The sequence below is a fragment of the Sphingobacterium gobiense genome, from assembly GCF_002980575.1.
GTDB classification, from domain to species: domain Bacteria; phylum Bacteroidota; class Bacteroidia; order Sphingobacteriales; family Sphingobacteriaceae; genus Sphingobacterium; species Sphingobacterium gobiense.
The window spans coordinates 749,728-865,070 of sequence record NZ_PVBS01000002.1 but is presented as its reverse complement, the minus strand read 5'-3'; the positions used below and the strand labels follow the sequence as shown (position 1 = coordinate 865,070).

Below are 115,343 nucleotides of genomic sequence, written 5' to 3'. Positions count from 1 at the left end.
AGACGCAGCATCCAGTTCCCAGGAGAGGTTAGTTAATGTTACTTTATTTTCCAATACAGGTCCCGCCACGCCGATCGATAGGACATCAGGTCTTGCATATTTATCAGATGTAAGAAACTTTTGTAAAATTTCTTCGAATGTACCAAGTGACCGGGATCCGAACGTTTCTTCCCGTATAAGGGAAAGCGCATCTCCATTGACTTCAAAAACACCAAAACTCGTTTTGGTCCCTCCTATGTCGACAGCTAAAATTTTCTTTCCGGTTTGGGAACTGCCTTCTTTCCTTGGCAAATAAAATCTATATGACATAGCTAATACGATTGATAGGCTATAATACGAATCTTTCACGAAGTATGCAAATGCCACATCGGCGCACGGAAGTGTAGCTTCAGCGTATGGAAGTATCACGTAGTCGTGCGCCGACGTCGTTTCGGCGTATGGAAGTACGCAACTTCCGTCCTTCTTTGGCGCTCCGGCGTACGGAGAAGTCATCTCGGCATACAGCAAACTCGTCTTGGCGCATGGGGAAACGTTGTCCCCGTATGCCGAAAAAGTATCAGTATACGGGGAGATGATGTCGGCATAGGGGGAAACCGCCCCGAAGGACGGAAGTATCACCTCGGCGCGCGAAAGAATGGTTTCCCCGTATAGGAAGATTAAGCGGAAGACCATCGGTATCACTTCCCCGTAAGAGTTAGCTACATCCTCGTATCACGAAATCATTTCGTTGCCCGACGCACTGTTCAAGTCGTACGACGACATCACTTCGGCGAACGGGAAAATAGCAAACAATCGTTGCTTTGTGGCTATGTACATGTACATGTGGCTGCCCGCACGGGACAATTAGATTTTGTTCCGTGACAAAGCGGCTATGTTCGGTGCGTTGTTCATTTTGTCAGGATAGATTACGCGTATGTTCCCTGAGTATTCGGCTAAGTACTGTGCCTTTGCAATACATGCACGCAACAAGTCTATTTTGTACAGTAACATGTTGGTTATGTCACGCAACAAATACGTTATGTAACGTGACATAGCCGACAACTACATTGACTTGTTGATTATGTCACTGTACATAGACGTTAACTACATTGCAGTAGACGCTATGTACATGTACAAAACAGGAGATTCTCTAAGAAATACGCTTAATAACATTTTACATTATGATTGACTGTGGTATCCGTAATGCCATAATTGGAAATTTCAAATCCCTTAACGCGAGAACAGACGTAGGTACTTTGTGGGAGAATGCTGCATCAACACCTTAATCCCGACTCCCTGATGCCTGCTTCGGGATCGTTCCTCGCGATGACGCGTTTCCCGTTTATAGACCTTTTTGGACACTCTATTCATTATGGAAAGTCCTATTATATTATCCCCAAAATTGGTAGCCTTTAACCTATTCGATAAGATACGGCAATATAAACAGTAAAAAAATATTAAACACCACGGATAATAATACTGGAGCATATAATGAAAAATCTTTTTTTAATAGTTTCACAAATAGCATAACGACGCTGATCAACATAAAACCTATAATAGGTATGATACCAAGTTCCCACAGTACTCCCAATATTGTTACAATTAAGCTGTCCGGTGAAACCAAATACAATATTTGATTTAGAATTAAAAAAATAGCGGCTGCAATATTTAGTCCAAGCAATATTTTCATCGTAAGCGATGTTTTTATTTGTTCATTAAACATAGGAGAGTCTTGTTAACTCCCCTATGTTTTTATAACAAACACAAATTAATTATTAAATGGATCTGTGATTGCATCCAGCGTCAATTCAAACGTATTCGTTGCAATCTGTGTATCCGTTAACAAAATTGACTTAGGTCGATCTAGTGCATCCAAAGTAGTAATCACAAAAGTACGATTATTGAATGGCGTAGTAAACTGATTTAACCCTGCGTTCCAGTATGCTACTCCAAAAGTCATCCCCGTATAGGTATAGATAGATCCAGCAAGCGAGATTCTCACCTGATCTGTTGTTCCTGGAACCGGCACAAGGTTATGTGTTATCAGTCCTCCTATCGTATAATTGTTTAATAGATAAGACGTAACGCCAGAAAGGCCTGCGATTGAACCAATACTAAACTCATTCAGCTGCAAACCATTGGATTCGAGGGTCATTCTCGCATTATCCCAATAAGCTCGTCCAGTCGGACCAACTTTACTATATGCCATATACCACTCTTTACTAACAAACCACAAATTCAACGGCGTCACGTCTGGCACAATCTTAAAAGTCGTATTATCATTAGTATAATAGCCATAAGGATAAGCAGACGTAGGTTCCACGAATTTTAAGATCTTAAATGTTACGCCTTCCATTTCCTGCTCCTCATAAAAATCCAGTCCGTCCGGAACAACGCGAAAAGACATTTGCTTACCGCTAGCATCCTTCGGATTACGGAAAATGCGTATAGGAGAAGAGTAAGGTAAATCTAACATTTCCCCAGAAGCATCTTCCAATTTAAAAACACCAAACTGACTAAACCGAATAGCGGCTTCACGATATAAAGAGGCCTGTTGTTCAAATTCATTAGCACCTAAAGGAAACATGACAACTTCCGTACCGCTTTTCTTACCCTTCAGTACAACTGAATCTGGTGTCGCCGCCAATACGATAAACTCAAAATCTCCTTTCATTCCCGTATCATCGGCGCCTATACCTTCATTTGGATCCGTAAAAACGCCACCATTATCCATTCCGGGTTCTGAAAACCAGTGAATCGCTTTATTATAGCCATTAAAGGTTAATACAGGTCCCGAGTCGTGTACAACAGCGTAAGTGCTGATTTCTGGTGCTTCCACAGCATCCGACGCGACCACCACTTCAGCGTTGGATGTGAATTTGGTAAAAATGGTGTATCCCCCAAATTCTTGATTGTCGCTTGGATAAAATTTCATTACCCAACCTTCACTATTCCCCTGCAAAACCTCGTATGCGTGGGCTATCGCTTCAGTCATCTTAGAGGAGGCATTTTGATCAAAAATGGGATCCTCTTCGCGCTTACATCCTGAGAACAGTAACACAGGAAGCAAAAATGCAAATATGCTATATTTCAATTTCATAACAACCTAGTTTAAAGATAATTGATCAAAATCAGGCAAAGCCTCTTGCCTAAGCAAAATCTCATCGCGCAACACATTTAAATCGATGTTCCAAACCGTTTCGAAATAGGCTCGCACTATATCCAGTTTCTCTTCGATTATCGCCCTGCCTTCTTCACTTCCACTACTGATACGCTCCTCCCATTGTGCTGGAGTTAATGTGATGTAATAAGAATACGTTTCAACAAAGTCCTCATTAGCCTCTTTAGACGCATAGGCAGATATAAAGCCTTCTGCGGCAGCTCCTTCATCGTCATAAATATCATTCCATGAATCTCCCACATATCCCGAACCCGTGATTTCGCGGAATGAGGCTGGATAATCCTTATTCTGATGCAAAATATGTGCAAACTCGTGGTGCATCGTATGGAAATAATACCGATTCAGAAAAGCAACATTCGTACTTCTTTCTTCGGTAAGTTGGTTCAGCGCATACATGGTTATTTTAACTCCACCCTCGGCCGTGCCTAGCACCATGGTACCGTTGTTCCTGTATGCCGGGGAACCAATATAGTTAAGCAATTTCGGAAAATAGGCCCGAATAAAATCCTTGTTCCCAACGATTCTATCGTAGGGTTCAATTCCCAAATAATGCAATAATTTCGTAATGCGAACAGCACTTTCGTAATTCGCCGGACTTAAATTGTAATCATAATCCGATTCCGGCTCGACAAATTTATATACAATCGAAATATTATAATCGTCAGTAAATTGCTTTTGGATATAGCTATCCAGTTCGTTTTGTTCAATATCTAAGTCCACTAAGATACTTTCCGGGTCAAGCTTTTCCTCTGAACAAGAGAAAAGTACACCGGCGGCTAAAAAGAGGACACTTATTTTCTTAAAGAAATTCATAATTATCTTGGATTAGGGGTTAAACCTGCAGAAATAACATCAGGAGGCAACTGTAAGGCGGCTCTATTATCTCTTGCCAATAATTTTGATTCGCTCTCGACTGCGGCAACATTGTTTCCTGAAGTAATCAACCTACGCTCCACTTCAATACCGTAGCGCTTCACATCAAACCAACGAAGCCCCATGTGCATGGTTTCGATCCGACGGATAAACAACAAGGCATGAAGCATGTTTTCTTGCGTTCCTGTTTCAAAAGGAATCATCTCCGGATCCAAACGTTTTTTCGGAGTTGGGTTCCGAGCGGTAAAGTATTCCAACTTATTTGCCCATTCATTAATGCTTGCTACAGTAAAGGTGGCCGGTGGACTCGCAAGTGTATTATCGACCCAGCGTTTCATATCCACAATAGCTTCATCGTAACGGTTCAGATGAATTAGCGCTTCTGCACGCACCAACATCGTCTCTTCAGTGGTAAAAGGAGCATATACCCCCCGGCGATAGCCGGTACCTGCAGCAGGGTCCAGCATCTCGAACTGATAGGAAACACGCGGCAGCAAATGCTTATCCAAATTAGTTCCTGCATAAACAAAAACCCGGGGAACATATGCATTGGCAACGCGTTTACCATACGGTGATTCTGCCAACATTGTCTCCGTATTGCTGATTAACGCCCCGTGAGAAAAACGTGCCCCAGTGTAAAAAGCACCAAAGTATAAACCATGGTTGGTCGCTGCAGTGCCTAGCATCAAATTTGCCTTTATCGAGCTTCGGTTATAATAAATAGCCAGATCCGTCACCTCACCTACGGCATTGGCCGCAATTCCTCGATTGTCCCGTAATAAAGCCACGGGATTGTTACCAATAGCTACTGTAGCATAAGTAACCGCTTTTTCCCAATCCCGCATATACAAACAGATTCTCGCTGCCAACGCATTAGCTGCCCGAGTGTTCATATGATACTTAGGTGTGGACCCGTATGAAGAATCATCAATTAATGGTAATGCTTCTTCCAGATCTCGCAACATAAAATCATAGACTTCCTGCACAGTATTACGTTCGTATTTAGGGTCAAGTCCGTCCTCCGGCTCCAACATATAGGTCACTCCTAAATCGTTTGCTGCGTAGTCCGGATGGTAATGTTGTGCGAACAAGTTCACCAAAATAAAGTGAGCGTAAGCACGTGCCGCCAGAGCTTCGCCCCGCTGCGCATCCAAACTTGACGAATTTCCAAATTCCTCAATAGCCGCCAGGGCAGCATTAGCGCTACTAATCGCCGAATAACATGCCTCCCAAACTTGCTTTGGACTGTCGTTTGTATCCTCCGTCACATCCAGCCAGCGGAACAATTGTTCTAAATCTCGTTCGCTATACGGATTGGTAGCTCCATAATCATCAATATTGTCGGAGGAGAATTCCGCCGACACTAAATAAGCAGTCGCGGGGTATGCAGAAACTAAAATCTTATCGATCTTTTCTTCTGTATCCAATTGCGCCCGGTTGTCCGGCATCTCCTCCAAAAATTTTCCACAGGAAGAAAAGCCAAGACCACCTAAAAGGGCTACTGCTATATATATTTTATTCTTTCTTTTCATTTCACTAAAACTTAAAGTTTATACTACAATCCCAAGCGGAGGGTTAGGGTATATTGTCTCGCCATTGGCGCGGCCACACCACCGGCATTTACGAACTCTGGATCTTGTCCGTTGAGCTTCTTATCCGCATACAACAAAAGGAGATTCGTTGCGTTAAACCGCAAGCCCAATGAGTTCACCTTCCATGCACTTAACCATTCTTTCGGTAATTCGTAGGATAAAGAAACATCTTTTAAGCGGATAAAATCCCCTTTTGCCACACGTACCGATGAATAGTTGTAGGTATTGTAGGCAAATTCCAAGTTATCGCTGTATGCACGGTTCTGGCCTTTTGAAGCGATAATCGGTACATTCGTAAATACCTCATCGCCCGGAACCATCCAACGGTCTGCGAACTCCTTCGTCGACGATGTAAGATCATCGTACTCATGATCGAATACCGGATTCAAACGCACCACATTACCAAAGGAATAGGTAAAAAATACGTTCAAACCAAAATTCTTATAGTTGAACTGGTTACCCCAACCACCGGTATGAATAGGATCTGTCGGCCCCTCGTATTTTAAATAATCGATTCTATCTCGTTCCTGAAAATAAATATCGGTAATCGTTTCCTCATTATCTGGTCCTAGAAAAACAGGCAAACCTTCATTGTTCAAGCGAACAAAGGGAACTGAATGTAGGCCTCTCACCGGTCCACCTTCTAGAGCGAATCCCGTACCAGTTATGAGATCAAACACTCTGCTACGTGTATCCAATCGAGTTACTTTGGTCTTTACGTTCGAGTAAATCAAATTAGACGTCCATTTAAACGTCCCATCGCGAAAAATATTTCCGGTTAAACTTAATTCCGCGCCGTGCGATTTCATATCGGCAACATTCCCCATTTTTGAAATAATTCCTCCAAGACCTTGCGTGTTTACTACACCGATCAAGTCGAAGTTATTCCGCCTAAACCAATCGAATTCCATATTAATTCTGTTGTCTAAAAGGCCAATCGAGGCTCCGAGATTCAGCTCATGTTTCTTCTCGTAGGTCAGCTCACTGTTTGCTAAATCTAAGATCTGTAGCCCCGATTCTGTATCTCCAGCAGACGGCCGCCATGGATTATAGGACGCATACACAGCATGTGAATTAGTCACATTTGCCGGTCCCCGATCCCCCGTCAAACTGTACGAAGCTTTCAGCATAAGGTGTGATAATGTCGGCATGAGCTGTTCAAAGAATTTTTCTTCATGCATATTCCATGCTCCAGATACGTTGAAACTTGGCATCCACCGCGCTGAGGTTGCCTCTCCCAATTTATTGGCCCCTTCATAACGGAAAGTCCCGTTCAAAATATACTTGCCCGCGTACGCATAGGTTAAGTTTGTAAAAAATGCGGCTTGCTTGTAGCGCGTACTGGTTGGGTCATTGTCTTTATTCCTGTTGACATGGAAATATGGCGAGTTTTCTTCCTGTCCTCTTTTGAATACACGATAGTCTGTGAATGGACTCTCTCCCAATTCATATTGCAATCCCCACCCTCTGAACCACGTATTATTTCTGTCCGAAGCCGTAATCTCTGATCCGGCAAATGCGCTGACGGTATGGTCCTGATTAAAGGTTTTATTGAACTGTGCCGTAAAACGGAAGAGCTGCTCAAACATCGTATAATCTGTGCGGTTATAAATGCCCCCTTCTGGTAATACAGAAATAGGCAACGCATATGGATTATCCGGATCCGTATATAAGAAGGGATTTTTATCCCGTATAGTCGTATTCAAAGGGTCCAATCCCGCCCGATAAGCCATCGCCTGATTGGAAAGATCTTTCACATAATGATGCTGTGTGGTCGACTGATAACGGACCGATCCAAAAGCGCCTACTTCCAATTCGGGTATAACTTTCCATTTCAAGTCTCCTTGAAAACGCAGATCAGCTACATGAATATCCATATAGTTGTTATCCAATTCATGCAGAATATTAAACGGTGCATAATTTCGCGTGTAAAAAACCTCCGGATCAAGCGTGCGTGAGGTATTCATCGCATAAGCGTAGGGATTGATATCGAAATCACGCTTCACTTCACCGAAAACCACATCCATACTTTGTCCCAAGGTTCCCGGAGCCTGTTGCTGACGATACGATCCATTCGTAATAATATTCAGGCGCAAGTTATCTGAAATGTTGTAATTTGCGTTCAAGTTACCTGTATACCGATTAACTTTACTGCGCTTTGTCCATCCGGGGTCTACCAAGGCACTCACGGAAGAATAGTATTGCGATTTCTCGGTGCCGGACGACATACTCACAGCATGATTATGCTGTAAACTTGGTTGGAACAATTCGCTGAACCAATCAGTGTTCCGGTATTCTGCTTCGCGCAGAAACTCATTAACGTAATGTCTACTCGTAAATAGATCATTTGGGATTTCGCTGTTCTGGATTTTCCGATAAAGATCACCATACACTCCACTATTGTCGTTAGTCAATACATCCGCAAAACGGATATAACCTTTATTATACATATCTTGGTAAACAGACATCTGCTGCTGCGAATTCATAATATTAAACTCGCTATAGCGTGGTACCGCACGTGTAGTATATTCGCCGGTGTAATTTAAGGAACTACGACCAGCGGTTCCCCTTTTTGTCGTAATCACAATAACCCCCGCCATCGCACGGGCACCATATATAGAGGTAGCCGAACCATCTTTCAGAATCTGGAAAGATTCTATATCGTGCGCATTCAAGCCAGCGACGGCAGAACTAATCAACGTCAAAGCGTCACCGGAAGAAAGGGCATCTGCATTGACATCGGCTACATCTTCAATGATCACGCCATCGATTACCCATAACGGTTTTGAGGCACCGTAAATAGATGTAGCACCACGTACGCGAATTTTTGGAGCCGTACCGAATGTCCCCGTTACGTTTTGTACCGAAACCCCGGCTACGCGACCTTCCAGCCCTCGGCTCGGGTCAATCTGTCCGCCAATTTGTGCGGCTTCGCCCGAAATTTGCGATGTGGCACCGGTAAACAAACGACGATCAACCCGTTGCCCCATCCCGGTGACAACAACTTCTTCTATCGCTTGATCTTCTGCCATCAGCTGCACATTCAACGTACGCTGATTACCTACCGGAATATCTCTTGAAAGGTAACCGACATAACGGAACGTCAATACACTGCCACTGGAAACGTTGATCGAAAAGTTACCGTCTTCATCCGCGGTCGTACCTTGCGATGTACCTTTTACACCGATTGATACACCGGCTAAAGGTTCCCCATTCATAGTCGTCACACGGCCACTAATCGTATTTTGCTTACTTACGGTGCCGGTTTTCAAAACAGGAACCGTTTCGTGATAATGTATGCTAACCGTACCCGCAATAACCTTAAAAGAATAATTCGCTTCCGGCAACATCCTATGAAGCACATCTTTTACATCCGTTTCCCGTACATTAAGGTTAACACGCGATGATTTGGCTATCACATCATCATTATACAAAAATTTCAGGCTTGTCTGTCTGCTAATCTGCTGAAAAGCATCTTCCAGCTTCGCATTCTTTAGAGAAAGGGATACTTTCTGTGCAGTTCCTTCGGCATAGGCACAGGTCATGAAAACCAGCAGGAGAAAAGTTGTAATCTTCATTGTCCGGAGAATTAAGACAATAGGCGGCGTCCACGCTTCTTTTCGCCTTTTGTCAAATAAGAAGTAATTCATACATTTGAGTAATTGAGTTAATGTGTAGGTTCATTGCTTTATTTAACTTGATTTTAACAGGGGTGCTGCAACATCCCTGTTTCTCGTTAAATTCCGTTGTTTCGTTTGTTGTTGTAGTTTTATCTCATCATTGGTTTTGTTTTGTGATTAATAATTTATTCGTGTTTAGTGTAAATTTTAGATCGCTTACAAATTCGAGCATGGTCAATACTTCTGATAGGTTCACATTCCTGCCAATTTCACCGGAATAGGTATGATGTAATGGTACATCCTGTGATACAGACACGTTTACATTATACCAGCGTTTCAGTTGGTTTGCAATATTAACAATATGGTCATTTTTGAAATAGAACACATTATTTTTCCAGGCAAGATCCCTTTTTAGGTTGGTTGTCCTCACCCTTAAATCTCCATTGCTCCACTCGGCACTTTGTCCGGGCGCAATGATGACAGATTGTTTATCATTAATCACTTCCACGCTACCTTCTGCCAAAGAAGTTTTGACATTTTTCCCATAGGCCGACACATTAAAATGCGTTCCCAGCACACGAATATTCACTTCTTCTGCCTCTACAAAGAAGGGTTTTTCGGTATCTTTTGCGACTTCAAAATAAGCTTCTCCTTTTAGGTATACACGTCGCTCATCCGCTCCAAAATCTTCCGGAAATCGGAGTTCACTCGCGGCATTGACCCACACTGCTGTGCCATCCGATAAGGTTATCTTAAAGAAATTTGCCGCTGGTACGATTAACCTATGAAAAATGAGTTCGCGCCCGGCAGTTTCGTTGGAAAAACCTAGTGCATCCTCCATAATAGAGGATCCCGAAACTATATTGAGCGTATCGTCTACTTTCACCTCCTTACCATTGGCAAGAATGATTTTAGCACCTAAATTTGCTGGCTGTACGTCGTCCACATCTACATCAAGCGCAGGCGTATTGACCTGCCTCTCATTGCTAGTGTCCGTTTTAAAAAACCATAGGCATAGGCTTAAAGAGCAAACGAGCGCAATAGTCGCTGCCACACGCCAAACAAACCGATTATTTTGCTTTTTCCGTTGCTTCTGCTCCACACGGTGCCAAGCAGCGTCTTCGTTTAACGCCTCCAACCACGCTAATTGCATGTCTCCACCTTTTGCCATCAGTTCATCAAGCAACACTTTATTCTTAGGGTGGACTTTTACCCACGTATCTAATAGGTGCTGTTCATGGCTGTCGAGCGGCTCGTTTTTGAAACGCTTGGCAATGATATCGGCGATATGGTATGGGTTAGTATCCATAATTTAAGTATAAGAAACCTAAATTTGGATTTGGGGTGACAAGAAAATGAAAATTTATCTTCATTTTTTGTCTTGACACAAAAAACGAAGCAAAAAAAGTCAAGGCTGAGCACGTTTCTGTTATTTTTATTTGTTTATTCCTAAACAAAATGAAACTCTCCGCCAACCGGCGGATCAAACACATTTTGTTTTTAACGGAATAATCTTCATAAAAATGGACACAGAACCGACTAAAAGGAGCTCATGGACACTAAAACAACACGAGTCCATAAAAGTACAAGGCCATTTTATTCACGTTTTCAGTACCAATTGATTTTCGCAGAGGCACGACGTTACTAGGAAGAACGACACTTAATGGTTAAGGAAAGATAATACAATTCTTTAGAAATACTAAACCCCTATACTGTACACAACCAAAAACAGCCAGAAGTAATTGAAATTCAGTTTTTCACGCAAGACGGTGAGCCCTCGACGCTTTTGTGTTTTTATGGTATTGATACTAATCTGTAACTCTTGAGCGATCTCTTCATTGGAGTAACCGTCCACATAACTCATGGTCATGATCTTTCTGCAACCTTCTGGTAGACTTTCTAACGCAACATGTATCGCGGAAGTAAATTCTGCCCGAATAATCTGGTGTTCGTAATCTATTTCATCCCACTCGGTGAATCCCGTACGTTCCCAAAATTTTTGAACAACTTTATGGTGCCGGCTCAAGTTGTATACAGCATGTTTTATTGAAGTGTACAAAAAAGATTTTATCGTATTTTCGTCATCGGGTAATCTTGTTTTGCTATTTAGGTAGGCAACGAAAGCATCTTGCGCCAAATCTTCCGCAGTCTCTTCGTCCTGCACCATTTGCCACGCAAAATAGCATAAAGCACGATAATGCTTCTTAAAAAGGAGTCTATCTTGATCTGTAGCTTTCATCGACAAGTCGCTTACAAATGAAAAAGTTAGTAAGTTAGTTGTAATTCTAAGCTAAATATACAAAATAATTTGTTGTACGTTAATTTTTCATGAAATTTTAGTGATTTTAGTTCTTAGCGTAAAAAGGGTTGCCTTATCTAAGGCAATACAAACACTAATTCGCCTTTTTGCTTTTCTTTATAAAACACGATCGTGCACAGATTTTTACTTCTATCAATCGTGAGAATTTCCAATTTCGTCAACCCTACATCCTGCTTGCCCTCCTCATCGATTATTCGAAGGTTTGCTCTTGGCTTTACGCCGACAGCAAATTCGCCGTTCCATGACAGTACCAATTGCTTTTTTTCAATGATATTGGTTATAGCCACCTTGTTTTCCAGAATAGTTGTACTCCATCCGTTAGCCTGCTCTAGCTCAATCATACTATCCCAATAAAAACGGGGATCGTCTGCGCTGAGTACTGCTGGAATTACTTTGATATCCACCGCTGCTTTTCTTCCTGTCTCATCCATGATAAAAAGCCGTTCTTCACCATAATTTTCCGTTGCTGTAAAGGTAATCGTATTGCCGGTAATCTCTACCTCAACCAAGGAGGTTTCAGAAACTGCATAATTCCCATTCCCACTCGTAATCTCTACCGTTGATGTGTAACCTTCCAAGATTTCTATACTATTCTTGTCCAGCTCCAGCGCCTGTAAGGGTATCGCTTTTTCTTTCTTACAGGAGAATAATATGGTACCACAAAGTAACAGAAGCATAATGGAGCGTATATTTATCGTTTGTTTCATGATTATCATTTTTTAGTATATTTCTTCCCGCTACTTCACCGTTTTCAATCTGATCACATCGCCACTTGCGCTTGCCGCACGGAGATCGATTTCTCCCTCATATAATGTCAAATCGACTCGTCCTGTACTAAAAGGGATCCGTGTTCCGTTAACAAAAAAACTGTTAAAGCGACCTGCACCAGTACCGACTACGCGTGCCACATTATGTTCGATGACAATCGTCGGCTCGTCAATCCATTCGTAAGATGTGATACTCCCAAGAGGTGTGTAAAAGTAACCCATTCCTGCCGCGAAAAACGGACTCGTGGTTTTCAATTTTAGAAAATCTATATCCGGTAAACTTCCGTCTGCCTTTCTGGCCCACATCAATTGGCTTTCATCGAGACTTATAAAGTCATCTGCCGTTACTTCCATATTCACCGGTAAGAAGGAATTATTACTGATTTGAGACAGCGCTTCGTCCACATTGATGATATGCCGACCGGCTGTACGCGGGCTGTAAGATAAGTTGTGCCGGATAATGTGTCCATATCCATCCACGTCCACGGCCTCTTCTCTGGACTTCCGTGTCAGCATATTAAAATTAGAAGGATTCTTATACCCCGTGTTGTTCTCCCATAGGATGCCACCTAAATGGTGATTGGCGTACAAACCCTGGTTACGATTTTGAAAAGCAATATTATTCCGGATGATATGCATCGGGATTGCCGAAGGCGCATCGGCATTTTCGCCCATACCATAACCACCAGCCTTTATACCCGTTCCATCTCCTGCAGTTTCAAAGGTTTCGGGCTTATAGCCGTTGTAAAACGCCCAACAGTTCTCAATGGTATAGGCGGCATAAGCACTAATTAGATCGAACCCATCGTCACTGTTCCACCATGCTCGGCAACCACGGAATACATTGCCTGTGCTGGTCGTGTTGGTTGGGTGGCCTCCGAAACCGTCCACGTTCCCGCCGCGGCCACCATCGGAGATATAATCCCAGTTATTGTAGGCATCACAGTTCAAAACTAAATTATTGGAACCTCGGACCAAATAGAACCCAATCGCCATACCATCGTGCATCGCGAGGTTTTCATAAATATTGTTATTTCCGCCATCGTTCCGAAAACATTCTGATTGGGTATGCCCCACAATGGTCACCTGCGTACCGATAACTTCGAAGTTCTTGAAGTGCAGGTTGGATCCACTGACGTAAAAGACAATCACCCGACGGTCGGCAGGTTTCACGTCCGATAAATCGAATATAGGGCGCTCGCCTTCGTAACCATAATAATGTATGCGTTGGTTTTCGCTCGCACCACTTTTACTCATATCGAAGACATGTGCCCATACACCATTGGTGGGGGTCATAATCTGCTCGGGATTAATTTTATAGGTTCCGCCACGGAAGTATACCGTATCGCCAGGCTGCACCAGTTCTTGCGCCTTGTTCAGCGTCGCAAAAGGATCGGTTATTGAACCCGCGTTGTTATCATCCCCATCTACAGCGATGTAATACGTATTTGCCGACAAGGAAAAACTTATCACGCACAACAAGATTAAAATAGAAAGAATGTGTTTCTTCATGGTCTATGATTTAAAATTAGTCTGCTACATCCCACGTAAACGGCAAATACCAATTCTCGCGGCTCATCAGTTTGCTGCGGACAGCGTCTGCCTGTGGATTGCCTTCCTTGCTTAATTTTTCGTAAATTTTATCGGCTAAGAAGGATGGATCGTTACGCCGCATCGCTATTCGAACCAAATCCTCCCAACGGCTTCCTTCAAACGCCATTTCCAAAGCTGCTTCTTCAATCAAGTAATTTTCGACCTGGGTCAGGCTGTCCGTCGGGTTGATTTCCCGAAAGGTCACACGAGCCCTGCCGCGAAGACCATCGTTTCGGTGCCAAGTATCACGAAAAAAGGGATTATTTCCCATTCTAGCTTCAAAATCGTAGGGAAACGGTAAATGTGTTTGTTGTATATCTGTTTTATCTGTCTGATCGGGAACATCATATATCCGGCCAACACCGTTATTCAACAATCCAACCGCCAATCTATGATGCCCGTCTCGGTTAGCCGCCTCGGCAAAGCGCAGATGCAGTTTCGCTGCCCGATAGAGGTGCCATTTGCCATTACGTTGAAATTTATCAATCGGCAACATTGTCTCGATGTCCGAAAATTCATCGGTATACTTCGTAACGACTCCCTCCTGTCCGATCATCGACACGGATAAATCCCGCCGTGCGTCATAAGGCACCCCATTCCGCTGCGTCTGACTATTCCATAAATCAAATGATTCTAAGCTTGGTTTTAATAGGTGATCTCCTCCATTGGCAGCAAATAGACTAATGAATGGGTTCTGCGGGCTAAAGTTGCTGTTGAACGGCAATGCCCAAACCCATTCCGTGTTCCATAAGCCATCCTGCGTTCGCGAAAACATGGAGCGCCAACCCTGTGTTTTGCTATTGATCAAGGTGCGTACATCCTGCTCCCGATCACGTAGATAACCTACCGCGATATCATTATTGGAGGTAATTTCGGCCCATTTAATCTTGTATATGTCATAACGAAAGTTATCGTTCCCCAAGTTGTCATAGCTGGTCATGACCAGCTTGTAGTATTCCGCTGCTTTTTGATAATCGTTGTTCCACAAATGCAGGTCACCCAATAGCGCCTGTTTATTGATATAAAAACGTTCCATCACGTAGCCATCTACCGCATACATCAGCGATTCCGTACTGGCATAAAGCAGCTTATAGGGAATGGCCTCCATATCGGTGATGAGTTGTGAAAGCAACTGTTCAAATTCCAACAACGGATATTTGCTCCTGTCCAGCACCGCATCGGTATCATCCAACGGATCAGTTACATAAGGCACCCTCCCAAAATGTATCCCTAATTGCAGGTATACCCAAGTCCGCACAGCCATGATATCCGAATAGCGTTGGTTATACTCCTCCGGAGTAAACTTATTCTCCTCCCGCATGATCTGAAAATTGGCCAGCACGTCATTGCAGTTGAGGATAACCTCATAAAACTTGCGCGGATTAACATACGGATTATCGGCGCTAATGGCTCCCACATCGTTCGTGCTAATTTCCTGCAAATAGGGGTTTGCCCGGTTAGTCACCGTGAGTAGGTCGGCACGCAGTTCGTTCCATAAAACATGCTGCTCAGCTAACGATAGCAACTTCCCGTAGACCCCAATAACGGCAGCATCTGCGTCGTATATATTTCGGTACATCTGTTCTTTTACCAGCACCTCTTCCGGTTCTACGTCCAAGAACTTGCTGCAGGAAGAGCCTACGAAGCAAATCAATGCAACTGAAAGACCATATATAAAGTTCTTCTTCATCATCTTTATTTTTATATTAAAACCCAGCCTTAATTCCTACTTGTATTGTTCTGAACTGTGGCGTCATCCCGATATCGATCCCTTGGCTGTAGATCGAGCTGTTAGCACTAAATTCAGGGTCGTAACCCAAATATTTAGATATCGTAAACACGTTGTTGACCGTCAGAAAAGCATCAAATGATTTCAGGATATCGTGATTGACCGGTACATGGTAACCAAAATTAATCGTACGTAATCGCAAGTAAGAACCGTCTTCTATCCAGCGATCAGAAAATTCAGCATTGTTAAGCGGGTCACCCCAGTTGGCTCTCGGCATATTCGTCTGTTGCCCTTCCTCCTTCCAGCGGTAATTCGCGGCGATACTCTGGTTATGGTAGGAGGATACATTTTCTAAACGGTGCCGTGTAGCATTGTAAACATCGTTACCCAACGAGTAAGTAAACAGCGCATGTAATGAAAAACGCTTGTAGCGGAATGTTGTGTTTAATGAGCCAAACCAATCCGGATTCGGGTTGCCAATAACCACCCTGTCCTTTTCATCGATAATATTGTCACCATTTTGATCCACAAAATGTACATCTCCAGCTTCAAAAGGCAACAAACTACCATCCGTTAAACGTCTGCTCAAACCAGTATTCGCGGCATCCCGTGCGGTCGCAAATACGCCATAGCTCTGTAGACCATAAAACTGGTTCGCTGCGCCCCCTTCCGTTGTGATCATCCGGGCACCGTAGTAAGTTGTTTCAAACGCACCGCCCGGCAGCGTCAAGACTTTATTCCGATAGGTCGCCAGTTGTAGCCCCATATCCCACTTCATGTTCGGTTTGTTGATCAAACGACCTGTGATGTTCAGATCTAAACCGTTGTTTTGCATCGTTGCGCCATTCGTAAATGCCAAACTCATACCTGTCTGTGCCGATAGGGCCTGATAGGTAATCATATCCTTAAACCGGTGATTGTACAAATCGACCGATATATTTACCCGTTCTTTGGCCAACGATAGATCCAGTCCCAAATTGGTTTTGAAAGCGCGTTCCCATTGTAATGCTGGGTTTCCAATATTTCCCCGGATGAGCCCCTGTACGCCTAGAAAATTCTGAGAAATATAATAGGTGCGGGCCGCATAGTCGCCGATATCGTCATTACCCGATACGCCATAGGAAGCACGCAATTTAAAGAGATTGATCGCGTCCGCACGGAAGAAGTCCTCGGCTGAAACCACCCAGGCCGCGTGAAGTGCTGTATTGAGCGCGAAAGCATCTTTTCCTAGCTTCAGGGCTCCTTTACTAGCTCCTGTCCCAAAACGCGAGGAACCATCCAACGCGGCATCCCAGCGCAATAGGTAGCGTTCTTTATAAGCATAATCATGCGACATGTAGGCATTTACCCAGTTGGCGTTTCCAAATCCACCCCGGATCTGTCGTAGCAGGTTACTTCCCCCCGATACATTTACATAATTGTCGTTTGCTGTATTGAAAGCCAGACCATAATCATATTCTGCATTGCGCTGTTGTACACGGAAACCAATCCGGTTGCTTAACCGATGATCAGGTCCGAATGTATTGTTGGCACTCAAATAGGTATCGTTAAATAATGAAAAGAGTTTTCGGTTCTGTATACCCGCTTCATTTCGTATCTCCGCCGTCGGCTGGTCGTCAGAAAACACACCCAATTCCGGCAAGAAAAAGTTCTCCCGACCTTTATCGTATACCAAGCCCGCTACGGTACGCAAGGCGTAACGCTCATTAAACTGATAGTTGAAATGTAGGTTTCCGACGAAACGGTAACTCTGGTTGTGTCCGATAGTGTTCTCGCTGACCAACACCGCTGGATTACTCTGTTTGAAAACATCGATATCAGCAAAGACCGGAGACTGGTTGCCCAGTTCGTCAAAACCATAAGGTGCCAAAAACGGCGATTTAACCAATGCCTGATACAAGGGACTGGAATGTGAATCCACACCCTGATTTCGTATATCATGTCGGTTATAGAAAAAAGAAAGGTTGCTCTGTACCGTAAACTTCTCCGATAAGGTGAGATCTCCGTTCAAGCGCATGTTGTAGCGGGTCAGGTTATCGTATTTCAGTACGCCCCGATCATTCGTATAACCTGCTGACAGTGCATATTGTGCTATATTATCTCCTCCTGCTACTTTCAGATAGTAATTTTGGTTGATGCTGTGATCCATCACTTCCGATTGCCAGTCGGTTTCGTTCAAATAGGCAAATCGCTCGGTATTTTCAGCGTCTAGCCGGTAGTACGGCAATCGCGCTATAGAATCAGCTCCTAAACCCTGCGTACTCAATAATTCCGACAAGTAACTTCTATAGCCTCTACTGTCCATCATCGGCAGGTTTTTCGGTTTGTTGTTGAAACCGGTCGTTGCTAGAAAATCAATCCGCGTGGCCAGCTCTTTCGCACGGGCGGTAGTAATAAAGATGACCCCGTTACTACCCTTGGTGCCATACAACGCCGATCCATCTTTTAACACGGATATGTTATCGATATCTTTTACATCGATGTTCGCCAGTCCCGACTCGCTGTAATTGGCGAGTAGCTCCGCACTATAATCCTCATCATCGTAAAGGACACCATCCACGACCAGCAGTGGTTTGGATGTACCATAGAACGAATTGATACCCCGAAGGGTCAGATTTGCACCAGCATTGGTCGTACCTGAATTACGCACCACATTCAAGCCGGCAATTTTTCCTTGCAGAAATTGTGCGGTGTTATCATTAGAAGTCGTTTTCCACTGGTATTTCCCTAAATCGACCGTTTGCACCGCCGCAGCCTGCGACAGGACACTCTGTTTCTCATTAAACAAGATTGCTTCCTGACGGATCGGATTATAGGCTTCCTCATACAACCAGATCTCCAAATTGGATTCTCCGGTCTTCGCAAACACGATCTTCTCCTGAAAACCGGGCGCATTAATGGTTATTTTAGCCGTCGACGAGGGTAGCTTAAGGGAAAACGTACCGTCATCTTTGGTAATAGCTGCCGAAAATCCGATCACTTGCACATTGGCGCCGACTACCGGGGCGCCGCTATCTGCTGCCCGGACCGTTCCAGAGACCCTTAACTCTTGCTCGGAACCCGTTGTTATCTCCAGTTTTACGGACGGTGCCACCGACCGTGCCTGCAACAACCCGGTCGACATGCAAGTAGCTAACGCAGCACTTCCGATAAATAGTTTATATATCAATTGCATCATCTAATTGGTTTAGTTGGTTTTTAGTTTCGGCACAAAGCGTAAGTAATCCAATACCAATGTATTTTCCCCGTGTGTGGCAGTTCCCATGGCTCGCAATATCGGGACAATCCGATTGTAGTCTGCCAAATGGAATTCCCCCAGATAGACCTCGCTATAATTATTTTGCTCCACATTGGTATACGGAAATACATAAATGGACTCTCTGACTTCCTGATCAGGATTCTCTTCGCTCGGACGCGTGTCAAACTCGAAAATCCCGACCTGCTGCTGGAATACATTGGCCTGCACGTCATTCAATGCCCGCCAGTATACATCATAAGTTGTGCTATACATCCGGGGGGTCTGATATGCCACCTGCAGACTGGAAACCCCATGGTTTTGTACCATGATATCGGTAAAAAGTTCACCAAAAGGATCTTTGCGTACCCGGTGGAATGTTCTGTTCGCGACCGAGGCCGAAAAGCCCCAGGGTTCCTCTCCTTCTATATAAATATCCACGAGTTTATTGGGAATAGGCAATGTTGGTCTATCTAAATAATGAATCCAACCGTTGCTCAACCGTACGGAACGGCTAATGGCTGACCGATCTACCGGAAATGGCACATTGGATCTGCTGATCAGCATCGCAGGCAGATTGTCTCTATCGTACGCTTGGTCAAACAGCATATCCTTTAAGATATGATACTGACTAATGGCATAAGAGGAATCCGCATGATTGCGGTAGTTTACATAAGGAAGGAAATGCTGTGCTTCCGCTGTAAAATCCCCATCATTCAATACGAAATAGGTGAAGCGTTTAGTCTCGTCCCGTACATCGCCTACTTCGCTCAGAAATTCGTTATTCAAATAATAGTCTTCGGGATCTTCAACCACCGCTGTATCATGCAGGTTGTAATCATTCAAATGCAGGATAAAAGCATTTTGCTGTTCATCCTTATGCGCATTCATATACTCCCAAAGGCTCTGTCGAGGTGTCAAAACTTCAGTAATGACATGGTAGATCCCGTCGGCGCCTGCTTGGTCTGTTTTCGTAAAGGCGGCACCATCGATCTCGCCGTTCACGAAGTCAAGTATTTTACCGCTGAGCATGGTCAGACGCACGGTATCCGCCGAGGCATTCAGTCGGTGTGTCGATACAGCTATGTGGTTTTTTACAAAGCGTTCCAACGCTTCCGCATCATTTTGCAGGGAAGACGCTACAGCTTGTACGCGACTATTTTCCGGCGCGAAAACCGTATAGGCATTGTTGCCGTTTAGCAACTCATCTACTCCCGAAGCCCGTAGCAGCTTCAGGAATTCGCTGGATTCGGGTTCTTTTTCTAGCCGCTCCAACAAAGGTTCGTTCGTCAGTCCCTCGTTATCCCGAGCATGTTCATCCCAGGGATCGGAGCAGCTAATCTGCAACAATAGGACACAAAGCAGTCCTATTATCGGGGTTAGTATATGGTATTTTCTCATTATCTTATATTTCTTATTATTAAGTCAATTGGAAAGCATATATGTGTTCCAACTATATCACACCATTTATGAGACCTAATCTGGATAATAGGTAGAATAAATATCAAAATACCTAATCATCCAATTTGGTTCTAAACTTAAATAACCGACGATTGCTGCAAATGGCTTAGGTTCATCATAATTAAGGTAAATACTCCCTGAAAATGTCTTCGCTCCTAAGTTATAAGGTTGATAATAATAATCCCACCATGCCGGTTCGGTGGTTGGTTCATCTAAAGAAGCTGACACAACAACTTCATATATACTTCCAATAACGTGCGGATTTATGTTAACTTCATATTGTAATGTACGGCCATCACTTAACAATTCATACGACCCAGATATAATACCGTCACCAGAATCGAACACTAACTTAGTATCATCAGAGTAGGTTACGTAATTACTGGGGTAACCACCGTACCATTCAATACGTTGCCCGAAACATATATTACTTAATATTAATATGGATGCGATTGTTAAAAGTATTGTTTTCATAATATGTGTTGTATAATGTTAATATTCTATTTCTTTAATCTCCCAAGTCATGATATGTAAACTTGGGAGAGTCTTCATCATTAAGGTTTACGGATAAACGGCATTGCCCTGTTCGTCGAATTGCGGATATATTTGCTCTTGGTCTATCGGGATAAATTGAATGAAATCAAGGTGAAGTTCCCCTCTTTCGTTAGTTTGGCTTTCAAAGCGTAATGTCTGTCTATCTGTTATCTCAATATCCACGATACCGACCATCTTACAATTGTAATTATTACTGGAAGCGGCAATATGCTTTTTATATCCTAACGCCTCCAATTCTCGATCGGGTAAGGTTCTTATCCTATATTCTTGAATGGCTAAGGATCGTGAAAGCTTCTCTCCATTGATATAGGTGTCAATAGTATTTCCTCTTCCGTTATTCGAGATTGTTCGCCACCCCACCCAAACCTTATAGCGTCCACGTACGACCACGGGTGTTTTAAATTCAATCCACGGGATTGTCGAACTATTGTTTCTTAGTGCTATTTCTAAGCGATCTCCAAAAACGGCTCCCCCAAAACTACCTCCGGATGTTCCCCAATATCGAATTACCCTATTATCTGCACCACCCCATGTCACGTCACGAAGGAAACCTTTCGAGATAACCAAATCACTTCTCCCGTAAGCTCCTGCTACACGGATTTCCGGTTGATCCGCCGGATCCCAATCCACGCGGAAAGGTTGCCGTTGTTTAATATAGATGTCGTCTTTGATATAGTGCAAGACACCATTGACCGTCGTATTATCGCTGGCCTGGCGATCTACTTCGGCACCTTCTTCCAGCTCGCCTAACCAGATTTCTTCATTCAATAATATTTTCTCTCGATCCACTTTCACCAGCAAAACTTCCCGCGGTACTTTTGTCGTATGCGAGCTGGAGAATGCCAGGTCGGATATATATTTCAAGTCTGGTAAAACATGATACGCCATGTGCATATACAAGCTATCTTCTGGATTTTTCGGGTTTCCGGTATGATTGTACTTTTCGACTAAATCCTGTACCGTATTGAAACCTCGTTGAGCAAAAGCCGTGTTGCTCACGGCAAGCACAGAGAAATACTGTTCGGCGACCCGTTGATTGAGCACCGCATCCAAACCGGTCAGGTGCAAGGCCTCGGCAAATAGACTTAAATTCTGGTCGGCTTCAATTTCCTCCATCACCGTATTTGTCACCTTTGTAAATACCTTATCGACACCATGCACCATGCCATTTCCCGTTCGGATATTTGGCATAATGATCTTTGATTCCTTATTCAAGACGAAATAGGACTCCCCCTCTATATTTTGTACAGCAGTCGTGATAAACATTCCAAAAACCGAGTTACGTTGAATCTTGCCATCCCGAAACTGCCCGGTAGAAACGGTATCCTGCACAATGTGTAGATTGACTAAATCTTTAACATCCGCCTCGGAGAGATCGCCTATACGGCTTTTACCCTCGCTTTGTAAAAAAGCTTGCATAGCACTGTTATTTGGTGCAAAGACCGTATACGTCCCCCAAGCATCTAAATACGAAGATGCACCTGCCAGCTTAATTGCTTCAGCAAAGAGGCTGTAATCTTCATGTTCCGCTAAAAAGCGGTTGATATTCGGACGGGTATCCGTTGTTTCCGTAAAATTTTCCTTCGTACAGGAAAACGGCAACCAAAGTACTGCTGCCAGCAACAGCAGACCTATTATGTGGTATATCTTTCTCGCTTTCATCACTGTTATGTCTTTAGTTTCCATAAAAAGGGTTTTGTTGCAATACACCGCCACTACGTTGGATCTCGATAAAATAAATTGGAAGATAATGGCTATCTACATCACGGTATTTGCCCAACATGGCCTGTTGCCTATCTGCCGGCGCATAATTCAAGACCATACTGGTAATCAAATCGATCCGTTGGTAGTTGTTTCGGCGCGCATTGCGCAACACATCAAACCAACGCTTGCCTTCGTATGCAAATTCCCGGGCACGTTCCTCGACGATAAACGTGGTGATGCCCTGCTGGTCATCTGGGGCGGGATCTAAATCAGTACCTTGCATCGCATTTCCACGTTCCCGAATCATGTAAATCAAGTCTAGGGCCTCCTGCCCCCGGTTCAGGCCATTTAGTGCTTCTGCTTTCATCAGGAGTACATCCGCATAGCGGTAAACCATCCAATGCGTATAGGATTCTTCCAGCGACTTGGTCTGCGTACGGTTTAGGCCATGGTACTTGTAGATCATATTGGTCGCGGTTGACAATGCACCCCGATCGCCGCGCACGTCAAAGTTTGTCGGATCCGCAGCATCAAATTGGAATAAATCTTCATATACATGCTGTCCGGCTGTGTAAAGGGCATTCAATCGGAATAAAGCATAAAAAGGATTCAGTTGCTGCCGGTCATACTGCAATTCAAAAATGCCTTCGACAGAGTTACCCTGTCCAAAAAGCTGGTTCAACCAAGTTGATGGATCGCCTGGTACCAGCTCATATATGCCGGCATCGATAATTTTATCGCAGGCATCTGCCGCTTTTTGAAATTCATCTTGCCACAGATAGGCATCCGCCAGCAGCGCGTTGACCGCATAACGGGTTATTTTACCTTTATCTGCAGCGTTGTTACCAAACGTTTCACGCACCATCGGTTCCGCACGAACCAAGTCGTCTACTGCCGCTTGCAGTACTGCTGCCTGCGGCGATTTCGCGATAGACACCAAATCTTCGTCTGACGCCGTATACGTTAACTTAATCGGTACATCACCCCAGATACGCGCCAAATTAAGATACATCCAAGCCCGGATTGCCAAGGCCTCACCTACATAAGCATCTAGATCTGCTTGTGTAAACGTTGGATCAACTTCTCTGACGGCTGGCGCGTTGTCGATGACGTTATTGCAGTAGTTAATAATCTTATAGAACATCCCCCAATTGCTGAACAAATTGGTTGGCAGCATATCGGCAAAACGGTATTCGGTATACGTCTGTGGAGCGAATGTACTGATATCGACCATATCGGTACGGATCTCGGCATGCATAAACAGCTCCTGACTAAGGTGTCGATTGCCATAGATCGGTGTTATCAAGGATATATACAGTCCATTGACCGCAGCCCGTACCTGTTCTTTCGTCTTCCAATAGTCTTCGGCCACTACACCCTCTTGTGGCTTGAGCTCTAACCATTTATTACAGGAACTGAAACTCAGCAAGGCAAGTGCTAGGACGGAAATTGATTTTTTGAATATATGTATCATCACTATCTCTTCTAGGTTAAAAACTTGTCGATAAACCAAATGTAAAGCGCATCGTTGGTGGTGTCCGAGAGTTATCCCGTGCCACTCCGAAAATCCCTTTTTCCATATTCACTTCCGGATCCTGTCCGAGGTAACGCGTCCAAGTATAGAAGTTTTCGCCTGTTACGTATAAACGCAGATTACTCATGCCTATACGATCGATCATACTGCCTCGATTAAAGGTATAACTAACGGTAGCCGAGCGAAAACGCAGAAATGACGCATCCTGAACATACCGGTCCGATCCCAACCAGTTATATCCCATACCCATCAGTGCACGCGGCATATCCGTCACGTCACCCTCTTTCCGCCAGCGGCGTAATACAGCGGTAGACTGATTATCATAGTTCGTCATCTTTGTGGTATGCATCAATGCATCGTTAATGGCTTCATACCCTAGACGGAAGTTGAAAAACAGGTTAATCCGCAAACTATTCTTAATCGTAATCGATGGGCCGAATCCGCCGGTAAACTTCGGATTGGAATTGCCCAGGTAAACGATATCCCGCTCGTCTATACTGCCGTCGTTGTTGATGTCGGCATATTTTGCATCCCCCGGCTGGAATACGTAGTCTGTATACGGGTAATTAAACCGCATATACACGGGTTCGCCGTCCGGACCATAAATAGCCTGTCCGTTGGCATCTTTTGCAATGGTTTCCTCTAATGTGGAATACACCCCTTCGTACCGATAGCCGTAAAAAGAACCAATGGGATTATTAATCCGCAGATACCGCTTATAATCACCATTTACGGTTCCTGTACCAGATTCGTTCACAAAAAACTCCGGCACCTCGCGGACTACATTCAGGTTCCGAGCGATATTGAAAGCAAAATCGACCATTAGATTTTTCGAACGGTACGGAGTCGCATGAAGGTTAAGTTCCCACCCTTGATTGTCCATCACGCCATAATTGAGCCAGATACTTTCGAATCCAGAGGTGTTGGGCACGCCCAAGTCATCGAATAGCATATCGGTGGTGCGGTTGCGGTAAAACTCCATATCCAAACGGAAACGACGTTTCCACATTTCCAGATTTAGTCCCACATTGGCTCCCTTCACCCGTTCAAATTTCAGGTTTCTATACGCCATATTCGCCGGGACCGTCCCTGCCTCGCCTAAATAAGTCTGATCATAGCTGTTAATATTGCTGTAAAAGAGGTAATCGTAACGGGGTGCTTTCCCCGAATGCCCGTAACTTGCACGGAAACTCAACTCATCAATAAAGGGTAAGTTTTCCATAAAGCGTTCACCTGAAACACGCCAGCGTGTAGAAATGGACGGAAAATAGCCGTAACGATAGTTTGCTCCGAATTTAGAGTTCCCGTCCCCCCGTATACCCACATTCACGATATAACGGTCCAAGAACTTATATTGCGTACTAAATACACCGCCAATCGAACGCGATTGTCCTTCTCCTCCCCGCAATGCTAATTCATTATTCTGTGTTCGGCCTGGATTCGATGGATCGGTCAATAAGGTAGAAGCTGTATTCGATATCATCGATTCATAACTCAACCCACGAAAATCGTCTGTCTGCCAAGAAAACAACATCTGCAAATCATGTTTCATTTTATCACCGAGATTGGGTGTATAAATCAGATTTGCTTTCGTTTGCATTCGAAAATCATCGCGATCGGATTCCCCCGCACGGTTCACGACCGTCTCCGTATAGGGTCTACCGGTTGCTAGTTGCGGTAAGAAATTGTTTACCCGTGTGTTGTTCATATCAAACATCACACTCAAGTCCGAAAACAATATCCCTCTAATCAGTTCATAGCGTAAATTAAAGGTCGGTGTAATCCGTTCCCCCATGTGCTTGTTGTATGCATATTCAGCCATTGCCGCGGGACTATAAGTGCCGGGATAGACCCCCTGAATATTCCGGTCTGGCGAAAAGTACACCGGCATGATATTGCCGTAGGGATCGTATTCCCATAAACTCATATTGGGCATCTTGACATACGCCGCTCCACGGATATTATCCTGATTATCTCTGGAATTGACGTAATTCCGATCAGTCACCGTATGGGTATACGCGATGTCTGTACGGAATTTAATCCGCTCCGAGATATCGTAGTCCAGGTTCAGCCTAGCTGCTATCCGGCTCAAACCTGTCCCGACGGTCACGCCGCGCTGTCCCAAGTAACTCACCGAAGAATAATATCTGGCTTTCTCGCCCCCGCCCTGTATCGAAAAGGTATGATCATTGGACAAGCCGGTTTGGTTAATTGCGTTTATCCAGTCTGTATTCTGGCTGTAATTATGATAGTAATAAACGTCTCCTGGATCGTACTGAAACTCCTTACTGGCTAATGTGTTTAAAGGAAGCCCTGTACGGTTCATATACATTTCTGGGATCAAGGAAGAATATTGATCGCCACTGAGCAGCGGGATCGCACTTGGCACCGAGGAAAGCGCCCCACGAAACGAGTAGCCCATCCGCGGCTTCGACATGGTACCTCGCTTGGTTGTAATCAATAGCACACCATTGGAACCTCTAGCACCCCACATAGCCGTTGCAGCAGCATCCTTTAACACCGAGATAGTTTCTATATCCGCTGGAGCAACATTCAATAACTGCGCATACGCATCTTCATCCGCTGCCCCAAAGTTAAAATCCCCAGGAATTTCTGTCTCGTAGGGCATGCCATCGACCACAATCAAGGGTTCCGCGCTACCGCTTAAGGAGGAGGTACCCCGTATACGGATCGACATCCCCGAGCCCGGATCGCCGGAATTGGCAGCAATATCGACTCCCGGCAAGCGTCCCTGCAAAGCTTCGTCTATTGAGCTTGATTGCATCTCCTGCAACACACTCGCGTTTATTGTGGCGGTCGCCGTGGTTAAATCCCGGGCGGATATATTTAATAAACCTGTGTTGGGTTGTACTCCTCCAGTCCCCGTTACAACCACCTCTTCAATCTGGCTATCGCTCGTGCTCAACTGCATGTCGATTTGGTTTCTACTATTGATGCGTACCACCTGCGCGTTATAACTGATAAATGAAAAATTCAGGCGATTCAAGGCCGTAGTAACCGCTAAGGCGTAATTACCTTCGATATCTGTTGTTGTTGCCGATACGGTACGATTGTCGGTACTCAGCTCAGAAACCGTAACGCCCGCCAAAGGCTGTTTAGATGTTGCATCGACCACTTTTCCACGCACAATATGTTGCGCGAAAGCGGTATGCCCTATGCAGCAGATCCAAAACAACAGAAACGAAGAACGATATATTAATTGTCTCATAATTTGGATTTAATTGTTGTAATTTAGATATCCATTTAATTCATGTAATACGATACGATCGCTCAAGTATAAATCCGGATTGTAAACGCTAGGTATCGTCCTTCCCTTCCGGTCGATAAATCGTAAGTTCCCGACAGCATTCGACACATTGACCGTTTGCGATTCATCGTTTTCGTCTTTCATCAACGTAATAGCGGATAGAATATCTTGGTTACCATCAGCGGCAACATTGACATTGGTCAGGATATGGTATTTAATAAAGTTCTCTATCTGGAATTTACCGACGATATCGCCCGTTGCTGGATCAGCCGGCAAGACGCCGTCATCTATAGCCTGCTGTACCGCATCGTTATTTGGCATTAATAAGGTATATAGGCTTCCTCCCGCCACCCCGGTAATTACCCGATCGTTTGCTACGTAAAGCGGTGATCTTAAGACATACTCCCAGAACCGGCTAACATTAGGGTTCTCCGTCGCCACACGAGCCATGGCTTCACCCGCTGTTTCATTCGAGAATTCCAACAGATTGTTTACGTAATATACCCGTCCATTATTCCCAAATTTTGCTGTTCCAACAATCTGTACCGGCTCTTGTAAGCGTTCGTTGCCGGCAGCGTAAATATTCCCGTTATTCCATTTAATAAATTCACCTGGCAGTGCCCGATCCCCTGTTTGGATAAAACCTTGTGTATTATTAATATTTGCCAGTTCATCATTGGGTGTTTCTATAATATGGCTATAGAGCAAGCGCGCTAGACGGGTCTGTGTCTGACCATGTCCCATCGTATTCCCATTACGGTCTATCCATGACCACTCGTTCAAGCGTTCGTTATAGGAATAACCTAATCTATTCAACAGACTGTTGGAAAACAAAAACAGTGTAAACTTCGTTCCTGGATTGATAACAAGCCGTTTGTGTTCGCGCTCCAACAGCATTAACATCAGCGAATATTCGGGATCTAAAATCACATGTTTATATACCGTATTGAACAAATCAGATTCCTGTATCTTACTCGTCCCATAAAAGAATCCGTTGCTTACCATTTGTTTGTCGGTAATATCGGCTTTGGTAAAGCGGGCCGGTTCTTCATGTAGGTTGGTTTTTGTGGAGAACTGACTGGGCCATACGGCACTTTGCCACAACATGGTGTTGATGAAATCTGCCATCACCCCTTTGGGAACTCGATTCAGTGTTCTGTAATGTTCTAGAAACACGTTGCGTATCCAGGGCTCTATGACATCATTGGTGGGAATAAACATACTATAACCATCTTGCTGTCCGTCATTGTCCTCCTCCTTGAGAAAGTTCTCATTGTTAGGCGAAAAGGCTAACAGTGGATCATAGACTTTGATGTATACCTCTTCTACTTGGCCTGTCCGATATTCGTAAGTTTTACTCGCTGTAGGACTGTATTCGTATGTCACGAAAAACTGGTTTAAAATGGAATCGCGGAAAAAGCTGTATTCATCATTTTCGCGCAGATACTGATCTAAACTCGGACGGGGTAATGTCACTACATCCACTTCATGTATCACCCCGTTTTCGGCAATAATATCGGCTTTCGCGACCGAACCGCCCATGAAATGGAAGTTAGAAGTTGGTGTCGATGGGTAAAAGAAATTATAATCATCAGCCGTGAGGCTATTAAACTGCCTATACTTTTCGTGGAAATAGGTTACATATTTATTATTGTTGTCGCCGTCTACATAATAGGGTGTTCCAAAGTTGACCGTTACATTATTTCGGTTCGAAGCCCCTACGACGATCTCCCTTTCCGTGCCATTAATCTTCACTTTCTCTTTCCGAAAACCATCATAATAGGCCGTGCGCCTCCGGAATCCCAAACCTTCTTGCCAGCCCAGATTGGATTGGTAATCCGATATACGATTGGTCTGAAAAGCATTGTAAATTAATGCGTAACGAACAATCTGCTCGGCAATGGCGTCTGGCACCTGTTCTATTGTCGCATAGTTGTGCTCTTGCAAAAACCGATTGACCGCGTCGTCATTTGGTGCAAAAAGTGTCCAATACCCAGCCTGATTGAGCGTCTGCATATAGCCCGCTTTTTCGATTAGACGGCGGAAATGGGAAAATCTTCCTTCTTCCTCCAGGCGGGTATATATCGGCGATTCCAAATCGTCCGGGCGGCTGTAGTAGTCATCGAAAGCTTCTTTCCGACAGCTAAGGCAAAATGCCGTAAACAGCCCCAATAAAAAGATTAATTTGTAAAAACGCATACCATAGTTTTATAGGTTTATCAAAATTTAAGTTCTACTACCGTAGATTAGTTTTTCGTATTTGGCTGACGCCGTTACCGCGTAGGCTTTGCGCACGCTGTCGTTAGCGCAAATGTCTTCCATGTCAGTATGTCTTGTCATCCTGTTTTAGGTCCGTGCCTCGACTCGGTCAACATGTTATTTAATTACTTGTTCGGTTTTTAGTATAGTCTATCTTATATGCTTTTTTTTCCTAATTATTGCTTATTGTTAGTACTTCGGTTTTTAATTGTTTTATATATCAAATATATTACATCGGTTCTGATATGGCAACCTGCGGCATCCTGTGCGCGTAAATGTCCTGCACCGTCATCAGCCCCCCTGCAAAATATCGAATCAATAAAAAAGCTGTCCTATTTACGCGCGTAAATAGGACAGCTCTATGTCTAAAGGTTAATGATTAATATCCGGGATTTTGATAAGCTTTTCGAGCAGCTTCGTCCAACGGCGTACCATTTTCATCCGTAAGCCGAACTAAAAAAGCATTCGGCCACGGTCTAAATGTATGGTGTTTCTGCATCTGTCCTTTTCCGTTTCCATCCTGACCGTTTCCGTTGGCCGGATTGCTTGCAACAGGCCACAACCCCATCCGATCTGAAGCCATCTGGTTATAATGCACCGTACGTTCATATAGGATACCGGCATTATGTAAATCTTCCCAAGCCAGTCCCTCAGATAAAAATTCCCTTGCTTTTTCGTTATAGATGAAATGAACAAACATGTCTGCTTTTGACGTAACAGTCGGTATATAGTTTTCTCTTTGAGCTTCCGGTGTACCCGGCGTGAAATGGTTTTGCGATACCATGATCTTATCAAATGTAGTAGAAACACTTTGATATGGTGCTTGCCGCTCGATTTCTGTTAGCTCTTGCGCTTGAGACTCCCATTCAACAAGGGGTTGCGGGCGGGGCTCCCCAGCCTTAAATGCAGCACGCCGACGTATGACGTTGATATCCGCTACAGCCAATCCGTAATCGCCTTTACGGCCATACGCCTCAGCGCGAATTAAAAATGTTTCCGCCAAACGCATTAAAATCGCATCTCGGGTACCTTGTTCACTATTAAAATTAGATTCATCTGAACTTCCTCCACGCAAAGGATCCACGTGTTTCTTCGAAGAAAGATAAGGAGCCGGTGCTCCGGTGGCGAGTCCCAGATTAGAGCCATCAATAAATAGTCTATAGTAGTATTTTCCTGTCACCGCAGAGCGCACCCATCGAACGATGAACTGATACGGTTGACTATGGACCATGGCCGAATCGAGTGCGGTTTCTTTCGTATTTTCCACATAAATAATAGCTCGTTGATTTTCTTTAATACGTTTTTCTCCCGCCGAGACCGTAGGTGCGTCGGCAGGTTTATTCGTGTTCCACCAATTGGCCGCAGCACCATTCCAAGTATACGAACTACTTGTGGCATTGGGCATGTTGCTGATATACTCATGACGGAATGTTTTACTGTAACGCGAATCATACATTCTATCTTTAAAGTTGTCATATCCCCAATCGGTAGGTTTAAATGTACCAAATGGTCGACCGTAGAGCATGGATCGCTGTACACCTGACTGGTTAGTATAATTCCCGGTATGATAATTTACCGATCTGTTGCCAAAGCGCGTATGGGTAGTAGGATTGACATCAAACTGTGCGGACCATAAAATTTCTGGATGCGGATTCTTTTCTGCTACAGCTGGGTCAAACAACGTCCAATAATCTGGAGCAAGACCACCTTCTCCTCCGGCCAGATTGATCACCTCGCTGGCAAAATAAATACAGGAATCCAAGTCCGTACTGACGTTGCCTTTATATAACATAGTTAGGGAGCTTTCCGAACTCAATTGAAATCCCGCTGCTTGTGCACGATTAAGGTAAACCTTGGCCAAAAAATGTCCCGCTGCTAGCTTAGTAATGCGGCCCTGATCCGATTGCAATGGCGGGAGTTGCTCATAAGCAAAGCGCACATCGGTAATAATCTGCTTATAAATATCCTCTAAGCTTGCTTTTGGATAATAATAAATACCATCGTCCTCTCGTCGTGCATTAAGGAGCAAAGGAACATCGCCCAACTGATTAGAAATCAAATAATAGGCCCATGCACGCAAAAAACGAACTTCTGCTTTTCTGTTGTTTCGGAATGTCTCATCAGAGCCAAATTTGCCGGGAGCGACCTGATCGATCTGCTCAAGTGCCAAGTTACAGTTATTGATATGCGGATAGGCTCCCATAGCAGCAAAGTTACTATTTACCTCTCCTAGAAAGTTATTGATATTGCCTGCAATACGGCTGACATCGGTACCGTATTCAGCACTGGCGTACCGGGCTACAGGCGCGGAAGCCGTTTGATACGTATCCGTTTCCGCCTCAATAAGCCGGGCTCCACTGCCGTCCCATTCGTGTTTATTTCTAGCGTATACGTACAGCCCATTAATGAGCGCTTCCAATCCGCCCTCATCGTTATAAAAATCCTGCGTTAAACTGGAAACCTGCCGTTCATCCAAAAAGTCTTTACAGGAAACAAACATGCTGCCTATTAATAATCCGATTATATATTTTTTCATGATTCCTTTCATTTTACATTACCTTATTAAAAGTTGGCCCGAATACTGAATACATAAGATTGCGGTAGGATGGTATTATTATTGCTTCCACCGAGTGGATTACCATTACCTGAAGCTCTTTCCCAATTCGTATCATCATCGGGATTATAGCCCATTTTGACAGCGTCTTTCCCGAATATAAAGGGGTTCAGCACCTGTGCATTGAGCTGTAAACCCTTGACGAAGCGATTTGTCAGCAACACCTTCGGTAGATCATACGTCAACGAGATATTACGGACGGAAACGAAGGACCCGTCGTGATGCTGCATCGCGACCCCCGCATTTTCTCTACCTGACAAACTGCTTGCCATTGGCCAAGTACCGTTTGGATTATCCCAGGACCAAAGATCATTTTCTACCCTTCCATTCGGCCAAATGCCACCATAAGAATTCGGATAACCTCCAAAAAAGGTTTGCCCCCATCTCGCATAGATAAATGTACTCAATGTTAAGTCTTTATAGCGAAATGTATTGGTGATACCACCAGACCATTTTGGACGGTTGGTTCCTCTAATCACCATATCATCTGCCGTTATACGATAGTCACCGTTTTGGTCAACCACGCGTACAGTTCCAGGATAAAAATCATGTCCATTCTCGTTAAACCTCTCCATTTCGGCGATATCTTCCGGTGTCCCTTGCCATATCCCTGCATTGTCTAATTCGTAAAATACGTGGAGCGGCTGGCCAATAAACCACCGTTGTGCCAACATGTCCTGTTTGCCGTTCTGCAACTCCACAATTTCTTCATGATTGGTATTCCAATTGAAAGAGGTTGTCCATGTAAAATGCTCTTTTTGGATATTGACCGTGTTTAAGGTTATTTCAAAACCTCGATTCAGGGTCTTTCCGATATTTTCCAATTTTTCTACATATCCCGAAACCGGAGGCAGTGAACGCGTGAGGAGCAGATCGGATGTGTTGCCTTGATAAAATTCCAAACTACCACTTACTCGGTTGTTCAATACATTAAAATCTATACCCACATTGTACTGTGCTGTCTGCTCCCAACCCAGAAGAGGATTTCGCACCAATTGCGGCAAATAGCCAATTGCAGCATTTTCTCCAAATACATACGGGTTGCGGCTCAACGGTCCACCCGAAGTATAGGGGTTCACCGCCGAATTGCCCGTCACACCGTATCCACCGCGCAACTTCAGCTCGTTCAACCAAGAAACGTTCTGCATAAAATTTTCATCCATGACGTTCCAGGCCAAGGCAACGGAAGGATAAAAATGCCATTTATGCCCAGGTGCCAATACAGATGCTCCATCATACCGACCCGTCGCCGTGATGAGGTATTTACCTTTGTAACCGTAATTGACACGTCCCATATAAGACATCAGCGTCTTTTCCGAGAAACCAGTTCCATAACCATTAGGACGACCATTGGAATTGGCAGCCAGATCGTACCAGTAACTGATATCGTATACGGTTCCGATAACATTTGTTGCTGTGCTCTCAAATTGTTCCCGCTGTGCAGACTGCAATAAAGTCACATTCAGTCGATGGTCCTCTCCGAAATTTTGATCGACATAGAGCAAATTTTCAGCTACCCAAGAAAACCGTTGCTCGTTTGTATATCCGGCGGTATTAGGTCTATTGTTCAGGTGGTTAGTAGCTCCAGGCCCCGTCCAAGCGCCTGCTCGCCAATTTCGGAACTGCGCCCCGAAATTGAACCGATATTTCAGCCACGGCAAAAACTGTACCTCAGAAAACAAGGTAGGTGAAATCGCATAAGTCTTTCGTTCGTTCTTCACCTGATCAATGTCCATAACGGGATTAAAAAGCTGCAGATTGCCCCCTGGGTTTAGGATCCAATTGCCATCAGGATCTTTTGGGGTGGCATAAGGAAATTGATCCAATGCACGCGAAAGAAGATTCTTCGAACCGGTATTTGAGATATTCGTCGAGATACCGTAATTCTGCAAGGAAGTTGATGCGAAGATACTTGCGCCAAATGTCAGCCAATCATTTGCTGTTATATCGCCGTTCAGATTAATATTAAAACGCTCATAATCCTGATCTTTTAGTACACCTTGTTGGTCAAAATAATCTATGGAAGCGTATATACGTGACTTTTCCGTTCCCGAAGACAGCGACACCTGGTGATTTTGTGTTACTCCCGGACGTGTCACATCGCCTACCCAATCGTAGGTCGGGATATTAGCCGAGTTGTAAACAGGCACTTCTGCCGGCCAGCCCATAGCACGTTCAGCTGCCGTTGTAGGCCGCATCTTTACAATCTTTCCAAACTCCTCCCACTCATAGCCTTTCCATACATTATTTAGCGCATGGATATCTTGTGAAAGACCCATCTGACGTTCGTCTAAAGACGGGTCGGGAAACCACGTCTTCGCCGGAGAAAAACCATCTGTAATAAGCTCCGTATTATACATACCACCATTTATCAAGCTTTCTCGCCAGCGATCGATATATTGCCCCCCAGTCATCCAATCGGTTAAGGATCGATAACGGTCGATCGTCGCTGTACCACGATAAGCAGCCGTCACCTGGCCTACTTTCCCTCTTTTGGTCGTTACTAAGATCACGCCGTTGGCCGCACGTGATCCATAGATGGCTGTCGCTGATGCATCTTTCAGGACATCCAGCGATTCAATGTCATTTGGACTGATATCACCTAAACTGCCACCTACCAAGGGGATACCGTCAACCACAATTAGCGGGTCATTCTGGGCGGTCAAGGAACGATTACCCCGAATCCTAATGCCTGGTGTTTCTCCGGGTCGAATATTGCTGGCCACGTTTACACCGGCGGCTTTCCCCTGTAACGCTTCTGATATATTCTGAACCGGTCGTTCCTGCAATTCTTCGCCCGAAACACGGGAGATTGCACCCGTAACGTCTCTTCTCCGTTGGGTACCGTAACCGACCACAACGACCTCTTCCAAATCGCGTTCGTCTTGTATCAACGTGATATTGAGCTGCGTACCAGTAACGGGAACCTCTTTTGATAGATATCCGATAGTCGTAATAACCAGGGTCTGCCCCTGCGTGGCGTCGATGCGAAACAAACCTTCGACATCTGTACTCGATTGAATGGTACCCCCCTTTACCGACACAGTAGCGTTAGGAATAGCTTCGTTGGTTAACTCGTCCGTTACCCTACCGCTAACAGTAGACGTCTGCGTTTGCGCAGACAAATGGGACGTGTAAAAAATGCTACAAGTGATATAGCATACCACAACAAGCATTCGAGAAATGAGTTTTTTAGGGATAAAATGTTTCATAAATGATGTTACTACGTGTTTATAATTAGACAATACCAAGCTTATTCTTTACGCGTCACCATAGGCACTCAACAGGATGATCTCGCGGTAAAAATACTGTTACAAGTCTATTCTACTACGAAGTTATCTTTTTGTTTCACTGGTAGCAACCTGCGGCATCCTGCTCGACTAACCCCTTGCCTGGCATATCAGCGATACCGTGTTTAGTGCTGCAGCATTTCTGTCAAATCCGGCTTCAATTCATCTGGAGAAGACTTGGTATAGGTATCGAAGGTAAGTGTTGATTCCTTCGTCACCAAGTTCTGTATAAGGCGTATGTCAATCTTCTGTGCGGGTTGAAATGAGGACGAAGCCATATAATTAACGATGCTGTGGTATAGATTTTTTCTAACGATATTTTCTGAATCTCCGGAAAGATCCGCCGAAGAAACGAGTATCTTCCCCTTACCCACTTTTGCTTCAAAGAGTAAAGCTAAACGTCTATTCATAAACCAGGTGTCAATAGGCTGTACCAATGGTCGGAACGACGACGGAAAATCCTCCAAATGCATAACTTGGGTTTTATGTAAAATATCCCACCATTGAAGACTGCTATGGTTTTTTGTTGGAAAAGACGCAAACGCAGCGTGCCGATCATCCAAGGTAATGCCAAGGGTATGTGGCGGACGCATTTTAAACCAAGAGGTGTTCCAAAAAACAGGACGAAAATGCTGTTCGATTTCTTTGCCTTGCGTAATTTTCCCCGACAGATTCAAAAATACAGTGCCGCCGTCGTCCAACACTTGGCCGACCCGATCGTTGATCTCCGTCGCATAAAACACATCGCTGGATAAGACAGGTAGCTCTTTAGGATAGATATAAAAATCCCAGTCATTGCTGATCTCCGTCCCTTCCAAAATGATTTCCAGCTTCATTTCCTTCGCTGTCCGGATTCCATCTAGCGGAATCTCTATCTGCTCTACGTTTTCATGAAGCCCAAGATCCAATTTATCTACGACGAGTTTTCCTGCCGCATATGCGTTGCCCTCATTATTTCGCAAGCGCCAGTTTAGCGTAGGATTTTCCAAGGCACGCTGGCCAAAGTGGGCGACGTCTATCGAAAAACGAAGCGTTTCGGAATGATCAAACACAAATTTTGGTGTACGTATCAGTAAGACAGTGGTGTCACAAGCCTTTCGAAACTCCTTGGCATCTATATAGCCTTTTTCTTCCCAAAAAGCGTCCAGAAGCCCTACCATCGCCGTACCTTGCCCCGGATAATCGTTTAAAGACAGTAGTTGAAATCCAGAGTAACCTGGCGTACGAAAAGCCCTTTCCATTTCGTGTTTATAGGCTAATGCCTGTAAACTGCCGGAGGCTTGTAAAAATATCTTAGCCTGGTCTCGCATGTGATGGTCGTTCAGATCTTCTTCAAAAAGTTCAAAATTTTTTGCACGATACGCACCTGTATATTTTTCTATCTCTTCAAAGTTGGGAAAAACGCAGTGTTGCCCTAACTCATGCGCTACAAAAGGAACTGTAAATTGCGCGATCTGCTGTCTAAAGTCATTCTGACTCTCCGGTCTTCGGTTCCAATCTACACCTCGAGCCCCGGCCCGGACCATAAACTCATTATTTTGTATAACCGGCCAACTACCTCCTACAGATGCTCCGGTATATAGTCGTCGTGCATCCTTCGCTTTCCAATAATTCACAAAAGCGGTTAGGTAAGGGATCTGATTACCACGCGGTTCGTTACCGTATGCCATCATACAGAAAGAAGCATAGTTCCCGTACTGCTGTGCCATGCGGCCGGTCTCCTCGTAAATATATTGGTCTATCGGCTCTCCCCTTCCAAGTGACGAACCATGATTTGCCCAGCTCGGCCCTTCAGGCTGTAGATATAAGCCTACGATATCCGCAGCCTTAAACGCAGCTTCTGGCGGACACCAGGAGTGGTAACGCACATGGTTCAACCCGTAGGATTTGATTTTACGGAAAATCTTCAGCCAGCTATCCACATCTGTATTCGGATAGCCTGTAAGTGGAAACACCGCATTATCGCAGGTGCCCCGTAAAAACGTTTTCCGCCCATTCACATAAAAGTATCGGTCTCTCGCTTTAAACTCCCGCATGCCAAATGTTACCTCTCGCTCGTCCAAAAGGTTTTCACCATCATACAGCTGAAAAGTGGCACGGTATAAATTCGGGTGAAACTCGTCCCAAAGCAACATACCTTCGCCCAGCGTCATTGATAGATCTATGGTATCCTTAACATTTCGAGGCTGGATGGTACGGGTGTATCCTTTCGTTTGATGAACCACCGAACTATTGAAGCTTTCAGCTTTATATAGAATGCGTAGCTTTCTAGTTCGGTCGGTTCTTACGTTCAAACGGATATTCGCCTTTTTTTGATGGATATCCGGATAAACTTGTATATCATCTAAGTGGATTTTCGATCGTTTTTCTATCCCTATCCGTCCTATAATACCATTCCAATTCCCTTGGGTATGATCGGTTAAACTATGCGAATCGGGACCGACGTTAATTGCTTTGATACGGTTATCTACACGTATGGTAAGCGTATTGTTCCCTTCTTTTACAAGATCTGCAATTTCAAATTGATGCGCAACCACCATACTGTTTTGCATCCCTACTTTCTTTCCATTTACCCAGACGGATGCTTCGGTATGCGGCTGCTCCAAAAACAGGTTGAGGCTACCCCGCAAGTCGGTGGCCAAAAGCACGAAATCCCGCTGGTACCATGCTACACCCACATAATGTTTTAAAGGGGTTAACCAGAAAGGTAATTTTAAGTTATCTGATTGCCGAAATTTCTCCAATCGAGGATGATAGTAGAAGGAGCTGTCATAAATACTTCCAGTCCATTGCGTTTCGAGCGTAATTACATCGCCGATGTTTTGCTCCACCAGTGAACCGGGTAATCGGACCTCCTCCTGCAGCACCCGATCAAACCAAAACTGCTCCGTCCCTACATCGTCTCTATCGAGCGCAAATCTCCAGGAACCAGAAAGATCAATAAAATTACGCTGTGCCCAGACCTCCGAAACGAACAGGGCCAAAATACACACAAAAATAAATCTGTTCATCAGTTTATACCTTTAATTTCCATCCGGCTTCCTATCACTATTTTTTACACTCAACGGCCATTCCCAATCTTCGGGCGCATCGGGCTTGGTAGATTTATAGCTTTTGAAATCAATAATATGTTTGCGTATATCTAAGCGGTTGTCGATGATACCTTGAAGTACCATTTTTGCGATTTGGTATGCGCCATAGGTATTGAAGTGTGTGTTATCTTGCAAAGACTCGGGTTGCCCTGGAAACGTATTTGCGGCATAATGAACGAATGCTTGTTTCGAGCCTTCCACGCCTAAAGTTTCGTAAAATGTGCGGGTCATCTTATTCAGATCGATTAGCGGCACCTGTAATTCCTGGGCTACTTTGCGGGCCGCATTGGGATAGTCGGCTAAGGTATATTGTAGCTGTCCGTCGGAATCAAAAGAACGTCGCGCTGTAGAGGTAACAATAACTGGCATACCGCCTATTGCGCGAAAAGCTTCTACAAAATAGCGCAGTCGTTCGGTATAACCGTTGTAAGCGCCCGCTTTCTCACCTTTTTCTTTTTGATCGTTATGCCCGAATTCGATAAAAAGGTAATCACCTGGTTTGGCGATGGTTAATATTTTATCCAGCCGTTTAGACGTTAGAAACGAACTTAACGCTAAGCCTGATTCCGCGTGATTGGCAATCGCCATTTGGGTATCGAAAAAACGCGGAATCATCTGACCCCAAGATGCCCAAGGTTCGTGATCTTGATTAACCACCGTGGAGTTACCCGCCAAAAAAATGGTTGGTACGTCCTGGACCTGCTCTACCCTTATGTAGCGTATATTGTTGGTATGTTGAAATTCTAAGGTAAGTTTATCGTCCCAGTCTAACTTTTCTAATTCGCGCGGCTTTTTCAAGCGCACATATTCTCCCTCACGGATACGTGCATCTTTTCGATTCACGATAAAGCTTCTTTGTACCTCTTTATTCCGCGGTACCTTTACTTGTTCCAACTGCAATCGTCTTGACTCGGAACGGACCGTACTCTTGAATACGCTATCGCTCAGCCCCTGATATCCAATTGATACCTTATAGTTTCCTTCGGGCACATTGACGGAGAAATAGAAGGGCTTGTTACTAAATAAGATATGGCTACCCTCCCGTATCTCGACATTTTTTTCAGAACCAAATTCAAAACCATATTGTCCATTTGCCTCGTACGGTTCAGCAGTTTTTAATATAACAGAGCGATCGCTAAAGGCTTTGCCAAAACTGAACTCGTATTGCATAATTTGAGCTGAAAGCGTCGATACACAAAACGGCCATACCAAACTTATGATGATGTTGTAAAATTTAATCATTTCGTATGTGCAATGATTTATTTATGGCATTGCTATACGCAAGTTATTGTTTTGCTCATTCAGCGGCAACCTGTGGCAACCTGCCTCTCCCCCTTTACTCCACCCATTTGACCCACTTGGCTTCATCATCCCATCCCGCTTTCACGATCGTCTCAATAAACTGCATGCCTCGCACGCCGTCGTATACATTAGGAAAATCCAACATCTCTGGTGTAGGCTGTTCTTCTGCCTTCTGCGCAGCAACCGTCAGAGCAAAATTACGGTAGATGTTAGCGAAAGCCTCGATAAAGCCTTCGGGGTGTCCTCCCGGTGTTCGTACATTCCATTGTGTATTCTTACCTAAATAGGAACGATCTCTTCCAATATGTATAATTTGTTCAGGATCATCGGACGTTTTCAGATACAATATGTTTGGATCTTCTTGAATCCATTGCAGACCACCCTTCTCTCCATACACCCGGATATTGATATTATTGGACTCTCCAGCGGCTATCTGACTGGCCGCCAATAGGGCTTTCACTCCCTGCTCCATTCTCATCATAGCCGTGCCATCGTCATCAATCGGGCGCCCGGGCACGAAGGTATTCAGTTCGGCACACATTTCTTCAACCTTCAATCCCGACACATATTCACATAGATGCCAAGCATGTGTGCCGATATCGCCCATACAACCTGCTTTACCCGATGATTTCGGGTCGGTACGCCAACCCGCATTGTTTCCCTTTTCTATTTCTATGCGTCCTGCCAGCCAACCTTGGGGATACTCTACGTAAATACGACGCAGTTTACCCAATTCGCCAGCAGCAATTCTTGCTTTCATCTCTTTAACGGCGGGATATCCCGAATAAACGTGGGTCAGCGCCAACACCAGCCCTGTTTCTTCGACTTTCCTTTGAAGTACCTTTGCCTCTTCTAGCGAGAATGTCATTGGTTTGTCCAGCACTACGTGGATACCTCTCTCAAGCGCCATCATAGCTGGCTCGAAGTGATGTTTATTGGGTGTAACGATAGTGACGAAGTTCATTCGTTCTTCTTCAGATAATAACATCTCCTTTTCGAACATCTCTTGATACGTACTATATATACGTTCTTCAGGAAGGCAATAAACGCTTCCCGACTGCCGAGAGACTTCCGTATTGGAACTAAAACATCCACATACCAATTCAATCCTATTTTCCATTAAGGCCGCTCGCAGATGAATGGCGCCAATAAAACCGGTGATGCCACCTCCGACCATGCCCATTTTCAGTTTTCTGTTTGTTGTCTCCATAAAACGATATATTAATCTTTTGCAAAAAAAGCATCGAACGCGTGTTTTGACATTTGAAAATCAATGCGTTTGGTAAATTCACAGGATTCGCGTGCACCGTGATCACGGTCCATGGCGCTATCTTCCCATTCTATCGAAAGGGGACCTTGGTACCCGATGGTGTTGAGCGCACGTATAATATTTTCAAAATTGATCTTGCCCCTTCCTACGCTTCTGAAATTCCAAAAGCGCCGAGGATCCCCAAATGGGACGTGCCCACCAAACACCCCCACTTGTTTAGGCGTATCGCTCCAATAAACATCTTTCATATGGACGTGAAAAATTCGATCGGGAAACTGGTAAATAAAGTCTACATAGTCTACCCCCTGATACCCTAAATGGCTGGGGTCGTAATTAAATCCGAAAGCAGGATGATTCCCAACAGCTTCCAATGCGCTGCGTGCCGAAAATGTATCGAATGCAATCTCCGTTGGGTGTACTTCCAGTGCAAAACGGACACCTAATTTTTCAAATTCATCCAGAATGGGAATAAAACGACGGGCAAACGCTTTGTAGCCTTCCTCAATCATCGATTCTGGAACGGGAGGAAACGAATAAAGTAAATGCCATATGGGACTTCCCGTAAATCCGACTACCGTATTTACACCTAATGATTTGGCAGCCTTCGCTGTTAATACCAACTCTTCCGCAGCGCGCTGGCGGACACCTTCAGGTTCACCGTCCCCCCATATATACTCGGGCAAAATGCTCTTGTGCCGTTCGTCAATCCGATCGCATACCGCTTGGCCGATCAAATGCGAAGAAATCGTGCGTAATTGCAGCCCGTACTTTCCCAAAAGGTCTTTGATACCCTGATAATATGCGGGATCGGTTTGTCGTACATCCAGGTGATCGGGCAATCCCAGCTCAAGTCCGTCGTAACCAAATTCTTTTGCTTTGGCACAAACATGCTCTAATGATAAATCTCCCCATTGAAGGGAGTATAGTGTTACTAATCGAGACATATTGATGTGGTTTATATGTTTTAGATACTATTTTTCTGCTCACAATCGACAGAACAGGTTTCTTCGTTTACAGCTGAGGCTGTTTGTAACCATTATGATATTCGGCCATCAGGTAACGATTAGCTTCTTCGTCTGTAAATTTCCTATTTTCCTTATCCCAGTACAGTTTTTTACCCGTTCGGTAGGCAATATTTCCCATCTGCGAAAAGATAGCGATATGCGCTCCGGCTTCAATAGGAGCATGTAGTAATGTAGCATCTTTACGTTGTATCGCCTGCACGAAATTCGCCATATGTTTTTCCAAACCGTTATCTTGACTTTTCTGCAATGAAATCGCTTCCATCCGATCACTTTCAGGAATAACCTCCCATCCTTTCCGATTCAGCACAAGCGTCCCGTTGTTGCCTATAAAAGCAACACCGTGATCTCTACTATAAGGTCCTTGATCTATGCCTATAGCATGCTCCCACTGTATATTAAAATCATCATATTCAAACACTGCAGTTAATGTATCTGGTGTTTCCGCGGCATCATCCGGGTAAGCAAATTTACCTCCGGCAGCCATAACCGATTGCGGATCCGATACGTGCATACCCAATAGTGCATAATCCAACATGTGCACTCCCCAATCAGTCATCAGTCCACCTGCATAGTCCCAGAACCAGCGAAATTCAAAATGGAAACGGTTAGGGTTGAATGGCCTTTCCTTTGCTGGACCTAACCATCGATCGTAGTGAACACCTGGCGGTGTCGGCGCATCAGGCTTTACGGGTATACTTTTCATCCAGCCTTGATAAGCCCATGCCTTTACTAATCTAATTTTACCCAGTTTACCTGAATGCACAAAATCAATAGCGTCTTTAAAATGCTTTTGGCTCCGTTGCCATTGTCCCACTTGCACAATGCTATTGTATTTTAGCGCCGCTGCCACCATAATCTCACATTCCCCGATGGAGTTACCTATTGGTTTCTCGACGTACACATGCTTGCCCGCTTTTACGGCATCCACCATTTGCAAACAATGCCAATGATCTGGCGTGCCGATGATCACGGTATCCACCAGATCTCCTGCTAGCAGCTCTTTATAATCGATGAAACGTTTGACTTCAATATTCCTTTTCTTAAGCTCGGCTATACGCTGATCCAAAACACCTTCGTCTACATCGCATAGTGCGGTACATTGCACATTAGGTTGCTTGAGCAAAGCCATTAGATTGGCCCAGCCCATGCCCTTTACACCAATCAGCCCCACTTTAAGATTTTTTTGGGGGGAAGAAAAAGCATTTGCTTTATAGACCATGCCAGCGGCAGCCAACATAGCAGTACTTTTAATAAACTCTTTTCTTTTCATCATATAAGTTTAAATAGCTATAGGTAAATTCACCTTACGTTTCGGCAACACGCTGAGTGAAACCGGTTGCATAAAGTGTAATTAATTGTTTAAGTTACGTTTAATCAATAACATTTACAACTTCTATCCATAAAATCATACATCACCGTACTGTCAAACCACGGAAGAGCACTGTAACACGCACACGGGAGAGCGGAAGATTGATAGAAAGGTGGTTACTGTGCCATCATACGTATAGATGCCGTGTTTAGCTCCGGTCCTTTTACTTTCAAGTCTATAGTTCCCGATTTTTCGACGGATTGCACCAAGACAACCAGTTTACCGTTAAAGGCATTCATTTTGGGTTCATGAAACATTTCTAAGGAAGTTGCATCTCCATTACATACTGCTTTAAATATACCAGCGCCCTCCACTTCAAAACGTAATGGTAGGTCAGCATGAGGGCAAAGATTGCCTTCTTCATCCCGGATTTCAACTGTCACAAAAGCAAGATCCTTTCCATCGGCGTCCAGTATTGTTTTATCGGCTTTAAGGTAGATTGTAGTAGGTTTCGATGCCGTGTGTACTGTCTTACTTTCGGCAATTTCACCCGCTGCGTCATATGCAATGACCTTGATTGTGCCTGGCTGATATACGACTTCGTTCCATCGCAGACGGTAACGATCTAGTCTTGACAAAGGGTCTTTCTTTCTCTTGCCCTGACTAACGCCATTTACAAAAAGCTCAGCTTCGGGGTAGCTGCTGTAGCAGTACACAGGAATAGTGTCTCCTTCTTTTCCGTCCCACGTCCAGTGGGGTAGTATATGTAGTGTTGATTCTACCGTATCCCAACGGCTTTTGTACAAATAATAGCGGTCTTTGGGCAGACCAGCCAAATCACAAATGCCAAAATATGAGCTGCGAGAAGGCCAGTATCCATCATATGGTGTAGGTTCTCCTAAATAATCAAAACCTGTCCACACGAATTCGCCAATGACCCACGATTTATCATCTTGTAGTATCCAGTCGTCTTCGGGAAGATTAGACCAGCTGCAAGACTCCAAGTCGTAAGACGAGCTTTGACCATCATCATACTTTACTTCTTTCCCTTCTATAGCTGGAAATTTATAGATGCCTCTAGAACTGACCGTCGAAGCTGTCTCTGAGCCGAGGATAAATCCCTGCGGCAACTTTCCGTAGGCCGTCTCATAAAGATGCGTTCGGTAGTTCAGGCCGGGAACATCCAAAACTGCCGCAAAACCATTAGTTATAGCGTTGTCCACTCGGTCCATACCCACCGTAACCAGACGGGTAGGATCTTCTCGGTGACATATGTCCTGAAGCAACTTAACCATCCGGCCGCCGTTAGCGCTTCTTTGTTCCGGCACTTCATTTCCAATACTCCACATGACAATTGACGGATGATTCCGGTGGCGACGGATCAAATTAACGAGATCTTTCTCCGCCCATTCATCATATAAACGATTGTAACCGTTTTTAACTTTTGCATATTTCCATTCGTCAAAACTTTCGGCGATAACCATCAATCCTAGCTCATCACATAAATCCATCTGCCAAGGAGAAGGCATATTGTGCGCCGTCCGTATCGCGTCGGCTCCCATATCTTTCATAATTTGCAGCTGGCGACGTAGTGCTGCTTTGTTCAGCGCCGCGCCCAACGGGCCTAAATCGTGGTGAAGACAAACACCTTTTAGCTTACGCGATTTCCCATTCAACATAAAGCCACCTTGCGCATTAATTTGTACGTCTCGTATACCAAACCGTGTAGAGTCCATATCTAGCAAACGACCATTCTCATAAATCTCGATCTTAGCACAATAAAGGGAAGGATCTTCAGGAGACCAGCGTTTAGGTTTAGTGATGTCTATATTTTCTTCAACGATCTCTTGGACGTTATCAAATTCTCCCTTACGTTGTGCGACTATTCTACCCGATTGATCTGTTATTGTGGTAATGACCTTTAGATTCTTATTCCGTACACCTTCCAATTCTGTACGGATATTGATACGTGCGTAATCCTCATTAGCAATCGGTGTCTTCACAAACATTCCCCATGTCCTTACACCCGATGGGTTAGAAAGAACTAAGTTAACCGGTCGGTAAATACCTGCTCCAGGGTACCATCGAGAAGACAACCCTTTATTTTCCAAACGAACAGCTAACAAATTATGTCCTTGATCTTGCAGATAAGGTGTGATATCAAAATGAAAACTATTATATCCGTATGCCCAGGAACCGACCTTACGTCCATTTATATAGACGTGTGCATCAGACATAGCTCCGTCAAAAACAAGCGTCGCTTTTTTATTATTGACATCAACTTCGGGTAAAACCAATCGATACCATCCGACACCGATATAAGGTAGTGATCCGGTTCTACCCGTTTTTTCTGTCGGAATTTTCTCTCCGTTTTGCTCTATGGCGATGACTTGCTTATCGATTTCCTTATCAAATGGATCTTTGATGGCCCAGTCGTGAGGTACGACCACTTGTTCCCAATTTGTATCATCTATTGCATTACTTTCAGCTCCAGGTATTTCTCCTTTATGGAATCTCCATCCTTTTTCTAAAGAAATGGCACTTCTTACTTGCGCCTGCAATACAGAAGATGATAGCAAAACCGTTAATAAAAAAGAAAGTATTTTTTCGCCACGTAACATATTCAATTAATTAATTTCCCAAATAATAAGATGGAACCGGTGCTTGCGGATAACCTTGCGAACGTTGAAGTACATAACTTCTATAGATGGGATCCTGCATCAGGGTTACTTTACGATCCTTCGCTGGAATATCGGTATGGTACATCCGAAGTTCACCCGGTAGCGCTGTAACCACTTCTTCACGCCAATCGCCAAATAAATCTGCAATCATGATGATATCACCATAGATACCACTAGCTATTTTATCGCCTTTCCAATAACCGATGGATTGATTTCTTCCTCCTGATGTCGATTCTGCACCCCAGCGATTATCATCACCGAAAAATAACTGCCGTACATTGCCTGCATCCCACCAGATCCAGTTTCGACAAGGAGGAACGTCCTCGTTAGCGCCTAATTTTTCTCCTTGTGCGCTCAACAGGTATTTATCTGTCGATCCACCTTTTTTATCTTCGGAAGCGAAACATTCTAATCCCGGGCTGTTCGGATCTATATCCGCGACCATGCCATCACCGACGTGAAACGTTTTATGACCTACCCCCCATATTCGCTCTCCGGTATTAGCATCCACCGTAGAAACACCATAGCCGTTATCTACCCAAGGTTCAATAGCTAAAAAAACTTCCATTCCTTCTCTCTGTGGATCGATATCGGTCAAGTAAGCCTTATCCGAGTGCCCCAACCCGGTTGACCAACGTAAGGTTCCATTACTATTCAGCATACATGATCCCAATAAGATTTCATCCTTTCCATCTCCATCTACATCGCCAGAAACCATGTTATGTGCGCCCTGGCTCCGAACAACAGGATTCTCTTCGTCGCCATCCCATCTCCATAGTTTTTCTAGTTTACCATTATCCAACTGCCATGCATCGACCACCATTAATCTATAGGTTCCGCGCGCAGCAAGAATACAAGGCGTCTTCCCATCTAAATAAGCCATGCCGATCTGATTTCTATTCTGGCGGTTTACGTCACCGTAACGATTGTTTCGCTCCGGCCAGTCTACCCGAGCAATTTCTTCACCTGTCATGCCATCCAATACCGATAAATACTCACTGCCTTCGTATATCCGTCCAGCTTCATTTTTTTTATAGTCATCAGCTGCTGTTTTCAATGCTACCTCCGCCTTTCCGTCACCGTCAAAATCGTAGACGATAAATGGGGAGTACCAAACCCCGGGCTCAATTCCCAACCCCAAATCCTTCGTCCATAAATAGGTACCGTCGTGCAAATAGGCTTCAATTTTATACGTGGTGCCGTCATCAGGCGTAGGTACCCCCGGATCCACGTTACTATTCGGGTGACGAATGATGTAGTCGTATTGACCGTCGCCGTTAAGATCCGCGACAGCTACTCGACCGGCTGTCACACTTGGATCTTTCAACTTGATACTATGATAATTGGCTTCTTCGTCTATTTTTTTTGAAAGTGACTTCTTTTCACTCAAAGTGCGTCCTTTCCCCTGTATGGCTTCCACCCAATACAGCGCATTATCAGCTTTAATTTGCGTATCCGCAAAATCCGTTGTTTCTGTTATAGGTTTCTTATTCAACTTCGTTTCTTTGCCATTTATAGAACGATATACATTAAACGCGACGTCTTCTTCATCTGTTTTTAACAACCTCCAGCTGATGTGGATCGCACCGCCTTCCTGGATACGCGCTAATGTCAAGCCACGGTTCAAGCTTTCTTCCACTCTCGTTTTGGCGAAGCCCCTTACTTCCGGCTTTTGAGCATGATTAGGTTTTAAAATCTCGTACATATAATTACGCTCTCTCGTGTCTTGTGAAAAAGCCAGCGTATTCATCGCGAAAAACAGTGTGGCACTGCATAAAATCTTGATATAGTGCATAAGAAAAGGTTTATTTTATATCTGATATCCCCTAAGTTAGTATTTTCATCTAGCTGAAGCAACCTGTACTGTCCTGTCTGAGAACATATTATTTATAAGAGCAGAGGCCATTCTCTCGCTGTGGAAACACGCATTTGCATCTACTCATGTTCATTTTGAGCAACAACAAGAGCATGGCGAGGGAACTCTTTGTCCTGACGAAGGACCTCTTTACCTTGTTGGGGCTCCTCAAAACGTTGCTGAGGGACCTCAATACCACATCGAGGGGCGTCAATGACAGCAAGGGGGACCTCAACGTTTATATGTCCTCCGTGTCGGAGCCTATGAGGGGCATCAACGTGACGTTGAGGGACGACAATAGGGCTTTGCCGTTGCTCAAAGCGTTATTGAGGTATGAGACCATCGTGTTGAGGGGGGAATAGGTTACATAGAGGTACCGATATAACGTGTAGAGGTACCGATACATCGTGTCGAGGGGGCTCTTGCCAGCATTGAGGGACAACAGCAGATGTAAGTCGGCCCTCGATGCTTCCTTGAGGGCCGTAGAGCGCACATATCGCTACCTCGACACACACATGAGGGGCATCGTTAAATCAACGAGGTACCGCAACAGGATGTTGAGGTACCTCAAAATGACGGAATCGTGTTAGACACTATTTCAGTTCTTCGACCTGCTCTACTGTAAGCCCTAAATCTTCGGCAATATCTTCTGCCCGAAGTCCCCTCTTTTTTAAATTCAACGCAGATTTGAGTTTCTCAGCCTCGGCACGGGCACGTTCTTCCGAACGACCTTTTTGTAATCCTTTTTCCATTCCCTTTTCTATTCCCTTTTCTATTCCCTTTTCCATTCCCTCTTCCATTCCCTTCTGCAGACCTTCCTGCAAGCCCCTCTCTCGACCTTCCCGAAGCCCTTCCTTAATTGCGGTAAGGCGGACACTTTCCGCATCCCGCTTATTCTTCAAACTTGACTCGTATAACTTCATATCCGATTCCGTTAAATTTGCTACCTTTCCAATATCAAATATAAGTCCAAATACCCGATTATCCAAAAATTTTGGCATTTCGTCGAGCTCTTCCATATGCTTGAAGAGGTATAGCCACATATCCATATAACGCTTAATTTCAGACTGTTCCTTTTTAAAATTGGGCAAAACCAATAGCTTGTATCCCAACTTGTCATAAAATACCACGTTGCTCTCCCGGTCACACAAGGCTACATCATAATAATACTGTTCGGATACCGATCGATCCAGAACAAAGTTCAATATACCGATGAAGTAAACTTCCGGCAATTCATATGTATTGCCTTTGTGGCCACGCGGAACGAGCTTGTTGATGAGGCGAGATGTATAATACACCGTCCGGTCCTTGAAAAACTCCTGTGACAACTGCTGCATCTCGATAATGAAGTGGCTGCCATCTTCGCTAGTACAGTACAAATCGAAAATGACTTTGCGATCGGCCTCTTGCGTACCATTGTGCTCGGCAGGACGGTATTCGAGATCTTTGATGACCTTCTCCCCTTCAAAAAGACCATTGAGAAAATTAATGAGATTGGGCTTTCCGCCATCCGGGCCAAAATATAGCTTCATACCGAAGTCGGTACACATATCGACATACTTGCCCAGAAAATTTCTGTTCTTTTTCATAACACTTACAATTGGATTCTGCTTCAAAGATAAAAAAAGAACACGATAAAAACTAAAAATATTAGTTTTTATCGTGTTAAGGTCTGTCGCACACCTAGACAGGAGCGAATTTTGGGGCATTTTGCCACTATCGGTTCGCATAGGTAACCCCTATCGATAGATAGGGCTAGGACACCGCAGGTTGCCGACCCCGTCGAAAAAAACTAGTATTGTATTTGGTGTATCTTGTGAACTTAAATTCATCGTATGAAACAGATCAAAATAAAGCTCCTTATAGTATCGCTGCTATTATCCGGGATACAGTTATTGGCTCAAAGCAGTACCATACTTGAAAAAGATCTCACGGGATACCTCTTTGCTTATTTCGGTGGTGGGGAAAACGGCGAAGCCATCCGGTTTGCCATCAGCCTTGATGGGTATAATTACTATGCACTCAACACTAATCAACCCGTTTTGGATAGTAAACAGATCAGCTCTGCCGGGGGACTGCGCGATCCACATATTATACGGGCTGAGGACGGGAAAACTTTTTATATGGTCGCTACCGATATGATGGCTTCCAAAGGCTGGGATTCCAATCGCGCCATGGTACTGCTGAAATCGACAGACCTGATCAACTGGAGCTCCAATGTGATCAATATCCAACAAAAATATACCGGGCAGGAAAATCTAAAACGGGTATGGGCGCCACAGACCATATACGATAAAGAAGCTGGTAAATACATGGTGTATTGGTCGATGAAACACGGAGATGGTCCCGACATCATTTATTACGCCTATGCAAACGCTGATTTCACAGACCTGGAGACAGCGCCCAAGCAACTGTTTTTCCCGAAAGACGGAAAGCCGTGTATCGATGGTGACATTATCCATTACCGGGATAGCCTCTACTATATGTTCTACAAAACCGAAGGACATGGCGACGGCATCAAGCTGGCTGTAAGTCCATCCCTCACTTCCGGCAAATGGGAAGAAAAAGATGGGTATAAACAACAGACTCGGGAATCAGTAGAAGGTTCAAGCATCTTTAAGTTGAACAATTCAGATACCTATATCCTGATGTACGATGTTTATCGTAGAAAAGAATTTCATTTTACAAAAAGTGAAGACTTGGAGAATTTTACGCCTATCGACCAAGAGATATCGATGGACTTCAAACCGCGTCATGGTTCTATTGTTTCAGTCACCAATGCGGAGCTGCAGCGATTGATCATGAAATGGGGAAAGCCTTCAGGCTTTCCTGAAATCAACAAAAATCCGATAATAGCGGGTTATTACGCCGATCCAGAGATTATCTATTCGAGGAAAGACAAAAAATACTACTTATACCCAACGAGTGATGGATTCATGGAATGGAGTGGTCATTATTTTAAAACGTTTTCATCTGAAAACTTGTTAGACTGGAAAGATGAGGGCGTTATCTTAGACCTGGCAAAAGATGTTCCTTGGGCGCGTGAAAAAGCATGGGCGCCCTGTATTATCGAGAAAGAAAAAGACGGTGTATACAAATATTACTATTATTACACCGGTGCGGGAAAAATTGGCGTAGCCGTATCAGATGAACCCACCGGACCTTTTGTCGATTCGGGGAAACCTCTTGTCGACTGGAAACCGGAGGGAATAAATCGGGGCGCAGAAATAGATCCGGATATATTTCATGATCCGATATCGGGAAAAGACTATCTGTATTGGGGAAATGGCTATGTGGCTGTTGTGGAGTTGAATGATGACATGGTCTCGATGAAAAAAGAAACGCTCCAGACCTTTTCTTTACCCCATTTCCGCGAAGCCGTCGAAGTTTTCTGCCGCAATGGTATTTATTATTTCCTGTATTCAGAAAATGATACCCGCAGTGAAGACTACCGCGTGCGCTATGCCATGTCCAAATCCCCCACTGGGCCTATGGAAATTCCAGAAGACAATCTTATTTTAGCAAAAGTTTCCGAAAAGGGAATATACGGAACCGGACATAATTCCGTGTTACAAATTCCGAATACAGATCAATGGTACATCGTCTACCACCGCTTTAGTCGTCCGAATGGTATCCACATGGGACGTGCGGCGGGATATCATCGGGAGGTTTGTATCGACAGCCTAGAATTTAGTGAGGATGGTACAATTAAAAAAGTGGTGCCGAGTTTTTAGTCGGCACCAATAAAATTTATTCCACCATCTTATACACTTCCGTTCCGGCCAATAACACACAACCCAACCCATAATCTTCAAAATCCGGCACTTTGTCAACGGTTACCGGCTGGCCGTCTTTCGGTTCTTTACCGGTAGACTGTACATAACCTAAAAAGCCATTCGGTTGGATGGATTCTTTAGAGATAGCTGTCCAGCCTTTTTCCACCACCGGTAGGTATGTTGCTTTGTCTAGGATACCATTATTGATACCCCAAGCCATACCGTATACAAAAAGGGCTGTACCCGTCGTTTCCTTCCCCCCATAATGGTTCGGATCGTGCAAACTGACATTCCAAAAACCGTCTTCACGCTGTATGGGCACCAATGCCTCGGCCAACTTCTTAAAATCATCTAAATATTCCGCATAGTGTGGATCAGTTTTCGGCAATTCTTGCAATACCAGCGCCAATGCCGCTAAAACCCAGCCATTGCCACGCGACCAATAGCAATCTTCGCCATTTGGCTCCGTATAAGGTGGAACGAAATCTTTATCGCGCCACCATAGCTGATCTTCCGGATTGTACAACCCGTTACCCCCTTCTACGTATTTCGTATGATGGTACATTTTGTACATATAATCGAAATATTTTGGATCATTAAGGGTCACGCCCAGTTTCACAAAAATCGGCATCGCCATCTGTATAGCATCAATCCAGGTCCAATCATTGTAGCGACCGCTATTGATGACCGAATCGATATTCTTTTTGATCGCTTCGATCCGGACTGGTTGTGGATCAATACGGTAGAGATCAATATACGTCATACCGCAGTTTTGGTTGTCGGCGTGACGGGTATACACTTCGCCCCGCACGGGTTTCCAATCATGTTTCTCTGCCCAGTCGACCGCATAATCATAATATCTTTTTTTCGGGTCTATTTTATAGAACGCCATCAGCCCCTCATAATACACGCCTCGTGTCCAAATATTTCCGCGGCGTTCCTTATTGGTGATAATCGTCTTCCCTGGATCGGGCCATTTTTTCATGAAATAATCGTTAGCCAAACGTAACTGCTTCACGACATCTTCCTTTGTCGTAAAGTCTTGCGCCATGGAAGCCATGCTTCCACAGCCTAACAACACAAATAGCAATATCTTCTTCATATAATCGTTTTAAGGCATCTTTTTAAATCCTTCTTTTTTAATTTTCCATGATCCATCTTTCGGGAAACCGGGGAAATCGCCCTCTGAAGCATCCCATCCTTCCAACATCATCGCTACGGCCGTCAGTGTCCCTCCGTTGCCCGGAAGATAAATACGTAAGCGCCCATCTTGATAGTTGTGGCCATTCTTAAGGTAAGTATTGGTCTGGATATCCATAAAGAGTGCATCCAAAGCTTTCTCAGGTAAATTTAAGCGAGCGGCATTCATCGCTGTCATCGGAAAATCCCAACCCCAGGTTTTTTCCCAGAACCATTTAGCCCATACCGTATCCAGCGTATTCTTCATAATAGCCTTGTCCAATTTCGGAGATTCAGGAACCATCCCCAAGGCGCCGAGTACTGCCGGATGATCTGTCATCCACTTAGGAAATGTATAAGAGTCGGTTGCCGATTCGGTGGCCAAATAAACATCGTCTTGAACAGGCAATGCCGCTAACTTATTGATTACTTCGTCCCATGCTGCTACGCGCGGCTCACCCAGCCGTTCTTTCCATTCCTGCGCGATACGTAAGGCCCAATCCCAATAGGCCACCTCATACGTTGGATTGATTGTTTTAGCAGCGGGAAACACTTCCTGTGCCGGGATGACACCCAAGCCAAGGTTGTAGCGATCTTTCTCTTTATCGTAATATGCATAGTCCGCCATAAATTCTGCTGTCGCAAACACGAGATCTTTGTATTTTTCCAATACCCCTTTGTCCTGTTTATCACGATATGCCAGCTCCGTCATATAGATAATATGGGGTTGTTGCCAAATGAGGAATGCGGCCACCGAAGAAGGACTCTCATTCCCATCGTTATCTGACATTTTGATCCAGCGCACGCCTTTATATCCCTGACGTTCCGCCAGCGCCTTTGCTTTTTCAAATGTGTGAAAATAGTAATTCAGCGTTTTCTCCATAATTTCAGGGCGTCCCCAGAGCGCAAAATGCACGCCGTGCCACCAGTGCATCTCGGTATGCGGTTTGCCATACCAGCTATTAAATGTCAGACCGGTTTCTTGGGGAGGGTGATCACCACCGCATTGCACTTTCGTTAAATATTGCGATAGTACCAAACGACGCTCCAGCTCGTGTGCCCTCGGATCCGTACTTCCCTCAAAGTCTACGGCAGCGCCACTTTCCCAGAAGGCACGCCATTTATCCTCGCTTTCTTCTGCAATCTTTCCATAATCCGGCTCGCTAGCTTCAAAACTGTTTTCTTCTGCAAAAGTACAGGAGAATTCCAATGTTTCCAGATCCGAGGCTGGTTGATAGACGAAATGATGTTGACCTGCCTCCGTAATCGTCCCATTGGAATAGTTGAGTCCCGTAAAATAGTTCGTTCCCGAAAGTATATGTTCTAAAACGGCTGCATGCTCTCCTTCTGAAACGATACGGCTTTGATGTTTGTCTTCTTCACCGTAATAAGCCGCTTCATCCAGAAATTGTCCTGAAGGATAGGGATAACGTATAAATATTTGGAGGCGTTCGGCAGCAATCAGTGGCGAAGAAACCTTAACTGCAATTCTGTCGGTCGACTGTGCCGAAGCAGTCCAAACTTCTACAGGCTCATCTTCTACCGTAAACTTACTGTGGATAAGCCCAGTCCAAAGATCGAGGGTCTGTTCCGCATGATGGATGTCGTCCACCGTGGCTTGCTCACCGTTTTTTAAGGTAAACGCCAGTCCGACGTTACCCAATTGCAAACGATGCGGATTTACGCGGTAATATTCTGTGGCTTCGGTATTCCGGCCGCCTTCTTTATGCTGAATACTGTATTTCGCATCTCGTCCTTCGCTATTAAAGTCATATGATTTCAGGGTTTCCTCAAATGCATAATCTCCCGCATTAGGAAAGCTATTCCATCCCCACTCCGACTGTGTCCCAAGCGAAACGCCTTTTTTATAATATTCCGGGAAGGATTGCATTCCGGTAACATCCACCGTGTAAGCAAACACACCGTTTCCTACGGTCAACGAAGCTAACGTATCAGCCGAATGGTTTACAATATTATGGCGTTGTACAACGGCCTTTCGATCAATTTTCCCACTTTCGGGCGTTTGGCAGGACGCGAGTAGCATAACTGCCGCGCCTACCATTTTAAGTGTTTTATTCATTAGCATGTTTTTATCGCATGAGTGATTTTATTTCGTTAATAAGGTTGCTGCTATAAGACCGATCACCACGTCATTGGTTTCGGTTACTAATTGCAGCGATTTAAGGGCTTTTGAACTATTTAGGGGCAAGTCTACTATTGTTGCCGCTCCGCCATCCACCGCTCTGTTTGTAAATCCCTTTATTTCCGTATACCGAGGCAGTTCGCCTCCTTTGTAAACTGCTCCTGTTTTTAGCTCGACGCGATATGGAATCGCTTGATCGGGGATTTCGAAAGCATAATTATCATCGAGATAGTCCTGCTCAATCGGCCACCAGTTGGTCGGATTCTTTAGATCCAACACGTCTTCTTCTCCATCCATATAGATCACTTTGACACGTGCATTTACCATTTGAGACTGCATCGGATTGGTTGACCCGGCCATCAGCAAATACACTTTTTCGGCTTTTCCTGCTAAAGGTATTTCCATGTTTATGGGATAGTTGTCCCATTGGCTCGTAAAAAGGACATTTTGTTCTTCTCCTTGAATCCGGAACGGGATATTCAGGTAGGTGACGATCTCATTCTTTCGTGCTGCCATCAGGCCACGATCGTCTATATGCGCTGTTGTTAATGGATAACACCAATTGCCGACTCCCTGCCATGGCAATTGCAATGTTGGCACATCTGGTCGAGGAGATAAATATTGTTGCTGGAAGATATCATTCAGTCGACCATTGTAATAAGAGGAAAGGTTTTGCGTTTGATAGCCCCCTTGGTTATCGATATTCCAAGCGATGTAGTTCACATCCCATTGTGTGTCTCCCACGACCAGCGAAAAGCGGTTTGTTCCCATGGTCAAGACGTCTGATGGAATTTCTATCTCTTGCTGTTTATCGGGCGAAAGTTCTATTTCTTGATTAAAATTTGTCCCCTGTATACGTGTTATGATCTTTTCGCCAGTACGATTCTGCAGCATCAGATAATGTCGTCTATCACGTTCTATAAAATGATGCGCTATGGGCTCGACCAACGCTATATTTATGGGGTGCCACCAAGTCATTTTTCCCTGGTGCAGTTTCACGAAGAACGTTCCTTTATGTTGCTTTTGTACAAACGAAAAACGCCCGTTTTCTTTTCTATTGAGGAGATTTTGCGGGTCATAAACATCCATCACGCTGACATCCGCTGCAAGTGGTAGTACGAATTCTGTTGTATAAGCATGTTCAGTCGACGTGATCGATGGCACGTCTAATTGTCCGTCTCCGATAATAGCTATCGAAAAATGGTTGGCCTCCGGTGCTTCCAATAGCAGCAATGGCCTATCTATAGACGAGGACTTGAGACTCCATTCGATCGGCTTTCCATTCACGATAACGGATTTGATATGCTGGTAGGTTACGGGGATCTCCATCTTTAATTTTACCGGACTTTCGTATTGTGTATTAATCGTAAAATGCATCCGATCGTTTTCCCGTTTAAATTGATAACTCCATTGCGGTAATTCAATTTCGGCAAAATCCCATTTCTCGGGGAATCCCGGCTTTACGAAGATTTGACCATCTAATAACTGGGGATAAAATCCAAATAGTCCCTCTGTGAGTGTACGAGAGGCAACACCTATGGGGTCTGCAAAATCACGGTAAAGCTCACCTCTAAAAGCGTCATAATGGGACAACTGCTGAAAATTACCCGGACTGATACCGTGGTACATACTCTCGATAACATTACTTTTCCAAAGTCGGAAAGCATCTTCACTACGCCCCGATTGCCAATAAGCCAAGGATCCCTGGAGGTTTTCAGCAAGTGCAACATTGTTAACAGACCAAGTGTAAGGCTGCCAAGTTGTTGTTGCAAGCGTATACAGCTCTTCATGTTCCTGTCCATCAACTTGAATAGGGATATGTGGCAAATGATGATCGACATAGCGGGTATTCTGATAGTTATCAAAATCGTCAAGCATATAGGCGTCCGCTACATGATATATGGTCCATAACCCCGGTTTGTCGTGAACCAACTTGTTTCCTAAGGCATCCTGATATTCCGCAAAATAACCTTTATCTGTAAGCCAAAGGCGTTCTCTCATAGCCTTCATAATAGCATCGGCCTCCTTTTCATACAAGGAAGCATCTTCTCCGATGAGTTTTGCTAATTTTGCGGCTGCCCGGTTCGCCCTGTAATTATAGGCTGTGGTATGTGCCACGCCTCCACCTGTATACTGTAGTCCGTCGCTTGCCCATATCGCGCAATAGGCGTCATACAAGCCGTCTCGCTTAAAATTTCTTCTTTCCCAAGCCAGATGCCGCTCAATCGTTGGCCACATCTTTCGCAAATAGGTGAGATCACCGGTATAATCGAAATGGGTAAACAACTGATCGAAGAATACCAAGTTCATATCATAGTGGTGCGCTACGGTATTGTTGTTGGGATGACGAGAAATATAGCCGCTTGAAAACATAGCCGTTCCCATCTCTTCCATATGACGCGCCAGATGCAAGGCCGTATCCATGACCACCTTGGCGTTTGCAGGCTCCAATACCTGCGAATTTGCATAGCTGGAAAAATGTTCTTTCGCACGGTCATGCCAACCCAAAACATCGGCAGCATATGCGCCTCTCCATGCATTCAGGCGCATACGCCAAGCAACCGCCCCATGCAAAAAGGTTGGGCTTTCCCATACGCCGTCTGCAGCTACAGCCAAAGCGGCATCAAAGCTATTAATAAAGCGATCAGGCGTGTTAAGCTTTACGCGGTTTGCCAATTGCAAACGTGCCTCTTCCGCACGGTCAAAAATCGACGCCAATGCGTCATCTGTATAATTCTTCTGCGCTAACTGACCTCCCGTAATCTGTATATAGGCCGGCTTATTTTCTAGCGAATATGTTGCATACACGATAGGACTTTCCCCCTCTCCGTGTTGTGTCAATTGCTTCAAATCACGTAGTGTGGTTGCATCCGAAAGTTGAGCACGCTGTGCACCTCCAAAAGTACCGAAAACAGTTTGCTCTCTTTTTTTACCGTCAAGGTACGTCAAGGTAAAGCGATTATGGATAAGCTGGTAGACATTATTTATACAATATTCTGGCAACAGATAGAATCCGGATTCGGGATCGGCTCCGATATCACCACCTCTGCTAAATTTACGCCCGCTGGCACCACCATAGACAGCATGTAGTCTCATTGTCGGCAAGACAGCATCTCCCTCCACCTTAACAATCATCCCTTCGGCATCCGCTTGGGCCATTACCACGATATCTAAATGTCCGCTTCCGATCAATGGATCCTGCACCCGATAGAGCATCGATCCCGCTCGATACCGGGTTTCGATATGCTTAGCGTCAATCAATTTTTTATATACACCTTCCTTTTCTAGAACAAACTGCAGGTTGCCTGCCATGCCCGGCATATACAGGGCAAACTCGGGTAAATCGCCGGCTTCTACGCGCGAAGGCTTATGATTTCCATAGAGCGCGCGATTAAAGCGATATTTCCCATTAACGAGCAAGAAATCACCCTGATCTTCGGTATAATGCAGGCTACGCGGATTTTTTTGCCAATGTTTGGACTGTGCTATGCTATTTAACCCTGTACACCATACTAAAATCAGCGAAAGACATAAGGACCCTATTCGTTTCTTCCTGATTGGTGGATTAAAAAACATGATATATTTTCTCATTCGGTTCATACTAATTGACGGCATGTAATTTCAGCATATCTGATGGCGCATCTTTTCTAATCTTGATCTGTTCCTCGCGGTAATTACCGTGGATGGCGATATCCGACGACCGATGGCCAGACACATCAAATATGTTCGATGTAGCGTCTGTTTTCAATCCTTCGATATGAACATTTCGTACATTTCGCAAGGTGAGCACCGGCCCTCCTTCCGGGTAAATCGCGACATTTTTCAAATTGATTTTTTCTGATTCCAGGAGCTCGCCGCCCACTTTGGAATGGACAATAAAGTTCTCTACATTGATATTTTCGATCATATGTTCGGGCAGTCCATAAAAATACATGGCTCTTCGTGCACTGGCACAGACTACATCATTGATATAGATATTTTTAAATGTCGGCGTAGTTTCGTCTACTGGCGGAATTTCTTCCACTATTGTCGCTTCATCTCCATCTTCTAATGTCTCTACTACTGACTTTCCGCCATAGTACAAATTGAAATGAAGGGGTTCGGTAGCGATGTCAAACATATTAATATCACGGATGAAAATATTCTCGACCACACCGCCACGTCCTCTACGGCTTTTGAACCGCAGCCCGACGTCCGTACCCAAAAACTGACAATTGGACACCAAAATATTCTTAACACCGCCGGACATTTCACTTCCAACAACAAAGCCGCCATGACCTTTAAAGACGGTACAATTGTGGATGATAACGTTCTCCGTTGCTTGGTTACGCTTCCTACCGTCTTCGTCCTTGCCAGATTTGATACATATACCATCATCCCCTACATCAAAAGTACTGTTGACAACAATTGCATTCTTACAGGACTCTAAATCCAGTCCATCACCGTTTTGCGCATATGAGGGATTTCTGACTTGCACACCGTCCAGAATCACATTTTCACACATCAGCGGATGAATATTCCAAGCAGGCGAGTTCTGGAAAATCACGCCTTGCAAAAAAACGTTTCTACATTCGATAAGACTGACCATCACCGGACGAAGGAAATCTCGTACGGACATCCACTCTTCTTCTGTTTTTAGGTGACGCGGCACGTTCATATCACTGGTGGTGTCACCATGCAGATACTGCGCAGAAGGCATCCAATAGGTGTCCCGTTTGAAAACCCCTCCTGCTGACGTAGCACGCTTCCAAAAACTTTCCGAAACTTTCTCTTTCTTCAGCGGACGCCAATAATGTCCGTTGCCATCGATGGCACCGTTTCCAGTGATGGCTACATTTTCCAGATTCCTTCCCGAAATAGGGGACTGACACCTTCTTGTATCTAATCCTTCAAAGGAAGTTTCTACAATAGGGTATAAATCTTTGTCGGGAGAAAATAAGATAATTGCCCGATCTTCCAAATGCAGATTGATGTTACTTTTAAAAACAATAGGTCCGGTGAACCACACGCCTGCCGGCACCCGCAATCGTCCGCCGCCTTTTTCTGAAAGTGCCTCCATGGCATTGGCAAATGCCTTCGTATTCAACGTTGTGCCGTCGCCAATTCCGCCAAAATCGGTAATCAACACTTCGTTGTTCGGAAATGTCGGTGGTGAAAGGACAGGCATATCGAACGGTAAATTTTCGTATAAATAGCCGTAGTCGGACGGATTGCGATCAACCTGGCATGATAGACAACACAAACCCACCGATAACAGTAAACATTTTTTTAATACATATATTATTCTTCTCATCATAGTTGTGTTATGCATGCGCAACAAAAAAGCTATCCACGTCCCTCCTAGGAAATAGTCTCTTCCAAAACTAAATTAAGCGTATTGCCTCTGCTTCTAAAAATTGATATAAATCGTTTAAAAACTGACAAAACCTCAATAAACAGCATCTTTTGGGCAACTTGTTACAGGTTATAAGATTGTATATCGAATACGAAGGTTGTAGATGTATTGGACGAGCCTCCTTGAGTTGCACCAAATAAATAACGCGGGGTGCCTTTATCTTTATCAAGCAAAAACATAGGGCGTTCCAAGCGGCCGAATCGCTTGAGATGAGCCGGAGGCGTGTCTTCCCGAACATAGCTGGGCATATCGAGGTAAGCAATCTTAGGCTCTGACCAATGGAGACCATCTACAGAGGATAACAGCAAACCATATTCATGATTATAAAATCCCATATCCCGCGCGATCATATAATAGGTGCTGTCTTCTTTCCAGACGAAAGCATCTTCCAATTGCGCATTGTTAGGCCGTCCGGAAAAATCTATAACAGGATCATCTGACACTTTGCTATATGGACCACATGGGTGATCAGCTTTCGCGAGACCATATTTACGATTTCCTCTCACGCTGCCCGAGGCTTCTTGGTATTCCTTTGTATTCCAAGATTTATAAAACAGCCAGTATTTTCCGTCATTGCCCATTACAAAGGCTGGATTTGTGGTGCAGTGGTCGTCCCAAGAACCTTCCGCTCCGGGCATTAATGCCGGGTTGTCGGGGCGTTCCCAAGGCCCGTTTAAACTTTTTGCAGTGGCAATACCAATGCGCTTGGTGTCCGTTTTTCCATTCGAGTTTCCCATATAAAAGAGGTAATAAGTATCGCCTACTTTCTGAATTAACGGATTATGACAAGTTGTGCTATCCCAGTATCCTTCCCTGGGATGAAGTACAACGCCGTGATCTACAAAGGTCGCATCAGGACGATCGGCCACGGCATGTGCAATTTCAGAACCTCGAATCCAGCCACTCATCCCTTTTTCTTTCTTCCAACGAGAATAGAAGAGGTGTACTTTCCCATCGTCGCCCCAAATTGGGGAAGAACACCAAATGTAATAATCTTCTAAAGCGAGTGATCTACCTATCGGTTTCAGGGTAAAAGCCGGTGTATCGCCTGCTGGATTAAATGCCAAAAGAGATGGCACAACCATCGCGCCTGACAATAAAAAAAAGCCCGATTTCACAAAATCCCTCCTAGAGTAACCTCCTATGTTTTTTGCCATGTTTTATTTTTTCGTTACTATCACTATCCAGGTTTATTTGTCTAATATATTAAAAAACAATGCTATACGTATCCTGCGCCGTCCTGCGTAATCTTCGGCTACCTATTTAATTCCAATAATCCCATGATAAACGGGCCTGTAGCTTTGACATCGTTTTCCCGAATGCGTTCGTTGACATAATAATCATAACTGCCATCACGGTAAGGATGCCCTCCCAGGCCTGCAACAGCGTTGCACTGCATGAGCGTAAGCGTGCCGTCGGACTCGGTCTTCAGCAGTTTCTTTTGAATACCCGCTAAGGTTTTTTCAGCGACTGTTTTATAGGAGGTAGGGATATAACCCTTGTTGGTTGCCTTAGCGAAGCCATACATAAACATCGCATTTACAGAGGCCTCCTGATAGTTTTTCTCTTTACCAATTTTATCCAGCACTTGCCACCATAAACCTGCTTCATCTTGGTACTTTGGCAATGTTTCGGCCAATCCGTTGATGAGCACTACGATCTCGTCTCTTTTCGGGTAATCTTCCGGAATAAAATCGAGTACATCGACCAAAGCCATAAACCACCAACCGATACTACGCCCCCAAAAGTTCGGCGACTGCCCCGTGACTTTATTGGCCCACTTTTGCTTTTTGCTTTCATCCCAGGCATGAAAGTATAGTCCCGTTGCCTTATCATACGTGTGCTTCGCCGTCACGAGAATGTGATTGATTACGTCATCATAGTGTGTGCTATCGCCTGTAAATTGTCCATATTGGGCGATAAAGGGATCTGCCATATACACGCCATCCAACCAGATTTGGTGGGGATAGATCAATTTATGCCAATATGCCCCTTCCAGCGTTCGGGGGTGAACATGCAGTTGATCCATCAATCGTTCAATAGCAAGCTTATACTTTTCTTTTCCAGTCTTTCCGTAGAGTGTGAAGAGAATCTTGCCCGGATTAATATAGTCAATATTATACGTCTCCCGTTTGTACAGGTGAATGCTACCCTCTTCGTTGATGATCGTATCGGCCCAAGCTTCGACATAGTCGAAATATTTTTGATCGTGGGTTTTCTCCCATATTTTCAACATGGCGAGACAACCCAGTCCTTGGCCATATCCAAAATACAGCCGTTTGCCATGATCAATCTGCCATGCTTCAGGGAAGCGTTTCATTTCGGATTCGGCAAACTGTAGATATAGCTTCTGTTCCTGAGCCATTGATCGGAGGCTCAGGAAACATAGTAGTAGGACTAAAATGGGAGTGGTTATTTTTTTATTTGACATATGAATTAGTATAAGGGATGCTGTTGCCCACGAAGCCCTGGATTATTATCAATAGTCGTTGTGTTCAACGGAAAAAGCTCTACTTTGTTCTTTTCTAGTCCGCGGTATATATTTCTCACCCAAACGGCGTCGGCAGAAAATGCATTGGCAAAAAAGACAGCAGACGCTCCATACATATTCAGAATTGTATATCCCTGATTTTCTAATGCTGTCCTTTCTTCTTGGGTTGGCTCACTTTCCAAAGCGATAAAATCTAACGCGACGGTCGGATCATTAAACGTTCTTGCGTCTGTTCGTTTATATGCCCTATACTGAGCTACCCCTTCATACTTGCCTGTGTGATTAGCAAGATCGAGAATTTCTTGTTTCGTCTCCGTCAACTTTTCGTACAGTATACCCCACCGGATTAGATCAGTTCTGCGCCAGCCCTCAAAACCGAGTTCGAGTTTGCGCTCCTGAATGATTGCATCTCTGAAATCGGCATACGTCCCAGGCGTTTCGCCAATTTTCGACCGATCGTTTTGGAATGCTCGTAACCGTACCTTTTCATACATCTCTTTCGCTACAGCTGTGGGACCATTATTCAGTTCATTTTCTGCTTCAGCGTACATCAATAAAATATCCGCGTACCGCAGGTGTATCCAGTTGATATCCCGCTGGGCTGCCGAAACACCCCCATCTCCTTTCCAGTTCACACGAAACTTACCAACCATATGGTTAGCATAGGTATTCATCTGGTGAATGCTTTCCGCTGTAATGGCATAATTTGAGATGGTCACATCACGGCGTACATCGCCTTCTTCAAATTCAAAATAGTATGTAGGCAGTGCCGCCATAGCTGGTTGAGACTTATTGTAAAACGACCGTTCGTGTGCAAAGATGCCATTCGTATAGCCAAGTCGCGCCTCATTGCGATCAGCACCTTTTTGACCGTATTCGAACATCGACTCATTATTGTATCTGCCATTGACCAAATCTCGAAAAATCGTCTCATAATCTATAAGCTCATTCTCTCCTCTGTCCACAACCGTCTTGCAAGCATCACGTGCGATCTCATATAGTTCCTGAATGCGTTGCGTGTCTGAACGCTGCGCCAAACGAACACTACCGGACGCATAGCTATCTAGATCCCATCGTAATGAATATCCCGCTGCATACAAGGCTATACGAGCCAGCAATCCATAAGCGGCATTTTTAGATATTCGCTCCACAGGCATCCCTGACTCTCCTTTCCAAGGCAACAGCGCAATGGCCTCCTGCAAATCCTGTATACAACCATCTAATATCGTATCTCGGCTCACGCGAGAAGTAGAGAAATCCGGCATTTCTACCACGGGGATGGTGGGATAAGGCACATCACCAAAGTAGCGAACCACATGTAGCATGTTAGCCGCTCGAATCGCATAAGCTTCCCCTAGCAACATATTGAGTTTTGTAGTTTCTGTTTCGCTAACTTGATCCATCAGCGGGATATTCCTGATTAAGACATTCGCTTGCTCGACACCGGCATACATAGCGGCGTAAGTAGACGTCGGACTTATCGCAGGATTGTACACATAATTAGAGACCTGGTTTTTCGAGTTGGTTTCTCCCTCAGTGGAGAAGCATTCATCCGTTCCCATACCGAATTGGTAAAAGAGCTCGGCGTTAAAGGTACTGGTATAGGCGCCTAATACGGCCATCTCCACTTTTCCGACATCTTCGAATATGGTGGAACTATCGAAATCCTTTTCCGAAGGCAGTTCCAGAAAATCTTTACACGATGTTGCACCCAGTAGAACGGCTGCTATAATGATATATATATTGAATTTCATAATACTATTCTTTAAAACGTTAAATTAATTCCCGTTACAAAACTTTTAATACGTGGATACGCCGAGTTGTCGACTCCTCGCGTTAAAATGGCGTCTGTAGCCGAAACCTCAGGATCATATCCCGAATAATTCGTAAATGTGTGCACATTGTTTAACGTAACATAGAACCTCATTCGTTGAATAAATGCTTTTTTAGAAACTCTTCCGGGTAACGTGTAGCCTAACGTGATATTGTTGATCCGCAAGAACGATCCGTCCTCCAGATAGTAATCCAATGGATCAGAAATCGCAATATTATTACCGGAATTCAAGCTCCATATCTGGCGGGCGTCATGTTGATCTGGATTCAATTCGGCTAACCGATTTAAATCGCTTGTTTCTAGCCCGGTATTGGGGTCAATTAGAGTAAAGCGATTCGCCATGTCGCCCAGCGAGTTCTGATTGGGTAAATACGGTCCCATAAACCGTTGGCTATTCATATTGAAAACTTTATTACCATAAACAAAGTTCAAGAAAACACTCAGGTCGAAACCCTTATAGATAAATTCATTGTTGAAGCCCCCGAAAAATTTAGGTTCAGGGTTACCTAGATCTGTACGGTCTTCCGGTGACCAGACCGGGTTGCCGTTCGTGTCGGTCTCGCCCATTATTGGCAAATACTTCACGTCACCCGGTTTCACAGAAGAACGGTCTTTTCCTTTTAAAGAAGCTACACCATCTTTTAGTGTATAACCGCCATCTCCGTTTTGCGTAAAATCGTCGGTCGTATACACGCCGTCGTATTTGTATCCATAAAAAGTACTAATCGGCCCTCCAACCTGTGTATAGAAGTTAATCCTTGATTCATAACTCGTAATCATATAATCATTTCCGGCACTACCAAAGAGACGTCCTACTTTCGACCGGTTAAAGGTTATATTGAAAGCAGACTTCCACTGAAAGTTGTCATTACGTACGTTTAACGTGTTCAAGGAAAGTTCTACCCCACGGTTCCGTAGCGTGGCAACATTCTGAAACTGGGTATTATATCCAGTAGAAGTCGGTATATTTGCCTTTAACAACAGATTTTTTGATTCATTATTGTAAAAGTCGGCGGTCAAGTTTACACGGTTATTCAGCAGTGCTAAGTCCAGGGCAATATTGGTGGTTTGCGTTTTCTCCCAGACCAGATCTGGATTTCCCAACGTTTCGCTCGGTCTGACACCAATAACTGTACTGTTGTCCACAGCCACAACGGTTGAGCCATACAATGTAGCATAGCGTGTACTTTCGATCCTATCGTTGCCGGTTGTTCCGTAGCCTACACGCAACTTTAGTTGATCGAAAATACCATTGTCTTCCATAAAGCTTTCATTGTGTATATTCCAAGCCGCGGACGCCGATGGAAATGCACCCCATTTATTACCTTCCCGAAAGGTGGACACGCCATCAGCACGAATGGTAGCGGTTACCAAATAGCGATCGTCATAATTGTAGATTCCGCGGAAAAAACCTGATACCAAGCCGTATCGGCGGGCTTCAGATTCGCCACGCTCCGTCCTTCCAGCCAAGCTGACATCCTTCAATCCAAAATTACTTCCCGGAAATTCAAAGTATTCGTGCTCTACACCATGACTTTCTTCGTATCGTACTTCATGTCCTGCCATTAAATTGATGTGATGCTTGTCCAGGTCTTTCATCCACGACAATGTGTTCGTCCATTGCCATTCATAATTTTCCGCATTTTTCATAGAACCGTAGGGACCTCTGTTATTCCTAGCCTCTCTGGTTCTTCCGTCATCCCAAAAGTCATTACGTGTCTGCCCCCACTGATAGGAACCTTGTGTCCGGAAGGTAAAATTATCCAAAAACTTAGCCGTCAACCCTACGTTAACGTTGGCTAAACGAGATGCCCTTTCCCTGCTTCGCGCATCGTTCATAATGATAGGGTTTGCAATATCATATTGAGAGTCAATCAGTTGAAGATCTTCACTAATATCGTTGTTTAGCAATTCTTGATCGCTATAGCGAATCCCGCCTGTAGCTGGCTGTAACGCCGACATCTTGAGCATCCCTCCTAGTGAGCCCCCACCTTGTCTGTTGGCATCTTGGAACAACGAATTAAAATCGACGTTCACACCTTTAAACAATTGGTGATCTACTTTGGCTCGCACACTATTTCGTCGAAAGCCGGACTTCGCCAAAATTCCATCTTGGTTCGTATTGTTGTAGGATAACATCAATTTCGTTTTCTCGTTACCCCCCGAAATATTGACATTATGTGTTTGTAACAATGCGTTTCCACCGAACACTTCCTCTTGCCAATCAATACCGGTACGCGATCCATAATCATTTTGAATGCGGGCATAAGCGCCAGAAGCAAAATCAGGCGCGGAAACATCACCTCCAAACATAGCTGCAAAATTATGCTCTCTACCAGCTAGTGTCTGGAATTCATATTGGTATTTCACATAATCTTCTACGCCCAGAAGGTCAAGCTTTCTGCTCAATTGCTCGAAACTCAGGTAAGCATTGTAATCAACAGCGGTCCGCCCAGATTTTGCCGATTTTGTGGTAATTAATACAACTCCGTTTGCTCCCCGGGCGCCATATATAGCCGTCGCGGATGCATCTTTCAAGATATCGATACCTTCGATATCGTTAATATCAATTTTCATCAAGGCGTCGTCCATTACAAACCCATCCACGACATATAAAGGTGTTGTTGATCCAGTAATAGATGTTCCTCCACGCACCATAATATTAACATCCGCCCCGGGAGCTCCACTTTGCGTTACGACATTTACACCCGCAACTTTACCAGTGAGCGCTTGCGCCGCCGTCGTGACAGGGATCTGACGAATGTCTTCTCCTCTAACTGAACCGACAGCACCAGTTAAATCTCTTTTTCGGGCTGTTCCATATCCGATTACGACCACTTCATCCAAATCGTTGTTGGCAGTCATCAATAGGATAGTCACCGGATTCTGGTTGGTTACGGTCACCTCTTCTGGCGTATATCCTACATAGGTAATCTCTAAGACATCGCCTACCTCAGCCGCAAGCGAAAAAGTTCCATTTTCTTCCGTCAGTGTGCTCGCTGTCTTACCTTTGACTTGCACACTGGCGCCACTTATAGCTTCGTTATTTGCGTCAGTCACTCTCCCCGATAAGGAAAACTCTTGCGCCTTAACCAACGAAACCATAGCAAAAAAGAGTAGTAGGCACACCACTCCCCCCTTTACGTTTTGTCTAACAGTTAGCATCATAAATGTTTCAGTTTATAGTTACTTCCTGCCAAAAGTAGGGGTCAGCGCACGTTTTACACTTTCAAAAATTGATGTATTTTATCTAAAAATTGACAAAACAACTAAATAACATGTATCCATACCTATTTCAACGGATACTTCACAAACCAGTTCTGTTCGTTCATAATGATATTCGTTAAAAAGGCATTTACCTCCTGTCCACCGGCATTAAGGTAAGCAAAAACATCCTCCAAGTGAGGGTTCTCTAATCGATTGTCCTCACTAATCCATAACTTTCTAATATGGATAGTAGGTGGCAAAAAAACCTAAGTGATACCGTATGTTCGAAGATGTAATAGCCTCAATGTAAAGACAAAAATCTTCCGGGTCACCTTGGTTTAGAGTTACGCTTCCTGATAAGGGAGACCCATCAACACTATTCCAAAAAGAGGTATAGAATATTGGATGATATATGGACCCTTCACTAAACCCATAATATTCGAGTTCCGTTATAGGGTCTCCCGGCAAGGGAGAAAGCTGTATGTCATAATACAAAATATTCTCTCCATTGGCGGTTACAAGCTCATATTCAACCTTTAACACTCCATTCGCAGATTCGTAGGTTAATTTCGTGTCATCGACATACGTTATTGGTATGTGGGGATACGAACTAAGGAAACTCCAACTAATACTCTGCCCAAAGGCAACAGTACCGGTCCATAAAAATAGGATACTTAACAAAATTTTTCTCATGACTTTGTAATTTTAAGGGTTTATAATAAAAAAATAAACGTACTTTGGTAACTAATCCAACGGATACTTCACAAACCAATTTTGCTCATTCATCATGTGCTCTCTTACCTGTTGTTTTTGACCTTCCGGGTATTTGGAGGCCACGACATCGGCTAGGATAGCTGGATCGTTCCAGCGTTTGGCGAAGCGCACCAATGCGGGAAAGCCCTTCCCCTCGCCGGCGCTTTCCATCAACCACTCTTCCACCACCAAGCGATCCAATGCCGCCATATATTCTTGCCGATCTGCTTCGGTTACGATATCGGCTTTTGATAAACCTTCCGGGAAAACCGGAGCGAGATTCACACGGCGGCGAATCCCCCAATTTCGGGATAAGCTGGAATTCATCACCTCATCATCAAACGGATACTCCAGGTTATCGACGTTACGAATCAAGTACTGCTCAATACCGTCGTTTAGCATCGCTTCGGCTTGTGCGAACTTGCCTAGGTTATTTAGTGCCTCAATCATAAAGAAGTGTACGTCCGAGTCCCGGTAAATGACGATATGCACATTATTCTTGTGAATTTCCGAAGCACTTTCCCGTTCGCGCGAAAACTTACGAATCACCCATTCGCCGTTTTGAAAATAGTAGGTATAATTTATTCCTCTATATTGATCCCCCCGCGTATGCCCATCATAGCGCAGTTGTCTTTCATAGCGTTGCATGATCACTTCCGTGGGCTTCAAATAATACAACGAAGGTGCTTCGTTCGAGAAATAACGGATCAGCCGATTGGTTTGATTCCGTTCGTAATCGTAAGGAACGATATTGATCAATCCACGGGTTTTGGTCACTGGATTGCGGGTGAAAAATTGTATCCATTCGCCATTATAATCATCGTTACCAATTTTATAACGACCACCTCCATCGTCATAGATAAACTGTATGCCAATATCCACTACCCGCCGGTATTCGCGATTCCAGAGGTATAATTCCATACGCAGCGGCGAAGGCGAAGGACAGATCATATTCCAAACCAAATCTTGCTCATTGGCTGCAACGCCCGGGAAGAGAATATTCCCCCAGTTTGTTTCAACGGTACCGTTAATACCCTCCACACCATTCTCCATTAAGGCAATCAATTGGGGAATCAGTTCGTCAAAACTGATGATCGGAAGCTCGCCGATTTTATCCAAACTCAGGTTGGGATCATCAAAATAGGCCACTTGGCCGTAAAGCTTGCCCAAGGTAAGGTAAGCCCAGACCTTATAACGAATTGTTCCAGAAATCAAAGCCCGATAGTGTTCTTCCTCTATAGCGGTTGGGTTCTTTGCCTTATAAGCGATAACCTTATCCAAGTATGCATTGGCATTGACAATCAAATCATAGTATGCTCGAGGGTTTGCAAAGCTGTTTCCCGGCTTCTCGTTAAAATTATACAAATCCCAAAGATCTTGCGGCGCATTGACCGTAGGTTCCAGCAAATCCGTACGAAGGTCCGCCAAAAATACGGTTTGATCCGCCAAGGCTTGCATTTTCGATGCGACGCCCATATAGCCGGAATATAGTTCATTGGACTCCTTCACGTAGTCTTCGTCCAGTAAGATATCGTTGGTATCTACGTCAAAGTAGCTGGAGCAACCAGTGAAGCTCAGCATCAGCGCCGCCAGCCCACTCATCAAGTATTTTCTTTTTATCCTCATATTTCTAAAGCTTAATATTCACCCCAAGTTTAAAGGTTCGGGGCAGGGGAATTTTCCCGTAATCTGCGCCCAGAAAGTTAATCGAATTGTTATAGGCAGTTACCGGATCCAAGCCGAGGTAATCGGTCCAAGTAAACAGATTCTCTCCTACGATAAACCATTCTGAATTCGATAGAAAATTGATTCGATGTTGCCCAAACTTATACGACAACGTAACATATTCCAGACGCATAAAGGAGGCGTCCTCTATCCACCGGCTAGAAAAGCGCGTGTTTTCCATGGGATCTCCGTAGCTTGCCCGTGGTACGTTCGTCACTTGTCCGTCTGCTTGCCATCGTCGCAAAGTTCCCTCCGACTGGTTGGCATAATTACCCATACTTTCTACACTTCTGCGCAAACCGTTATACATTTTATTGCCTTTGCTAAAACTGAGCATTCCCTGCAAATGGATGTTTTTATACCGAACTTGCAGCGCGGTACCACCAAATAGGTTAGGTAAGCTGCTTCCCAGTAGGGTTTGATCTTCATTATCGATTACCCCATCACCATTAAAATCAGCAAAGTGGGCATCACCGGCCGCAAAAGCCTGATTTCTAAAATCGCTAAGGCCTAGTGTTGAGGCTTCAGATTGACTGGCGATGACGCCTAGGTAATCATGACCGAAGAAGGAAAGAGGGGCTTCGCCTAGCCGATTGATGCGTGTAAGCCCATCGGGCTGCCGCATCAACAAATCCGCTCCGTTCACCAAGGCTTTTACCTCGCTATGCAAGGTGGATAGGTTCCCGCGCCAGTTGACCGACCAGTCGCTCTTATCCAGCATCGTCAGGTTCACATCCAGTTCCAGTCCGCGGTTATGGATTTCGCCGCCATTCATATAGATGTGCTCAATCCCACCAACAGGCGATACCGGAAACGCATTTAAGAGGTTGCTGGCTTTATTAAAATAATAACCTAGGTTTACGTTCAATCGTTGATCCAAACCCGAGTAAATCAAGTTAGCTTGCCAATTTTCATTGTCTTCCCAAGTGATACCTTCATTGGGGATATTGCCCACCACAATCCCTGCAAGTTGACGAAAAAGCTGGCTGCTATAGAACGGTTGTCCGATTTTTGACGAGAAACGGCTGTTTCCGGTTTTGGCATAGCCCAGTTTCAAGACGAGGTTGTTCAGGGAGTTTATATCCCGAAAGCCGGCCATATTCGACAGTAAAAAAGAGAGATCAGCCGCGGGGAACAGCCCGAAGCGATTCGCATTCGCACCAGTAACCGAGGTTCCGTCAACGCTGACACTCACATCAAGTTTTGCCAAATTTCGCCAATTGTACTCCGTATAACCATAGATATTCATCCAGTTCCACCCCTCGCTATAGCCGTAAAACAGTCGGCCATCATTGTTTACGTAGTTCAACGTACGATAAAAGTCTGAGCTCGTATTCCGTCCGGTTCCCGCATCATATTCTCCTGAATTGAGTAAACCTTGAATCCCGCCACCAAACCGCGCCGCATCTCGGCCCCATGTTTTGTCATAGGTACCGTAAACATTCCAAGAAATATTGGCGTTTTTTCCACTACCAGCTCGGGCGGTGTTCAGCGCGATGCCATCCTCCATAGCCACTATGGTATGGCTGGAAACTCCAGGAATGAAGGCCGCCTGACGCGTATAATTGGAAAACAATCCCAATTGTGCATTAAAGCGTAGGTTTGGCTTTGCCTGGTAGCCCAAGTTCCCCTGCACAAAAACATCGTAGATATCCGATTTAAAATCTGCCGTATGCAGCAAAGCCAACGGGTTTGTAACATCAAACTGCCCCACCACATCGAATTCAGGCAAGATATTGTTGAGTTGATCCTTCGCGTAAGGACTCAGAATCGGTGCACGGTGCAGCGCCGCCAACAACGGGTTGGTTGCTGGCAATATCCCTTGTTCCTGCATTCTTCCGGTATTGTAGGTCAATGCAGACACAGCCGATAAATCAAAATTCCCGCCGAGGTTAATATTCGCATTTAGGCGCGTACTGTAGCGGGTATTGACCGTTCTATCCAATGTCCCTTGCTGGCTCAAAACGCCCAAGGACAAGTCGTATTTTGCCACCGCATCCCCTCCTTTGATACGTAAGTGATTATCCGTCACAAAGGCATTCCGGTAGATGGCATCCTGATAGTCCGTTTCATTGTTATACAAGTAATTGTAATAATAATCCGGATCCTCGCGCAGAAAAGGGAATTTAGCCAAGAACTCGCCGGCATCTTCAAACTGCGTCATACCAATCGTTCCCAAAAGGTTTTTATACTGGCTACCATTAAGCATCGGGACAGTTCGATAATTGTGGGCGATACCGTAGTTGCCGTTGAACTCTACCACGGTTTCCATATCATCGGCGGCGGAAGTTTGCAAAAGCAAAACGCCGTTTGAGCCTAGCGATCCATACCGCGCGGTTTCCGCACCTTTTAGTAGGCGAACACTAATAATATCCTTTAAGGCGACCGCACCAAACGGACTTCGAGCATAGCCACCGATAATCGGGGAATTAGCTAAGTCCGGCAAAAAAGGTGTCCCGTCAATCACCATCAAGGGGGCATTGTCCGCTTCAAAAGAACGAACACCCCGAAAATTCATCATCCCTCCCTCGGAGGCCATGCCACTTTTATTCAGCACCCGCATCCCGGCCATTTCACCAATCAAGCTTTGCTCCACATCAATTGCTCCATCTCGAAAATCGATATTGGATAATACCGCGCTATTTCGATCCGAGAAACTCCCCTCCGCAACATTCACGTAATTGGCTCTACCTTCCCCGATCAGGGTGATTTCCAAGTTCGTTCGTCCCAACAGCGCCAGTTTCACTTCGTAATAGCCTGGACTCCACACGCGGAGGATGGCGTTTCCAACATCCTCGACGTCTAGGTTAAAGGTACCATCCGATGCGGTACGTGTATTGCTCGTGGTATTCAATATGCTTACCACCGCGTTCCCCACCGGCTCACCATCGTAACTGCTCAGCACCTTACCACGTATCTCCGTCTGGGCGAACGCTATCGACCCCACCAGCACAAAGACACTCAGCAGTAGATGGCGCACCTGTATCATTATTACATTCCTCATATAATCAGCTAATATTCTTGTCATTAATAGTTATTTTCGGTTGGCACTAAAGTCCAGTGATAAGGGATTATACGTTCTACCGAACTTTTACCCAATCCGGCGAACTCTACTGTTAATTTGAAAGACCGAACCTCGTCACCATCAATCACCACCGGTCCAACCAGCCCCCCCCAACCGTTGTATCGCGTACCGGGCACCACATTGGTACTTCGGTCATAATGCCACGGTGTTGCGGGTTCTACATTCAGCATTTCCGCCACTGGTACATCGTCTACATAGATATTAACAAAAGGATGACTAGTATGACGGAAGCCCATATAGAGGTTATATTCACCAGGAGGTACTTCCACCACTTTATAACCGGTTGATCCATCGGGTTTCTGCTCTAACATAATGGGCGTGAACTCAATCGAAGCCGGCAGTCCGTCATCCAAATCTCCGTGTATGTGTAAGGTTCTATAAGTGACCTCTATTCCTAAGGTGGGGAAACCAACCGTTAAGTCGTCATTTAATTGCATCCTTGTCACATTGTTTAGGGTAAATAAGGCATCTTTTTCCGCATCCGGCACAAACTCGTAGTAGTGGAATAATTGCTTAATCATATCAATGTGTTCATAATTTGGGATTTTTAACTTGGTAATATCGTAGATACGCCCGTTGCTCATCCGCTTATAATCCCGATCGACAAGCTGCACGGAGGGTTTCCATAACTTTCCAAAAGCCGAAACAATATCCTCTTCGAAGCTGCTTTCTATCACTTCATTATAAAAAATCGCATCCTTGATCCAAGCATAGGCTTTTAAGGTATCCTCTCTTAGAAACTCCTTGCCAAACTGATCGTACAGCTCCGCCAGATCATCGAAACAGCTGGTGATAACCTGGTTACTGGGCATGAACATGGTTACGTTGGCAAACTCCGAACGAAAATTCACGCGATCAAAAATGGGGTTCGTAATGACGAACAGCGAGTCATAGACTGTATTCCCCGTGGGATCTACCCCAACCGGAATACTGTTTTCCAAATCGAAAACTGTGTCGTTCATCGCCAAAAGGGTGTCTCGAATCAGTGAGTAATCATCTCCCAGTTCTTCGATATATTCATAAATACTTTTGTCGGGTGTCAAGATTTGATCAACCTCGTGCACTACTCCATTTTGGCAAAGTTGGTTTCCGTTCAGCACCTGAGCATCTCCCACCATCACCTGCTCTCCCGCTCGTTCCACCGTCAAATACTTACCGTTGAAAGTCATCACCCGCAGCCCACTCTTCAGCTTCGTATTGTCGTACATCAAACTATTAATATGATAGCTTAAGACAAATTTTAGGTCCTCCTCCATACTGTTCAATGCGGCCATTCTCTCATTAGAGACCACCCAAACCGTTAAACTCTGATCGCGTTCCAATTCATCCGCCAGGCCAAATTCTTCCAGCTTAGACACAAATTCGGAATACTGCGGTTTCGATTTTAGGTATTCGAGCAAATTCAATGGCGAAGCATTCTGCTGCTCTTCGCTGTAATGGGCATTCCAATTTTTCTGACAGGCTGTACTTAGTAATAATACCGTCCATACAGCATACATTATTCTTTTCATAACCTTCCCTTTTTATTGTTAGTCTATCGGATCCAATTGCAGGTAATCCATCGTGATGAGTCCACCATCTAAGGACAAAATTCGCAATGTATGATCCGTTGTTTCCGTAAATTCTATCGTACCCAAGTTTTGCGTCAAATTGCGATCTTCTCTAGAGTTGGAAATCACCAAACGAGAATAAATCATCTGGCCATCCATGATAAAAGCCACAATACCTGTATGCGACGAATATCGTGTGCTCGGCCAGACAAAGGATACGCGGTATCGACCGCGAACAATAGTCGGACTTTTAAATTCTATCCAACCGGATTCGCCAAGTTGAGCGCGCAGGTGGTCGTGATTCAAACATTGGTACCAATTTCCCTCGGTTGGGCGATTGTTTCTATAGACCACTTCGCCCGTAGCATATTCCGGCTGCGCATTCCAAGTGATGTTCGTCAGTTCATTGGGCGTAAAGGTTTTATTGTACTGTGAGCCTAGATTATTGTTACGGTATTGACTGACATTAGCTTCAATATCCGGATAGTCGGTAAACTCCCATATGACCCGTACCTGCTCAGGTAAAAACACGGGCATCCAATTATCTACCTCGTGGACAACGCCATTTTTACAGGCAATGTTGATCTCCACAAAAGAAATTTTTTCTCCGCTTTCCAAATCTTCATTGAGCACCAAGCCACTTCCGCCGTCAGACACTTTTACCAATTCGTTGGGCGCCATGGTCGCAAAATTCATTTTGTAGGCACTTTCCGGAAACTTCCCAAGATCTGCATAAGCGCGCTGTTGCTCCATCAAGTGATAGGCTACGTATTTATTCAAGCTGTTTGTAGGCTCAGTGTAATCCGTGTCTGTCACTTCCAGCCTGTCTAGTAAATCCTGGACCGAGGTTATTCCTTCCTGAGCAAATGTTTCATTACTCACCACAAAAGCGGTGTACCTAAAACGCTGTTGTATGGGATTCCCCATAGGGTCTGTCGTTTCGGTGTAGACTGTTGAGAGCCGTTCCTCATAGCCGGTCATACTGATCAGTTCGCGAAACAGAGTCCAGTTTGCGCGTTCCTCAAAACGATCGAATACGGTTTCTACAAGCGGAATCAGGACATCGTCAATACTGTGAATCACGCCATTTGTGGTCCGAATATCATATTCGTTGAACCGAGCTGCTCCGTTGAGGTAGATGGCCTCTGTTCCTCCGTCGCGAAACTCGACAAAGAGGTTATCATCGGTTGCATTTAAATCGTTGATTGCGCCACTCTCAAACTGTGCAAACTCAATCATCACCGTCGGGATGAGGTGATAGCGCACCAAGTAATTGGCATCGTTTTCCGAAAGTTCCGCCACACTGTTGACATTGATCGCTTGTAAATAGCGTTCCACCCCCTCATTTACCGGAGCAAAAAAGGTATAATTTCCCGACAGATTCAAGGTATTGTAGAGGTTGGCCTTCTCCATCACCTCTACCCACAACCCATAACGATCCTTATTTTCCTTCAGGTATAAGCTAATTGGCACCTCTTCATAGGCGGTATAGGTATCTCCGTCAAAGGCGTCCTTACAGCTGACGCCCAGCATCAACAGGCTGCATAACAAGAGCTGCAGCATCCGTATCCCTGTAAACTTCTTTTCTTTCATCTTTCCTTAATTTAAGTGTTGATAGTAAGGATTCTGCACCAGCAGTCGATTAAATTGTATCTCATCCGCGTGTATGGGCAGGTAATGTGCATTTTCATTCAGCAGTTGCGCTCGAATTACCGGCGCTGAAGCTCCTGGGCTTCCTAGCAGAATCTGCTCGATAAAATAGTCTTTATAAGCATAGTTATTTCGTTGCGCAACACGTAACAAATCAAACCAGCATTTTCCTTCGCCGAGGAATTCCTTTGCGCGTTCTTTCAATAAGGCATCCAACATCAGGATTTCCGTATTGCCGGGATCCAGCGGCAAAGAAATACCTGCGCGCTGACGAACATCCGTCATCAGCTCCAGTGCTTCCGAATAAAACGACTCGCCCTTCATGATCAAGGCTTCTGCTTTCATCAGGTAGATGTCCGCCATGCGATACACAATCCAATTCTGATCAGAAAAGGAACGTGGCACGCCAGTTCCGGCTTCCGCCCCCAAATACTTCCATATCTTCAGATCATTGGAGTACGTGGCACCCTGTCCCCGAATATCGTCCATATCCTCGGCAAATAATGAAAGCATATAATTGGAGATAATCCAATTGTAGGACGGGCCAAACTTATCTACCAAATTGTTGGTTTGCGCCTTCGTGTTATCAAACTGTATTTCATAGATTCCTTCATTGGTATTGCCTTCACTGAAAATCGTAAACCAGTTATTCTTGGTGTTCACCATACCCTGTATCAAACCTACTCTGCCGGATTCCATTACTGCATTGCACGAAGTAATCGCCAAGTCATATTCCCCAATCCACAGGTAGGCATCGGCCAACGCGGCATGAATCGCCCAGCGCGTAGATCTACCTTTGGTTTCCCAGGCAGTCGGCCAGGTATCTTTGGTATTCGCCAGTGCGCTTGTAAAGTCGTGGACAATCTGGTTAAAAAGCTGATCCTTTCCAGACTTCGCCACCTCATAGGCCAGCTGATCGTCCATATAAGGTTCCAGAATTAAGGGGGCATCTCGCCAGGTACGTACAATATAAAAGTAGCATAAGCCTCGGAGAAAGTAGGCCTCTGAAAGGTAGGATTCCATGACTGCCCGACTAAAGGAAGGATCCCTGTCCATCACATCCGGCGCATATTTCAGCACCATGTTTGCATAATTGATAATCTGGTAAAAATTACTCCATTTGACTAAGCTATTACTCGGCAAAACCGAAAAGCTCTTTATACGCAACAGGTCTACGTTAATATAACCGCCCAGACTTAACGTGTTTCCACGTGACTCGCCGTAAATCAGCATATCCTCTATTCCCTTTTGCAGGCCGACATAGGCGGCTCCCAGTACAGCCTCCACTTCTTCCTTGTTCATCCAATACTCATCCGTTACCTGCTGATTTTCTGGCTTAATATCCAACCATTTCTGACAGCTTATCGTGCTCAACAACACAAAAATCATCAAAAGTTTCGCTATTATTTTCATAATCTATACGGTCTTAAAAGTTCACATTTATTCCCAAAGCAAAACGACGAGGTCGCGGGGTATTTGCATTATCCTGACTTAACATATAAACATTGCTGGACAGTGCTACTTCCGGGTCCTGTCCGGAATAATTTGTCCAAGTATACACATCTTGGAGGGTGGCAAATACATCAAAACGAGTCAACCCAAAGCGTTCAATAAAAGGCTTAGGTAAGGCATATCGCAGGGAAATCATCTTCAGCCGTACAAAGGAAGCATCTTCCACAAAGCGATCGGATCCTAGGTAGTTAAAGCCTTCTCCATAAAGCGCTCTGGGAATCATAGTAGCATCGCCCTCGTTGCGCCACCTGCCGAGCACTGCCGTACTCTGATTGCTTGTTCCGCGCATATTTTCGGTATCCATCCGGACAGAATTGACCACTTTTTGTCCAAAACGGCCATGGAAAAAGGTACTCAAGCGAAATCCTTTATAACGAATATCGATACCCCCGCCGGCAGTAAAAAGCGGCATAGCATTTCCTAGGTATACAATATCATATTGATCAATAACTCCATTGCCATCCACATCTTCATAACGCGCGTCACCGGCAAAGACCCTGCGATTTCCATTGTGCATATACACGGTCTCCCCATTTATATTCCGAATGAGATTTCCATTAAGATCGCGCGCCAGGGTCTCTTCCTCATTCTGGTAAAGCCCTAAGTAACGGTAGCCATAAAACGAACCTAGCGGATTACCCTCTACAATTTTGTGCGCGTAATTTCCATTTTCGAAATTATACCGCTCAAATTCCAGATTATCCGGCAGGTCCAAAACGGTATTTTTGTTTCTGGAGATATTCACATGACTGAAGGACAGGCCGAAATCTTTACTGCGAATAGCTTCCACGTTAAAAATCAATTCCCAACCTTTATTCTGCATTTTCCCTGAATTATAAAAGCTGATTTCAGAAAAGCCAGTAGATGAAGGTAACTTCACATCTTTCTGTAACAGATCCGTCGTAACCCGATCATACCATTCTGCAGTAATCATCAAGCGGTCCTTAAAAAAGGAGAGATCGACACCAATGTCCTGCTGAGTAACGGTTTCCCACTTCAAATCGTTCAGCTGTATGGTGCGCGGTGATATGGCCACCATATCCATATAACCCGGCGTTATTGGTTCCAGTCTTCCCATATAGGTAAAGCTCCCACTCGGCGCGTTACCGGTTTTCCCCCAGCTGTAGCGAAGCTTCAGCATATCGACCACACCCCACTTCTTTATAAATTCTTCATCACCTAAGTGATATGCCACACCAACGGCCGGAAAACCTTTCCAACGATTTTGCGGGGCAACCGCCGTACTCGCCTCCCACCGATAAGTTCCGTTAATCATGTACTTGTCTTTAAAGGCGTAGTGCAAACTAGCGATTGCGCCGATATCCCGCCCGAGGGAGTTTCCGGATCCCATGTTGGCCACAGCACCTCCCGCAGTCGGATCACTTAATGAGGATGAGGCATTTCCCGAAGTTTCACTCGCATAACTGAAGTTTCTAGACTCCCGGGTTTGCAACAAGCCCGTCCCTACGACGCTGTGATTTTCTTGAAAAGTTTTGGCATAGATAAATTTATTCTCGGTAGAAATATAGAGGTTATCCGTCAAGGCATCCGAACTTCGGTTAAACCATGGGTCTGTCCAAATAACGCCTGTTACCGATTGCGGCAGGTACTTCGTGTTTTTTGTCGACCGCGTATCAAAACCTACCGTACCAGTATATTGTAATTCCGGAAGTATTTGATACTGCGCTCTAAAAATAACCCGTGCTTGTTCGCCGGAGGTTTTGTTTATCGATTCATTGACCATCGCTACTGGGTTAAACATGCTCGATTTATCATCACCGGTAAAACTTCCCTGAAAATTCAACCGCGGTGTGAAATACTCGTTTGTATAGTTTCCATAGTCATCCATATAATACGGACTCATATTCGGCATCTTGATCATTGCCATGGCTCGCGGCGTTTTTACATTCCTTCCTGTCCAAAAATTTTCCCGTTCGCTCAGGGAGTAGGACATATCTGCGTTGATGTTAAATTTGCTTGAAAATTTGTAGTTTACACTCACCAACGTATTATAGCGGCTCAGGCCTGTTCCCTTAGTGGTGCCGATGTCATTGAGGTAGCCTAATGACACCCGATAAGTTGCCTTATCACCACCCCCACTAATGGATAGCGAGTTGTCTACGAAATGTCCAACACGAGTTACTTGATCCAACCAATTGGTATTCTGATTATATTCCTTAAAATAAACCCAGGAAGGGTCGTAATTAATCTCTTGCGTATTATACAGCAAGGAAAGATAGGCGGACGCATTTTGAAAGCCCAGATCGTTCACGGAGTTCCATACCGCATCCTGTATCATCGCTACGTATTGCCCCCCATCCAGCATAGGAATGGTTTCCGCCTCTCGCTTGACATCAATTTTACTGGAAAAGGCAAACTGTGTCTTTCCTTGACGCCCTTTTTTCGTTGTGAACAAGAGTACACCATTCGCACCTTTGGAGCCCCAGATAGCCGTCGCAGCAGCGTCTTTTAATACTTCGATGGACTCAATATCCATAGGTGAAATATTGACCAAGGCACCGAAATCCTCATCGTTGGCGGTAGAGAAGTTGAAATCGTCCGAAATTTCGGTCGGATAAGGCACCCCATCCACCACGATCAAGGGCTCTGAGTTCCCATTGAGAGAGGATGTACCGCGGATCCGAATAGAGCTTCGCGCACCGGGATCGGCACTTGAGATGATATCCACATTGGCCAAACGACCTTGCAGACCGGCCTCTATGGAAGCAAAGGGCATGGTCTCCAAATCTTTCATATCGATACTCTCGGTTGCTGACACCTGGTTACGGTACGAGATGCCCATAGCATTTTTTTTCTGTCCGGCACCGGTGATCACCACTTCTTCTATAGATGTATCGTCAACTTGTAAACTAATATTGATTTCCTGCTGACCGGTATATGGTACCCGCTGAGAAATAAATCCTATACAGGCAAAGACAATCGTTAAATTATCTTCGACAGGAACTTCTATACTAAACTGCCCTTGCTCATCCGTAGATGCGCCACGCAGGTTTCGCTCGTCCTTGTTCTCCACAAACACCGATGCACCGTGCAGAGGATCTCCCTCCTGAACCTTAACCACACCCGTCAACACATTGGCTTGCTGCGCAATTGCCGAAAAAGCAAGCCCCATTGAGGTTATAAAAATTACTATGTATCTCCTCATATACTTTTTAATATTAAGTACGTTTATAATCTGCTGCGCTTTTAGCGTTTCAACAATTTATTAATTCTGTAAACAGCTCCGTCACTGAACACTTGAGGGAAATCGCCTACAATGGGAATGACTGTGCCGTCTTCATCGACCAACTCTAGTGCAGTTCTCCGATCGTTGAGGCTGATTTGCCGGTAAGCCATCGGCCCGCGACGTAAAGCGGTTTCCCATGTGCCCTCAACGCCGAATCCAGGGAATGGATAATCTGGCAAGGAGTTATCCGGTACCGACACAAAATATGCCCGTAAATAACTCGCCAATTCGTTATTATCCTCCGGGATAAGGCCGTTTTCCAGTCCCTGCCGCACCGTTTCATTGTCAGGCGCAAACAACAAAAAACGATTCCCAAACAAAAACGACAGCGAATTTCCTACTTCCATCATTCCGGCTCGAGAAAGCAATTTTGAAAACTCGGCATACGGGTGCAAAACATTAGCTTCCGACTCAGCACTGATCAAGGTAAACTTAATACTACGTGAATCTGACCCCATAGTACGCTCCACTTGGTAAGCATTTCCGTTATACCAGTTTCCCGGCATGGTTGATACGGGTATACTTTCCGCTTCATTATAGGTTTGTGTAGAATTGACTGCTCCATCTTGAACATACACATAACCGTAGTTATTACGCGTACGGTACACACTTTTTCCGTTCAGCGAACTTATGCGGTTGTACACAATATGATCCGAGACGAAACGGTTCATTTGGTTAATTGACAACGGTACTAAGATACCGTCAGCGTTTTCCACTTGAATTTGCTCGTCTCCGAAAACGCGCGGATCACCCTCATCCCAAAACAATTGACTATCGCCTATGTAAGTCTCCAGCACAGCCTCATTCGTTGGAATAAACAATGTATAATCGATGTCGTGGCTAGCCAGTGTAGTATACAGCCCAGTTTGGAATAGCATGTACATGAAAATGCGATATTTTGGATCTCTAAAAGCCGGCCCCGTAACACTCTTGAACATATCGGGTACCATCACTTTATCTAGTCCATAAAACGTTCCGTTAGCGGCAATCGTCGCTGCGCTGACATCACTGTTCGGATCAAAGTCTATATCGGTACCGAAAAATGTTTTAATATCCGGATTATTTCCAATTTCCGAAGGGAAAACGATATTCCCCTCATATACGTGGTTGTACAGGAGTAACAGGAGCGGTAACATATCAACATCGTTCAACGAGGGATAATAATTCGAAAAATACTCGGTATAGAAAGCTTGTAGCGCTTGATTACTCGGACCAAAAATATTAAAACTACGATAAGACAGCCCCGCTAGATCGAAATAAGATACCGCACCACTCAAGCCCATGCTTGTCCATTCCGATGCTATATCCGGTAGTGGGCCATGTGACACGTGATAAAGCGAATCGCCTGCCCGCCCATAATCCACACTCGTCTCTTCATCGTACGTATAAGTACGATACCGATCATAAATCTCGAGAAAATTACTATAGTTCGGTTGTTCTTTGATAAAAGAAAACAAGGTATTCAAGGGCTTCAACACCTCATCAATAAGATAAACATAACCATTATCCGTCGGTATAGCATACTCACTGATACCCGCATTCGCCACATTGAAGCCGTCAGCTCCTTTCCATGTGCCGGCGCCGAAAAAAAACTCATAATTGCTAGTCGCATCAATTCCTTTCGTTTGAAAATGCCGGTTCGACAGAACCGGTAGAAAACGATCCTTATTGTATACCATACGCTGCCGTCCGGCAACCACATCCATTTCCAAGCTTATCGAATCGGAGCTACGCGTACGGTGCTTATAATAAAGCCCCGCGCGATTGGGTTCCAATGCTTCGCTCCCATTAGGCTGGTAATTTTCCAGCATAGTCTTATTATACGCGTAATAAACTACGTGATAGCCTATTAATTTTTTCAGCTCATCATATGGTACCTGCTGCACAGACGGCCAGTTATTACTGGTCAGATAGTGCAGAAATGCCTCGTCTGAGGGAGCAAAAATGGTAGCAATTGTCTTCCCTTCTAACACTTCACGAAAACCGGCTCGTTCGACTCCTTCTAGAAACAAGGTAAAATTACCTCTCTCCTCCAAGACCTCCCAGCTATTGCCTTTAAGCCAATCTGGGCGCTCGTAATGTGCAACCAGTTCTTTCTTTGAACACGCCACAAAACAAGCTACAGCCACACCTAAGGTGTATAGTAACAGTTTTTTCATTAGCATTTTAAATTGGTTTATCTAAATTGTTAGTTGTTTATCATTCAATTGTTAGTTAGGCTAATCAGCTGCGAGCCGATGCAAATATGCTTCTATGTTCAAGTATCCAATGTAATCCCGATCCTTGCTCGGCTTTAATGCGTCGGAACTATCATTTTTATCTAATCCCATTCGATCTTCCCATACATCAGGGATACCGTCGTTGTCTGTATCCGATAGTGCGTAGTTGTTTGCAATATCCCCAAGGCCACCATTACGTAAAGGCAAATCGGACTCCTGGTAAACATACGCGCCCCGTAACCCTTTGCTCTTTAACTCACCAATCAAAAGGCTATCCACAGCATCTCTTCGGGGCAACACAGCACCAACGTGATTAACCACATACTGATAGGTTTCACACGCACCCAGTACCGGTGACACCGAAGGGTAATCGGCATAGTCGGCCTCCGTTTTGAAATTTTCTGATTCCAGCCCGGGATACCATTGTTCGTTCGCTTCTATCAACTCCCCATCTAACACACCATTTTGGTTATTATCATAATAATTTCCGATCTGATACAGATTAAAATTCTCATTCCCTCGTGAAAACGGTGTCTGTTGTGTTTTCGGTGTTGCCGGTCCCCCTATAAAATAATTATTCAATATCAGCACGTTGGAAATCATTGCCGAACCACCGCCTAAAATATAAGCATCTGCCGACAGCTTATGTTCGTCCTGTGTCTTATTGGCATTACCAAAATTGTAAACAACATTGTTCACGAACTCGTTAATCCCCTTCACCTTTGGATTACGTGTTTTGTTGCTGATGTATAAAGATTTTAATATGGATATTTTACCTCCTGTCTGCATCAACCCTCCCGCAGAATGGTTATACCGATGAAGCCCTTGGCCGATAATGCTATTCTGAATGGTAATGCTATCCGGTTCTGGCCCTTTTTTATCCCAATTAATGGAGAATACTTCATCTAACCCCCAACTAAAAGACATGTGGTCCAACATAATGTTTGTGCCACTGGATATGCCAGAAGCATCATCATTTTGTCCGGCTCCAGCATTGGTTCCTAAGCGAATACGTAAAAAACGTGCAATGGTTTCACTAGATCCGGAAAACGACACTTTACGGCCGTACAATATAACTCCATCTCCTGGAGCAGTATGCCCAGCAATTGTTGTATACGGAGCGACCGTAACATTACTTTTTAAACGTATTACCCCTGCGACCCTAAAGATCACAAAACGTCCCGGTAGGCCTACCGCTTCACGAAAAGATCCTGGACCGTCATCGGCAAGCGTGGTCACCAGATAAATCTGAGGTTTTACGTATCCCCTCGCCCCTTTCGCAAAACGACCAAATCCTTCAGCGCCTGGAAAAGACAGCAATGATTGTCCTTGCAACGTGTACCCCGAAGCAAGGATAATCAAGATAAATACCCGAATGAATAGGTCTGTTTTTTTGCTCATCGTCGGTCGCCTAATCTTCTACCAAGCTATTTATATACACTTCGATATTTAAGTATCCCCGCTTTTTCTTGTTGGCTGCCAGGGCGTCGGTAGGGTCATGCTTGTCAAGTCCATTGGCGTCTTCCCATGCATCTGGAATTCCGTCTCCGTCACTGTCCGTCGGCGCCTCCCCTCCTTTAACCTCGCCAAGACCGCCATTGGCTAGGGGAACGTCCGCCTCCGTATACACATATACTGCCTCGGTTCCCAGCGAACTAACCTCTCCAATGAGCAATTCGTCCAATTCGTCACGCTTCGGATAATTTGCGCCTACATGCTGAACGACCCAATCAAATGCCTTTCTTGGACCCATTGCTGCTGGTGTATAAGGGTAGTCATATGGATGAGGCTGAAAATTAGCCATTTCGACACCTGGATAACCATTTGTATTTCGCGGAACTGCGCTTCCATTGAGCACACCGTCTTTATCGTCATCCCAAAAATTGCCTGACGCATATAGACTGAAAGTAGGTGTACCTCTGGAGAAGGGTGTATTTTTTGACGGTGTATGTGGTCCGGCAATAAAGTAGTTGTTAACAATGTTTACCTCAGAGATGCCAGCAGATCCCCCCATGATATATCCATCTCCGGAGACCGTGTGACCATACGTATTCCCTACGTTACCGAAATTATACACGACGTTATTCACGAATTCATTAATTCCTTTTACTTTGGGATTACGCGTTTTATTACTGATATACAAATTCCGGATGATACTGAGAGGGCCTCCTGGTTCCATCAGCCCACCGGCAGAATGGTTATGTCTATGGACGCCTTGCGCAATAATGCTATTTTGCAACGTAATGTTATTGATTGCACTTCCATTCATCGAAAATACTTCATCGACACCCCAAGCAACCGACAAATGGTCGAAAATCATATTATCACCATTGGCTATTCCTACCGCATCTTCGTTACGTCCGGCTCCAGCTAGCCAACCGCACCGAATACGCAAATAACGAGCAATGGTATTGTTCGATCCACTGAATGAAAAGCCTCGTCCGTAAAACACGACACCATCTCCAGGCGCCGTCTGGCCCGCAATCGTCGTGTTGGCAGGCACCGCTATACGTGATTGCAGGTTGATGATTCCACCAACAGCAAAGACCACAAAACGTCCTGGGCGGCTCACGGCGTCGCGAAAAGAGCCGGGACCACTATCATTCAAGTTGGTAACTACATATATCTCCGGCGATTCATATCCTCTCGCGCCTGTAGCATAACGTCCAAAGCCTTCTGCTCCAGGAAAAGCTAAAGTCGGACCATCTTCTACCGGATCGAAATGCTCTCGTAATTTTTCACACGACGACACTAGGACTACTGTCCCCAATAGCATCATACCAGTTAACAGGTTTAATAATTTCTTTTTCATATCGATTTAAATTAGTTACGTTTTAACATCTGTTTACCTCTGCAGCTAACAACAAATAAAGAAACGTCTAAAGTTTATATTTTGGTGTTCAATGGTTACATCTGTTAACACGATGTATCTGTTACTTCACATCGTCAAATGTAGAGCAAGTAAGCTTTTTTTACTTTTAAAATTTGACAGAATTTATCTAATAATTGACATACCCTCCTTATGGTCGCTTTAGAGGCATTATCGGTCAAAACAAAACGATATTGTATGGCAGAATGCCTTCTATGACAAAATCAATTATGCATTTTTGTTATGGTTTATTGGTTTTTTTTAAATAATCAGATGGCGATATTTCATACATTTCCTTAAAACATGTACTAAAATATCCCGAACTGTTGAACCCCACTTTGTAGGCTACTTCTGTTATGGTAAGTTCACCCGTATCCAACAGCTGCTTTGCCCTTTTTAGTCTAATATCTCTAATAAATTCAACCGGAGACATATTCGTCAAACTTTTTAACTTTTTGTAGAATGTAGTTCTTCCCATTGCCATCGCGTTTACAGCTGTGTCAATATTGAAGGCGGTATCCGACATCCCTTTCTCGATAATCTGGATAACGTCTCTTAAAAAAGCTTCATCTTTAGAAGTAATGACCACTTCAGCAGGTTCTAGTTTCAATACAGTGGGTTTCTCCAGCATATCGGCAACCATTTTCTGCCGGCTCTTCATCAGGTTACGCAATAAATACCTAACATAATCGATATGGAATGGCTTGGTTATATAAAAATCGGCTCCGTACGATAGTCCTTGTATCTGATCTTCTATGGCTGACTTAGCCGTTAATAAAACAAGGGGTATATGGCTCGTTGACGCATCGTCTTTTAGTTTTATTAACATCTCAATACCACTAACCTCTGGCATCATCACATCGGAAATAATGACGTCTGGAATCATTTCAACAGCTGTTTTATAGCCTTCCGCACCATTGCTCGCCTCATATATATGATACACAGATTTAAATTCATCCGCAATAAACCGTCTTAATTCCGGATTATCTTCTACTAAAAGTAGTTTAGGTAACCCTTCTGCTCCTTCGGACACGGCTGTATCCGAAGTCTTTGGTCCGCTGTTGGCGTATATTCCATCCTCGCAAAATGCTACAGATTGGTTTTTCAAATCGGCAGGATCAAAATGAGCGTTTCCATCCAGTAGCGCAATTGTAAAAGTCATACCGATCCGCTGATTTTTTTCTGCACGTAGCGTTCCTTTATGCAAACACATAATATCCTTGGATAAGGCCAAACCAATTCCTGTGCCCTTAAACGTTTTATGCTGGCGATTATCTCCTTCGTAATAAAGCTCGAAAATAGCATCAAGCTGATCCTCCGCAACCCCGTCACCTTCGTCCACAACTTGTATAAGAAGATATCCTGTGTTTTTTTCTATACGAATGAGAATATCGCTATCCTTCGGTGAAAACTTAACCGCGTTGGAAATAATATTGAAAAACACAATATCCATCTTATCTTTATCACACCAAGCATATAGCTCCGATGCTGAAGAGATCACCTTTAGGTTAATATTCTTATCCTCCACAAGATCATCAAAGTTGTCTAGCAATCGCCGTATGAACGCCACAACCTCTACTTTTTCTATATTGAGCTCGGCTTTTCGGGCCTGTATTTTACGAAAGTCCAATAACTGGTTGACGAACCTAACCATTCGATTCGTATTTTTATTGGCTACGTCCAAATATTTAGCCCCTCTTTCTGATAACGTTTCGGTTTGTTTTAACTTGAGCAGCGGATTAACGAGAAGCGTTAACGGCGTTCTCAATTCGTGGGAAATATTCGTAAAGAACTGCATTTTCAGTTCCGTCATTTTCTTCTCCACGGATATTTTATGCTTCAACTTGATCATGGTGAAAATAATCCTTCTGGCTATTTCCAATGCACAGATAGCCAAAATAACATAACAGAGGATTGCCCAATTGCTCAGCCACCACGGTTTGTTTACTATAATAGAAATACTTTTCTCCGGCACATTCTCGAAATATCCGCTGTTCGCCGTTTTGACCCGAAACGTGTAACGTCCGGGAGGTATTTTGGTATAAGTTGCTTGTTTTTGATTTTTTACGTTGTGCCATTCTTTGTCATACCCTTCCAATATATAGGCATAGGATATATCATCAGGGAACCTGTAGTCTAACACCGTGTACGCTATAGTGATGACATCCTGATCATAATTCAACACAATTTCATCTGCGTAGTTCACGGACGTCTTAAGTGGCGATTTCGGATCCGTAATATCAATATCCTTATTATAGATTTGCATACCCGTAAAGACCATGTTTCCGGGAAACTTTTCGTTCACGATCTTATCCGGATAGAAAGAAATATAACCATCCATACATCCGAAAAAAATCTCTCCATTAGGCAATTGAAGGCACGCCGCTTCAGAGAAATCTGCTCTCGGCAAGCCGTTGTACGTGCTATAATTCCTGAATTCTTGTGTTCTTACATCCAACATAGCAATGCCGTTCTCCGTGGTCATCCAGAGATTACCGTTACTTTCCTCCGTGATGCTCAATATGATATCATTGGGTAGACCTTGCTCCTTGGTAAACGCGATAAATTTAAGGTCCGTTTCAAACTGATCAGTCTTATTCTTTACTTTATTCAACCCTCCCCCAAACGTACCAATCCATATTTCCTGGCTTTTCGACCGAAAAAGATACATAATATCATTATTTCCGAGACTATGTTTATCACCGGCTACTTTTACAGTGGGGATGAACTTCATGTCATCGGGATTTTCGTCAGGATCAAAGCGAAGAAGCCCATCAGTCGTTCCTAACCATATTCGGTTATCCGGTCCTTGGAGACTGTGTCGTATGACATTAAATGTTCGTTTGGGATAGTTTTTAAAAGAATTGTGCACGTTTTTAAAACGGACCTTTCCGCTTTCCTCAACGAGTAGGTTCAGTCCTTTCTGGAACGTACCGACCCACAATCGGCCTTTATCATCCTCTGTAATACTATAAATTTGATTACTGCTCAAACTTGTGATATCGTTAGGATCGTTTTCATACCGTATTGCCCGGTACCTGGTTCGTTGTTCGTTTTCAGGCATCAGTTTTACTAGTCCATAGCCTTTCGTTCCAATCCAGATATTTTTGTGCCGATCTTCTGTTATACAGTAGATACTTCCCGGAATTTGATCATTTTCCAGCCGTTTTAGGTTGTCGTTTTTGTGAAAATAGATGTCTCCATGTTTATTGGTCAGCCAAACCTTTCCGTCAGAATCCCGAAGTAATGCTCTGATTTCATTATCAAATCGCCCCGGGGCGGTATCGACGAGTCGTCGATGTTTAAAATTATCAGAAAAAAAAGTAGCTTTATGCACACCTCCGTTTCTTGTACAAAACCACAAAACACCTTTTTTATCAGAATACGCAGCGACAAGATTATTGGAAAATAAACGACTCTTATCATCTGGATGATTATAAAAATAAGATAGGTCGTTTTTGTTCCTGTCGTAGTAACCAAATCCGCCCCACTTCATGCAAACCCACACGACATTGTTAACATCCTCAAAAACCTTAAAACTACCGTCATTCTCGAAGGTCCCTCTAGGCATAAAAGGTAAGTTATGGTCTTTTTTATGTACAAAGGGGCGAAACATATTGCTTGCCGGTTCATACAAAACCACACCATCGCGTTCCGGCTCTAGCCATAGGTTTCCACTTCGGTCTTCATACATAGATAAATAGGTGGCATAATCGTTTGTATATTGCTTGCAGATCCCGTTCTGATAATCATAAACGGTTAATCCTTGCTTTTCCGCGGTTAGATAGAGTTTGCCTGTTTTGGAAATTAGCATATCTAAGACAGCGCCTTTCAATATCCTTTTTTGCGAAAAAGTTTTGGATGTAGACTCGTATTGCACGACAATACCATCTGACGTTGCAAAAAATAATCTCCCCTCTTTATCCGTAACCGCTTTGGTGAAGTTCAGCGTACCTCCATAGGACGGCGTAGCGGCGGCCAAATGAGGAACGTAGGTATTTTTTTCTTTGATCAGGCATAATAAACTGTCTGTCGTACCAAACCACACCCGTTGCTGATTGTCTTCAAAAACAAAATTGACATTATCGCCTAAGTACGGGGTTTCTGTTCCGTAGTTCACAATATGGAGGGTTCCGTTGTCCGATGCTGAAACACATATAATACCCTTCTCCTCCGTGGTTAACCAAACATCTCCATTGGCCGCAGGAATGATTTCGGCGATGAATAGATGCTCCAAACTCTCTCCTTTATCCGTTGTGATTATCGGCAAGAATTCTTCTTTCCGCTTGTCAAATCGATAGACTTTCTTATCGAATGTTCTTATCCATAAATACCCGCGCTTACCTTCAACGATATCTCTTATCTTATTATTTTTCAAAGTAGAACGGTCTCCGGGCTGCGATTTATAGACAACAAAATCATCCCCATCGTATCTGTTCAACCCATCCCAAGTGCCGAACCATATAAAACCTTCGGCATCTTCTATAATACACGCGACACCGTTGTGAGATAAACCACTTTCTGTAGAATACGTCTTGAACCTGGGCTCCCGTGGCTGTGACACCCCGTGAAACATGTTGACCAGTAAAATCAACATCATTACGCCTACAAATTTTCTGTTTTTGTTACTCATTTATATTGGTTTATGGCGTCATAAATGATTTCCCTCCACACTGTCACTCTGGTTTACGACTTTTAAATATAAACCATTCCCCAAAGCGATGCATCATGGAGTGTCCTGTTCTGCGTCATAAAAAAACAGGCTGCTCACTAGAGAACAGCCCGTTAAATATAAAAAAATGTAAACTTTTTAATACGTTTGTCCATCTACCCCAAAAATTGCCGCATCCGTTTGGGGGTCCTTCTTATAGTATTGAATAGCACTGTCGTTTATCTTCGGATAGAATTTTTTTATCAAAGTAATCATTTCTGCTCCTGCTAGAAGTGTCGGTCCATATCCATGAGCAGCATATGCATTGACCGGACGATGATAATAATAGGCAGGATCGAAAGCCATCCCTGTACCTACACAAGTCCCTTCCACCTGTCCATGCTCGTTGATTTGAGTTGACACGGCACTCCAACCTAGTTGGGCTACTGGCCCATAAGAAATGGCGTCTAACCAGCCGTTATTAATCCCGCGTGCAATACAATAGACATAGATTGCTGTAGCCGACGTCTCTAAATAGGAATCGCTGCGATCCAACAACTGATGCCAGAACCCTGTACCCGACTGATAAGACGCTATACCTTTAACGTGTGCTTGATAAATGCTAAGGATATCCGCCCGTTCGGGATGATCCTGAGGTAGGACATCAAGCACTTCGGTTAACGTAAGCAATGCCCATCCGTTGGCTCTCGCCCAATGGAAAGCCGGATGGCTGTCTGCACTTTCGATCCAACCATGCATATATAATCCTTTATCCGGCACAAACATCCGCTGCGTAAACTGCTTTATCTGACGCAAAGCCTCATCAAAGTAACGCTTCTCGCCAGTATATTCCCCCATTTGTGCAAGAGCAGGAATGCCCATGTACATATCGTCAAGCCACAGACTGTTCGCCTGCGGCCGCATACGCGCGAAAGTCCCATCTGCCAAACGGTGTTCTTTATTCTCGATAAAATCCATGTAATTGTCGATCATATGTCCGTAATCTGCGTCGGAAGCTATACGACTAAATTTAATCATGGCAGCGCACATTGCGCCTGCATCGTCCAGTGAACCAGGTAATATCACCTGCCTTATTTGTCTATCCACGACGTTGTGTTCTTTATGCAAACGTAAAAAATGCGGTGCCACTTCTGACAGAAAATTAAAGCGTTTCGCAACATATTCCCGGTATTTAGAATCGGCCGTGGCTACTGCTGCCTCCAGCATTCCGGTGTATGTCACTCCCCATTCGTAGCTCGCCAGACGGAAATCACCATTTTCCAATAGGCTGTGTTCATTTAACTGCATGTAGTCCGTGATTTCTTTGCCCGATGCGGTATCCCGTACACGAGTAGGTGTCTCTTCATCCAGATAAACGAATATGCGGTCCAGGTGTTGCTTGATTTCCGCTGCTGTCCACATTTTATAGGGTGTTGTATATTCTGGAGCTAGCAAATGCAGCGGCGTATTGGAATCGGTTACCTTCGTCTCATGAGTTGCCGTCTCTTGACATGACATTAATCCCAACACGGATAGGATTCCCATTGATAAATACGATCTTCTCATATTTTTTATACATATTCGTTTATAAAGAGTTGTCGCTTGCAAGATACAGAATGCCTTGTATAAAGCTATCATGCCGTATCCTGTGGTAGAAGGATACAATGTAAGAGAGCTGCTTAATCTGGTCAAGCAGCTCTCACAACAATACCATCAATAACTCAATAACCCGGGTTCTGGTCGTATAATCCCGGAGCTGTATTCATTTCTGATTGCGGAACGGGATATAACACATAGTCCATCTGGAAATCCCGCATCTGCCCTCCCGTATCCTCCGTTTCAATCCATGCCTGCATAGTCGCTTCTACTGTTCCCGAACGGATAAGATCAAACCAACGGGTTCCCTCTCCAATAAATTCGCGACGACGCTCTTCCAACAGTTGCGCTTTAGTGACGCCCGTTAACGGTGTTGTCAGCCCGGCACGTTCACGAACCGCATTGACCACGCCATCCACATCGGTATCCATGGAGCCCGGCGCCCCGTTAAGCACGCATTCTGCTTTTAACAGCAACAAGTCTGTATAACGGTATACGATATAGTTGATCGGCCAGTCAAACCTGCTTGTCGTTGGCACTTTTGTGATATCCACAAATTTTTTAATAAAGGAACGGGTTTCCACCACACTTCCATAGCTATACCCCTCCTGAATGCTAAAGGATCTACGGACGTCTGTGGTTTCGTAGGCTCTCAGCAAGTCCGTTGCTACCGGCCGTATGGTTAATCCTCCCTGTGTCGGGAGACCTAAAACCTCAACAAACCAAATATCAGGAACGAGCACCCAAGGGAACGTCGAACCTACAATGGGATTCGCTCCGCTAGCGTATTCAATATTGAAGATAACCTCTTCGTTACGTTCATTATCGTAGTCAAATATGGCACTATAGGAAGGCAATAGCGCAAACTCATGACTTGCTATGATATCGTTAAATTGCTCAACTGCTTTGTCCCATTCGTTCGTATTTAAACCTGCACCTTCAACTCCCAAATCTGGCCCCGAACGTGTCATATAAACTAATCCGAGCAACATTTTCGCACTATATCTATTTGCTCTTCCCTTATCTTGAACAGCATATTCACTCGGAGCGGGCAAATAACTTATAGCCATATTCAAATCTTCAATGATCAAGTTATACACTTCACTGACTGGACTACGGGGAATAGCTTTCGCCTCAGTTGCATCGACCACCCTATCTATCAGTGGTACCCTTCCGAAATAACGAATCAAGTCAAAATAATAAAATGCACGTAAAAACCGCACCTGTCCTTCCATGCGGCGACGTACTTCCTCATCTAAGATAACGGATTCTCCTTTTTGTGCTAATTGTTCCAGATAATTATTCGCCCTGAAAATACCGTTGAAATTTGTCTCCCAAGCTTCTTCCACATAAGGGTTGCTTGCGATAGTTCGATGAAAACTGTTAATACCTTCCCAATCACGCACTCCTCCGTCAGAAATCGCATGCAGGTTGTCTGAACGGGTCTCTGCTAAGCTCATCAATCGGTCTGGATAGCCTCTCAACGAACTGTACACGGCATTTAACCCCTGATTAAAATCATCTACTGTCTGAAAATAGGTTTCAGACGAGGCGTCCGATATAGGTTGTTGGTTTAAATCCATATCACAGGACGACCACAAAAGTAAACTAAATGCTAAATATAATATCTTCTTCATCATTTTTAGAAAGTCAAGTTTATACCAAATGTAATTGTTTTCGGTAATGCTAGTCCACCATAGTCACCAGCTTCGGGATAGTTGTCGTCGCCGCTGAGGTTCGTATTGGCCGATTCGGGATTCAGCCCACCGTCATATTTATCCTGTCCCCAAAAGTTTTCCAATGTCAAATATATACGTCCCGAGTTCAGCCGCGATTGTCCTGCAAGCCGTAAATCGCGGAAGTTGTATCCAAAAGTGACGTTGCGTAAGCGCCAGTAATCGGAAGAATACAACCAATCGGTATTTTTAATGCGGCCGAAGGTAGAATAGGCCTTCCCGACCCGACCTTCGCCCGGATCTTCGGCTGAACGCCATCTATCCCTGTAAAAACCTAATGCGTTATCACTAGCACCTTGTCCTGTGCGCCCTAATGCCCGCCCTAAAAGCGAATATAGATGTCCGCCACTTTGCCCTTGAAACATAAAGCTTAAGTCGAAGTTCTTGTATTTGAAATCGTTCGTAATCCCCCAGACATAATTCGGGTTGGGATGTCCAACAATGACACGATCTTCCGCATCTATCACGCCGTCTCCGTTAGCATCGACATAGCGGGGATCGCCAGCTACCTGCGTACCATATAAAGCGGCTCCGTTATCGATATCTCGTTGTGTAAGGATACCATCTTGCTGCACCACGTAGATACTGTACATCGGTTGTCCGACACGTAAAATACTGTGCTCGATATCAAAAGAAGACGGAATCAGGATTTCCTGCTGATCACCGATTAACTGCGTTACTTTGTTCGTATTATGACTGATATTGAGCGATGTTGACCAAGAAAAATTGTCGCGCTGCATGTTACGTGACGTAATTTCCAAGTCCCATCCACGACTTTGTACTGCACCAGCATTATCCAATAAAGATCCGAAACCGGTAGACCACATGGTCGGCACATTCAGCAAAAGGTTACTGCTTGTTCTCTGGTACCAATCAAATGATCCTGATAAACGCGACCGAAATAACGCGAAATCCAGTCCGACATCAAAGGTTCTGGATTTCTCCCAAGTGAGATCGGGATTGATGATATTACCAGGTGCCCAGCCAGGTGCAGTATTTCCGTTCCAAGCATAATTAGCGTCCCCTAGGACCGCTATGCTACTGTAGTCCCCGATGTTATTGTTTCCAGATTCGCCATAACTGGCTCGTACCTTTAAATCTTGTATAAAATCGGCTGTCTGCATAAAATTTTCGTCTGACAACCGCCACCCAGCCGACACAGAAGGAAACCAGCCCCACTTCGTGTTCATCCCGAAACGGGAAGATCCGTCCCTACGCATACTCGCCGAAAACAAATACTTCCCATCAAAAGCGTACTGTATACGTCCGAAATAAGACAGCATCAAGTTTTTGGTAGCATTGGTAGACGCAATAGTACCAACGGCTGCATTTAAGGTTTTGATGTTACTGTTTCTATATCCTCCTTGCGAGGTAATAGATGACGCATCAAATCGATCGTAGTTGTATGCATGTCCTAACAGAGCCGTAAGGTTATGCCTGTCTAATTCCAGATTATACGTTAGCGTATTCTCGTTGACGAAAGTCTGCTTCCGATACTTGTTACTCGCCCCATAAGTAGATTGATTCGGGTTGTCGACCCGTTGTTGCAATGTTCCTCCTACTGTATACGGCCTAAAACTAAAAGAGGTCCGATCCGTATGATCCAGATTCACCGTGGTTTTGAAAACCAAATTGTCTAAAATATTGTACTGTCCGTATAATGTCGCCAAAACACGTGCTGTTTTGTTCTCTCCGATATAGTTTTCCAGCTTAGCTATCGGGTCATTGGTCGATGTACTCCACGGATAATGGGCATTTTCGAATACATTGACGGTCCCGGCAGGATTATTTTGTACGGGTGTCATCGAATATATCTGGTGTATGATGTTATCCTTTCCTTCTATTCCTGGATCATTGGCTTCAGAATACGTAGGGGCGAGATTCATACCAAATGCCAGTTTTTTTGTCGGTTTTACATCAACATTAGCACGTAATGCGTAATTCTTATAATCCAAGCCCCGAATTATTCCTTTTTGATCCATATAATTTCCCGACACATAATAATTCACGTACTCGGTACCTCCCGAAGCACCCAATTGATAGTTCTGTACCATACCTGTACGGTACGCTTCATCCTGCCAGTCAATCAAATGCATACCCGGATGACCATCCTGCAACCAACGTTCGTCAAACATAAAGGACGTGTTGTACCCACCCGAACCTAGGCCTAAAATGGTGCGACGTTCCTCTATTGTTTGATTTGCTGAGCGTCCAGCACCCGAAGCCACCCACTGGCCATTTATCATCTCCACCGCACGGTCAATCCATTCTTCACCATTCAACATATCTAATTTTCGATAGGGCGAAGACGCACCTAAGTAGGTATTGAACGTGATCTGGGGTTTGCCAGATTTCCCTCGCTTTGTTGTGATAAGAACCACGCCATTGGCTGCTCGGGAACCGTAAATTGCTGCTGCTGAAGCATCTTTCAATACTTCAATCGACTCAATATCATTGGGATTAATATTGTCCAAAGGATTTCCCTGTGCGTAATTTCCCGATCCATTTGGTGCTGCAGTTGCCAAAGGGAAACCGTCGATCACATACAACGGTTCACTTCCCGCCGTAATAGAGCCGGACCCTCGGACCTGTACACTAAACCCCTTCCCCGGTACGCCTGTTGTCTGTTTCACCCGAACACCGGACATCTGTCCCACTAATGCTTGATCGACACGCACCAGGGGACGTTCTTCCAATCCTTCGGCATTAAATTTGGAAACAGGTGCGATGACATCCGAACGACGCTGTGTGCCGTAACCAATGACGACTACCTCATCCAGTATTTCATCCTTCGCTCGCATCGTCACTGTAAGCGGTTGCATACTTTTCACCACCACCTGCTGGCTGTCATATTCGACCGAAGAAAATTGTAACGTTTCGCCAACGTTAACCGAAAGGCTAAATTCTCCTTCTGATCCTGATGATGCAGACCGGTTATCGTCTCCCAAAACCCGCACAGACACGCCAATTAACGGCCGCTGAGACGCATCCATCACCTTCCCTTGCAGCATCTCCTGTGCAGCGACCGGATACCCAACTCCCAGAAAAAAAGCAAGTAAACAATAAAAAAAGATCTGTTCTCTCATAGATTTATCAACTCGTTATACCATAGATTTATAAAAGCTCAAAAGCAAGGTAGAAAGTTTATGTAACAAAACTGTTATGCACTTTCATGGTCGTAATAAAAAAAGAGGCCATTTCCTTTTAGAAAACGGCCTCTTCTCCTCAATATACTAAGCAGAGTTAATAGCTAAATAAACGTACCGGCCCTTTTAGACCGCTATCCATCAGTTTCCAGCTACTAGCGTCAAAATCTTTATAATCAATATTTACGAAGTTAATTTCGTGATAATTACGCCAAGACACGTTTCGTTTGTCCAGATCTCGGATGCGGTTCGCCATCAAGTTAGCTACCTCTATACGTATATCATTTTTTCCATTTTGTAACAAGTCGCCAATTTCTAACGTAAAGGGATGCGCCCATACGATACCGGCATCCTTTCCGTTGATCCATACGCGTGCACTTTCGCTGACTGCCCCCAGCTGCAACTCATAAGCCTTATCGGATTTTTTCGAGATGGTAAAAGAGGTCTCATATGCTGCTTCACCAGCAAACTTATTAGCCGTCTCATCTCCCCAGTCCGTCCAATAGCTCAAGCTGTTCAATTCCCGGCCTTCGGGTAATTGAGGGCCACCTTTCAAGAAACTAACTTTCCAAGGATTTACGAATACCTTTTCGTCCTGAAACTCGTCGATATAGTGATAAGGTATATCTGCTTTGTCCGTGTCGGATACATATACGATCCACGTGTAACCGGCCGGAATCTGTACACGAACACTACCTTTCTCTGCGGGAAGCTTAAACGTCGCTCCCGTCTGTGGATCAAGCAAGGTATAGTTTTCGCCCATACTGTTTAGATGAACGTGCTGATCTATTATTTTATCGGTATGGTTTACCAGATAATAATACGTTCCCTCTTCCGTGACCCGCCTATTAAATTTAAGGCCCGTACGTGCTAAACGCTCTGCGTAAAGCTGTTCCGTTTCTAAGGCAGAGGAAATATCTTTAGTAAGGTAAACCTTTCCATTGCCGTACCTGGTATACTGGTTTTCCTCGTCCTCTTCAAATTGAAATGTCGCCAATAGATCTTTCATCTTTTTGCGACGCTCTTCCAGATTCGCTAGGCCATTCACATCTTTTGGCAGTGTTTCAAAAATGAGTGTTGCCCCATCACGTGCCAACGTCAACAGGTTTTCGAGGGTTTTCTCTGAAAAATAATGTGTCGAAGGAATATAGATAACCTTATAAGGTCGTGCTTTTTCTGCCGTTAAAACGAGGTTGTCCTTGACCTTTGATTCAGCGAGAATGGCGTCGGTCACAAAATCAAAACTATACCCCAGACGTTGGAGATACATACTTTGCTTGTAGAACTCGGTTGGGTGCAACCAATCATCAACATGGTGTACACTTAATGTTTTAAATGGCGCTTTGGTATCATGCCAAACATCATATATCGGCCAATACACCAATAGTTCGTTATCTGCCTGTGTCGTCTGTAAAATAGATTGTACACGCGTAATATAACTATTCAACCCAGGAAGATGAGACCAAAACGAATTGTTGGTCGTGAAATTAACCGATGCATAAAATAACCAACCCGGATAAGGTACATCTTCCGGTGAGTAGGTTGTACCGTGATAAAATACATGGTTCACACCGGCCAAAAACAATTGCTCTACCTCTGGCTTTGCTTGCGCGAGGGATGTTTTAAAGTGTTCGGTAAGCCATGTAAATGTTTCGGAAGACGTATATTTCTTGCCCGTCGTGTGCGTTGCCGAGGAAGCGAATTTAAACATCATCGGATCAGGATCAACATTTCGAACATCGGCGCTATCCCGTCTCAAATCCGGAATAGCAAAAAAACTCGACCCAAAAGTCTCACATTCGGCAATATCGGTACTGGCATATAAATCGATCAAATTACCCGGTGATCCATGTGCTTGATTTTTCGATAGCGCCCCGTGTTGATTGGCGAACGAGGTAAAAGGAACCAAGAAGTTATCCCGGAGGATAGCATTCACCACTTCCCGGTAATCTGATTTCACACGTTTTTCCTGATCTTTGTCGGAACCTTTTCCTGCAAAATCCAATAGATATGCCTGTAATTTATATCCTTTTCTGTCCTCAAACACCTGTAAAAAGTTATCCGTCCAGTTGGCACCATATACTTCATAACTGTCGTTAAAAAAGGCACGAAGCTGTAGATCCTTTCCTTGAAATGCTTTTTGAAAATGATCAAAGTAGCGTTGTACAGGTTCTTTCCCCAGATGGTCAAGCGTGAAGCCTTCACCACCCGGCGCAGCACGCTTTACTTTTTGACGCGTTCTACCCGAAAAAAGAGCGATTACCCGGACGTCTTCGGGTGCTGTCCAGCTTCCCGACTGGTTATGCATCTGACTATCCAGATTAATCTCCTCTCCATTGGGTTTGTAAGCACGGAGAGCTTGTAACTTACTGAAGCTTTGCTTGGTATCGCTTACCCCTAGCGGAAACGACATGGCCTGTCCTTGTTTTAGATCGATCTCATCTAAAAACAATTTGGTAGCCGCATGTTGCTCATCGATTTGCGGTCCACCAAATGGCCAGCCCGTTCCTAGGTTAATATCCACGCCCATGTGGTGGGCGTTTGCTTGATCTACGGTAAATGCCAGCATATCCAGCCATTTATCCGACAGAAAGGGGATGTACCGCTCTTCATATCCTTTAGCGCCGTATATAGGCGTCACTTCCACGCCCCCGAAACCTGCCTCATCCAGTAGTTTTATCTCTCTGGAAAGATTGGGTTTATCTACAGCGGAACCTAGCCACCACCAACGTGTCCAGGGCTTCATTTCTTTGGTTACACTGGGCCACAAATCTTGTGCCCATCCGGCAGAAGTGGCCACGCCATAACATATCAATATCGCTAAAAATCGCTTCTTCATCATCGTTTAATCTAAATGGAAAACTTTCGTTAAAGGTGTAGAAACAGGTGAAAAGTCGGTATTGGTTTCCATGATATCGGCCATATATTTCCACCAACGTTGCACGACATCCGTCTTTCCCAGTTCTTGGGATGATTTTCCAGTCAAGCATTGTACGGCGAAAAGTGTATCGGTTTCCTCATCTAAAAAAATAGTATAATCCGCTATGCCATTTTCTTTTAATAGCTGAACCAATTCCGGCCAAATAGCAGCATGCCTCCTTTCATATTCTTCCTTCATACCCGGTTTCAATTGCATTCTAAATGCTACCTTATGCATAGTTTATAATTTTTTGTGTATATCTATTTCAATAATACTCAATCTGCCTTTGGCACCGCTATCATCCCGCGCCACACCGTCATCCAATTTCTTACCACCTATTTCAGCATGTTGATTCTCTGCTGCGATAACAGAGCTACCCTTCAACTGGATTTTTACGCGGCGTCCTTGGGTACGTGGGATTTCTAGTGTATAGTAACCCAACGTCGTTTTCGTCTTCCCATCAAACACGAGCTTATCATCAACAAAAACCTGTAACGGGTAACTCCGTGACCTAAAATTATTCAATTTTAAGTCAATTTCATCAATGTCCGACTTCTTATCCAAGGTATATTCTATCCAAGCGTTTTGCAAGGTTCCATCATTTACCCAATCTGTCAACTCATTATCGTCATAGGAGGCTTTCGCCATCTCCTGATTAGCACCAGCCCGAACTTTCTGTATGGGCAACGTTATACGTTGTTGCTTTAATGGCTCTCCATGTAAACCATTTCCCCGATCCATGTTTGCTGGCAAGCCGATTCCCGCATGTTTTACAAAAAGACCATTTTTCTCAGAGATGGGAGAAACTTCCCAAGAAAGACTATCGGGTAAAAGACCGTTGGCCTGTGCTTTTATGTTCATTTTACCCGATTTCCCATATCTGGTGCGCAACAATACTCTATTCACTCCCCCCTCAACGGGGAGCGACTCCGAAAGGATATAGTTGTTGGGCCCTTGTGCAATCCCCCCCCGCCATTCCATCGGACCGTCCCAACGGAAATCAATCATATGGGTTGCCGTCGGACAACGTCTTCCCTCTTTGTCCAACACTTCCACGTCGACTAAAACCATGTCGTTACCATCAGCGTATAAGCCATTGTTCCCGTGCTGGTAGTTAAGTTTTACTCGATACGGCTCGCCTGCTGTCTGTATTACTTTTTCATTCAACACCTTGCCATTTCCATCATACGAACGCGCTTTTAGTTCCCCTTTTGCAAAAGTTATCTGCGGAAAAGTGAATAAGAACTGATAAGATCGGTCACCAAAGCCTTGACTCTGACCATTCACAAACAGTTCCACCTTCTCGCCTGCGCTGACGACATGGATATCTTTTTTTGTATGTGGCGCATAATTCCAATGCCCGATGATATGCAACCCCGTAGGATCAGGATCGACCCATCCATCCCACATGACTTGATGGGCGTAATAGCCGTCTTTAGGAATACGCATCGCGTCTACTTCTCCACTGCGTCGGTAATTCTCTTTCCCCCGATAATGCGTATTGGAGTCGGAGAAGATAATATTCACGCCTCCTGAGCTTACCCGCCTACCTGTTCCGGGGCGTACTTTCCAATATTCCCACCACCTACGAACCGTCTCCATCGCATGCTGATCTTGGTTGCGGTTGTAAGCGCTGGCATCGTTACCTTTATATAGTGGTCCTTCGCCTTCCTTATGGAAAGGATAGGTATACTCATCCCAGTATTTACGCAAACCTTCATCGCGCATATATTCGGTGGCAATCATCGGGTGCCGAGCGCTTTTATTGATATAAAGCATCTCACCCCCGTATTCAGCCAACTTACTATCCAGCATTTCACGGGATCCGATGGCTCGACCTCCATGCGGATCAAATTGGTCACGAATAGCAATCATTTCTGCCATGTGCTCTTCAGAGATGGACTCATTTCCACTTTCCCAAAAAATAACACTCGGATTGTTTCGGTAGTAAATGATCGCATCGCGCATTAATTCTGTCCGCTGCTCCCACCGACGGCCGTCTACGTCTCTTTCCGCATCTCCTGCGGGTAGCATCTGCATCAGTCCTACACGGTCGCAAGATTCCACGTCTTGACGCCAAGGCGCTACGTGCATCCAACGAACCAGATTCGCATTACTTTCCACCATGATTTTATTGCTGTAGTCGCTTACCCACGGCGCAACAGAGAGCCCTACTGCCGGCCACTCATTGCTCGTGCGTTGGGCATAGCCTTTCATCATCAACACACGGTCGTTTATAAAAACCATACCATCCCGAAAAGCTGTTTTACGGAATCCTGTACGGGTATCCACCGCATCGATCGTCTTACCGTCAACGACTAGCTTAGTGGTTACGGTATATAGGTAACCATATCCCCAGTTCCAGAAATTGACATTTTCCAATTTCGACTGCCCCCGGATCGTTCCTATCGCTCCTGCCGCCAATGAAAAAGGGGTTTCAAATGTATGTACAAGCGTACCTTCGAGATCGCGTACCTCCACTAAAAATTGTCCTTTAGACGTCGTAGATGTTTCATTTTTCACTTCGGATTCAACGTGAAGATCCAGCCGTTTTTTTGAAATATCGATGTTCTGTGCATAAACATAGACGCCCGTAGTTCCTAAGTTTGAATATAAAGGCAAAGTTTGGTATGTTCCTCCGGCAAAATGAATCCACACATTTTTGGGAATACCGCCATAATTCGCATTAAAGTTTTTATCGTTCCATTGGAAAATACTATTGGTCGCTTTTTCCCTATACCGCCAATCGTTATCGGTTCGAATAGCTAGGATATTTTCACCTTTTTTTAACACGTGTTGAGAGATATCCAAACCTGCTGCCATGACCCCGTTTTCATGACGGCCAATCCAAGTACCGTTGAGATAAAATTCCGCTCCGAAACGCACACCTTCAAATTCCAGAAACACCTTTTCTTGCGGTACATCGTCTGGCAGTACGAATGTCTTGCGATACCAGACCACTCCAGTGCTGTGTTCGTGTATGGGCTTTGCAAAAGCTTCGTCTTCATTCCAAGCGTAAGGCAATGTAACCGTTCTCCATTCTTTATCATCGAATGACGGCTGCTGCGCCTCTTGCACATCTCCCTTATGAATCTTCCATCCGGCGTTAAAACTATAGGTCTGTCGGGGTTGTGCGGATGTCACCAAACCACACAACAAGGCACCTATCGTTATACAAAGTTTTATCATATCATTAGGTCTTAATTTATTTTCTTATATCGCCGTTATTGATTGTTGTCCAACAGTTGGTACACTTCTGTTCCTGCCAACAAAAAACATCCGAGCCCGTAATCTTCAAAATCAGGCACACTCGCGTAGCTGACAGGTTGCCCATCTTTAGGTTCTTTTCCCGTCCCCTGCAGATAACCTAAGAAACCAGATGGATGTACCGCCTCGTTCACCATGGCTTTCCACGCTTTCTCCACGGCAGGACGATAAACAGTAGCATCCAGAATGCCTTGATTTATCCCCCAAGCCATGCCGTATACAAAAAGAGCCGTTCCGCTGGTTTCTCGGCCACCGAAATTGGTAGGATCGTGCATACTGACATTCCAGAAGCCGTCTTCCCGTTGTGTAGCCAGAACACCTTCCATAAGCCCCTTGAAATCCTGCAGATACTCCGCACGATGTTTTTGGTTTTCTGGCAGAAGATCGAGTACGCGCACCAAAGCAGCCACTACCCAGCCGTTACCACGAGCCCAATAGCAATCTTCTCCGTTAGGTTCGGTATAAGGCGGCACGAAGTCTTTATCGCGCCACCATAGCTTATCTTCTCGATTATATAAACCGCCTCCTTCAATATCTCGTGAATGTACATACATCTTATACATATAGTCAAAGTATTGCTCGTCATCGTACATAACTCCCAATTTTGCATAGATAGGCATTGCCATCTGAATAGCATCTATCCAGGTCCAATCGTCCACTTTTCCCGATGCGATAATGAAATCGATATTCTCTTTAATATCGGCTATGCGTTCTGGTTGGGGGTCTATTTCGTAAAGATCGAGATAGGTTTGTCCACAATTCTGATCGTCAGCGTTACGCGTTTCCGTACCATTACGTAGCCCCCACGCATGACTATTGCCCCAATCTACGGCATAATCATAATATCGTTTATCTGGATCGATTTTATACAACGCCATTAAGCCCTCATAGTACACACCCCTCGTCCAGATATTACTCGGACGCCAACGCGTCGTATAGATAGGTTCCTTCGTATCCGGCCATTTATCCATAAAATAGTTATTGGTCCGCCGTAAGACTTCCAATACCTCGCGTTTGTCCTCCTTTTTGGAAATCATTTGCTTTTTGGATGCACAGGCACTCAAGACAACTGCCGTCAACAGTAGCAGACCAAATATTATTCTCTTTTTACTACTCATCGTATTATTCAAATAGATTACTTGATTTATATTGTTGCAGCGATAATACTGCATAATTTCCTACCGGGCAACCTGCTGTATCCTGAGAAAGCATGATAAACATGGCTGCAGAACAATTGACACGACGTTATATTGCTTTTGTTACAATTTACTGATACCGTGCATTTCCCCGCTTCTTGTCCAGTTCTTGATAAGGTATCACACCGACCCGTTTAGACCAGGCATCATAGACGTCAATCAGCTCTTTCACTACTCCGGGATATTGCTCTTTAACATCGGTGTTTTCTGCCCGATCGCTCTCTACATCGTAGAGATACCAGACATCTTCCGGATACTCGGCGACCAGCTTCCATTTTCCTTTTCGGACCGCTTTATTTCCTTCATGCTCGAAGCAAATCGCTCGCTCTTCTTCGGTAGTGTTATTCCATAGCGTTTGCAACGCTTTTCCCTCCATGGGCTGGATGGTATGTCCGGCAAATTGCTGCGGATAGGCAGCGTTCGCCCATTCCACTAAAGCGGGCATAATATCAATAAGATGGGCTGGGCGATTAATTTGCAAACCTTCAGGAATATATTTTGGGCCATAAGCGACAAAAGCGGTGGCATTTCCTCCCTCAAATTCCCAATGTTTAAACTTACGAAAAGGTGTATTGCTCACTACGGCACCTTCCTTCCCATAGGCCGTAAACGATTTGGGATGGCTCGCCGGAAAGAAATTAGCCGCCCGGATTTCTTCCGTAAATCCTTGATTGGTTATCGTTTCGTTACTAGCCCCGTTATCCGATAGAAACAGGAAAATAGTATTCTCCAACTGGCCATTCTTCCGCAGATGCTCCATGAGTTTGCCGACATTTTGATCAATGGCATCTACCATCGCCGCATAGACGGCCATACGTTCATCCCATTGTACTTTTTCTGCCCATGAAAGTGATTCCCAGTCGCGCATAGCCGTATCCAAAGGCGACAACGTAGTCGAAGGCGGAAACAAGCTCAATGCCTGTTGCTTCTCAAATCTTCGTTGACGGACAGTTTCCCACCCATCCATATATTTACCTTGGTAACGGGCAATATCTTCCGGTTTGGCATGTAAAGGCCAATGTGGTGCTTGATAGGCTATATAAAGAAAGAACGGATCTGACGCTTTCTCCTGTACGTGCTGATCGATAAAGGAGATAGCGTAATCGGTATAGGCATCGGTACTGTAATAGTTTTGAGGAGTGGCTATTTCTTTATTATCCAGTGCAATGGTTAATTTTTGATTGGGACGATAAGGTCTGTTCTCAAAATAGCTGTTCGCTCCATCAATAAGGCCATAAAACCGATCAAAACCACGCTGTAGCGGCCAATTTTCCTTTGCCTGACCAACGTGCCACTTCCCGGTCATATACGTGCCGTATCCAGCATTTCGCAGTACTTCCGCGAGCGTAACTGTTTCGCGGTTTAGATATCCTTGATAAGCCGGATAGGGTCGCGTATTCATCATGTCCCCTATCCCCGCTTGGTGCGGATATACGCCCGTAAGCAACGAAGCTCGAGACGGGCAACAGCGTGAAGCATTGTAAAAATTGGTCATTTTAACGCCTCCCTGCGCCATGCTATCCAGATAAGGGGTCTGTATTTCCGAACCAAAACAACCTAAATCCGAATAACCCATATCGTCTGCTAAAATTAAGACAACATTGGGACGATCTATCTTTTGTGCAAAAGCGACCTGTATAAGGGTCAAAAAACAAAGAAGGTGGATGCTTAAAATTTTCATATTAGTATATATACCGAGTTATTTTTTCAAATACCTTTTCAATCCTATTTTGGGATTTTCTGCCATATAACCCGCAATTAATGAAGCATTTAGTTCTGCTCCCGCTTTCAAGGTATGGGTATGATCTTTGGGGCCAAAGAATAATCGCCCGATCTCTTCCTTTCCTCTCTTTTCATATTCCGCTACAATCAAATCTTCCAGTGGGATAAAAAACGTACCGGCTTGTTGGGCCGCTTCTTTTGCCCATACAGCATAATCCGATCGGATTACTTGATCCCCCTCCCATCGATTACGCGGTATCGGCGAGCAAATAATGGCAGTAGCTCCCTTGTCATGGATATTCTTTACAAATAAACGTAGATAGTATCCATAACTATAAACCATCTCGTTTTGCTTTAACAGGGGATTTTTCACCTCTCGATACGCATTACCATTCCCTTTGATCGTACCTCGCGCACGCAAGGTATCCACAATCGGGCTGGCATCGTTATGACCAAATTGCATAATAACGTAATCACCCGGCTGGATACTATCTAAAACTTGTTGCCATAATTTCGGATTGTTATAAAATGTCCGGGTGCTTGTGCCGCCCAATGCTTTATTCTGCACATCAATTTGTTGCGGGTTAAAATAGTCAGCGATAAAACTACCCCATCCCCACTGACCATTGGAGCCATCCCCACGCCCCGTCTTCACTGTAGAATCTCCAATGAGAAAAAGCGTAGGCTTGTCTTTCTTTTCGACAAAAGAGCATAAGCTCCACACCAATAAAACCACGGATAATCCTATCGTTATTTTGCTGTTGTACATCATTTTATATATTTCACTAACGGGTGTTGTATATTTTTCAATCCTGTTATAACCGAGGCTGCATTCTCCATGGCACCATCATAATTTGTATGCGTGTGGTCGCCTGGAAAGTATTTTGCCTTCACCTGTTTCGGTCCTATTTCATCGTATTTTTTGGCCGTAATTTCGTTCAGATCAAGGAAAGGCACATGTTCTTCTTCGGCAATCTGCCGAGCCCATAAACCAAAGTCTTGATTCGCGCGTTTCGTCCGTCCCTGTTCATCCCATTGATTTCGTGGAATCATAGAAAGTAGAATCGGATAAGCACCTATCTCCTTGGTCTCCCGTACAAAACGTCGTAAATTCTCGCCGTAGGTTCGTACTATTTCTGTTTCGCCATATCCCCAATCTAATGTGATAGAGTCTTGTCCGATTCCTCTTAACACTCCCCGATAGCCTTGTCGTGTCGTGTCTGGTTTACTCCCCTCGTTATGTCCAAACTGAATCAATAGGACATCACCGGGTTTCATATTTTCTTTCACCCGATCCCAACGACCTTCTTTACGAAAGGTACGCGTGCTCCGGCCAGCCATGGCATGGTTAGCCACCGTAATCTGTGCGGTATCCAAGAATTCCCCTAATAGCGAGCCCCATCCCCAGTATTCCTGATTGCTATTTCTCACCGTAGAATCACCAATCAAATAAATAGTCGGCCGATCTTGTGTTTCAAAAGAAACCAGACATACGGTTAATAATATAATCGCTAATTGCTTTATCATTTGCCTATAGCCCTTATTTTTTTGTTTTTAAATCTCGATCTGGCTTTACGATCCGTATGTCTGGCGCTTTAACCGGAAGTGCCATTCCGGTTCCAAGATAAAAGCCGGTATGCGGCGGTTGATTATAGGCTACATTTTGCCAGGCAACGCTTAAACGATATACGGGATCGTGCATCAATGTATACAAGCGATGCTCCGTCGGAATTGTCGTCGTATATATCCGCAGGGATTGGTTATCTTCCGACCGGAGGATAAGTTCTTCCCGCCAATCACCCAATATATCCGCACTCAAATTGGGTGTACTTTTCGACCCGTTAATCGATGCAGCACCTTCTGCTCGGAAAATCACGCCATCTTGATATTTTTCTATATAATTACGGTTCAATAATTCTCGACTCAGGTCGCCATCCCACCAGATCAGAAAATTGGTCGAACGGGGGGACGGTCCTACAGGGTTTCCTTTCATATCATACATCACCTTGGAGCCTAACCACCACATGTAGGCACCTCGATTGTTAGGATCGATATTGGCTGCTACACCTCGTCCTACGTCCTGATCAATACCTCCTTTGAAAAGCACTTCCCCCGTTTTCGCATCACGAAGGGCTGCTCCTATCTTTCTACGTTCATGTATGCCAAATACTTCCAAACCCGGACGGTCGGGGTCTAAATCGGTTACATGCAGTGCATCTCCATGCCCTAATCCTGTTGTATATAATCCGGTACCATCATTATCGATGCACATCGCACCGAATATAATCTCGTCTTTTCCATCGTCGTCGACATCGGCAACTGCCAGACTGTGATAGCCCTGTCCAGCATAGGGATGTTTACCCGTTTGCGTATCAAAAACCCATCGGCTTATTAACTCCCCATCTTTAAAATCCCAAGCAGCTAATGCCGTTCGGGCATAATAACCCCGTGTCATAACCACACTAGGGTTCTTTCCATCTAGATAGGCAATAGCTGCCAGATAACGCTCCGACCGATTCGCCCGGGTGTCTCCCCAGGAGCGCAGATCACCTCGTTCAGGCAAGTAATCCACGGTACTGATCGCCTTTCCGGTGCGTCCATCAAAAACCGTAAGGTATTCGGGACCATTTAAAATTCGACCGTAGGTAGACGAGTTGCTGTCGGTGTCACGCCAGTCCGCATCCGCATTGCCTATTACTTCCCCGAGTCCATCCCTCGTACCGTCCGCTGTTTTGCATACAAATTCCGCACATCCGTCGCCATCTAAATCGTATACCATAAATTGCGTGTAATGGGCACCCTCCCGGATATTTTTTCCGAGATTGATCTCCCATAGAAAAGTACCATCCAATTTATACGCCTGAAAAATCGGATCAGTCGTTATACCGTTATGGGAATTGTCATGTCCTTTTCCGGTTTGATGTATAATAAGCTCGTAAGCACCGTCGCCATCTAAATCGCCTACCGATGCATCTCCTGGTGTATACCCCGCTGGCGTTCGTAACGGAATCTCTAAATATTGTCTTACCGGTGTACCCTTGCTAAGCTTTAGCTCAGCCTCTCTTTTTTCCTGCTGATTTTGAAGACTGACCAAGGTATACGTTACATCCTTTGCTAAATCGACTTGCTGGTCTTCAAAGTTTGTCCCTTTCGTCAAAGGCTGATCGGTAAGGCGGACCTTTTTTCCTTCTCCATATTGACGGTAAAGATGAAAAGGCAGGTTGTATTCATCTGTTGCAAGCAAACGCCAGCTGATGAATGTACTATTATCCGATGTTTTAACAGCTACCAGACCCCGATCCAAGCGTTCCATTAGACGTTGTGCCAAAAGCGGGATCGATATAAGGACAACAACTGCCATCAGCATGGTTCTTTTCAGACTTTCCCATAGGTGGCCCAGGTCCCTATCCGTTGTTACGTTCTTCATATTAGGTTTATTCTTTAACGTTATTTCTGTGCAACTTCTTTGCCGTTTACAACCACGTTCTTCAATGTAAAGTTTTGAATATAATCTTGGTTGATATGTGGTCTTTTCGCTTTGATATGCATATTTTCAAAGGTGAAGTTGGATAATTGATACTGATTAGCGTTACTCACGTCGAATAGTACGTCACACTCGAGTTCTATATTACGGAGGACGATATTTCGCGCATAGGAAAGTTTAATGCCCTCTTCCCCTTTGAGGTCGAAAAACTGGGTCCAAGGACGGATAAACAGCATGATGTCTGCCGTTCCTTTGACATTCTCAATTAGGATATGTTCGTATTCTTGGGGCGTGTCTGGACGCATTTTTAGCTGTAACATCCGTTTCGCGCCATCGAGTGTATTGTTCCGGTAGATCACGTTGTAACTATGGATAGATTCACTTCCGCAGGTTAATGTGCTATGGCAGAAGCCAAACGTACAATCTTCAATAATAATATTATAATTGGGTCCATTGTTCGGGTCTTTGTCTGCCGTTGGGCCTTTGCCACCTTTTAAAGCAATAGCATCATCGTTAACCGACATGTAACAGTTTTTTATCAGCACGTTATGGCAGTCGTCCAAATCAATCGCATCCGAACTCGGTGCCTTAACTGGCTCTTTTGGAGCCGTAATATGCAAATCGATCAACTTCACATTTTCACAACGATAATAATGGGAAGTCCAAAAAGGAGAGTTTTTCATATGTATGCCAGACACCTGTACATCTTTGCTATTGGATACGTAGAGAATACGTGGCCGCATTTCATCTTTATTAGTACAATCTGGATTAAATTTGCGACGAAGCCAAAAAGCTTTCCAATAGCGGAGTCCATTTCCGTCTAATGTACCTTTTCCGGACACGGTAAAACCATCCACTTTGTCCGCGTTAACCAAAGCCGCAAAATACTTGACCGTTTCGCCTTCTATACGCGTCGTCAATAGCTCAAAATGACTGATATCATCGCTTCCTTTCAACACGGCTCCCTCCTCCAGATGCAAATGGGTCTTCGGTTTGAAAAACAAAGAACCACTTAGAAATATACCTTTCGGTACTACCACAACTCCACCTCCGGCTGCGTGCGCTTTGTCTATTACCGCTTGAATCTTTTCTGTTTGAAGTAGGGTACTATCTTGCACAACACCAAAATCCGTAATACGGTATGATTTCCCTAATTTATCTATATGTGTAGGTTCTACTTTTTTAAACCAATCGGAGACTGCCGTTCCATCTGGAAATCGATCTTGTCCTTTGACCAGATGCGATGAAGTCAGCGCTATAAATAACACGGCAATTATGAAGATTCTGTTGTTCATCTGCTTATTTTTTGTTTATGGTTATAAAGTTGAAACGTAGGTTCTCTACCTTTCGGTCAGCTTGCCAGCTTTATTATCGTTTAACTTTTTATTTATCATCCCTAAACTATTAACAAATAGCCGCGTGGGCAACCTGCAGTGTCCTGTTTGAACAGCGTAAAGCGGCAGATAATGTGATATTTTTGATAGAGAAAGTTATATATCGCATTTATAGGCCTATGTAAAAACTTTGTTATGGCATTAACAATGAAATACCGTACCATCGTTCTATATAAAAAAGTTGGTCAACATTCCTATTGACCAACCAAGCTAAACTTAACTAAACTAAAAACTAAATCGTATCTTAACAATCTTTAAACCGTAACTAATCGGTCAAGATGTTCTCTTTAGGCATAACAAACTGTGTATTTTCTTTTTCGCCTCGAGGTGTTCCAAAATAGAAATAGAGTGTACGGGCTACCGGTTTATCCAGTACCATCATTTCGCCCGCCGGACCATTAACCTCTGGTCTGTTATTGATGCCCATAGCCAATTTAGTACCGATGGCCGGGATAACATCTAAAAAAGAGATATCGCCGATAGGAAGCTCCGGATAGTGCTTCGGTCCAGAAATACCATAAAAATCGAATAGACGCAGGTACATATCGTCCTGCTCGGTGGCCACAAGGAATTTGCCCTGTGTGGTATTAAATTGTACCCAGCTTACATCGGAAAAATACCCTTTAAATTCTGGAAATTCCCAAGGGCCAATGCCTGCTCTGGAATCGTTATACATATTTTCCCAAGTGTTTAAGGTCACGCCTTGCATTCGGTTTTTCCAAACCCGATACGGTCCGTTGCCTAGCCACTTCGCCGTGATGATATAGTTCTCCGGAAAATTAAAGCTGACTCCAGCATAAGGACGCTTTCCGTCCATCTGGTAGCTATAATCTAGTTTTAACCATCCATCGGGTTGCATTGTCCAGCGTATATAATCCAATTGACCATCGAAGGTAAACTCCACTATCTTATTTTCGCCTACCGAATTCGTCTTTACATCGTTCAACGTGTATTCTCCGTCAATCAGGAGCGGACCATCTCGGAGAGCTAGCTTCATACTATAATCGTTTGCTAAATCAACCAACAAACCTGTTTCTTTTGCTATAAAAGCAGTAATACCATTGGCCTTCAATACATAGTGTACACTATCCTCTGTCAGCTCTACCATAGTCGCAGTTTTTACGGGCAAGATGTCTTTCGTTATCGAAGCATTATCCCGAACGCGCCAAGACCAAGTATATATTTCTTCGCCGTGCAGATCAGTGGCTGTTAACAACAACGCGTCGTAAGCTTTCCAGTCGTCCGGCAAGTTCAGTTTTAAGGTGCCTTTTCCCGTCGGTTTTATGGCTGGTGCCGCTATAGCCTGTATCTTTTCATCAGCTATCCCTACGGCATCGGCGTGCGGTTCCTGGTATTTAACCAGCCTATATTCAAATGTACAAGCCGAAAGATCCGTATGATGATAACGATTCTCTACTTCAATGTTTCCATCGAAACCAGCCGGCAGTTTTTTTAGCTTAATATGAACTGGGGAGAAAATCTCTTTTATAGCAAAGAAACTCCCTTCCTTTTGTCGGTAGGGTCCTAAAATACCATCTGGGGCATTTACTCGGTTCACATCAATCGTACCGTTAAAATCTGTACGCACAATACCTTCGTCCGCAAAGTTCCAGATAAAACCACCGGCCCCAAGCTTCGCTCCCCAATGTAATTCCCAGATGTCCGCTAGTCCGGCTGCAGCTCCACCATCATCCTGTGCATGTAGAAACTCGGTCGTCATAAAAATATTGGGTCCTTCGAGTATTTTCTTTGTCGAGTAAAAGTCTTCATAATGGTTGCAGTCTATTCCATTGAGTTCGTTTCCCGGCCGATGGTGGGCATGAATCACCGTGCGTGCGGACAGATCATATTTTGCATATTCATCTACCAATTCTTTATTATGGCCGCCTTCGTTACCATTGCTCCATAAGATGATCGACGGATGGTTTACATCACGTACGACCATCTCTTTTACTAATTTCTTTCCGACGGGTGTTCCGTATGCTTTTTGCCAACCGGCGAGTTCGTCTAATACGTACAGACCCAATGAGTCACAATATTCCAGAAACGATTTGTCCGGTGGATAGTGCGAACAGCGTACGGCGTTCATATTCATCTCTTTGATGAGTTTCACGTCGTTCAAATCCAATCGTCGGTTTACAGAACGGCCTGTTTCTGGCCACCATACGTGGCGATTTACCCCTTTCATTTTCACCTTCATCCCATTCACGTATATGCCGTCTCCTTGACGTACCTCGACTGTGCGAAACCCAAAACGTTCTGTTGTTTGGTAGCTGTCTCCACGGTCATTCGTTAATGTAAATACGGCATGGTATAAGTCAGGTGTTTCTGCGGTCCATAAATTTGGTTGGTCTACATTCAGCGTCACTGATCTCACCGAATCAGAAGATGCTAGCTGGATACTTTTTGTTCCCATTACATGGCCGTCTTTATCTTTCAAGTCTACCCGTAAAGTTGAATTTTCCTGAATCTGTTCTAAATAAACATTGCTCCTAAATGAACCGTCTGCCTTGGCATCAATGGCTGTCCAACTAATATGAGCTTTGGGTGTCGCTTCAAAATACACAGGCCTATATATACCTCCAAAAATCCAATAGTCTGCTAACCGTTCTGCATTATTTACGCTGTTATCTGCAGACATCTTGGATACAGTTGCCTCTAACACATTATCCTTGTCGAAGAATACTTTGTCCGTAATATCATACTTAAACCGATAGAAAGAACCCTGATGGATATCGCCAGCCGATTTCCCGTTAATCACCACTTCTGTATCTGTCATTGACCCTTCAAAAACGAGGGAGATCTTTTTGTCCTTCCAGTGTGCGGGCACTTTAAATGCATGACGATAAATTCCTTTTTCATCATGAAAACGAAAATTCTTGCCATAGGTCACATAGTCTCGTCCATAATTATAGGCTCCAAAGCCCTGTTGCTCCCAATGACTAGGCACAGCAATTTTTGACCACTTCCCGGCTTTTCTTCCCCCTGTTACCCAAAAATCCCATTCCACGGTATGTTCGTTATCCGTACCAGACAGGTATTGTACTTCTTTTGCCAGCTGTGCATAACCAGGAAAGACAACGCACAGAAGAAGTGTGCAGACGATATATATATTTATTCTATTTGAAAACATAGGTTTAGTTCATTGTTTTAAAAGCAAGGCTAAACTACAAAACAAAATATGGCTTTGCATCCTGCGGCATCCTGTCGTCATCTGTTCAAAAACACAACTCATCTCTTATAACTCTTTATCCCTATACGGAAGCACGCAGTACCGTGTAAAAGGGTACCTCCAGACGGCTTGTTAAGCCATCTAAAATACTGGTAGCCGCATATTCCCCCATTAGACGAAAATCGGTCGAGATCGTAGTAATACCATTTAGTATGAATTTTTTGAGCGGAGTCTCATTATAGGAAATAATCCCAATATCTTGCCCTATTTCCAGTCCCTTCACACTCACCTTATCCAGTAAATGAAATAAGTCATC

At 44.4% G+C, this 115,343-nt stretch carries 62 protein-coding genes (2 of these 62 only partly in view); 2 read left to right on the top strand and 60 right to left on the bottom strand.

The annotated features are described in order from the left end of the window. The 26 genes from glk to C5749_RS12210 form a co-directional block, all read right to left on the bottom strand. Positions 1-672, bottom strand: partial view of a glucokinase gene (gene glk, locus C5749_RS12340; protein WP_245893759.1) — the 5' portion only. It extends 729 nt beyond the left edge of the window; the window shows 672 of its 1,401 coding nt (coding positions 1-672); it begins with the start codon at positions 670-672; its stop codon lies beyond the left edge, outside the window. Between the two features lie 1,075 nt (positions 673-1,747). After that, complete coding sequence (locus C5749_RS12330) at positions 1,748-3,079, bottom strand: DUF4302 domain-containing protein (protein ID WP_105726453.1); 1,332 nt, start codon at positions 3,077-3,079, stop codon at positions 1,748-1,750. 6 nt (positions 3,080-3,085) lie between these two features. Then, positions 3,086-3,973, bottom strand: coding sequence for a zinc-binding metallopeptidase (locus C5749_RS12325; protein WP_105726451.1), 888 nt, complete (start codon positions 3,971-3,973; stop codon positions 3,086-3,088). Between the two features lie 2 nt (positions 3,974-3,975). Further along, positions 3,976-5,565, bottom strand: coding sequence for a RagB/SusD family nutrient uptake outer membrane protein (locus C5749_RS12320; RefSeq protein ID WP_105726449.1), 1,590 nt, complete (start codon positions 5,563-5,565; stop codon positions 3,976-3,978). 23 nt (positions 5,566-5,588) lie between these two features. Continuing rightward, entirely contained in the window at positions 5,589-9,275 is a 3,687-nt protein-coding gene (locus C5749_RS12315; RefSeq protein WP_219847976.1) for a SusC/RagA family TonB-linked outer membrane protein, read from the bottom strand. A 127-nt stretch (positions 9,276-9,402) separates the two neighbouring features. Beyond that, on the bottom strand, positions 9,403-10,554 hold the full coding sequence (locus tag C5749_RS12310; protein ID WP_105726447.1) for a FecR family protein: 1,152 nt from the start codon (positions 10,552-10,554) through the stop codon (positions 9,403-9,405). A gap of 390 nt (positions 10,555-10,944) precedes the next feature. Continuing rightward, positions 10,945-11,484 carry an RNA polymerase sigma-70 factor gene (locus tag C5749_RS12305; protein ID WP_105726445.1) on the bottom strand — a complete coding sequence of 180 codons (540 nt, stop codon included), beginning with the start codon at positions 11,482-11,484 and terminating at the stop codon, positions 10,945-10,947. A gap of 137 nt (positions 11,485-11,621) precedes the next feature. Further along, positions 11,622-12,272, bottom strand: coding sequence for a hypothetical protein (locus C5749_RS12300; protein ID WP_105726443.1), 651 nt, complete (start codon positions 12,270-12,272; stop codon positions 11,622-11,624). A 30-nt stretch (positions 12,273-12,302) separates the two neighbouring features. After that, positions 12,303-13,844: a right-handed parallel beta-helix repeat-containing protein gene (locus C5749_RS12295; protein ID WP_105726442.1), complete on the bottom strand. Its 1,542-nt coding sequence runs from the start codon at positions 13,842-13,844 to the stop codon at positions 12,303-12,305. A gap of 16 nt (positions 13,845-13,860) precedes the next feature. Then, the gene (locus C5749_RS12290) at positions 13,861-15,618 is read right to left on the bottom strand and encodes a RagB/SusD family nutrient uptake outer membrane protein (protein ID WP_105726440.1); all 1,758 of its coding nucleotides are present in this window, start codon (positions 15,616-15,618) and stop codon (positions 13,861-13,863) included. 13 nt (positions 15,619-15,631) lie between these two features. Beyond that, positions 15,632-18,832: a SusC/RagA family TonB-linked outer membrane protein gene (locus tag C5749_RS12285; RefSeq protein WP_105726438.1), complete on the bottom strand. Its 3,201-nt coding sequence runs from the start codon at positions 18,830-18,832 to the stop codon at positions 15,632-15,634. A gap of 9 nt (positions 18,833-18,841) precedes the next feature. Continuing rightward, positions 18,842-20,290, bottom strand: a complete 1,449-nt coding sequence (locus C5749_RS12280; RefSeq protein WP_105726436.1) for a fasciclin domain-containing protein — start codon at positions 20,288-20,290, stop codon at positions 18,842-18,844. A 75-nt stretch (positions 20,291-20,365) separates the two neighbouring features. Then, positions 20,366-20,824: a hypothetical protein gene (locus C5749_RS12275; RefSeq protein ID WP_105726434.1), complete on the bottom strand. Its 459-nt coding sequence runs from the start codon at positions 20,822-20,824 to the stop codon at positions 20,366-20,368. An 87-nt stretch (positions 20,825-20,911) separates the two neighbouring features. Beyond that, on the bottom strand, positions 20,912-22,591 hold the full coding sequence (locus C5749_RS12270; RefSeq protein ID WP_105726432.1) for a fasciclin domain-containing protein: 1,680 nt from the start codon (positions 22,589-22,591) through the stop codon (positions 20,912-20,914). Next, positions 22,581-24,083: a RagB/SusD family nutrient uptake outer membrane protein gene (locus tag C5749_RS12265; RefSeq protein ID WP_105726430.1), complete on the bottom strand. Its 1,503-nt coding sequence runs from the start codon at positions 24,081-24,083 to the stop codon at positions 22,581-22,583. Before C5749_RS12265 ends, C5749_RS12270 begins: the two co-directional genes overlap by 11 nt. A gap of 16 nt (positions 24,084-24,099) precedes the next feature. Further along, the gene (locus C5749_RS12260) at positions 24,100-27,372 is read right to left on the bottom strand and encodes a SusC/RagA family TonB-linked outer membrane protein (protein WP_105726428.1); all 3,273 of its coding nucleotides are present in this window, start codon (positions 27,370-27,372) and stop codon (positions 24,100-24,102) included. 9 nt (positions 27,373-27,381) lie between these two features. Then, the gene (locus tag C5749_RS12255) at positions 27,382-29,610 is read right to left on the bottom strand and encodes a fasciclin domain-containing protein (protein WP_105726426.1); all 2,229 of its coding nucleotides are present in this window, start codon (positions 29,608-29,610) and stop codon (positions 27,382-27,384) included. Positions 29,611-30,049: 439 nt separating this feature from the next. After that, a complete protein-coding gene (locus C5749_RS12250) occupies positions 30,050-32,206 on the bottom strand; it encodes a RagB/SusD family nutrient uptake outer membrane protein (protein ID WP_181151398.1) in 2,157 nt (718 codons plus the stop codon). A 26-nt stretch (positions 32,207-32,232) separates the two neighbouring features. Then, positions 32,233-35,496 carry a SusC/RagA family TonB-linked outer membrane protein gene (locus tag C5749_RS12245; protein WP_105726422.1) on the bottom strand — a complete coding sequence of 1,088 codons (3,264 nt, stop codon included), beginning with the start codon at positions 35,494-35,496 and terminating at the stop codon, positions 32,233-32,235. 203 nt (positions 35,497-35,699) lie between these two features. Then, entirely contained in the window at positions 35,700-38,585 is a 2,886-nt protein-coding gene (locus C5749_RS12240; protein ID WP_105726420.1) for an exo-beta-1,4-galactosidase, read from the bottom strand. Positions 38,586-38,597: 12 nt separating this feature from the next. Then, positions 38,598-39,908: a rhamnogalacturonan acetylesterase gene (locus tag C5749_RS12235; protein ID WP_105726418.1), complete on the bottom strand. Its 1,311-nt coding sequence runs from the start codon at positions 39,906-39,908 to the stop codon at positions 38,598-38,600. Between the two features lie 94 nt (positions 39,909-40,002). Continuing rightward, complete coding sequence (locus C5749_RS12230) at positions 40,003-41,178, bottom strand: Gfo/Idh/MocA family protein (RefSeq protein WP_245893758.1); 1,176 nt, start codon at positions 41,176-41,178, stop codon at positions 40,003-40,005. A gap of 11 nt (positions 41,179-41,189) precedes the next feature. Then, positions 41,190-42,182 carry a sugar phosphate isomerase/epimerase family protein gene (locus tag C5749_RS12225; protein ID WP_105726416.1) on the bottom strand — a complete coding sequence of 331 codons (993 nt, stop codon included), beginning with the start codon at positions 42,180-42,182 and terminating at the stop codon, positions 41,190-41,192. 67 nt (positions 42,183-42,249) lie between these two features. After that, on the bottom strand, positions 42,250-43,536 hold the full coding sequence (locus C5749_RS12220; RefSeq protein WP_105726414.1) for a Gfo/Idh/MocA family protein: 1,287 nt from the start codon (positions 43,534-43,536) through the stop codon (positions 42,250-42,252). Positions 43,537-43,748: 212 nt separating this feature from the next. Further along, complete coding sequence (locus C5749_RS12215) at positions 43,749-46,193, bottom strand: glycoside hydrolase family 2 TIM barrel-domain containing protein (protein WP_105726413.1); 2,445 nt, start codon at positions 46,191-46,193, stop codon at positions 43,749-43,751. 10 nt (positions 46,194-46,203) lie between these two features. Next, positions 46,204-48,048 (bottom strand): rhamnogalacturonan lyase family protein, encoded by a 1,845-nt coding sequence (locus C5749_RS12210; RefSeq protein ID WP_181151396.1) that lies wholly within the window; start codon positions 48,046-48,048, stop codon positions 46,204-46,206. A 173-nt stretch (positions 48,049-48,221) separates the two neighbouring features. On the opposite strand from C5749_RS12210, the gene C5749_RS12205 reads away from it, so the two are divergent. After that, a complete protein-coding gene (locus C5749_RS12205; RefSeq protein WP_146113748.1) occupies positions 48,222-48,470 on the top strand; it encodes a hypothetical protein in 249 nt (82 codons plus the stop codon). 231 nt (positions 48,471-48,701) lie between these two features. Here the strand turns inward: C5749_RS12205 and C5749_RS12200 are convergent, their stop codons facing one another. Beyond that, positions 48,702-49,697: an Rpn family recombination-promoting nuclease/putative transposase gene (locus C5749_RS12200; protein WP_181151393.1), complete on the bottom strand. Its 996-nt coding sequence runs from the start codon at positions 49,695-49,697 to the stop codon at positions 48,702-48,704. 246 nt (positions 49,698-49,943) lie between these two features. On the opposite strand from C5749_RS12200, the gene C5749_RS12195 reads away from it, so the two are divergent. Further along, positions 49,944-51,842 (top strand): glycoside hydrolase family 43 protein, encoded by a 1,899-nt coding sequence (locus C5749_RS12195; protein ID WP_105726405.1) that lies wholly within the window; start codon positions 49,944-49,946, stop codon positions 51,840-51,842. A gap of 16 nt (positions 51,843-51,858) precedes the next feature. Here C5749_RS12195 and C5749_RS12190 read toward each other — a convergent pair whose 3' ends face one another. From C5749_RS12190 to C5749_RS12030, 33 genes are all read right to left on the bottom strand, one after another. Continuing rightward, complete coding sequence (locus tag C5749_RS12190) at positions 51,859-52,986, bottom strand: glycoside hydrolase family 88/105 protein (RefSeq protein WP_105726403.1); 1,128 nt, start codon at positions 52,984-52,986, stop codon at positions 51,859-51,861. A gap of 9 nt (positions 52,987-52,995) precedes the next feature. Beyond that, positions 52,996-55,143 carry a hypothetical protein gene (locus C5749_RS12185; protein WP_245893757.1) on the bottom strand — a complete coding sequence of 716 codons (2,148 nt, stop codon included), beginning with the start codon at positions 55,141-55,143 and terminating at the stop codon, positions 52,996-52,998. 27 nt (positions 55,144-55,170) lie between these two features. Further along, positions 55,171-58,797, bottom strand: a complete 3,627-nt coding sequence (locus C5749_RS12180; RefSeq protein ID WP_219847975.1) for a DUF4450 domain-containing protein — start codon at positions 58,795-58,797, stop codon at positions 55,171-55,173. A 10-nt stretch (positions 58,798-58,807) separates the two neighbouring features. Then, complete coding sequence (locus tag C5749_RS12175) at positions 58,808-60,502, bottom strand: glycoside hydrolase family 28 protein (protein WP_245893756.1); 1,695 nt, start codon at positions 60,500-60,502, stop codon at positions 58,808-58,810. Between the two features lie 161 nt (positions 60,503-60,663). After that, positions 60,664-61,758 carry a glycoside hydrolase family protein gene (locus C5749_RS12170; protein ID WP_181151391.1) on the bottom strand — a complete coding sequence of 365 codons (1,095 nt, stop codon included), beginning with the start codon at positions 61,756-61,758 and terminating at the stop codon, positions 60,664-60,666. A gap of 98 nt (positions 61,759-61,856) precedes the next feature. Further along, on the bottom strand, positions 61,857-62,966 hold the full coding sequence (locus C5749_RS12165; protein ID WP_245893754.1) for a glycoside hydrolase family 88/105 protein: 1,110 nt from the start codon (positions 62,964-62,966) through the stop codon (positions 61,857-61,859). A gap of 71 nt (positions 62,967-63,037) precedes the next feature. After that, positions 63,038-64,846, bottom strand: coding sequence for a RagB/SusD family nutrient uptake outer membrane protein (locus tag C5749_RS12160; protein WP_105726393.1), 1,809 nt, complete (start codon positions 64,844-64,846; stop codon positions 63,038-63,040). Between the two features lie 11 nt (positions 64,847-64,857). Next, complete coding sequence (locus tag C5749_RS12155; protein WP_245893752.1) at positions 64,858-68,094, bottom strand: SusC/RagA family TonB-linked outer membrane protein; 3,237 nt, start codon at positions 68,092-68,094, stop codon at positions 64,858-64,860. A 276-nt stretch (positions 68,095-68,370) separates the two neighbouring features. Beyond that, a complete protein-coding gene (locus tag C5749_RS12150; protein ID WP_105726391.1) occupies positions 68,371-68,826 on the bottom strand; it encodes a hypothetical protein in 456 nt (151 codons plus the stop codon). Between the two features lie 51 nt (positions 68,827-68,877). Next, a complete protein-coding gene (locus C5749_RS12145) occupies positions 68,878-70,512 on the bottom strand; it encodes a RagB/SusD family nutrient uptake outer membrane protein (protein ID WP_245893750.1) in 1,635 nt (544 codons plus the stop codon). Positions 70,513-70,516: 4 nt separating this feature from the next. Continuing rightward, a complete protein-coding gene (locus C5749_RS12140; protein ID WP_245893749.1) occupies positions 70,517-73,639 on the bottom strand; it encodes a SusC/RagA family TonB-linked outer membrane protein in 3,123 nt (1,040 codons plus the stop codon). Continuing rightward, entirely contained in the window at positions 73,639-75,207 is a 1,569-nt protein-coding gene (locus C5749_RS12135) for a fasciclin domain-containing protein (protein WP_105726387.1), read from the bottom strand. The genes C5749_RS12140 and C5749_RS12135 overlap by 1 nt, the downstream gene beginning before the upstream one ends. Before the next feature lie 18 nt (positions 75,208-75,225). Next, positions 75,226-76,839: a fasciclin domain-containing protein gene (locus tag C5749_RS12130; RefSeq protein ID WP_105726385.1), complete on the bottom strand. Its 1,614-nt coding sequence runs from the start codon at positions 76,837-76,839 to the stop codon at positions 75,226-75,228. A gap of 6 nt (positions 76,840-76,845) precedes the next feature. Continuing rightward, on the bottom strand, positions 76,846-78,309 hold the full coding sequence (locus C5749_RS12125; RefSeq protein WP_105726383.1) for a RagB/SusD family nutrient uptake outer membrane protein: 1,464 nt from the start codon (positions 78,307-78,309) through the stop codon (positions 76,846-76,848). 13 nt (positions 78,310-78,322) lie between these two features. Further along, positions 78,323-81,574 (bottom strand): SusC/RagA family TonB-linked outer membrane protein, encoded by a 3,252-nt coding sequence (locus tag C5749_RS12120; protein ID WP_105726381.1) that lies wholly within the window; start codon positions 81,572-81,574, stop codon positions 78,323-78,325. A gap of 41 nt (positions 81,575-81,615) precedes the next feature. Next, the gene (locus C5749_RS12115; RefSeq protein ID WP_181151388.1) at positions 81,616-83,814 is read right to left on the bottom strand and encodes a fasciclin domain-containing protein; all 2,199 of its coding nucleotides are present in this window, start codon (positions 83,812-83,814) and stop codon (positions 81,616-81,618) included. A 60-nt stretch (positions 83,815-83,874) separates the two neighbouring features. After that, positions 83,875-85,275 carry a hypothetical protein gene (locus C5749_RS12110; protein WP_105726377.1) on the bottom strand — a complete coding sequence of 467 codons (1,401 nt, stop codon included), beginning with the start codon at positions 85,273-85,275 and terminating at the stop codon, positions 83,875-83,877. A gap of 10 nt (positions 85,276-85,285) precedes the next feature. After that, positions 85,286-86,686: a pectate lyase family protein gene (locus tag C5749_RS12105; protein WP_105726375.1), complete on the bottom strand. Its 1,401-nt coding sequence runs from the start codon at positions 86,684-86,686 to the stop codon at positions 85,286-85,288. Positions 86,687-86,984: 298 nt separating this feature from the next. Next, on the bottom strand, positions 86,985-91,376 hold the full coding sequence (locus C5749_RS12100; RefSeq protein WP_105726373.1) for a hybrid sensor histidine kinase/response regulator transcription factor: 4,392 nt from the start codon (positions 91,374-91,376) through the stop codon (positions 86,985-86,987). A 177-nt stretch (positions 91,377-91,553) separates the two neighbouring features. After that, a complete protein-coding gene (locus tag C5749_RS12095; protein ID WP_105726371.1) occupies positions 91,554-92,960 on the bottom strand; it encodes a glycoside hydrolase family 88/105 protein in 1,407 nt (468 codons plus the stop codon). 155 nt (positions 92,961-93,115) lie between these two features. Beyond that, entirely contained in the window at positions 93,116-94,630 is a 1,515-nt protein-coding gene (locus C5749_RS12090; RefSeq protein WP_245893748.1) for a RagB/SusD family nutrient uptake outer membrane protein, read from the bottom strand. A gap of 2 nt (positions 94,631-94,632) precedes the next feature. Continuing rightward, on the bottom strand, positions 94,633-97,812 hold the full coding sequence (locus C5749_RS12085) for a SusC/RagA family TonB-linked outer membrane protein (RefSeq protein WP_105726369.1): 3,180 nt from the start codon (positions 97,810-97,812) through the stop codon (positions 94,633-94,635). Positions 97,813-97,969: 157 nt separating this feature from the next. Then, on the bottom strand, positions 97,970-100,714 hold the full coding sequence (locus C5749_RS12080) for a glycosyl hydrolase (RefSeq protein ID WP_105726367.1): 2,745 nt from the start codon (positions 100,712-100,714) through the stop codon (positions 97,970-97,972). A gap of 3 nt (positions 100,715-100,717) precedes the next feature. Next, positions 100,718-101,029: an L-rhamnose mutarotase gene (gene rhaM / locus C5749_RS12075; protein WP_105726365.1), complete on the bottom strand. Its 312-nt coding sequence runs from the start codon at positions 101,027-101,029 to the stop codon at positions 100,718-100,720. A 3-nt stretch (positions 101,030-101,032) separates the two neighbouring features. Then, a complete protein-coding gene (locus tag C5749_RS12070) occupies positions 101,033-103,981 on the bottom strand; it encodes a DUF4982 domain-containing protein (protein WP_105726363.1) in 2,949 nt (982 codons plus the stop codon). A 35-nt stretch (positions 103,982-104,016) separates the two neighbouring features. After that, positions 104,017-105,177, bottom strand: coding sequence for a glycoside hydrolase family 88/105 protein (locus tag C5749_RS12065; RefSeq protein WP_181151386.1), 1,161 nt, complete (start codon positions 105,175-105,177; stop codon positions 104,017-104,019). A gap of 148 nt (positions 105,178-105,325) precedes the next feature. After that, the gene (locus tag C5749_RS12060; protein WP_105726362.1) at positions 105,326-106,936 is read right to left on the bottom strand and encodes an arylsulfatase; all 1,611 of its coding nucleotides are present in this window, start codon (positions 106,934-106,936) and stop codon (positions 105,326-105,328) included. Positions 106,937-106,954: 18 nt separating this feature from the next. Next, positions 106,955-107,749 (bottom strand): rhamnogalacturonan acetylesterase, encoded by a 795-nt coding sequence (locus C5749_RS12055; RefSeq protein ID WP_245893747.1) that lies wholly within the window; start codon positions 107,747-107,749, stop codon positions 106,955-106,957. Then, positions 107,746-108,504, bottom strand: a complete 759-nt coding sequence (locus C5749_RS12050; protein ID WP_105726358.1) for a rhamnogalacturonan acetylesterase — start codon at positions 108,502-108,504, stop codon at positions 107,746-107,748. The genes C5749_RS12055 and C5749_RS12050 overlap by 4 nt, the downstream gene beginning before the upstream one ends. A gap of 13 nt (positions 108,505-108,517) precedes the next feature. Beyond that, positions 108,518-110,404, bottom strand: coding sequence for a rhamnogalacturonan lyase (locus tag C5749_RS12045; RefSeq protein ID WP_219847974.1), 1,887 nt, complete (start codon positions 110,402-110,404; stop codon positions 108,518-108,520). Positions 110,405-110,424: 20 nt separating this feature from the next. Continuing rightward, a complete protein-coding gene (locus tag C5749_RS12040) occupies positions 110,425-111,756 on the bottom strand; it encodes a rhamnogalacturonidase (RefSeq protein WP_105726356.1) in 1,332 nt (443 codons plus the stop codon). Positions 111,757-112,120: 364 nt separating this feature from the next. Then, positions 112,121-114,988, bottom strand: coding sequence for a glycoside hydrolase family 2 protein (locus tag C5749_RS12035; RefSeq protein WP_105726354.1), 2,868 nt, complete (start codon positions 114,986-114,988; stop codon positions 112,121-112,123). A gap of 121 nt (positions 114,989-115,109) precedes the next feature. Continuing rightward, on the bottom strand, positions 115,110-115,343 hold the final stretch of the coding sequence (locus C5749_RS12030; RefSeq protein ID WP_245893746.1) for a GntR family transcriptional regulator. The gene runs 831 nt beyond the window's last position; only the last 234 of its 1,065 coding nucleotides appear in the window; its start codon lies off the right edge, out of view; its stop codon occupies positions 115,110-115,112.

What these genes read in the sequence shown, in the direction of transcription:
- C5749_RS12330 (WP_105726453.1), bottom strand. Translation starts at nt 3,079, where the DNA reads ATGAAATTGAAATATAGCATATTTGCATTTTTGCTTCCTGTGTTACTG.
- C5749_RS12325 (WP_105726451.1), bottom strand. Translation starts at nt 3,973, where the DNA reads ATGAATTTCTTTAAGAAAATAAGTGTCCTCTTTTTAGCCGCCGGTGTA.
- C5749_RS12320 (WP_105726449.1), bottom strand. Translation starts at nt 5,565, where the DNA reads ATGAAAAGAAAGAATAAAATATATATAGCAGTAGCCCTTTTAGGTGGT.
- C5749_RS12315 (WP_219847976.1), bottom strand. Translation starts at nt 9,275, where the DNA reads ATGAATTACTTCTTATTTGACAAAAGGCGAAAAGAAGCGTGGACGCCG.
- C5749_RS12310 (WP_105726447.1), bottom strand. Translation starts at nt 10,554, where the DNA reads ATGGATACTAACCCATACCATATCGCCGATATCATTGCCAAGCGTTTC.
- C5749_RS12305 (WP_105726445.1), bottom strand. Translation starts at nt 11,484, where the DNA reads ATGAAAGCTACAGATCAAGATAGACTCCTTTTTAAGAAGCATTATCGT.
- C5749_RS12300 (WP_105726443.1), bottom strand. Translation starts at nt 12,272, where the DNA reads ATGAAACAAACGATAAATATACGCTCCATTATGCTTCTGTTACTTTGT.
- C5749_RS12295 (WP_105726442.1), bottom strand. Translation starts at nt 13,844, where the DNA reads ATGAAGAAACACATTCTTTCTATTTTAATCTTGTTGTGCGTGATAAGT.
- C5749_RS12290 (WP_105726440.1), bottom strand. Translation starts at nt 15,618, where the DNA reads ATGATGAAGAAGAACTTTATATATGGTCTTTCAGTTGCATTGATTTGC.
- C5749_RS12285 (WP_105726438.1), bottom strand. Translation starts at nt 18,832, where the DNA reads ATGATGCAATTGATATATAAACTATTTATCGGAAGTGCTGCGTTAGCT.
- C5749_RS12280 (WP_105726436.1), bottom strand. Translation starts at nt 20,290, where the DNA reads ATGAGAAAATACCATATACTAACCCCGATAATAGGACTGCTTTGTGTC.
- C5749_RS12275 (WP_105726434.1), bottom strand. Translation starts at nt 20,824, where the DNA reads ATGAAAACAATACTTTTAACAATCGCATCCATATTAATATTAAGTAAT.
- C5749_RS12270 (WP_105726432.1), bottom strand. Translation starts at nt 22,591, where the DNA reads ATGGAAACTAAAGACATAACAGTGATGAAAGCGAGAAAGATATACCAC.
- C5749_RS12265 (WP_105726430.1), bottom strand. Translation starts at nt 24,083, where the DNA reads ATGATACATATATTCAAAAAATCAATTTCCGTCCTAGCACTTGCCTTG.
- C5749_RS12260 (WP_105726428.1), bottom strand. Translation starts at nt 27,372, where the DNA reads ATGAGACAATTAATATATCGTTCTTCGTTTCTGTTGTTTTGGATCTGC.
- C5749_RS12255 (WP_105726426.1), bottom strand. Translation starts at nt 29,610, where the DNA reads ATGCGTTTTTACAAATTAATCTTTTTATTGGGGCTGTTTACGGCATTT.
- C5749_RS12250 (WP_181151398.1), bottom strand. Translation starts at nt 32,206, where the DNA reads ATGAAAAAATATATAATCGGATTATTAATAGGCAGCATGTTTGTTTCC.
- C5749_RS12245 (WP_105726422.1), bottom strand. Translation starts at nt 35,496, where the DNA reads ATGAAACATTTTATCCCTAAAAAACTCATTTCTCGAATGCTTGTTGTG.
- C5749_RS12240 (WP_105726420.1), bottom strand. Translation starts at nt 38,585, where the DNA reads ATGAACAGATTTATTTTTGTGTGTATTTTGGCCCTGTTCGTTTCGGAG.
- C5749_RS12235 (WP_105726418.1), bottom strand. Translation starts at nt 39,908, where the DNA reads ATGATTAAATTTTACAACATCATCATAAGTTTGGTATGGCCGTTTTGT.
- C5749_RS12230 (WP_245893758.1), bottom strand. Translation starts at nt 41,178, where the DNA reads ATGGAGACAACAAACAGAAAACTGAAAATGGGCATGGTCGGAGGTGGC.
- C5749_RS12225 (WP_105726416.1), bottom strand. Translation starts at nt 42,182, where the DNA reads ATGTCTCGATTAGTAACACTATACTCCCTTCAATGGGGAGATTTATCA.
- C5749_RS12220 (WP_105726414.1), bottom strand. Translation starts at nt 43,536, where the DNA reads ATGATGAAAAGAAAAGAGTTTATTAAAAGTACTGCTATGTTGGCTGCC.
- C5749_RS12215 (WP_105726413.1), bottom strand. Translation starts at nt 46,193, where the DNA reads ATGTTACGTGGCGAAAAAATACTTTCTTTTTTATTAACGGTTTTGCTA.
- C5749_RS12210 (WP_181151396.1), bottom strand. Translation starts at nt 48,048, where the DNA reads ATGCACTATATCAAGATTTTATGCAGTGCCACACTGTTTTTCGCGATG.
- C5749_RS12205 (WP_146113748.1), top strand. Translation starts at nt 48,222, where the DNA reads ATGGCGAGGGAACTCTTTGTCCTGACGAAGGACCTCTTTACCTTGTTG.
- C5749_RS12200 (WP_181151393.1), bottom strand. Translation starts at nt 49,697, where the DNA reads ATGAAAAAGAACAGAAATTTTCTGGGCAAGTATGTCGATATGTGTACC.
- C5749_RS12195 (WP_105726405.1), top strand. Translation starts at nt 49,944, where the DNA reads ATGAAACAGATCAAAATAAAGCTCCTTATAGTATCGCTGCTATTATCC.
- C5749_RS12190 (WP_105726403.1), bottom strand. Translation starts at nt 52,986, where the DNA reads ATGAAGAAGATATTGCTATTTGTGTTGTTAGGCTGTGGAAGCATGGCT.
- C5749_RS12185 (WP_245893757.1), bottom strand. Translation starts at nt 55,143, where the DNA reads ATGAATAAAACACTTAAAATGGTAGGCGCGGCAGTTATGCTACTCGCG.
- C5749_RS12180 (WP_219847975.1), bottom strand. Translation starts at nt 58,797, where the DNA reads ATGAGAAAATATATCATGTTTTTTAATCCACCAATCAGGAAGAAACGA.
- C5749_RS12175 (WP_245893756.1), bottom strand. Translation starts at nt 60,502, where the DNA reads ATGATGAGAAGAATAATATATGTATTAAAAAAATGTTTACTGTTATCG.
- C5749_RS12170 (WP_181151391.1), bottom strand. Translation starts at nt 61,758, where the DNA reads ATGGCAAAAAACATAGGAGGTTACTCTAGGAGGGATTTTGTGAAATCG.
- C5749_RS12165 (WP_245893754.1), bottom strand. Translation starts at nt 62,966, where the DNA reads ATGGCTCAGGAACAGAAGCTATATCTACAGTTTGCCGAATCCGAAATG.
- C5749_RS12160 (WP_105726393.1), bottom strand. Translation starts at nt 64,846, where the DNA reads ATGAAATTCAATATATATATCATTATAGCAGCCGTTCTACTGGGTGCA.
- C5749_RS12155 (WP_245893752.1), bottom strand. Translation starts at nt 68,094, where the DNA reads ATGATGCTAACTGTTAGACAAAACGTAAAGGGGGGAGTGGTGTGCCTA.
- C5749_RS12150 (WP_105726391.1), bottom strand. Translation starts at nt 68,826, where the DNA reads ATGAGAAAAATTTTGTTAAGTATCCTATTTTTATGGACCGGTACTGTT.
- C5749_RS12145 (WP_245893750.1), bottom strand. Translation starts at nt 70,512, where the DNA reads ATGAGGATAAAAAGAAAATACTTGATGAGTGGGCTGGCGGCGCTGATG.
- C5749_RS12140 (WP_245893749.1), bottom strand. Translation starts at nt 73,639, where the DNA reads ATGACAAGAATATTAGCTGATTATATGAGGAATGTAATAATGATACAG.
- C5749_RS12135 (WP_105726387.1), bottom strand. Translation starts at nt 75,207, where the DNA reads ATGAAAAGAATAATGTATGCTGTATGGACGGTATTATTACTAAGTACA.
- C5749_RS12130 (WP_105726385.1), bottom strand. Translation starts at nt 76,839, where the DNA reads ATGAAAGAAAAGAAGTTTACAGGGATACGGATGCTGCAGCTCTTGTTA.
- C5749_RS12125 (WP_105726383.1), bottom strand. Translation starts at nt 78,309, where the DNA reads ATGAAAATAATAGCGAAACTTTTGATGATTTTTGTGTTGTTGAGCACG.
- C5749_RS12120 (WP_105726381.1), bottom strand. Translation starts at nt 81,574, where the DNA reads ATGAGGAGATACATAGTAATTTTTATAACCTCAATGGGGCTTGCTTTT.
- C5749_RS12115 (WP_181151388.1), bottom strand. Translation starts at nt 83,814, where the DNA reads ATGAAAAAACTGTTACTATACACCTTAGGTGTGGCTGTAGCTTGTTTT.
- C5749_RS12110 (WP_105726377.1), bottom strand. Translation starts at nt 85,275, where the DNA reads ATGAGCAAAAAAACAGACCTATTCATTCGGGTATTTATCTTGATTATC.
- C5749_RS12105 (WP_105726375.1), bottom strand. Translation starts at nt 86,686, where the DNA reads ATGAAAAAGAAATTATTAAACCTGTTAACTGGTATGATGCTATTGGGG.
- C5749_RS12100 (WP_105726373.1), bottom strand. Translation starts at nt 91,376, where the DNA reads ATGAGTAACAAAAACAGAAAATTTGTAGGCGTAATGATGTTGATTTTA.
- C5749_RS12095 (WP_105726371.1), bottom strand. Translation starts at nt 92,960, where the DNA reads ATGAGAAGATCGTATTTATCAATGGGAATCCTATCCGTGTTGGGATTA.
- C5749_RS12090 (WP_245893748.1), bottom strand. Translation starts at nt 94,630, where the DNA reads ATGATGAAGAAGATATTATATTTAGCATTTAGTTTACTTTTGTGGTCG.
- C5749_RS12085 (WP_105726369.1), bottom strand. Translation starts at nt 97,812, where the DNA reads ATGAGAGAACAGATCTTTTTTTATTGTTTACTTGCTTTTTTTCTGGGA.
- C5749_RS12080 (WP_105726367.1), bottom strand. Translation starts at nt 100,714, where the DNA reads ATGATGAAGAAGCGATTTTTAGCGATATTGATATGTTATGGCGTGGCC.
- rhaM (WP_105726365.1), bottom strand. Translation starts at nt 101,029, where the DNA reads ATGCATAAGGTAGCATTTAGAATGCAATTGAAACCGGGTATGAAGGAA.
- C5749_RS12070 (WP_105726363.1), bottom strand. Translation starts at nt 103,981, where the DNA reads ATGATAAAACTTTGTATAACGATAGGTGCCTTGTTGTGTGGTTTGGTG.
- C5749_RS12065 (WP_181151386.1), bottom strand. Translation starts at nt 105,177, where the DNA reads ATGAGTAGTAAAAAGAGAATAATATTTGGTCTGCTACTGTTGACGGCA.
- C5749_RS12060 (WP_105726362.1), bottom strand. Translation starts at nt 106,936, where the DNA reads ATGAAAATTTTAAGCATCCACCTTCTTTGTTTTTTGACCCTTATACAG.
- C5749_RS12055 (WP_245893747.1), bottom strand. Translation starts at nt 107,749, where the DNA reads ATGATGTACAACAGCAAAATAACGATAGGATTATCCGTGGTTTTATTG.
- C5749_RS12050 (WP_105726358.1), bottom strand. Translation starts at nt 108,504, where the DNA reads ATGATAAAGCAATTAGCGATTATATTATTAACCGTATGTCTGGTTTCT.
- C5749_RS12045 (WP_219847974.1), bottom strand. Translation starts at nt 110,404, where the DNA reads ATGAAGAACGTAACAACGGATAGGGACCTGGGCCACCTATGGGAAAGT.
- C5749_RS12040 (WP_105726356.1), bottom strand. Translation starts at nt 111,756, where the DNA reads ATGAACAACAGAATCTTCATAATTGCCGTGTTATTTATAGCGCTGACT.
- C5749_RS12035 (WP_105726354.1), bottom strand. Translation starts at nt 114,988, where the DNA reads ATGTTTTCAAATAGAATAAATATATATATCGTCTGCACACTTCTTCTG.